At 69.9% G+C, this 115,045-nt stretch carries 98 protein-coding genes, 2 tRNA genes, 3 rRNA genes, 1 other RNA gene and 4 pseudogenes (2 of these 108 cut by a window edge); 62 read left to right on the forward strand and 46 right to left on the reverse strand.

Going from position 1 to position 115,045, the window contains the following annotated elements; all coding sequences use genetic code 11:
* Positions 1-203, forward strand: the end of a protein-coding gene (locus tag OG943_RS43280) for a cytochrome c oxidase assembly protein (RefSeq protein WP_442874653.1). Its footprint begins 706 nt before the window's first position; only the last 203 of its 909 coding nucleotides appear in the window; its start codon lies beyond the left edge, outside the window; it ends in the stop codon at positions 201-203.
* 89 nt (positions 204-292) lie between these two features.
* Here OG943_RS43280 and panB read toward each other — a convergent pair whose 3' ends face one another.
* Positions 293-1,195 (reverse strand): 3-methyl-2-oxobutanoate hydroxymethyltransferase, encoded by a 903-nt coding sequence (panB, locus tag OG943_RS43285; RefSeq protein ID WP_328606661.1) that lies wholly within the window; start codon positions 1,193-1,195, stop codon positions 293-295.
* Between the two features lie 248 nt (positions 1,196-1,443).
* Between panB and lysX the strand changes: the two genes are divergently transcribed.
* From lysX to OG943_RS43300, 3 genes are all read left to right on the forward strand, one after another.
* Positions 1,444-4,767, forward strand: a complete 3,324-nt coding sequence (gene lysX / locus OG943_RS43290; RefSeq protein WP_328606662.1) for a bifunctional lysylphosphatidylglycerol synthetase/lysine--tRNA ligase LysX — start codon at positions 1,444-1,446, stop codon at positions 4,765-4,767.
* Between the two features lie 101 nt (positions 4,768-4,868).
* On the forward strand, positions 4,869-5,432 hold the full coding sequence (locus OG943_RS43295; protein WP_328606663.1) for a hypothetical protein: 564 nt from the start codon (positions 4,869-4,871) through the stop codon (positions 5,430-5,432).
* A gap of 67 nt (positions 5,433-5,499) precedes the next feature.
* Complete coding sequence (locus OG943_RS43300) at positions 5,500-6,090, forward strand: DinB family protein (RefSeq protein ID WP_328606664.1); 591 nt, start codon at positions 5,500-5,502, stop codon at positions 6,088-6,090.
* Between the two features lie 511 nt (positions 6,091-6,601).
* Here OG943_RS43300 and OG943_RS43305 read toward each other — a convergent pair.
* Positions 6,602-7,135: a methylated-DNA--[protein]-cysteine S-methyltransferase gene (locus OG943_RS43305; protein ID WP_442874844.1), complete on the reverse strand. Its 534-nt coding sequence runs from the start codon at positions 7,133-7,135 to the stop codon at positions 6,602-6,604.
* 602 nt (positions 7,136-7,737) lie between these two features.
* Between OG943_RS43305 and OG943_RS43310 the strand changes: the two genes are divergently transcribed.
* Together OG943_RS43310 and OG943_RS43315 are read left to right on the forward strand one after the other, a co-directional pair.
* Positions 7,738-8,385, forward strand: a complete 648-nt coding sequence (locus tag OG943_RS43310) for an MBL fold metallo-hydrolase (RefSeq protein ID WP_328606665.1) — start codon at positions 7,738-7,740, stop codon at positions 8,383-8,385.
* The gene (locus OG943_RS43315) at positions 8,382-8,822 is read left to right on the forward strand and encodes a MarR family winged helix-turn-helix transcriptional regulator (RefSeq protein WP_328606666.1); all 441 of its coding nucleotides are present in this window, start codon (positions 8,382-8,384) and stop codon (positions 8,820-8,822) included. Before OG943_RS43310 ends, OG943_RS43315 begins: the two co-directional genes overlap by 4 nt.
* A gap of 277 nt (positions 8,823-9,099) precedes the next feature.
* On the opposite strand, the gene OG943_RS43320 is transcribed toward OG943_RS43315, so the two are convergent.
* Positions 9,100-10,821, reverse strand: a complete 1,722-nt coding sequence (locus OG943_RS43320; protein WP_328606667.1) for an NAD+ synthase — start codon at positions 10,819-10,821, stop codon at positions 9,100-9,102.
* Positions 10,822-10,938: 117 nt separating this feature from the next.
* On the reverse strand, positions 10,939-13,278 hold the full coding sequence (secA2, locus tag OG943_RS43325; protein ID WP_328606668.1) for an accessory Sec system translocase SecA2: 2,340 nt from the start codon (positions 13,276-13,278) through the stop codon (positions 10,939-10,941).
* 173 nt (positions 13,279-13,451) lie between these two features.
* Between secA2 and OG943_RS43330 the strand changes: the two genes are divergently transcribed.
* Together OG943_RS43330 and OG943_RS43335 are read left to right on the forward strand one after the other, a co-directional pair.
* Complete coding sequence (locus OG943_RS43330) at positions 13,452-15,020, forward strand: alpha/beta hydrolase (RefSeq protein ID WP_328612330.1); 1,569 nt, start codon at positions 13,452-13,454, stop codon at positions 15,018-15,020.
* A 2-nt stretch (positions 15,021-15,022) separates the two neighbouring features.
* Positions 15,023-16,549: an alpha/beta hydrolase gene (locus OG943_RS43335; RefSeq protein ID WP_328606669.1), complete on the forward strand. Its 1,527-nt coding sequence runs from the start codon at positions 15,023-15,025 to the stop codon at positions 16,547-16,549.
* Here OG943_RS43335 and OG943_RS43340 read toward each other — a convergent pair.
* Complete coding sequence (locus OG943_RS43340; protein WP_328606670.1) at positions 16,546-17,214, reverse strand: LppX_LprAFG lipoprotein; 669 nt, start codon at positions 17,212-17,214, stop codon at positions 16,546-16,548. The genes OG943_RS43335 and OG943_RS43340 overlap by 4 nt on opposite strands.
* 92 nt (positions 17,215-17,306) lie before the next feature.
* On the opposite strand from OG943_RS43340, the gene OG943_RS43345 reads away from it, so the two are divergent.
* From OG943_RS43345 to OG943_RS43395, 11 genes are all read left to right on the forward strand, one after another.
* Positions 17,307-18,587: an MFS transporter gene (locus OG943_RS43345; RefSeq protein ID WP_328606671.1), complete on the forward strand. Its 1,281-nt coding sequence runs from the start codon at positions 17,307-17,309 to the stop codon at positions 18,585-18,587.
* A gap of 77 nt (positions 18,588-18,664) precedes the next feature.
* Positions 18,665-20,008 carry a type I glutamate--ammonia ligase gene (gene glnA / locus OG943_RS43350; protein ID WP_091629784.1) on the forward strand — a complete coding sequence of 448 codons (1,344 nt, stop codon included), beginning with the start codon at positions 18,665-18,667 and terminating at the stop codon, positions 20,006-20,008.
* A complete protein-coding gene (locus OG943_RS43355; protein ID WP_328606672.1) occupies positions 20,008-21,591 on the forward strand; it encodes an amidase in 1,584 nt (527 codons plus the stop codon). Before glnA (OG943_RS43350) ends, OG943_RS43355 begins: the two co-directional genes overlap by 1 nt.
* A gap of 381 nt (positions 21,592-21,972) precedes the next feature.
* Positions 21,973-23,493: ribosomal RNA gene (locus OG943_RS43360) — 16S ribosomal RNA — on the forward strand.
* A gap of 311 nt (positions 23,494-23,804) precedes the next feature.
* Positions 23,805-26,941 (forward strand): 23S ribosomal RNA (locus OG943_RS43365).
* Positions 26,942-27,030: 89 nt separating this feature from the next.
* Positions 27,031-27,147, forward strand: a 5S ribosomal RNA gene (gene rrf, locus OG943_RS43370).
* Together the 16S, 23S and 5S rRNA genes form the textbook arrangement of a ribosomal RNA operon.
* Before the next feature lie 684 nt (positions 27,148-27,831).
* The gene (locus OG943_RS43375; RefSeq protein ID WP_328606673.1) at positions 27,832-28,581 is read left to right on the forward strand and encodes a type 1 glutamine amidotransferase; all 750 of its coding nucleotides are present in this window, start codon (positions 27,832-27,834) and stop codon (positions 28,579-28,581) included.
* Positions 28,582-28,675: 94 nt separating this feature from the next.
* The gene (locus OG943_RS43380) at positions 28,676-29,806 is read left to right on the forward strand and encodes an inorganic phosphate transporter (RefSeq protein ID WP_328606674.1); all 1,131 of its coding nucleotides are present in this window, start codon (positions 28,676-28,678) and stop codon (positions 29,804-29,806) included.
* Positions 29,807-29,871: 65 nt separating this feature from the next.
* Positions 29,872-32,847 (forward strand): bifunctional [glutamine synthetase] adenylyltransferase/[glutamine synthetase]-adenylyl-L-tyrosine phosphorylase, encoded by a 2,976-nt coding sequence (locus tag OG943_RS43385; protein WP_328606675.1) that lies wholly within the window; start codon positions 29,872-29,874, stop codon positions 32,845-32,847.
* Between the two features lie 10 nt (positions 32,848-32,857).
* Positions 32,858-33,286 (forward strand): acyl-CoA thioesterase, encoded by a 429-nt coding sequence (locus OG943_RS43390; protein ID WP_328606676.1) that lies wholly within the window; start codon positions 32,858-32,860, stop codon positions 33,284-33,286.
* A gap of 56 nt (positions 33,287-33,342) precedes the next feature.
* Positions 33,343-33,984, forward strand: coding sequence for a class I SAM-dependent DNA methyltransferase (locus OG943_RS43395; protein ID WP_328606677.1), 642 nt, complete (start codon positions 33,343-33,345; stop codon positions 33,982-33,984).
* On the opposite strand, the gene OG943_RS43400 is transcribed toward OG943_RS43395, so the two are convergent.
* The gene (locus tag OG943_RS43400) at positions 33,972-34,388 is read right to left on the reverse strand and encodes a hypothetical protein (RefSeq protein WP_328606678.1); all 417 of its coding nucleotides are present in this window, start codon (positions 34,386-34,388) and stop codon (positions 33,972-33,974) included. The genes OG943_RS43395 and OG943_RS43400 overlap by 13 nt on opposite strands.
* Positions 34,389-34,506: 118 nt before the next feature.
* Entirely contained in the window at positions 34,507-35,931 is a 1,425-nt protein-coding gene (gene glnA / locus OG943_RS43405; RefSeq protein WP_328606679.1) for a type I glutamate--ammonia ligase, read from the reverse strand.
* Positions 35,932-36,105: 174 nt separating this feature from the next.
* On the opposite strand from glnA (OG943_RS43405), the gene OG943_RS43410 reads away from it, so the two are divergent.
* Entirely contained in the window at positions 36,106-36,591 is a 486-nt protein-coding gene (locus tag OG943_RS43410; RefSeq protein ID WP_328606680.1) for an RDD family protein, read from the forward strand.
* A gap of 106 nt (positions 36,592-36,697) precedes the next feature.
* Here the strand turns inward: OG943_RS43410 and OG943_RS43415 are convergent, their stop codons facing one another.
* The gene (locus OG943_RS43415) at positions 36,698-37,426 is read right to left on the reverse strand and encodes a DUF4191 domain-containing protein (RefSeq protein ID WP_328606681.1); all 729 of its coding nucleotides are present in this window, start codon (positions 37,424-37,426) and stop codon (positions 36,698-36,700) included.
* 64 nt (positions 37,427-37,490) lie between these two features.
* Here OG943_RS43415 and OG943_RS43420 point away from each other — a divergent pair, with 64 nt between their 5' ends.
* The 6 genes from OG943_RS43420 to OG943_RS43445 all read left to right on the forward strand — a co-directional run bounded on the left by OG943_RS43420 (position 37,491) and on the right by OG943_RS43445 (position 42,109).
* Positions 37,491-39,578, forward strand: coding sequence for an ATP-dependent DNA helicase UvrD2 (locus OG943_RS43420; RefSeq protein WP_328606682.1), 2,088 nt, complete (start codon positions 37,491-37,493; stop codon positions 39,576-39,578).
* 210 nt (positions 39,579-39,788) lie between these two features.
* The gene (locus OG943_RS43425; protein WP_328606683.1) at positions 39,789-40,061 is read left to right on the forward strand and encodes a hypothetical protein; all 273 of its coding nucleotides are present in this window, start codon (positions 39,789-39,791) and stop codon (positions 40,059-40,061) included.
* 151 nt (positions 40,062-40,212) lie between these two features.
* The gene (locus OG943_RS43430) at positions 40,213-40,572 is read left to right on the forward strand and encodes a WhiB family transcriptional regulator (protein WP_328606684.1); all 360 of its coding nucleotides are present in this window, start codon (positions 40,213-40,215) and stop codon (positions 40,570-40,572) included.
* On the forward strand, positions 40,569-40,829 hold the full coding sequence (locus OG943_RS43435) for a hypothetical protein (protein ID WP_328606685.1): 261 nt from the start codon (positions 40,569-40,571) through the stop codon (positions 40,827-40,829). The genes OG943_RS43430 and OG943_RS43435 overlap by 4 nt, the downstream gene beginning before the upstream one ends.
* Positions 40,830-41,018: 189 nt before the next feature.
* A complete protein-coding gene (locus OG943_RS43440; RefSeq protein ID WP_328606686.1) occupies positions 41,019-41,930 on the forward strand; it encodes a class I SAM-dependent methyltransferase in 912 nt (303 codons plus the stop codon).
* Complete coding sequence (locus OG943_RS43445) at positions 41,927-42,109, forward strand: hypothetical protein (RefSeq protein ID WP_328606687.1); 183 nt, start codon at positions 41,927-41,929, stop codon at positions 42,107-42,109. The genes OG943_RS43440 and OG943_RS43445 overlap by 4 nt, the downstream gene beginning before the upstream one ends.
* Positions 42,110-42,343: 234 nt before the next feature.
* Here OG943_RS43445 and OG943_RS43450 read toward each other — a convergent pair whose 3' ends face one another.
* The 3 genes from OG943_RS43450 to OG943_RS43460 all read right to left on the reverse strand — a co-directional run bounded on the left by OG943_RS43450 (position 42,344) and on the right by OG943_RS43460 (position 45,829).
* A complete protein-coding gene (locus OG943_RS43450; RefSeq protein ID WP_442874654.1) occupies positions 42,344-43,126 on the reverse strand; it encodes a hypothetical protein in 783 nt (260 codons plus the stop codon).
* A gap of 255 nt (positions 43,127-43,381) precedes the next feature.
* Positions 43,382-44,725, reverse strand: coding sequence for an ABC1 kinase family protein (locus tag OG943_RS43455; RefSeq protein WP_328606689.1), 1,344 nt, complete (start codon positions 44,723-44,725; stop codon positions 43,382-43,384).
* 60 nt (positions 44,726-44,785) lie between these two features.
* Complete coding sequence (locus tag OG943_RS43460) at positions 44,786-45,829, reverse strand: hypothetical protein (RefSeq protein WP_328606690.1); 1,044 nt, start codon at positions 45,827-45,829, stop codon at positions 44,786-44,788.
* 181 nt (positions 45,830-46,010) lie between these two features.
* Between OG943_RS43460 and OG943_RS43465 the strand changes: the two genes are divergently transcribed.
* Positions 46,011-46,559 carry a M48 metallopeptidase family protein gene (locus OG943_RS43465; protein WP_328606691.1) on the forward strand — a complete coding sequence of 183 codons (549 nt, stop codon included), beginning with the start codon at positions 46,011-46,013 and terminating at the stop codon, positions 46,557-46,559.
* An 889-nt stretch (positions 46,560-47,448) separates the two neighbouring features.
* On the opposite strand, the gene OG943_RS43470 is transcribed toward OG943_RS43465, so the two are convergent.
* Positions 47,449-48,912, reverse strand: a complete 1,464-nt coding sequence (locus OG943_RS43470; RefSeq protein ID WP_328606692.1) for a zinc-dependent metalloprotease — start codon at positions 48,910-48,912, stop codon at positions 47,449-47,451.
* A gap of 192 nt (positions 48,913-49,104) precedes the next feature.
* Here OG943_RS43470 and OG943_RS43475 point away from each other — a divergent pair, with 192 nt between their 5' ends.
* Positions 49,105-50,124, forward strand: coding sequence for a YlbL family protein (locus tag OG943_RS43475; protein WP_442874845.1), 1,020 nt, complete (start codon positions 49,105-49,107; stop codon positions 50,122-50,124).
* A 141-nt stretch (positions 50,125-50,265) separates the two neighbouring features.
* Here the strand turns inward: OG943_RS43475 and OG943_RS43480 are convergent, their stop codons facing one another.
* A complete protein-coding gene (locus OG943_RS43480) occupies positions 50,266-50,826 on the reverse strand; it encodes a PPA1309 family protein (RefSeq protein WP_328606694.1) in 561 nt (186 codons plus the stop codon).
* Positions 50,827-50,991: 165 nt separating this feature from the next.
* Between OG943_RS43480 and OG943_RS43485 the strand changes: the two genes are divergently transcribed.
* From OG943_RS43485 to OG943_RS43525, 9 genes are all read left to right on the forward strand, one after another.
* Positions 50,992-53,958, forward strand: coding sequence for a UPF0182 family protein (locus OG943_RS43485; protein ID WP_328612331.1), 2,967 nt, complete (start codon positions 50,992-50,994; stop codon positions 53,956-53,958).
* A 67-nt stretch (positions 53,959-54,025) separates the two neighbouring features.
* A tRNA-Met gene (locus OG943_RS43490) sits at positions 54,026-54,099 on the forward strand.
* A 375-nt stretch (positions 54,100-54,474) separates the two neighbouring features.
* Positions 54,475-54,548: transfer RNA gene (locus OG943_RS43495), tRNA-Met, on the forward strand.
* Positions 54,549-55,069: 521 nt separating this feature from the next.
* Positions 55,070-55,570: a PadR family transcriptional regulator gene (locus OG943_RS43500; RefSeq protein WP_328606695.1), complete on the forward strand. Its 501-nt coding sequence runs from the start codon at positions 55,070-55,072 to the stop codon at positions 55,568-55,570.
* 63 nt (positions 55,571-55,633) lie between these two features.
* A complete protein-coding gene (gene prfB, locus OG943_RS43505) occupies positions 55,634-56,737 on the forward strand; it encodes a peptide chain release factor 2 (RefSeq protein ID WP_328606696.1) in 1,104 nt (367 codons plus the stop codon).
* A gap of 158 nt (positions 56,738-56,895) precedes the next feature.
* On the forward strand, positions 56,896-57,585 hold the full coding sequence (gene ftsE, locus OG943_RS43510) for a cell division ATP-binding protein FtsE (protein WP_328606697.1): 690 nt from the start codon (positions 56,896-56,898) through the stop codon (positions 57,583-57,585).
* A gap of 57 nt (positions 57,586-57,642) precedes the next feature.
* Entirely contained in the window at positions 57,643-58,536 is an 894-nt protein-coding gene (ftsX, locus tag OG943_RS43515; RefSeq protein ID WP_315662018.1) for a permease-like cell division protein FtsX, read from the forward strand.
* Between the two features lie 51 nt (positions 58,537-58,587).
* Positions 58,588-59,070, forward strand: coding sequence for an SsrA-binding protein SmpB (gene smpB, locus OG943_RS43520; protein WP_220246577.1), 483 nt, complete (start codon positions 58,588-58,590; stop codon positions 59,068-59,070).
* The gene (locus OG943_RS43525; protein ID WP_328606698.1) at positions 59,067-59,963 is read left to right on the forward strand and encodes an amidohydrolase family protein; all 897 of its coding nucleotides are present in this window, start codon (positions 59,067-59,069) and stop codon (positions 59,961-59,963) included. Before smpB ends, OG943_RS43525 begins: the two co-directional genes overlap by 4 nt.
* 74 nt (positions 59,964-60,037) lie before the next feature.
* Here OG943_RS43525 and OG943_RS43530 read toward each other — a convergent pair whose 3' ends face one another.
* From OG943_RS43530 to OG943_RS43550, 5 genes are all read right to left on the reverse strand, one after another.
* Positions 60,038-61,378, reverse strand: a complete 1,341-nt coding sequence (locus OG943_RS43530) for an acyltransferase family protein (RefSeq protein WP_328606699.1) — start codon at positions 61,376-61,378, stop codon at positions 60,038-60,040.
* 93 nt (positions 61,379-61,471) lie between these two features.
* Positions 61,472-61,699 (reverse strand): hypothetical protein, encoded by a 228-nt coding sequence (locus tag OG943_RS43535; protein WP_328606700.1) that lies wholly within the window; start codon positions 61,697-61,699, stop codon positions 61,472-61,474.
* A 100-nt stretch (positions 61,700-61,799) separates the two neighbouring features.
* On the reverse strand, positions 61,800-62,441 hold the full coding sequence (locus OG943_RS43540; RefSeq protein ID WP_328606701.1) for a response regulator transcription factor: 642 nt from the start codon (positions 62,439-62,441) through the stop codon (positions 61,800-61,802).
* A 54-nt stretch (positions 62,442-62,495) separates the two neighbouring features.
* Complete coding sequence (locus OG943_RS43545) at positions 62,496-63,632, reverse strand: sensor histidine kinase (protein WP_328606702.1); 1,137 nt, start codon at positions 63,630-63,632, stop codon at positions 62,496-62,498.
* Complete coding sequence (locus tag OG943_RS43550) at positions 63,629-64,312, reverse strand: sensor domain-containing protein (protein ID WP_328606703.1); 684 nt, start codon at positions 64,310-64,312, stop codon at positions 63,629-63,631. Before OG943_RS43550 ends, OG943_RS43545 begins: the two co-directional genes overlap by 4 nt.
* A 166-nt stretch (positions 64,313-64,478) precedes the next feature.
* Between OG943_RS43550 and ssrA the strand changes: the two genes are divergently transcribed.
* Positions 64,479-64,851, forward strand: a transfer-messenger RNA (tmRNA) gene (gene ssrA, locus OG943_RS43555).
* Positions 64,852-65,036: 185 nt separating this feature from the next.
* Here ssrA and OG943_RS43560 read toward each other — a convergent pair.
* The 5 genes from OG943_RS43560 to OG943_RS43580 form a co-directional block, all read right to left on the reverse strand.
* A complete protein-coding gene (locus OG943_RS43560) occupies positions 65,037-65,798 on the reverse strand; it encodes an ESX secretion-associated protein EspG (protein WP_328606704.1) in 762 nt (253 codons plus the stop codon).
* Positions 65,799-65,825: 27 nt separating this feature from the next.
* Complete coding sequence (locus OG943_RS43565; RefSeq protein ID WP_328606705.1) at positions 65,826-67,049, reverse strand: hypothetical protein; 1,224 nt, start codon at positions 67,047-67,049, stop codon at positions 65,826-65,828.
* Positions 67,049-67,660: a DUF3558 domain-containing protein gene (locus tag OG943_RS43570; RefSeq protein WP_328606706.1), complete on the reverse strand. Its 612-nt coding sequence runs from the start codon at positions 67,658-67,660 to the stop codon at positions 67,049-67,051. The genes OG943_RS43565 and OG943_RS43570 overlap by 1 nt, the downstream gene beginning before the upstream one ends.
* The gene (locus OG943_RS43575) at positions 67,660-68,076 is read right to left on the reverse strand and encodes a hypothetical protein (RefSeq protein WP_328606707.1); all 417 of its coding nucleotides are present in this window, start codon (positions 68,074-68,076) and stop codon (positions 67,660-67,662) included. The genes OG943_RS43570 and OG943_RS43575 overlap by 1 nt, the downstream gene beginning before the upstream one ends.
* A 409-nt stretch (positions 68,077-68,485) precedes the next feature.
* On the reverse strand, positions 68,486-69,268 hold the full coding sequence (locus OG943_RS43580; RefSeq protein WP_328606708.1) for an IclR family transcriptional regulator: 783 nt from the start codon (positions 69,266-69,268) through the stop codon (positions 68,486-68,488).
* Between the two features lie 180 nt (positions 69,269-69,448).
* On the opposite strand from OG943_RS43580, the gene hutH reads away from it, so the two are divergent.
* The 6 genes from hutH (at position 69,449) to OG943_RS43610 (ending at position 77,546) form a co-directional block, all read left to right on the forward strand.
* Positions 69,449-70,978 (forward strand): histidine ammonia-lyase, encoded by a 1,530-nt coding sequence (gene hutH / locus OG943_RS43585; RefSeq protein ID WP_328606709.1) that lies wholly within the window; start codon positions 69,449-69,451, stop codon positions 70,976-70,978.
* The gene (gene hutU / locus OG943_RS43590; RefSeq protein WP_328606710.1) at positions 70,975-72,633 is read left to right on the forward strand and encodes a urocanate hydratase; all 1,659 of its coding nucleotides are present in this window, start codon (positions 70,975-70,977) and stop codon (positions 72,631-72,633) included. The genes hutH and hutU overlap by 4 nt, the downstream gene beginning before the upstream one ends.
* Positions 72,630-73,826, forward strand: a complete 1,197-nt coding sequence (locus OG943_RS43595) for an allantoate amidohydrolase (protein ID WP_328606711.1) — start codon at positions 72,630-72,632, stop codon at positions 73,824-73,826. The genes hutU and OG943_RS43595 overlap by 4 nt, the downstream gene beginning before the upstream one ends.
* The gene (locus OG943_RS43600; protein WP_328606712.1) at positions 73,823-75,127 is read left to right on the forward strand and encodes a formimidoylglutamate deiminase; all 1,305 of its coding nucleotides are present in this window, start codon (positions 73,823-73,825) and stop codon (positions 75,125-75,127) included. The genes OG943_RS43595 and OG943_RS43600 overlap by 4 nt, the downstream gene beginning before the upstream one ends.
* Positions 75,115-76,260 carry an imidazolonepropionase gene (gene hutI / locus OG943_RS43605; RefSeq protein ID WP_328606713.1) on the forward strand — a complete coding sequence of 382 codons (1,146 nt, stop codon included), beginning with the start codon at positions 75,115-75,117 and terminating at the stop codon, positions 76,258-76,260. The genes OG943_RS43600 and hutI overlap by 13 nt, the downstream gene beginning before the upstream one ends.
* 143 nt (positions 76,261-76,403) lie before the next feature.
* On the forward strand, positions 76,404-77,546 hold the full coding sequence (locus OG943_RS43610; RefSeq protein ID WP_328606714.1) for an FAD-dependent oxidoreductase: 1,143 nt from the start codon (positions 76,404-76,406) through the stop codon (positions 77,544-77,546).
* A 27-nt stretch (positions 77,547-77,573) separates the two neighbouring features.
* Here OG943_RS43610 and OG943_RS43615 read toward each other — a convergent pair whose 3' ends face one another.
* From OG943_RS43615 to OG943_RS43625, 3 genes are read right to left on the reverse strand one after another with little or no spacing between them, the layout of a single operon-like run.
* Positions 77,574-78,431 (reverse strand): alpha/beta fold hydrolase, encoded by an 858-nt coding sequence (locus tag OG943_RS43615; protein WP_328606715.1) that lies wholly within the window; start codon positions 78,429-78,431, stop codon positions 77,574-77,576.
* Complete coding sequence (locus OG943_RS43620) at positions 78,424-78,915, reverse strand: VOC family protein (RefSeq protein ID WP_328606716.1); 492 nt, start codon at positions 78,913-78,915, stop codon at positions 78,424-78,426. The genes OG943_RS43615 and OG943_RS43620 overlap by 8 nt, the downstream gene beginning before the upstream one ends.
* Positions 78,912-79,694, reverse strand: a complete 783-nt coding sequence (locus OG943_RS43625; protein WP_328612332.1) for an SDR family oxidoreductase — start codon at positions 79,692-79,694, stop codon at positions 78,912-78,914. The genes OG943_RS43620 and OG943_RS43625 overlap by 4 nt, the downstream gene beginning before the upstream one ends.
* A gap of 307 nt (positions 79,695-80,001) precedes the next feature.
* On the opposite strand from OG943_RS43625, the gene OG943_RS43630 reads away from it, so the two are divergent.
* Together OG943_RS43630 and OG943_RS43635 are read left to right on the forward strand one after the other, a co-directional pair.
* Positions 80,002-81,129 (forward strand): inorganic phosphate transporter, encoded by a 1,128-nt coding sequence (locus OG943_RS43630; protein ID WP_328606717.1) that lies wholly within the window; start codon positions 80,002-80,004, stop codon positions 81,127-81,129.
* Positions 81,130-81,139: 10 nt separating this feature from the next.
* Positions 81,140-81,361, forward strand: coding sequence for a hypothetical protein (locus OG943_RS43635; protein ID WP_328606718.1), 222 nt, complete (start codon positions 81,140-81,142; stop codon positions 81,359-81,361).
* Here the strand turns inward: OG943_RS43635 and OG943_RS43640 are convergent.
* Both OG943_RS43640 and OG943_RS43645 read right to left on the reverse strand, forming a co-directional pair.
* Positions 81,343-82,071 (reverse strand): hypothetical protein, encoded by a 729-nt coding sequence (locus OG943_RS43640; protein ID WP_328606719.1) that lies wholly within the window; start codon positions 82,069-82,071, stop codon positions 81,343-81,345. The two genes, OG943_RS43635 and OG943_RS43640, sit on opposite strands and share 19 nt — an antisense overlap.
* A complete protein-coding gene (locus OG943_RS43645; RefSeq protein ID WP_328606720.1) occupies positions 82,068-82,277 on the reverse strand; it encodes a hypothetical protein in 210 nt (69 codons plus the stop codon). Before OG943_RS43645 ends, OG943_RS43640 begins: the two co-directional genes overlap by 4 nt.
* A 98-nt stretch (positions 82,278-82,375) precedes the next feature.
* On the opposite strand from OG943_RS43645, the gene OG943_RS43650 reads away from it, so the two are divergent.
* Together OG943_RS43650 and OG943_RS43655 are read left to right on the forward strand one after the other, a co-directional pair.
* A complete protein-coding gene (locus tag OG943_RS43650; protein ID WP_328606721.1) occupies positions 82,376-83,965 on the forward strand; it encodes a sensor histidine kinase in 1,590 nt (529 codons plus the stop codon).
* On the forward strand, positions 83,962-84,624 hold the full coding sequence (locus tag OG943_RS43655) for a response regulator transcription factor (protein ID WP_328606722.1): 663 nt from the start codon (positions 83,962-83,964) through the stop codon (positions 84,622-84,624). The genes OG943_RS43650 and OG943_RS43655 overlap by 4 nt, the downstream gene beginning before the upstream one ends.
* On the opposite strand, the gene OG943_RS43660 is transcribed toward OG943_RS43655, so the two are convergent.
* Positions 84,588-85,748, reverse strand: a complete 1,161-nt coding sequence (locus tag OG943_RS43660; protein WP_328606723.1) for an FAD-dependent monooxygenase — start codon at positions 85,746-85,748, stop codon at positions 84,588-84,590. The two genes, OG943_RS43655 and OG943_RS43660, sit on opposite strands and share 37 nt — an antisense overlap.
* A 107-nt stretch (positions 85,749-85,855) precedes the next feature.
* Between OG943_RS43660 and OG943_RS43665 the strand changes: the two genes are divergently transcribed.
* Positions 85,856-86,356, forward strand: coding sequence for a TetR/AcrR family transcriptional regulator (locus tag OG943_RS43665; RefSeq protein ID WP_442874846.1), 501 nt, complete (start codon positions 85,856-85,858; stop codon positions 86,354-86,356).
* A 90-nt stretch (positions 86,357-86,446) separates the two neighbouring features.
* Here the strand turns inward: OG943_RS43665 and OG943_RS43670 are convergent, their stop codons facing one another.
* The 4 genes from OG943_RS43670 to OG943_RS43685 form a co-directional block, all read right to left on the reverse strand.
* On the reverse strand, positions 86,447-87,235 hold the full coding sequence (locus OG943_RS43670) for an ABC transporter permease (protein ID WP_328606725.1): 789 nt from the start codon (positions 87,233-87,235) through the stop codon (positions 86,447-86,449).
* Complete coding sequence (locus OG943_RS43675) at positions 87,232-88,137, reverse strand: ATP-binding cassette domain-containing protein (RefSeq protein WP_328606726.1); 906 nt, start codon at positions 88,135-88,137, stop codon at positions 87,232-87,234. The genes OG943_RS43670 and OG943_RS43675 overlap by 4 nt, the downstream gene beginning before the upstream one ends.
* A 105-nt stretch (positions 88,138-88,242) precedes the next feature.
* Positions 88,243-90,672 carry an ATP-dependent helicase HrpB gene (gene hrpB / locus OG943_RS43680; RefSeq protein WP_328606727.1) on the reverse strand — a complete coding sequence of 810 codons (2,430 nt, stop codon included), beginning with the start codon at positions 90,670-90,672 and terminating at the stop codon, positions 88,243-88,245.
* A complete protein-coding gene (locus OG943_RS43685) occupies positions 90,669-91,499 on the reverse strand; it encodes a glutamate ABC transporter substrate-binding protein (RefSeq protein WP_328606728.1) in 831 nt (276 codons plus the stop codon). The genes hrpB and OG943_RS43685 overlap by 4 nt, the downstream gene beginning before the upstream one ends.
* Positions 91,500-91,586: 87 nt before the next feature.
* On the opposite strand from OG943_RS43685, the gene OG943_RS43690 reads away from it, so the two are divergent.
* The 8 genes and pseudogenes from OG943_RS43690 to OG943_RS43725 all read left to right on the forward strand — a co-directional run bounded on the left by OG943_RS43690 (position 91,587) and on the right by OG943_RS43725 (position 97,692).
* Positions 91,587-92,114 (forward strand): MauE/DoxX family redox-associated membrane protein, encoded by a 528-nt coding sequence (locus OG943_RS43690; RefSeq protein WP_328612333.1) that lies wholly within the window; start codon positions 91,587-91,589, stop codon positions 92,112-92,114.
* Positions 92,115-92,120: 6 nt separating this feature from the next.
* Positions 92,121-92,933 carry a DsbA family protein gene (locus tag OG943_RS43695; protein ID WP_328606729.1) on the forward strand — a complete coding sequence of 271 codons (813 nt, stop codon included), beginning with the start codon at positions 92,121-92,123 and terminating at the stop codon, positions 92,931-92,933.
* Positions 92,934-93,028: 95 nt separating this feature from the next.
* Positions 93,029-93,343 (forward strand): hypothetical protein, encoded by a 315-nt coding sequence (locus OG943_RS43700; protein ID WP_328606730.1) that lies wholly within the window; start codon positions 93,029-93,031, stop codon positions 93,341-93,343.
* A pseudogene (locus OG943_RS43705) lies at positions 93,340-94,435 on the forward strand (C40 family peptidase). Before OG943_RS43700 ends, OG943_RS43705 begins: the two are co-directional and overlap by 4 nt.
* A 104-nt stretch (positions 94,436-94,539) precedes the next feature.
* Complete coding sequence (locus tag OG943_RS43710; protein WP_328606731.1) at positions 94,540-94,917, forward strand: YbaB/EbfC family DNA-binding protein; 378 nt, start codon at positions 94,540-94,542, stop codon at positions 94,915-94,917.
* Positions 94,914-95,423: a YbaB/EbfC family nucleoid-associated protein gene (locus tag OG943_RS43715; protein ID WP_328606732.1), complete on the forward strand. Its 510-nt coding sequence runs from the start codon at positions 94,914-94,916 to the stop codon at positions 95,421-95,423. The genes OG943_RS43710 and OG943_RS43715 overlap by 4 nt, the downstream gene beginning before the upstream one ends.
* A gap of 77 nt (positions 95,424-95,500) precedes the next feature.
* Positions 95,501-96,175, forward strand: a complete 675-nt coding sequence (locus OG943_RS43720; protein ID WP_328606733.1) for a CHAP domain-containing protein — start codon at positions 95,501-95,503, stop codon at positions 96,173-96,175.
* A gap of 215 nt (positions 96,176-96,390) precedes the next feature.
* Entirely contained in the window at positions 96,391-97,692 is a 1,302-nt protein-coding gene (locus OG943_RS43725; protein WP_328606734.1) for an RICIN domain-containing protein, read from the forward strand.
* 76 nt (positions 97,693-97,768) lie between these two features.
* On the opposite strand, the gene OG943_RS43730 is transcribed toward OG943_RS43725, so the two are convergent.
* The 9 genes and pseudogenes from OG943_RS43730 to OG943_RS43770 form a co-directional block, all read right to left on the reverse strand.
* Positions 97,769-98,068, reverse strand: a complete 300-nt coding sequence (locus OG943_RS43730) for a winged helix-turn-helix domain-containing protein (RefSeq protein WP_328606735.1) — start codon at positions 98,066-98,068, stop codon at positions 97,769-97,771.
* The gene (locus tag OG943_RS43735) at positions 98,065-98,568 is read right to left on the reverse strand and encodes a hypothetical protein (protein WP_328606736.1); all 504 of its coding nucleotides are present in this window, start codon (positions 98,566-98,568) and stop codon (positions 98,065-98,067) included. The genes OG943_RS43730 and OG943_RS43735 overlap by 4 nt, the downstream gene beginning before the upstream one ends.
* Before the next feature lie 161 nt (positions 98,569-98,729).
* Entirely contained in the window at positions 98,730-98,990 is a 261-nt protein-coding gene (locus OG943_RS43740; protein WP_328606737.1) for a hypothetical protein, read from the reverse strand.
* A gap of 133 nt (positions 98,991-99,123) precedes the next feature.
* Positions 99,124-99,480, reverse strand: coding sequence for a hypothetical protein (locus tag OG943_RS43745; RefSeq protein ID WP_328606738.1), 357 nt, complete (start codon positions 99,478-99,480; stop codon positions 99,124-99,126).
* The gene (locus OG943_RS43750; RefSeq protein WP_328606739.1) at positions 99,477-100,751 is read right to left on the reverse strand and encodes a PepSY-associated TM helix domain-containing protein; all 1,275 of its coding nucleotides are present in this window, start codon (positions 100,749-100,751) and stop codon (positions 99,477-99,479) included. The genes OG943_RS43745 and OG943_RS43750 overlap by 4 nt, the downstream gene beginning before the upstream one ends.
* 336 nt (positions 100,752-101,087) lie before the next feature.
* The gene (locus tag OG943_RS43755) at positions 101,088-104,864 is read right to left on the reverse strand and encodes a DNA gyrase subunit A (RefSeq protein WP_328606740.1); all 3,777 of its coding nucleotides are present in this window, start codon (positions 104,862-104,864) and stop codon (positions 101,088-101,090) included.
* Positions 104,865-104,894: 30 nt separating this feature from the next.
* A pseudogene (locus OG943_RS43760) lies at positions 104,895-105,533 on the reverse strand (toprim domain-containing protein); the annotation flags it as partial.
* Between the two features lie 6 nt (positions 105,534-105,539).
* A pseudogene (locus tag OG943_RS43765) lies at positions 105,540-106,991 on the reverse strand (ATP-binding protein); the annotation flags it as partial.
* A pseudogene (locus OG943_RS43770) lies at positions 106,986-108,398 on the reverse strand (ATP-binding protein); the annotation flags it as partial. The pseudogenes OG943_RS43770 and OG943_RS43765, both read right to left, overlap by 6 nt.
* A 257-nt stretch (positions 108,399-108,655) precedes the next feature.
* Here OG943_RS43770 and OG943_RS43775 point away from each other — a divergent pair.
* On the forward strand, positions 108,656-109,747 hold the full coding sequence (locus OG943_RS43775) for an LLM class flavin-dependent oxidoreductase (RefSeq protein ID WP_328606741.1): 1,092 nt from the start codon (positions 108,656-108,658) through the stop codon (positions 109,745-109,747).
* A 107-nt stretch (positions 109,748-109,854) separates the two neighbouring features.
* The gene (locus OG943_RS43780) at positions 109,855-110,460 is read left to right on the forward strand and encodes an FMN reductase (protein ID WP_328606742.1); all 606 of its coding nucleotides are present in this window, start codon (positions 109,855-109,857) and stop codon (positions 110,458-110,460) included.
* A gap of 5 nt (positions 110,461-110,465) precedes the next feature.
* On the opposite strand, the gene OG943_RS43785 is transcribed toward OG943_RS43780, so the two are convergent.
* The gene (locus OG943_RS43785; protein ID WP_442874847.1) at positions 110,466-111,692 is read right to left on the reverse strand and encodes an RNA polymerase sigma factor; all 1,227 of its coding nucleotides are present in this window, start codon (positions 111,690-111,692) and stop codon (positions 110,466-110,468) included.
* Entirely contained in the window at positions 111,689-112,048 is a 360-nt protein-coding gene (locus OG943_RS43790; RefSeq protein WP_328606744.1) for a YciI family protein, read from the reverse strand. The genes OG943_RS43785 and OG943_RS43790 overlap by 4 nt, the downstream gene beginning before the upstream one ends.
* 132 nt (positions 112,049-112,180) lie before the next feature.
* Between OG943_RS43790 and OG943_RS43795 the strand changes: the two genes are divergently transcribed.
* The 3 genes from OG943_RS43795 (at position 112,181) to OG943_RS43805 (ending at position 113,508) form a co-directional block, all read left to right on the forward strand.
* Positions 112,181-112,531: an ArsR/SmtB family transcription factor gene (locus tag OG943_RS43795; RefSeq protein ID WP_328606745.1), complete on the forward strand. Its 351-nt coding sequence runs from the start codon at positions 112,181-112,183 to the stop codon at positions 112,529-112,531.
* Positions 112,531-112,965 (forward strand): SRPBCC family protein, encoded by a 435-nt coding sequence (locus OG943_RS43800; protein ID WP_328606746.1) that lies wholly within the window; start codon positions 112,531-112,533, stop codon positions 112,963-112,965. Before OG943_RS43795 ends, OG943_RS43800 begins: the two co-directional genes overlap by 1 nt.
* A gap of 108 nt (positions 112,966-113,073) precedes the next feature.
* On the forward strand, positions 113,074-113,508 hold the full coding sequence (locus tag OG943_RS43805; protein WP_328606747.1) for a PGPGW domain-containing protein: 435 nt from the start codon (positions 113,074-113,076) through the stop codon (positions 113,506-113,508).
* A gap of 21 nt (positions 113,509-113,529) precedes the next feature.
* On the opposite strand, the gene OG943_RS43810 is transcribed toward OG943_RS43805, so the two are convergent.
* A complete protein-coding gene (locus OG943_RS43810; protein WP_328606748.1) occupies positions 113,530-114,261 on the reverse strand; it encodes an alpha/beta fold hydrolase in 732 nt (243 codons plus the stop codon).
* Between the two features lie 28 nt (positions 114,262-114,289).
* Positions 114,290-115,045, reverse strand: the 3' portion of a protein-coding gene (locus tag OG943_RS43815) for an FAD-dependent oxidoreductase (RefSeq protein ID WP_328606749.1). Its footprint extends 375 nt past the window's final position; 756 of the gene's 1,131 nt are visible here — the last part of the coding sequence; its start codon lies beyond the right edge, outside the window; it ends in the stop codon at positions 114,290-114,292.

The following is a 115,045-nucleotide window of genomic DNA, read 5'->3' on the forward strand; positions in this document are numbered from 1 at the left end:
CCGGGGTGCTGTGGATCGGCGGCGACGTGGCGGGCCTGCCGTTCGTCGGCGCGCTGTTCATCCGCTGGGCCCGAGACGACGAGAAGCGCGCGAAGCAGCTCGACAAGCGTCTGGACGAAGAAGAGGAGTCCGGCGAGGCCCCGTCCGGTGGGCTTTGGTGGGAGAGCGATCCCGAGCTGGCCCAGCGGTTCCGCCGTCAATGACCCCCACTCCCACCCCTATCCTCCTGTCCCGCCGTCAAGGCCTCCTTACCCGCGTGGGACGCGGGCAAGGAGGCCTTGACGGAACTCGGTCAGTGGAAGGCGTGCTCCGGGGCGGGGAACTCGCCGCGCCGGACGTCCTCCGCGAACGCCGTCGCCGCGCCCTGCAGCACCCCGGCCAGGTCGGCGTAGCGCTTCACGAACCGCGGCGCCTTGCCACGGCGCAGGCCGGCCATGTCCTGCCAGACCAGCACCTGCGCGTCGCAGTCCGGGCCGGCGCCGATGCCGACAGTCGGTATCTTCAGCTCGTGCGTCACCCGCTTGGCGGCCTCTGCCGGCACCATCTCCATGACCACCGCGAACGCCCCGGCTTCCTGCAGCGCCAGCGCGTCGGTGAGCAGCACGTCCGCCGCCTCACCGCGCCCCTGCACCCGGTAGCCGCCGAGGTTGTGCTCGCTCTGCGGGGTGAAGCCGATGTGGCCCATCACGGGCACGCCCGCCGAAGTGAGCGCCTCGACGTGGGCCGCGAACCGGCGCCCGCCTTCGAGCTTCACGGCGTGGGCGCGGCCCTCCTTCATGAACCGCACCGACGTGGCCAGCGCCTGTTCCGGCGAGAGCTGGTAGGAGCCGAACGGCAGGTCGGCGACCACGAGCGCCCGCTTCACCGAGCGCGTGACGCCGCGGACGAGCGGCAGCAGCTCGTCGACGGTCACCGGCAGCGAGGTGTCGTAGCCGAACACGTTGTTGGCGGCGGAGTCCCCGACGAGCAGCACCGGGATACCGGCCTCGTCGAACAGCTCCGCGGTGTACATGTCGTAGGCGGTGAGCATCGGCCACGGCTCGCCGCGTTCTTTCAGCTCACGCAGGTGGTGGATGCGCACCTTCTTGGCGGGCGCCGCTTGCGCGGGGGCCGCGGCACCGGAGCCGTAGGGCGCGGCCACCTCTTCGGCGGATCCGCTGGGCATGCTGTCGGCAGGGGTCTTTTGGGCAGACATCGTCGTCGACCGTCCTTCCCTCGGGGCCTCGAAGAGGTCCCCGGGTCGTGGAGCAGATGCGGTTCAAAGCGTGACACGCCCCGACGGCGCCCCCAAGTCCGTGCGACCAGCTTCACACGGCGGTGGCCTGCGCCTCGAGGACGACAGCGGCTCAGCCTCCCGGGTGATGACCGGAGACAACCAATCGCTGTTCACTGACGTCCTTGAAGTCGTCGTGACAACCACGACCATTGCGGAGAAAGGCAACGATGGGTACCCCTGCGAGCGCGCGCCCGCGCATCCCCGCCTGGAAGGCAAGGGCGGGTGGCATGGTTGCCACCGTCGTGCAGCTGGCGGCCGTCTTCTCGGTCATCCTCCTCATCGCCGGCGGGGCCCACGGCCGGCTGCTCAACGGCATCGACATGGCGTTCTCCGCGCTCAGCGTGCCGACCAACGCGAGCCTGGTGATCGTGCTGCTGCTGGTGGTGCTCGGCGGCGCGCTGCGGCGGCGCAAGAAGGCCGCGCTGTACACGCTGCTGCTGTTCCAGGTCGGCGGCCTGCTGATCACCCTGGCCATGCAGGCGGTGCTGATCTGGTCGCCCAGCCTGCTCTCGCTCGGCCCGCGCCAGATCCGGCACATCCCGATGCAGGTGTCGGTGCTCACGATCGCCGACGTGATCTCGGTCCTGCTGATCCTGTTCCTGCTCGTCCTGCGCCCGGCGTTCCCGGCGCGGCTCGCCCCGGGGGCCTGGCGCGACGGGCTGTCGGTGCTGCTCGGCGGCCTGCTCGTGGTGATCGTGCTCGGCTGGGCGCTGAGCGAGGCGTTCCCCGGCCACCTCGGCGACGCCTGGGAGCGGTTCGCCTGGGTGGTCAACCACGCGACCGGCGAGAACGTGCAGCTGCGGCGCATCGGCGTCGGCGAGGGCCCGGAGTGGCTGGACGTGTTCCTGGACCTGGGCGCGACGTTCGTCGCCACCGCCGCGCTGTACGTGCTCTTCCGCGGCGTACGCAGCCGTCGCCTCCGCACGGACGACGAGGAGCTGCGGCTGCGCCGGCTGCTCGCGGAGTTCGGCGAGGACGACTCCCTCGGCTACTTCGCGACCCGCCGCGACAAGAGCGTGGTCTTCGCCCCGAACGGCCGCGCCGCGGTCACCTACCGCGTGCTCGGCGGTACGAGCGTCGCCAGCGCGGACCCGATCGGCGACCCCGACGCGTGGCCGGACGCCGTGCGCGCGTGGCTCGACGAGACCCGTTCCTACGGCTGGACGCCCGGTGCGCTCGGCGCGAGCGAGCGCGGCGCCAAGGTGTACGCGGCCGCGGGCCTGAAAGCGCTGGAGTTCGGCGACGAGGCCGTGCTGGACATCCGCGAGTTCTCGCTGACCGGGCCCGAGCGCAAGTCCGTGCGCCAGGCCGTGAAGCGGATCGAACGGGCCGGCTACACCTCGCGGGTGCGGCGCCACAGCGAGATCCCGGACGACGAGATGGCCGAGCTGCTCGCGAGCGCCCAGGAGTGGCGGGGCGCGGAGACCGAGCGCGGGTTCTCCATGGCGCTGGGCCGGCTCGGCGACCCGAGCGACGGCCGCAGCGTGATGGTCGAGGCCTACGACGCCGAGGGCCGGCTGCGCGGGATGCTGTCGTTCGTCCCCTGGGGACGCCGCGGCCTCTCGCTCGACCTGATGCGCCGGGACCGTGACGCCGAGAACGGGCTCAACGAGTTCATGATCGCCGAGGTCGTCGCGGCCGGTCAGCAGCTGGGCGCGCAGCGGATTTCGCTCAACTTCGCCATGTTCCGTGCGGTGTTCTCCGAGGGCGAGCGGATCGGCGCCGGGCCGGTGCTGCGCGCGTGGCGCGGCGTCCTCGGCGTCGCGTCGCGCTTCTTCCAGCTGGAGTCGCTGTACCGGTCCAACGCGAAGTACGGGCCGGACTGGGAACCGCGGTTCCTCTGCTACTCCTCGGCCCGCCGGCTGCCGCGCGTCGGCATCGTCGCCGGCGCGCTGGAGGGCTTCGTGCCCACGGGCCGGTCACGCTCGCTGCGACTGGAGAACGTGGGGGAGGAGTTCGTCGCCGAGGCCAAGCGCATCGACGAGTCCTCGGCCAAGGCCGCGCCGAAGACCACGCGGCGGCCGGAGCAGGTGCGGGTGCGCGTCGCGAAGCTGGACAAGCTGCGGGAGCTGGGCGTCGACCCGTACCCGGTCGGCTTCCAGCGGGAGGACCTGCTGGGCGACATCGTGCGCAAGTACGGCGATCTGGCGCCGGACTCGCACACCGGGCACCGCGTCCGCGTCGCGGGCCGCGTGCTCGCCCTGCGGACCCTCGGTGGGCTGTGTTTCGCGCGGATCAAGGACTTCTCCGGTGAGCTGCAGCTGATGCTCGACGCACGCGAGCTCGACCTGTCCGGCTGGCGCGGTGGCATTGACCTCGGTGATCACGTCGGTGTGAGTGGTCAGGTGGTGACGTCGCGGCGTGGTGAGTTGTCGGTGCTGGTGGATGAGTGGACGGTGACGGCGAAGTGCCTGCATCCGTTGCCGGACAAGCGGAAGGGGCTGACGGATCCGGAGACGCGGGTGCGGCAGCGTTATCTCGACTTGGCGGTGAATCCGGAGTCGGCGCAGATGTTGCGGTTGCGGTCCACTGTGGTCCGAGCGGTGCGTGAGCGGTTGCATCAGGGTGACTATCTCGAGGTCGAGACGCCGATGTTGCAGACTGTCCACGGTGGAGCGAACGCGCGGCCGTTCGTCACGCACATCAACGCGTATGACATGCGGATGTATCTGCGGATCGCGCCGGAGCTGTATCTGAAGCGGCTGTGCGTGGCGGGGGTGGAGCGGGTTTTCGAGCTGAACCGGAACTTCCGCAACGAGGGCGTGGACGCCACACACAACCCCGAGTTCACCATGCTCGAGGCGTACCAGGCGTACGGCGACTACAACTCGATGCGGAACCTCACGCGCGAGCTGGTGCAGTACACGGCCGAAGCGGCGTACGGCGCGCAGATCGTGCGCCGGATCGACGCGGACGGGCGCGTGGTCGAGCACGACATCTCCGGTGACTGGCCGGTGATCCCGGTGCACGAGGCCATTTCCGCGGCGATGGGCGAAGAGATCACCTCTTCGACGTCGGTGGCCGAGCTGCGCCGGCTGTGCGCGGCGGCCGGGGTGCCGGTGGCCGAGGAGGCGGGCCACGGCGACCTGGTGCTGAAGGCGTACGAGCATCTGGTCGAGGGCTCCACTGTGCTGCCGACGTTCTACACGGACTACCCGACCGACGTGTCGCCGCTGACCCGTCAGCACCGCGTCGACCCGCTGCTGGCCGAGCGCTGGGACCTGGTCGCGTTCGGCTTGGAGGTCGGCACCGCGTTCACGGAGCTGACGGACCCGATCGAACAGCGGCGGCGCCTGGAGGCCCAGTCGCTGCGAGCGGCGAGCGGCGACGTCGAGGCCATGGAACTGGACGAGGACTTCCTGCTGGCGCTCGAGCACGGCATGCCGCCCACCGGCGGGCTCGGGATCGGCATCGACCGGCTGCTGATGATGCTCACCGGGACCTCGGTCCGGCAGACGGTGCTGTTCCCGTTCGTGCGCCCGCACGGCTGAGTGACGGTGCGGTCGCTGGTCGTGATCCTTGGTGTGGAGCGAAAATCACGGCTGTGACACCATCGCGAGCAACGTCGCACTTTGTCCCTTAGGGTGTCCGGGTGCGTGCTGCGCGAATCGCTGCGGTGGTCCTGTTCGCCATCGGACTAGTGGCGTATTCCGCGTGGTTGCTGGAGTTCGTCGTCCCGACCGGACTCTCACCGCTCGACCGGCCGGCCGAGGACCTGCTGGGCGCGAACCCGGTGTTCCGGATCGCGCGCGGGGTGGCGGGGCTCGCGTTCGTCCTGTCCGGACCGCCGCTGATGAGGCTGGCCCCGGTGCACTGGACGGGCCGGCTGAGCGCGATCTCGGTGTGCCTGTTCGGCTTCCTGATGCTGGCCGACGCCGCCCAGCCGGGGACGGCGGTCATCGACGTGGCGGCCAACCTCATGTTCGTGACGGGCGCGTTGAGCCTGGTGTTGTGGTGGCCGCCGCGCTGGCGTGAGTGGGCGGTCGGCGGGCTGGCGCTGGTGCTGGTGACGTGGGCGCTGGTGCTCGTCGCGGGGATTTTGGGGCCGGGGCACCTGGAGGGGTTGTTCACGCGGGTGCAGCTCGTGGTGCGGACGGTGCTGCTGGGGGTCGGCGTCATGTACGTCGTGGTGGCGCCGGTGCCTCGACGCGTCTGAAATTGTCGGTGGTGGCTGGGATGCTTCTGGGGTTCGGGTACGACCCCTCTGGAAGTGAGGCCCATCCATGGCTGGAAACGTCCCTCCGGTGACCGACGAGCGCAGCGGACTGCTGGGGTTCCTGGCCCAGCAGCGCCACGTGATCCGGGTAGCGGCACACGGATTGTCGGACGAACAGGCGAGAGCCGTGCCGAGCGCCAGCGAGCTGAGCGTCGGCGGCTTGGTGAAGCACGTGGCCAATACGGAGAGCGGCTGGATCGACCTGGTGCTGCAGCTGCCGCCGAAGCCGTTCGAGGCTGGCATGGCGGACTACTTCGAGAATTATCGGTTGGGGGAGTCGGAAACGCTGGAGTCGGTGCTGGACCGGTACGACCGCATCGCCGCCCGCACGGAAGAGGTCGTCGCGGGCATCCCGGACCTGGGCCGTCCGGTGCCGGTGCCGAAGGGAGTGCCCTGGTACCCGAAGGACGTGGACGCCTGGTCGGTCCGGTGGGTGCTCCTGCACTTGATCGAGGAGACGGCCCGCCATGCCGGGCACGCGGACATCATCCGGGAGTCACTGGACGGGGCCACGGCGATGCCGCTGATGGCCGCGGCGGAGGGCTGGCCGGAGACCGACTGGGTCAAGCCTTGGCGGAGTGCTCTGGTTTCTGGTTGACGGGTTTCTGGTTGATGGGCTTTGCTTCTGGCCCGTGGCCCGTGGCCCGTGGCCCGTGGCCCGTGGCCCGTGGCCCGTGGCCCGTGGCCCGTGGCCCGTGGCTGAGTCTGGTCTGTTCCATGGGACTTGGGCCAGGTCTGGTCTTGGGCCCGGTCCGGCCCGGGCTTGGGTTCGCCGGGTTGGGGTGACTGGGCCGGGTCGCGCCCCGGACCCTGGATTGTTGCCGTGTGAAGGCCAGGGGTCGGGTTACCAGTCCCTGAGGTGTCGGATTGCCGAGGGATTGGTGCCTGGGGTGTCGGGTTACCGAGGGCTGGTGCCTGGGGTGTCGGGTTACCGAGAGGCTGAGCGGCTGCGGATTTGCTTCCTGCACTTCTGGCGCCGACCGCCAAACCAGCGAGTCGATCTTGGTACACCTCTGACTTACACGGTTGTCATGACACGCCCCCTGATTCCGTTCGCCGTATCTGGAACGTCAGCCGCATCCGCCTTCTCCAGAACAGCATCAGCCTGTCTAGAACAGAGTCGGCTCGTCGGCGATGGCGCCTTCGATCACGAGCATGGTCCGTTTGGTCTGGACGCCGCCGTGCGCCGAGAACCCGCCGTCCTTCCCGCCGGCAGCCAAGACCCGGTGGCAGGGCACGACAATCGGAAACGGGTTGTGCCCCATGGCTTGCCCAACAGCCTGCGCCGACCCCGGCATCCCCAGCCGATGCGCGATGTCCCCATACGTCACCGTCTTCCCCGGCGAAACCGCCCGCGCGACCTCATAGGCCCGCCGATTGAACTCCGGCACCCCACTGAGGTCGAGCCCCACCTCCACCAAATCCCGCCGCTCCCCACCCAACAACGCGACGATCCCCTCCACCGCCACCCGCACCACATCCGGCACACCCCCGTGCCCTACCCCCGGCATCGACCCGAGCCCTGCCTCCGGCGCAGACCCGCGCTCTGCTTCCGGCGCCGGTTCGCGCCCCGCCTCTGGCGCTGCCTCCGGTACCAGCCCGCGCCCCGCCCCCGGCACCGCCTCGCGTCCTCCTTCCGGCACAGGCCTGCGCTCTGCTTCCGGCGCTGGTTCGTGTCCTGTTTCCGGCCCAGACCCGCGTGCTGTCTCCGTCACCGGCTCGCGCCCTGCCTCTGGCCGCGGCTCGCGCCCTGTTTCCGGCACACCCCCGTGCCCTACCCCCGACACCGGCCCGCGCTCGGCCCCCGTCACCAGCCCGCGCGCTGCCGCCGACACCGGCCCGCGCCCCGCCCCCGACACCAACCCACGCCCCGCCTCGGCCGAGACCCCGCCACCCGGCACATCCGCGCCGATCTCCGACACCGGGACCTCCACCGCGTCCGGGAACCTGGCCCGCAGCCGAGCGCGGGTGCGAGCCTCGGTGCCCTCCGGGAGCGTGGTGCCCACCAGCAACTCGCCCTGCCAGGCCACGCCGCACGGGCCGATCGGGGTGCCGAACACGGTGAACGCAACCGTCATCGCACCAGCGTACGAGCCACCACCGACAGAAACGCCACCAGCGCGACGGCATGCCCCCAAACCGCCCGCACCCACGCCGCGGCCCGCCACGCGTCGGACAGGCTCGGCGATATCTACAGCAAAGGTGTACAGTCTTGCTGTATTGATCCGCGAGAAGGAGACCCCCAGTGCGCCTCACCAAACACGCCCACGCCTGCGTCGAACTGGCCAAAGACGGCACGTCGATCGTGTTCGACCCGGGCACGCTCACTCCTGGGGCGAAGGACGCCGTCGCCCGCGCCGGGGCCGTTTTCATCACCCACGAGCACTTCGACCACTTCGACGACGCCCTGGTGGCCGAGGCCCTCGAGCTGCAGCCGGAGCTACAGGTCTTCGGGCCGGCGTCCGTCCTTGAGAAGCTCGGCGACCACGGTGGCCGGGTGCGCGCCGTCGTGGCCGGCGACGTCCTCGAGGCCGCCGGCTTCAGGCTCACCGTGCACGGCGAGCGCCACGCCGCGATCCACCCGGACATCCCGCTCGTCGACAACGTCGGGTACCTCGTCGACGGCTCCCTGTTCCACCCCGGCGACGCCTACTTCGCACCGGGCGTACCGGTGTCGACGCTGCTGCTGCCCACCAGCGGCCCGTGGACGAAGCTGGGCGAGGCGGCCGATTTCGTCCGCGCCGTCCGGCCGGAGCGTGTCATCCAGATCCACGAGCTGATGCTCAGCGACCTCGGCCGCCGGTCGACCGCCACCCTGCTGGGCGAAAACGGCCTCACCGGCGTGGCCATCACCGAAGTCCCCGCCGGTGACAGTGTCGAGCTGGCGGGGTGACGGCGGCGGTGGACAGCGACCGGCTCGCGGAGGACCTGCGCGCGGCCGTCGGGCACCTCGTCCGCGCCGCGAGGACGACGGACACGCTGCCGTCCGGCGAAGCGGCCGTCCTCGGCCACCTCGACCGCGAAGGCCCCGCCACCACGGCGGAACTCGCGCAGTGGCGCCAGATCCGCCACCAGACGGCGGCCAGGACGGTAAAGGACCTCGTCGACGCCGGCCTCGTCCGCACCGCGCCGCACGAGAGCGACGGCCGCAAGGTGGTCCTGCACCTCACGCCCGCCGGACACGCCCGGCTCGACAGCCACCGCCGGGCCCGCGCGGACCGCCTCGCCGCCGCCATCGACGACGCCCTCGACCCGGCTGAGCGCACGGAGCTGGTCCGGTGCGTCGAGCTGCTGACCCGGCTGACCGGTCACCTTCGCCAGGAGCCGTGACGAAAAAGGGCCTCCCCAACGCGCGTAGCGAGGGGAGGCCCCGTCAAGCGGGCCGGCGTCGTGAAGTCGGCTGGCCCCGTCAAGCGGGCTGACCGCTGTCAAGGGGCTGGCGTCGTAAAGTCGACTGGCCCCGTCATGCCGACTGGGCGCTGCCGCCGACCCAGTCCACAGCCGACTCGGGCTGCCGCCGAACCGATCCGCCGCCGACCAGCCCAGCCCAGCCGATCAGCTCAGCTCAACCGCCGAACCAACCCAGCCAGCCCAACCACCCCAACAGTCAGTCTTTCCGCTCCCGCCAGGAATTAGTGATCGGCAACCGCCGGTCCCGCCCGAAGGCCTTGAACGTGATCTTCGTGCCCGGCGGGTACTGCCGCCGCTTGTACTCCGCCTTGTCGACCATCTGCACCACACGGTCGATCGTCTCCGGGTCGAAGCCCGCCTTCAGCAGGTCGGCGTACCCGCGGTCGCCCTCGACGTAGTCGTCCAGGATGTCGTCGAGCAGGGCGTAGTCCGGCAGGGAGTCGGTGTCCACCTGGCCGGGGCGCAGCTCCGCGGACGGCGGCTTGGTGATCGAGTTCTCCGGGATCGGCGGAGTTTCGCCGCGCTTGGCCGCGTCGTCGTTGCGCCACCGCGCCAACCGCCACACGTGCGTCTTGAACAGGTCCTTGATCGGTGCGAACGCCCCCACCGCGTCGCCGTACATGGTCGAGTAGCCGACGGCCAGCTCGGTCTTGTTGCCGGTCGCGAGCACCAGGTGACCGTCCAGGTTGGACAGTGCCATGAGGAGCATCCCGCGGGTGCGCGCCTGGATGTTCTCCTCGGCCAGCCCGGTCAGCTTCAGCTGGTTCACGTACACCGAAACCATGTCCTCGACCGATTCCACGCGGTAGTGCGCGCCGATCCGCCGGGCCAGGTCCGCCGCGTCGTCCTTCGAGTGCCCGGACGAGTACTTCGACGGCATCGAGACGCCGTACACGTTGTCGCCGCCGAGCGCGTCGGCCGCCAGCGCCGCCACTACGGCGGAGTCGATGCCGCCGGAGAAACCGAAGGTGACCGACGCGAAGCCGTTCTTGTGCACGTAGTCGCGCAGCCCCACAACGAGCGCCGACCAGACCTCGGCCTCGTCGGAAAGCGGTTCGCTGATCACCGGGTCGGTCAGCGGCGGGTACGCCGGCAGCACCTGTTCGCTCAGCACCCGGCGCCGGACGTGCAGGCCCGCGAGTTCGCCGTCGGCCGCGTGGCCGCCCGCGGTCAGGTCCATGTCCAGCACCAGCAGGTGCTCCACGAACTGCGGCGCGCGCGCCAGCAGCGTCCCGTCCGCGCCGACGACCAGCGAGTCGCCGTCGAACACGAGGTCGTCCTGGCCGCCGACCTGGTTGGTGTAGACCAGCGGAGCGCCCGCCTCCGCGGCCCGGCGCGCGACCAGCGGCAGCCGCTGCTCGTCCTTGGCCCGCTCGTACGGCGAGGCGTTCGGCGACACCACCAGGTCGACTCCGGCGCGGCCGAGCGCGGAGATCGGCCCGCCGTCCTGCCAGACGTCTTCGCAGATCACCATGCCGACGTCGACGCCGTGCAGCCGCACGACCTCCAGCTCGGTGCCCGGCTTGAAGTAGCGGTGTTCGTCGAAGACGCCGTAGTTGGGCAGGTGGTGCTTGAACTGCCGGGCCACGACTTCGCCGCGGTACAGCGCCGCGGCCGCGTCTCGCGGGCCCACCTCGTCGAAGTCGAGGTAGCCGACGTAGGCCAGCACCTCGCCGCAGCCGGCCTCGTCGAGGCGGCGCGCGAGTTCTTCGACGGACTTGCGGGACGCGTCGGCGAACGTCCGGCGCAGCGTCAGGTCCTCCACCGGGTAACCGGTCTGGGACATCTCGGGGAACACGACGACGTGGGCGCCGGCCTCGGCGGCCCTGCGTGTCCACTCGACGGTGAGCGCGGTGTTCCCGTCGAGGTCGCCGACGGTGGTGTTGACCTGGGCCAGTGCGATGCGCAGTTGCGGCATGCCGCCATTCTGTCCCACCGCGGCGGCCCCAGCCGAGCGAATGTGGGCCAAAAGCCTTGTGAGTGTCTATGACGGTTAGAACCGTCATAGACACTCACAAGGCTGTGTCCAGCTGGGTCAGGCCTTCTTCATCTTCATCATGCTGCGCACCCGCTTGATCGTCTGCTCGAAGTCCGAGTCGAACGGGTTGTCGTGCACCAGGTAGGTCCACGTGGTGTTCGCGCGCCGCACGCCGTTGTCGGCGAGGTCGAGGCCATCGTCGGTGATCTCGGCCTCCTCCAGCGTCTTCGCCGCTCGCGACGCCGCCTCCGGGATGATCTTGTGGAACTCCGGGATGGCCGCGCGGTGGAACTCGTCCAGCGGCGTCTCCCGGGCCAGCGCCCGCAGGTGGATGCTCTCGCGCACGTCGGTCAGGTACGCGAGGTGGTCGGACCAGAGCTGGTCGATGTGGAACAGCAGCACCTCGCGGGACAGCTGCTCCAGCCGGGCCTCGTCGTCCAGCTTCTCCTTCAGTTCGGCGAACTTCTCCGGGTGCGCCTTCTCCAGGCCCTCGGCCGCCAGGCCCGTGCGCAGCACCTTGTCGCGGTGCTCCAGCAGCTCGGCGCGCTGCCGCTCGATCAGCCGCGTATAGCGCCAGGTATTGCGGTGGATCTCCAGGTCGACGCCCTCGGCCACCCGCTGGGCGTGGTTGATCTGCCGGTGCGCGGCCTGGTCGGTGACCTCGCCGGTCTCGGAGTCGGAGTCGATGCCCTCGGGGATGTCCGGCGCGTTCGACAGCACCAGGTCGTCGTTCAGGCTGGCGAAGAAGATCGCGCTGCCCGGGTCGCCCTGACGGCCGGAGCGGCCGCGCAGCTGCCCGTCGAGCCGGCTCGACGGGTACCGCGCGGTGCCGATCACGTGCAGGCCGCCCAGCTCGGCGACCTCCTCGCGGCTCGCGCCCTCGGTGCCGCCCAGCCGGATGTCGGTACCGCGGCCCGCCATCTGCGTGGACACGGTGACCGCGCCCTTCTTGCCCGCCTCGGCGATGATCGCGGCCTCTTCGGCGTCGTTGCGCGCGTTCAGCACGACGCACGGCAGCTCGGCCTTCGCGAGCTTGTCCGCCAGCTCCTCGGACTCGGCGACGTCCTGGGTGCCGACGAGGATCGGCCGCCCGGTCTCGTGCACCTTCCGGATCTCCTCCTCGATCGCGCGCAGCTTCTGCGACGGCGACCCGAATATCCGGTCCGGCTGGTCCTCGCGGACGTTCGGCGTGTTCGGCGGGATCACGGCGACCTCGAGCCGGTAGAACTCGCGCAGCTGCTCGGCCACCGCCACGGCGGTACCGGTCATGCCCGCGACCTCCGGGTAGCGCGCGAGCAGCGCCTGCACGGTGATCGAGTCGAGGATCTCGCCACGGTCGGTGGCCGCCACCTGCTCCTTCGCCTCGACGGCCGCCTGCAGGCCGTCCGGCCAGCGCTGCAGCTCGGCGACGCGGCCGCGGGCGGCGTTGATCAGCTGCACCTTGCCGTCGCGGACCAGGTAGTCGACGTCGCGGGTGAGCAGCGCGTGGGCGTGCAGCGCGACGTTGACGGCGGCGAGCCGATCGGAGCCGGAGTCGCCGTAGAGGTCGATGCCGCCGAGCGACTTCTCGACCACGGACGCGCCGGCGCTGGTCAGCCAGGCGTTGCGGCCGTCGGAGTCGGTCTCGTAGTGCAGGCCCAGCCGCAGCCGCCGGACGACGGTCGCGACCTCTTCGTCGGCGTCGTTGTGGTCGATCGAGCCGGCCATCACCAGTGGCACGCGCGCCTCGTCGACGAGCACGGAGTCGGCCTCGTCCACGATCGCGATCTCGGGGGCGCCCTGCACCAGGTCGTCGACCTCGGTCACCAGGCGGTCGCGCAGCACGTCGAAGCCGATCTCGGCGACGGCGCCGTAGGTGACGTCCTTGCCGTACGCCTCCTTGCGCTGCTCACGCGAGTGCGCGGGCTCGACCCAGCCGACGGACACGCCGAGCAGGTCGTACACCGGCCCCATCCACTCCGCGTCGCGTCGCGCCAGGTAGTCGTTCACCGTGACGACGTGCACGCTCTTGCCGCGCAGCGCGTGGCCCGCGGCCGCGAGCGCGCCGGCGAGCGTCTTGCCCTCACCGGTCTCCATCTGCACGACGTGCTCGCTGAGCAGGCCCATGGTGCCGAGCACCTGCACGTCGAACGCCCGCTCGTCGAGCGCCCGCCGGGCGGCCTCGCGGCCGAGCGCGCACACCTCGACCAGCTGGTCGTCGGTGAACGCGGTGGCGCCGGAGAGGCGCTCGCGCAGCTTGCCCGCGCGCTCGGTGAGCTCCGGGTCGGACAGCTTTTCGAGCTCGGGTTCGAGCTTTTCGACTGCGGGCAGCAGTGCCTCGTAACGCGTCAGCTCGACGCTGCCCGGCCGCTGGATGATCCGGCGGAGCCGCTTGCCCACCCGGCTGATCAGTGCCACCCCTGGTCTCCCGTCCTGTGTAACGCCGTGTCGCTCTGTACGCGGACCGCGGCCGGCCCCTACTCCCCAACGCGCCGGTGGTGCGTCCGAGTTCCGCGGCCGGATGGCACGATCAAACCGTGCCCCCTCATGTCAGCGCCAGCCCTCGTGCCCACCGAATCGCCGCTCTCGCGATGTCCGGCCTGCTCGCCGTCACGCTCGGGGCGTGTTCGACGAACACCGGCCAGGCCCTGCCGTCGCCGGCGACCGAGTCGCACGCACCGGTGGGGCCGGTGCCGGCGGGGCTGGAGCGCTTCTACGGCCAGAGCATGTCCTGGGCCGATTGCGCACCCTACGCGACCTCGGACGACGCGCAGTCCGCCTTCCGGGCGTCCGGCATCCAGTGCGCGCGCCTCACTGTCCCGCTGGACTATGGCAAACCGGACGGACAGACCATCAAGCTCGGCGTGCTGCGGCACAAGGCCAGCGACTCCGGCGCCCGGATCGGCTCGCTCGTGGTGAACCCGGGCGGCCCCGGCGCGTCCGGCATGGTCGCGGCCGCCGGCCTGCTCGACCAGGTCGCCAAGTTCGACCTGGGCCGGCGCTTCGACCTGGTCGGCTTCGACCCGCGCGGGATCGGCGCCAGCGAGCCGCAGATCCGTTGCCTGACCGACCCGGAGCGCGACGCCGACCGCGCGGACGACAGCGAGACGGACGGCTCGCCCGCCGGCGTCGCGAAGCAGGAGACGCAGGAGAAGGACTTCGCCGCCAAGTGCGCCCAGCGCACGACGTACGGCGACGACATGCTCGCGCACGTCGGCACGCGCGACGTCGTGAAGGACATGGACGTGCTCCGCTCGGTCCTCGGCGACCAGAAGCTGACGTACCTGGGCTACTCGTACGGCACGCGCATCGGCTCGACGTACGCGGAGGCGTTCCCCCAGAACGTCCGCGCGCTGGTCCTCGACGGTGCCGTCGACCCGGACCAGGACTCGGAGGACTCCCTGATCGCGCAGGGCCAGGGCTTCGGCACGGCGTTCGGCGAGTTCGCCAAGTGGTGCGCCGCCCGGCAGGACTGCGCGCTGGGCCCGAACGCGGCCGGCGCGGTGCAGGCGTTCCAGGGCCTGACCCGTCCGCTGATCGACTTCCCGGTGCCGGTCGGCGACGGCCGCAAGCTGTCCTACGAAGACGCCACCACGGGCGCGATCCAGGCGCTCTACCAGCAGAACCTCTGGGAGTACCTGAACACGGGCCTGAACGAGCTGAAGCAGCAGCGCGGCGCGACGCTGGAGAAGCTCGCGGACATCTACAACGAGCGTGGCGCCGACGGCCGCTACGGCACCACGCAGGACGCCTTCACCGCCATCCGCTGCGTCGACGACCCGCGGATCACCGACCCGAACGAGATCCTCCAGGCCCAGGAGAAGTACGTGCAGGTCGCGCCGTTCCTCGACGACGGCCGCCAGGCCAGCGCCGCCCGCGACGCCTGCGCGTTCTGGCCGGTGCCGAACACCTCGCAGCCGCACGAGCCGAACGTCGCCGGCCTGCCGAAGACGCTCACCATCTCCACCACGAACGACCCGGCCACGCCGTACCAGGCGGGCGTCAACCTGGCGAAGGCGCTGAAGGGCTCGCTGCTCACCTTCGAGGGCACGCAGCACACGGTGTTCCTGCAGGGCAACTCGTGCGTGGACAAGGTGGGCGTCGCGTACCTCGTGGACGGCACGACGCCGGCCGACGGCACGCGCTGCGCCGGGAGCTGACCGTGCGACGCCTGGCCGCCGTGGCGGCAGTGGCCCTCGCGGCCACGGCGTGCTCGGCGTCGCCCGCTCCCGCACCTTCGCCGACATCCGGCCCGGACGCGCTGGACCGATTCACCACCCAGCAACTCGCGTGGGGCGCATGCGCCCCGTACGGCCAGAACGACTTCGAGAAGCAGGCGTACGCGGATAAATCGCTCGAGTGCGCCAGCCTCACCGTGCCGTTGGACTACGCGAAGCCGACCGGCGACACCGTCACGGTCGGCTTGCTCCGGCACCGCGCGACGGACGCCGCGAAACGCGTCGGCGCGCTGGTCGTCGACCCCGGCGGTCCCGGCGGCTCCGGCATGATGTCCGCCGCGTCGCTGGTCAAACCGGCCGGCGACCTGGCGAAGGAGTTCGACTTCGTCGGCTTCGACCCGCGCGGCGTGCACGCGAGCCGGCCGCGGATCACCTGCCGGTCCGACGCCGAGCAAGACGCCGACCGCTCGTCCGACATCGAGAGCGACAGCTCGCCCGCGGGCGTCGAGAAGCAGCTCGCCGAGGCGAAGGCCTACGGCGCCGCTTGTGCGGCGCACACGGGCGCGGAGTTCCTCGAGCACGTCGGCACCCGCGAAGTCGTCCGGGACCTCGACGTGCTGCGCGCCGCCCTCGGCGAGCCGAAGCTGACCTACCTCGGCTACTCCTACGGCACGCAGATCGGCTCCGCTTACGCCGAGGCGTACCCGACCCGCGTCCGCGCGATGGTCCTCGACGGCGCCATCGACCCCGCGCTGGACCTCCCGCGCGCGTTGACCACGCAGATGGCGGGCTTCCAGGACGCGTTCGCGGAGTTCGCGAAGTGGTGCGCCCCGCGGTCCGGCTGCCCGCTCCAGGGCGACGCCACCGCCGCGTTCCAGCGGCTCGTCCGCCCGCTCGTGGCCAAGCCGGTCCCGGCCCGCGGCGCGCGGAAGCTTTCCTTCGAGGACGCCATCACCGGCACCAGCGCCGCGCTCTATTCGCGGCAACGCTGGGATTACCTGGCCACGGGCCTGCGGCAGCTCGCGCAGGGTCAAGGCGGCAATCTGCTGGACCTCGCCGACAGCTACTACGAGCGTGACCAGCAGGGCCACTACGGCGGGGAGATCGACGCGTACTTCGCCGTGCGCTGCGTGGACTTTGCCCGCGTCGCCGACCGCGCGGCCATCGACGCGGCGCACCGGCAGATGCTGGCGGGCGCGCCGTTCCTCGCGGGCGGCACGCCGGACACGAGCGAGCTGGACATCTGCTCGAACTGGCCCGTCCCGCCGACGTCGCGGGCGCACCAGCCGGCCCCGCCCCGCGGCCTGCCGAAGGTGCTGGTCGTCTCCACCACCCACGACCCGGCCACGCCGTATCAGCAGGGTGTCGACCTGGCCAAGGACCTTGGCGCCGCGTTGCTCACCTTTGAGGGCACACAGCACACGGCGTTCCTGAGCGGCAGCGCCTGCGTCGACAAAGCCGTCGGCGACTACCTGCGCACCGGCACCGCCGCCGACGCCCGCTGCGCCTAGCCGAGCGGCGCGGGAGCCGCCTGGTCCTGCTGCGAGAGCGTCACTTCGAACATCACCGGGCTGTCCCGCTCGGTCTCGGGCGGCACCTGCAGCCACAGCCGCGCGAAGCGGCGTGGCTCGCTCGCCGTCACCCAGACCTTCACCAGCACGTCGTCGTGGATCTGCGGCAGCAGCCGGGCAGCCACGGCAGCGGGCACGGACCCGCCGACGCGGTAGGTGTCCAGACCGTGCACCGGCTCGCGGATCTCCGTGCGCGCCCCGGACACGGCGCCGAGCATCGCCGACAGGCTGCCGTCCGCGCCGAGGAAACCGGCCACGGTGAACGGCGAGGGCCCGGTCCACGACACGCCGGAGGTGTCCTTCGTGGTCGCGGTGTCCCCGTCGAGCACGAAGTCGAACTTGTGGTCCTGCGCGCCGTTCTGCACCTGGGCCTGGCCGCTCGCGCGGCCGCCGTCGGCCAGGGCCGCGTCGCCGTCCAGCTGCCGCAGCGGCAGGCCGGGCAGCACCCCGTTCACGGCGACGGAGAAGTGCAGGCTCCGAACCTGGGAGAACGTCGTCTTCGCGGCGCCGAGCAACTCGCCGCCGGCGGGCAGCGAAGGTGACGCTGTGCAACCGCCGACGAGCCCGAGGAGCAGCAGCGCCGGCAGGAAGCGTCGGCAGCGCATGGCGGTGAGCCTACCCGGGTGGCCCGATCTTTTCGGCCGGTGTCCTTCAGGCCACTGTCGAACGGCGTGGCGACGAACCAGACTCACCTGCTGTGACCGTCGAAACCCGTCCCGCACCCCGTGTCCACCGCGCCTGGTTCGTGGCGGCGGCCGCGTTCGTCGCGCTGCTCGCCGCCGCCGGATTCCGCGCCGCGCCCAGCGTCCTGATCGACCCGCTGCACGAGGAATTCGGCTGGTCGCGCGCGACGATCGGCGCCGCCGTCTCGGTCAACCTCGTCCTGTACGGCGTCTTCGCCCCCTTCGCGGCCGCGCTCATGGAGCGCTTCGGCATCCGACGCGTCGCCGCGACGGCGCTGTTCGTCGTCGCGCTCGGCGCCGGCGGCACGGTGTTCATGAGCACCAGCTGGGAGCTGATCCTCTGCTGGGGCGTGCTGGTCGGCGCGGGCACGGGCTCGATGGCGATGAGCTTCGCCGCCACCGTCACCACCCGCTGGTTCGTCCGCCACCGCGGCGTCGTCACGGGAGTGCTGACCGCCGCGGGCTCGACCGGGCAGCTCGTCTTCCTGCCGATCGTCGCCACGCTCGCCGTCAGCAACGGCTGGCGCACGGCGTCGCTGGTCATCGCGATCGCGGCGCTCGCCGTGGTCCCCGTCGTGCTGCTCGTCGTCCGCGACCACCCGGCGGACATCGGCACCACGGCGTTCGGCGCCCCGGCCGACGCCGAGGTGGCCCGCCCGGTCCCGAAGGGCGGCTCGGCCCGCCGCGCGCTGGTGGTCCTCTTCCAGGCCGCGCGCACGAAGTCGTTCTGGCTGCTCGCGATCGGTTTCGCCATCTGCGGCGCCACGACGAACGGCCTGGTCGGCACCCACTTCATCCCCGCGGCCCACGACCACGGCATGCCGCAGACGACGGCCGCGAGCCTGCTCGCGCTGGTCGGGGTCTTCGACGTGGTGGGGACGGTCGCGTCGGGCTGGCTCACCGACCGCGTCGACCCGCGGCTGCTGCTCGGCGTCTACTACGCGCTGCGGGGCGTCTCGCTGGCGCTCCTGCCGCAGCTGTTCACGGACTCCGTCCAGCCGAGTATGTGGGCGTTCATCCTTTTCTACGGACTCGACTGGGTGGCCACGGTCCCGCCGACGGTCGCGCTCTGCATCCGGTCCTTCGACGAGGCGGGCCCGATCGTGTTCGGCTGGGTCTTCGCCTGTCACCAGGTGGGGGCGGCCTTCGCCGCTTCGGCGGCCGGCGCGGTGCGCGATCAGCTGGGCGATTACGCGCTGGCCTGGTACGTCGCGGCGGGCCTGGCGGTGATCGCGTCGGTGGCCTCGGTGTCGATCACCCGATCCGGGAAGCGTGAGCTCACTTTCGCGCGCTGAGGGGGAATTCACGCAGACAGGACTCTTCCGGCGCGTCGCGAAACATCCCGTTAACACGCTCTGGTTAGGGTGCGGCCATGGATCGCCAGCAGGAGTTCGTGCTCCGTACCTTGGAAGAGCGCGACATCCGTTTCGTCCGGCTCTGGTTCACCGATGTGCTGGGGTTCCTCAAATCCGTCGCGGTCGCGCCCGCCGAGCTGGAGGGCGCCTTCAGCGAGGGGATCGGGTTCGACGGATCGGCCATCGAGGGCTTCGCCCGGGTCTACGAGTCCGACATGGTCGCCAAGCCCGACCCGTCGACGTTCCAGGTGCTCCCGTGGGAGACCCCGGAAGGCGGGCCGTACTCCGCGCGCATGTTCTGCGACATCGCGATGCCCGACGGCTCGCCGTCGTGGGCGGACCCTCGGCACGTGCTGCGGCGCCAGCTGTCGAAGGCGGGCGAAGCGGGCTTCACCTGCTACGTGCACCCGGAGATCGAGTTCTTCCTCCTCGCCAACCTCCCCGACGACGGCAGCGAGCCCGAGCCCGCCGACAACGGCGGCTACTTCGACCAGGCCAGCCACGCGACGGCCACGCACTTCCGCCGCCACGCCATCGAGACCCTCGAGGCGATGGGCATCTCGGTGGAGTTCAGCCATCACGAAGGCGCGCCCGGCCAGCAGGAGATCGACCTCCGCTACGCCGACGCCCTGACCATGGCCGACAACGTGATGACTTTCCGTTACGTGGTCAAGGAGGTCGCGCTGACGCAGGGCGTGCGGGCCACGTTCATGCCGAAGCCGTTCACCGACCAGCCCGGCTCGGGCATGCACACGCACGTCAGCCTGTTCGAGGGCGACCGCAACGCGTTCTACGACGCGGAGGACCCGTACGAGCTGTCGGAGACCGGCAAGGCGTTCGTCGCGGGACTGCTGCACCACGCCAAGGAGATCTCCGCGGTCACGAACCAGTGGGTGAACTCCTACAAGCGCCTGATCCACGGCAGCGAGGCGCCGACCACGGTCTCGTGGGGCCGCGCGAACCGCTCCGCGCTCGTCCGGGTGCCGATGTACTCGCCCGGCAAGGCGTCGTCCCGGCGGGTGGAGATCCGGACGCTGGACTCGGCCTGCAACCCGTACCTGGCCTACTCGGTGATCCTGGCCGCGGGCCTGAAGGGGATCGAGAAGGGCTACGAGCTGCCGCCGCCTTCCGAGGACAACATCTGGCAGCTGTCGGACTCCGAGCGCCGCGCCGCCGGTTACGCGCAGTTGCCGCAGAACCTGGGTGAGGCCCTCGCGGAGATGGAGAAGTCGGAGCTGCTGCCGGACGCGCTCGGCGAGCACGTCTACGACTTCTTCCTCCGGAACAAGCGGGTCGAATGGGACAACTACCGGAGCGCGGTCACCCCGTACGAGCTCCGCACACTGCTGCCGGTGCTCTGATGGGGCGGCGGCCGGTGTTCCGAGTTCTCTCAGCACTGGTCGCCGCACTCGGCGTCGCCGCGATGACGGCGCCACCGGCTTCGTCGGCGAGCGGGTTCGACCTCGACTCCGCCGACATCCCCGCGCTGCAGGCACGGATGGCGTCCGGCCGGCTCACCGCGGTGGGCCTGACCAGGGCGTACCTCGACCGGATCCGGGCCGTGGACCCGCGGGTGAACGCGGTCCTGGCGCTCAACCCGGCGGCGCTCGCGCAGGCCGCCGCGAGCGACGTCCGGCACCGCACCGGCCGGGTCCGCGGGCCGCTCGACGGCATCCCGGTGCTGGTCAAGGACAACGTCGACACCCGCGACCAGCCGACGACGGCCGGTTCGCGCGCGCTCCGCAGCCGCCCAGCGGCCGACGCCACGCTGATCACCCGCTTGCGTGACGGCGGCGCGGTGATCCTCGGCAAGGCGAACCTGTCCGAGTGGGCGAACTTCCGCGCCGCGAAGCCGACTTCCGGCTGGTCGGGCGTCGGCGGCCAGACTCACAACCCGTACGTGCTGGACCACAACCCGTGCGGGTCGTCCGCCGGATCCGCGGCCGGCGTCGCCGCGTCGCTCGCGCAGGTCGCGATCGGCAGCGAGACGGACGGCTCGATCGTCTGCCCGGCCGGGATGACGGCGACGGTCGGGCACAAGCCGAGCCTCGGGCTGGTCAGCCGCACCGGGGTGGTGCCGATCTCCGCCGAGCAGGACACGGCGGGACCCATCGCGCGCAACGTCGTCGACGTCGCGTTGACGCTTTCGGTCCTGCAGGGCCGCGACCCCTCCGATCCCGCGACAGCGCTGTACCCGCCGACGCAGCCCACGGACTACGCGAAGCTGCTTCGCCCGGGCTCGCTGCGCGGCGCGCGAATCGGCCTCTGGCGTCTCCCGGTGCTGGGCCCGGACACCGACGCGGTCATGTCACGGGCGAAGGATTCGCTGGTCAAAGCCGGTGCGCAGGTCGTCGAGGTGACCCTGCCGTACCAGGACCGGCTGGGCGAGCTGGAGTTCCTGGCGCTGCTCACGGAGTTCCACCGCGACATCGACGCCTACCTGGCGAAGCGCCCTTCGGGACCGCGGAACCTGGCCGATCTGATCGCGTACAACCGCGCCGACCCGCTCGAGCAGACCTGTTTCGCCGGCCAGGAGCTGTTCGAGCAGGCGCTGGCCGCGCCGGGCCCGGACGACCCGGGGTACCGCGCGGGCCGGGCGGAGCTGTCGGACCTCGCGCGCCGCTCTCTCGACGAGACACTGGCGAAGTACCACCTCGACGCCATCGCGTCGCCGACGAACCCGCCCGCGTGGAAGACCGACTGCGCCACGGGTGACGACGACGTGATCCCGTCCTCGACCCCGGCGGCGGTCGCGGGCTACCCGGACGTCACCGTGCCGGCCGGGTTCGTCGGACCGCTGCCGGTCGGGATCTCGTTCATGGGCGCCCGGTGGTCCGACGGCCGGATGCTGGCGCTCGCGGCCGACTTCGAACGCGTCGCGCCGGCCCGCGTGCCGCCGAGCTACCTGCCTGAGCTGCCGCCGGCTCCCGTTTCTGGGCCCTGACCTGCGGCGATGGCGTTAAGTGACCCCCCTGTTTTCGGAGGGTTCCAGGCCATGTAATCTTCTCTTCGTCGCCAGGAACACCGGGTCGGCGGGGCCGAAAGCCCCACGGGCCAGGCGCCAGGGCCGAGCGGGTTGACACCGCGAAACGGACCAGGTAACGTTCAGCGTCGGCCCACGAGCGGCCGCCGACTCCCTACGACTAACACCGTAGGTACAGGCATGCTCGACCAAAAGCTTGTGAATATCGCTTGAAGCAATTAAGTGTGTTGCTTGAGAACTCAACAGTGTGCTAGTGAACTAAGCCAGTAGAGCTTATATGAAACCCCCTCGTTGGGGTTTCCTTTGAGAATGATTGAGAAATAGTCTCGATCGAACTGTTCATTGTTGGAGAGTTTGATCCTGGCTCAGGACGAACGCTGGCGGCGTGCTTAACACATGCAAGTCGAACGCTGAAACACTTTCGGGTGTGGATGAGTGGCGAACGGGTGAGTAACACGTGGGTAATCTGCCCTGTACTCTGGGATAAGCCTTGGAAACGGGGTCTAATACCGGATATCACCGACTCTCGCATGGGGGTTGGTTGAAAGTTCTGGCGGTACAGGATGAACCCGCGGCCTATCAGCTTGTTGGTGGGGTAATGGCCTACCAAGGCGACGACGGGTAGCCGGCCTGAGAGGGTGACCGGCCACACTGGGACTGAGACACGGCCCAGACTCCTACGGGAGGCAGCAGTGGGGAATATTGCACAATGGGCGAAAGCCTGATGCAGCGACGCCGCGTGAGGGATGACGGCCTTCGGGTTGTAAACCTCTTTCGCCAGGGACGAAGCGCAAGTGACGGTACCTGGATAAGAAGCACCGGCTAACTACGTGCCAGCAGCCGCGGTAATACGTAGGGTGCAAGCGTTGTCCGGAATTATTGGGCGTAAAGAGCTCGTAGGCGGTTTGTCGCGTCGGCTGTGAAATCTGGAGGCTTAACCTTCAGCGTGCAGTCGATACGGGCAGACTTGAGTTCGGTAGGGGAGACTGGAATTCCTGGTGTAGCGGTGAAATGCGCAGATATCAGGAGGAACACCGGTGGCGAAGGCGGGTCTCTGGGCCGATACTGACGCTGAGGAGCGAAAGCGTGGGGAGCGAACAGGATTAGATACCCTGGTAGTCCACGCTGTAAACGTTGGGCGCTAGGTGTGGGCGACATCCACGTTGTCCGTGCCGTAGCTAACGCATTAAGCGCCCCGCCTGGGGAGTACGGCCGCAAGGCTAAAACTCAAAGGAATTGACGGGGGCCCGCACAAGCGGCGGAGCATGTGGATTAATTCGATGCAACGCGAAGAACCTTACCTGGGCTTGACATGCGCCAGACATCCCCAGAGATGGGGCTTCCCTTGTGGTTGGTGTACAGGTGGTGCATGGCTGTCGTCAGCTCGTGTCGTGAGATGTTGGGTTAAGTCCCGCAACGAGCGCAACCCTTATCCTACGTTGCCAGCGCGTTATGGCGGGGACTCGTGGGAGACTGCCGGGGTCAACTCGGAGGAAGGTGGGGATGACGTCAAGTCATCATGCCCCTTATGTCCAGGGCTTCACACATGCTACAATGGCTGGTACAGAGGGCTGCGATACCGCGAGGTGGAGCGAATCCCTTAAAGCCGGTCTCAGTTCGGATCGCAGTCTGCAACTCGACTGCGTGAAGTCGGAGTCGCTAGTAATCGCAGATCAGCAACGCTGCGGTGAATACGTTCCCGGGCCTTGTACACACCGCCCGTCACGTCATGAAAGTCGGTAACACCCGAAGCCCATGGCCCAACCCCGCAAGGGGAGGGAGTGGTCGAAGGTGGGACTGGCGATTGGGACGAAGTCGTAACAAGGTAGCCGTACCGGAAGGTGCGGCTGGATCACCTCCTTTCTAAGGAGCACAACACATCCACCTGGCCGGGATACCCGGACCAACCATGGTGGAGTGGCTCGAGTCTAGAAGCCGACTGTGTTTCTGCTCGGGTTGCTCAAGGAATTGTGGAACTACTGGTCTAGGTGTTCAGGTGGTGACTGCGGTCGCCGGCGAGTACTGCACATGCTCTTCGGGGTGGGTGCGTGGAAAGTCGGGTTTCCGGGTCGGGTCTGGGCATGTTCATTGGCACGCTGTTGGGTCCTGAGGCAACACACTGTTGTTTCTGGTGTGGTGTTTGAGAACTGTAGAGTGGATGCGAGCATCTTTGTGGTCAAGTTGTTAAGGGCACATGGTGGATGTCTTGGCTTCAGGAGCCGATGAAGGACGTAGGAGGCTGCGATAAGCCTCGGGGAGCTGTCAACCGAGCTGTGATCCGAGGATTTCCGAATGGGGAAACCCAGCACCAGTGATGTGGTGTTACCCGCCGGTGAATATATAGCCGGTGTGGAGGGAACGCGGGGAAGTGAAACATCTCAGTACCCGTAGGAAGAGAAAACAACCGTGATTCCGTGAGTAGTGGCGAGCGAAAGCGGAAGAGGCTAAACCGATTGCATGTGATACCTGTCAGGGGTTGTGTAGTCGGTGTTGTGGGACCCACCTTGAAGAAACTGACATTTTTTCGAAGTCACGCATGAGTTAGTGGAACCGTTTGGGATGGCGGGCCGGAGTGGGTGAGAGCCCCGTACGCGAAAGCTTGTGTTGTGGTTTTTGGTGGTGTTCCCGAGTAGCAGCGAGCTCGTGGAATTTGCTGTGAATCTGCCGGGACCACCCGGTAAGCCTAAATACTTCCTGAAGACCGATAGCGGACTAGTACCGTGAGGGAAAGATGAAAAGTACCCCGGGAGGGGAGTGAAAGAGTACCTGAAACCGTGTGCCTACAAGCCGTCAGAGCCCGAGCATGTCGTAAGACGTTACGGTGATGGCGTGCCTTTTGAAGAATGAGCCTGCGAGTTAGTGCTGCGTGGCGAGGTTAACCCGTGTGGGGTAGCCGTAGCGAAAGCGAGTCTGAATAGGGCGAGTATAGTCGCGTGGTCTAGACCCGAAGCGGAGTGATCTACCCATGGCCAGGGTGAAGCGACGGTAAGACGTCGTGGAGGCCCGAACCCACTTAGGTTGAAAACTGAGGGGATGAGCTGTGGGTAGGGGTGAAAGGCCAATCAAACTCCGTGATAGCTGGTTCTCCCCGAAATGCATTTAGGTGCAGCGTCACATGTTTCACCGCGGGGGTAGAGCTACTGGATGGTCTAGGGGCCTTACCGGGTTACCGAAATCAACCAAACTCCGAATACCGTGGTGTGAGAGTGTGGCAGTGAGACGGCGGGGGATAAGCTTCGTCGTCGAGAGGGAAACAGCCCAGAACACCAGCTAAGGCCCCTAAGTGTGTGCTCAGTGGGAAAGGATGTGGGATTGCCCAGACAACCAGGAGGTTGGCTTAGAAGCAGCCACCCTTGAAAGAGTGCGTAATAGCTCACTGGTCAAGTGGTCCTGCGCCGACAATGTAGCGGGGCTTAAGCACACCGCCGAAGCTGTGTCATTGACACAATAGATCCGCCTTGCTCTTGCAGTAAGGGTGTAGTCGTGTTGATGGGTAGGGGAGCGTCCTGCATCCAGGGAAGCGGCCGTGTGAACGAGTCGTGGAGGGTGTGGGAGTGAGAATGCAGGCATGAGTAGCGAATGCAGAGTGAGAAACTCTGCCGCCGGATGACCAAGGGTTCCTGGGCCAGGCTAATCCGCCCAGGGTAAGTCGGGACCTAAGGCGAGGCCGACAGGCGTAGTCGATGGACAACGGGTTGATATTCCCGTACCCGAGCATGTGCGCCCATGACGAGGCGTTTGATACTAACCACCCAAAGCGTTCCTGTGATGCCTTCGGGTTGAGTGGGGATTGTGGAGCGTGGGACCTGATTTCGTAGTAGTCAAGCGATGGGGTGACGCAGGAAGGTAGCTCCGCCAGGCGATGGTTGTCCTGGTGTAAGCGTGTAGGCCGGAACATAGGCAAATCCGTGTTCCATATAGGTTGAGACGTGATGCGTAGCCGTTTGAGGCGAAGTAGAGTGATCCTATGCTGCCGAGAAAAGCCTCTAGTGAGTGCATGCACGGCCCGTACCCCAAACCAACACAGGTGGTCAGGTAGAGAATACTAAGGCGATCGGGTGAACTGTGGTTAAGGAACTCGGCAAAATGCCCCCGTAACTTCGGGAGAAGGGGGCCAAACATCCTGAAGCTTCTTGCAAGCTAGGGGTGGGTGGCCGCAGAGACCAGCGGAAAGCGACTGTTTACTAAAAACACAGGTCCATGCGAAGTCGCAAGACGATGTATATGGACTGACGCCTGCCCGGTGCTGGAACGTTAAGAGGACCGGTTAATCCCTTCGGGGGTGAAGCTGAGAATTTAAGCGCCAGTAAACGGCGGTGGTAACTATAACCATCCTAAGGTAGCGAAATTCCTTGTCGGGTAAGTTCCGACCTGCACGAATGGCGTAACGACTTTCCGGCTGTCTCAACCACAGGCCCGGCGAAATTGCACTACGAGTAAAGATGCTCGTTACGCGCGGCAGGACGGAAAGACCCCGGGACCTTTACTATAGTTTGGTATTGGTTTTCGGTTCGGCTTGTGTAGGATAGGTGGGAGACTGTGAAGTCATCACGCTAGTGGTGGTGGAGTCGTTGTTGAAATACCACTCTGGTCGAATTGGGAATCTCAACCTCGGACCATGATCTGGTTCAGGGACAGTGCCTGATGGGTAGTTTAACTGGGGCGGTTGCCTCCTAAAGAGTAACGGAGGCGCCCAAAGGTTCCCTCAGCCTGGTTGGCAATCAGGTGTTGAGTGCAAGTGCACAAGGGAGCTTGACTGTGAGACAGACATGTCGAGCAGGGACGAAAGTCGGGACTAGTGATCCGGCACCACCTGGTGGAAGGGGTGTCGCTCAACGGATAAAAGGTACCCCGGGGATAACAGGCTGATCTTGCCCAAGAGTCCATATCGACGGCATGGTTTGGCACCTCGATGTCGGCTCGTCGCATCCTGGGGCCGGAGTAGGTCCCAAGGGTTGGGCTGTTCGCCCATTAAAGCGGCACGCGAGCTGGGTTTAGAACGTCGTGAGACAGTTCGGTCCCTATCCGCCGCGCGCGTAGGATACTTGAGGAAGGCTGTCCCTAGTACGAGAGGACCGGGACGGACGAACCTCTGGTGTGCCAGTTGTCCCGCCAGGGGCATGGCTGGTTGGCCACGTTCGGAAGGGATAACCGCTGAAGGCATCTAAGCGGGAAGCCTGTTCCAAGATGAGGTATCCCACCCCGTGTGGGTTAAGGCCCCCAAGAGACCATTGGGTTGATAGGCCAGAGATGGAAGCACAGTAATGTGTTATCGAGTTGACTGGTACTAATAGGCCGAGGACTTGCCCACGAAGATGTTACGCATCCACTCTACAGCTCTGAAACACCACACCGACACCATCGAAATGTTGGTGGTGGGTGTGTGTTGTTTCGTAGTGTTTCGGTGGTTATAGCGCCAGGGAAACGCCCGGTCCCATTCCGAACCCGGAAGCTAAGCCTGGTAGCGCCGATGGTACTGCAACCGAAGGGTTGTGGGAGAGTAGGACGCCGCCGAACTCAACATGACAGTAGGGCCCCGGTCGAGGATCAGCAATGATTCTCCCGGGGCCCTACTGCTATATCTGGACCCTTTCCGGTTCCAGACTCTTTCCAGGGAACGCGACTCGGCTCGGACACACCTCGCCGGTGTTCTGATCGCCGGCGACCAACCGGCCGATCGAGTGCTTCGCCTTGCGGTGGCACTGGCGCAGGCGCCGGGCCGCGGGGGCGGGCCCCGGACTGCAAAGGCGTAGCTTCGCGAAGCGATCCCACCAGCGCCGCAGAACCGTTGACCAGGCGGAGTTCGCCGCCGCTGGGCAACGGCAGAGAACCTCTTGTCGGCACCTGCCGCCAGTACCGGCCACGAGTGCCGGCTCCGCCGACCGGACCTTCCTGATACCGATCGCAGCCCTCGCTCACCGGTCCTTGCCGACGCCGGCCCGCCAGCACTGGGCCCGCGATCGGCGGGCCCCGCCGGACCGAACTTTGCCGACACCGGACTGCGAACGGCAAGTCCCGCTGGACCGGCCCTTGCCGACGTTGATGGCCGCTACCGATGGCCAGCCCCGCCGGCTGGTTCCCGCTGACACCGGCCGCCACCAGATCAGGTCGGCGAGTGTTGCGGTGGTCGCCGGGATCAACAGCCCGCCTTGAGTGGTCACCCCGGCACAGCTGTCGCCGGTGCTCCGTACCCTGGGAGGCGTGACTCGTCTGCTGATCATCCAACCTGACGTCAGCGATCCGCTCAGCCGGCTCGGCGACTGGCTCACCGAGGCCGGCGCCGAGCTGGACGTCCGGCTTCCGCCGGGGCAAGAGCTGCCCACGAGCCTCGACGGCTACGCGGGCGTCGTCTGCCTTGGGGGCGCCATGGGCGCGCTCGACGACGCACAGCACCCCTGGCTCGCCGACGTGCGGAAGCTCCTCAGCGCCGCCGCGGCGGCCGCGTTGCCGACGCTCGGGATCTGCCTCGGCGCGCAGCTGCTGGTGACGGCGACCGGGGGGCAGGTCGCCGTCGGGGAGGACGGGCCGGAGGTCGGGCCCGCGCTGGTGTCCAAGAAGGACGCCGCCTGGACCGACCCGCTGTTCGCCGGCCTTCCGCTGATGCCGGACGTCATGCAGTTCCACAACGACGTGATCAAGCGCCTGCCGGCGGGCGCGGAGCTGCTCGCGTCGGCGCCGCGGTACCAGAACCAGGCGTTCCGGATGAACCGGTGTGTCTACGGGGTCCAGTTCCACATCGAGACCACGCCGGACATCGTGCTCGCGTGGGCCGAATCGGAACCGGAAATGGCGGAACTCACCCGTCCGGGCGCACTGGAGCCGGAGAAGTTGACCGCCGTGCACGCGGACATCGAGGAGACCTGGCGCCCGTTCGCGTCACGGTTCGTCCAGTTGGCCGCGGGAGAGCTGGACGCCGCGGCGAAGAGTCAACACCGGTTACCGATGGCTTGACGCCTGATGTCCAAATCACTTACGGCGCGTTAACGATTCACCCGATCGGTCAGGTACCTTGCGGGAGGTGTTCTCGTAGGGCTCGGAGGTCGGGGTGGACCCCTCGTTGCTGGTTGTCGTCGTGATCGTCACGGCGCTGGTTTTCGATTTCACGAACGGCTTCCACGACACAGCGAACTCGATGGCCACGTCCATCGCCACGGGGGCGCTCAAGCCCAGAGTCGCGGTGGCGATCTCAGCGGTGCTGAACCTCGTCGGCGCGTTCCTCTCCGTCGAGGTGGCGAAGACGATCTCCAGCGGGCTGGTCGACGACACCAAGATCGGCCCCGAGATCGTCTTCGGCGGCCTGATCGGCGCGATCGCGTGGAACCTGTTCACCTGGTACGTCGGGCTCCCGTCCAGCTCGTCGCACGCGCTGTTCGGCGGCCTGATCGGCGCCACCTGGGTTTCGGCGGGCGCCGACTCCGTCCACTTCGCCAAGATCGTGGACAAGGTGCTGGTGCCCGCGGCGGCGTCGCCGGTGATCGCCGGGCTCGTGGCCGCCGGCGTGACCTACCTCGTCTACCGGCTGTTCGTGCGACGGCGGGGCAGCCGCGGCTTCCGCGTCGGCCAGATCGTCTCGGCGTCGCTGGTTTCGCTGGCGCACGGCACCAACGACGCGCAGAAGACCATGGGCGTGATCACGCTGACGCTGGTGACCGCGGGCAGCCTCCCGGCTGGCTCGGCGCCGCCGGTGTGGGTGATCGTCAGCGCCGCGTCCGCGCTCGCCCTCGGCACGTACCTCGGCGGCTGGCGGATCACGCACACCCTCGGCAAGGGCCTGACCGACATCGAAGGCCCGCAGGGCTTCGCGGCGCAGACGAGCAGCGCGGCGGTGATCCTACTGTCCTCGCACTTCGGCTTCCCGCTGTCGACCACCCACGTGTGCTCCGGCGGGATCGTCGGCTCCGGCGTCGGCAGGCGTGAGGCACCGGTGCGCTGGCGGATGGCGGGCCGGATGGTCGTCGCCTGGCTCTTCACGCTGCCTGCGGCGGCCGTCGTCGGCGCGGCGGCCGGGAAGCTCGCATCCTTCGGCGCGGTGGGGACGATCGGCGTCGGTGCGGCGGGCATCGCCTTCGGCGCCGGCATTTATCTGCTTTCGCGGCGCAAGCCCGTCACGGCGCACAGCTTCCAGGTCCCGGAGCCGTCCGCCCCCGGCTCGGAGCCGGACCGGCTCGCTGCCTGAACGGGTGGCGAACTGACTGCGTGCCCGTCTCCTCGGCCGGGCCCGATCCGGCTACGGTGGTCGTGATGGCAGAGCGCGCGCGGACGGCCGCATCGGCGGCCAGGTACGGCTTCACCGACACCCGGGCCGACGGGCAGTTGCGTGCGGCGGGCTGGTGGGACGCCGCCGGTCCGGTCGACGGCGTCGCCGACGTCCTGGCCGCGCTTTCGCGCGCCGCCGATCCGGACCTCGCGCTCCGCGGCCTCGACCGTATCCGCGAGGCCGACGAGGACGCTTGGCCCGAACTCGACCGCACGCTGCGGGACAACCGCACGTTCCGCGGCAGGCTGCTCGCGGTCCTCGGCACGTCGACCGCGCTGTCCGACTTCCTCGCGGCGCACCCCGGCGAGTGGCGCTGCCTCGTCGACAACCGGTGCACCGTGCCGGATCGGTTCACCGAGCGGCTGCTGGACCGATTGCGCGACGACAACGGTTCGTACGTCACCGGTTTCGCCGCCGAGCAGGCGCTGCGCGCGGCGTACCGCGGGCTGCTGCTGGGCATTGCCGCCATCGACCTCGGGCACGTGGTGGAGCCCGGGCTCGACCACCCGCCGTTCAAAGTCATCGCCAGCCAGCTGACGGTGCTCGCCGAGGCCGCGCTGACCGCGGGCCTCGTGGTGGCCGAGACGGAGGTCGGCGCCACGACCGAGGGCTCGCTCGCGGTGATCGCGATGGGCAAGACCGGCGGCCGCGAGCTGAACTACGTCAGCGACGTCGACGTGATCTTCGTCGGCACGGGCGACCTCGCCGTGGCGACCCGGCTGGCCAGCACGATGATGCGCGTGGTCGGCCGGGCCTGCTTCGAGGTCGACGCGGCGCTGCGTCCCGAGGGCAAGAGCGGCGCGCTCGTCCGCACGCTCGAGGGACACACCGCGTACTACCAGAAGTGGGCGAAGACCTGGGAGTTCCAGGCCCTGCTGAAGGCGCGCCCGGTGGCCGGCGACGCCGAGCTGGGACGGCAGTACGCCGAGATGGTCGCGCCGATGGTCTGGTCGGCGGCCGACCGCGACAACTTCGTCACCGAGGTCCAGCAGATGCGCCGGCGCGTGGAGCGCCACCTGCCGGAGGAGCACCGCGAGCGCGAGCTGAAGCTGGGCCGCGGCGGGCTGCGCGACGTCGAGTTCGCCGTGCAGCTGTTGCAGCTCGTACACGGCCGCATCGATCCCGAGCTGCACTCACCGTCCACTTTGGAGGCTCTGGGTGCGCTCGGCGACGGCGGTTACGTCGGCCGCAAGGACGCCGCCGAAATGGCGGAATCGTACGAATTCCTGCGCACCATCGAGCACCGGCTGCAGTTGCGCCAGCTGCGGCGGACGCACCTGTTCCCGGAGTTCACCGACACCGTTGAACTGCGGGTTCTCGCGCGCGCCTGCGACATCCGCGCGGTGCGGGGGCGCAGCCAGGGCGAGACCCTGCTGGCGGAGTTCCGCCGGCACGCGCAGGGAGTCCGGCGGCTGCACCAGAAACTGTTCTACCGGCCGCTGCTGCAGTCCGTGGCGAACGTGCCGACGGAGGCGCTCCTGTTGACCACCCAGCAGGCCGCCAGCCGGCTCGCCGCCCTCGGGTACGCGGCGCCGGAGGGCGCGCTGCAGCACATCAAGGCCCTGACCACCGGCGTTTCCCGGCGCGCGGCCATCCAGCAGGCGCTGCTGCCGGTGCTGCTCGACTTGCTGGCCGACACCCCGGATCCCGACGGCGGGCTGCTGTCGTACCGCAAGGTGTCGGAGGCGCTGGAGGACACGCCGTGGTACCTGCGGGTGCTGCGGGACGAGGGCACCGTGGTCGAGCGGCTGGCGTTCCTGCTCGGCACGTCGCGGCTGGTGCCGGACCTGCTGGTACGCGCGCCGGAGGTGCTGCAGCTGCTCGGCGACCCGGCGCGGCTGACCGGCCGCGACCCCGCGGACGTCGCGAAGTCGCTGCGCGCGACCGTCCGCCGTCAGCCTGGCATCAACGCGGCGGTGGTCGCGGCGCGTTCGCTGCGCCGGCACGAGTTGTTGCGCGTCGCCAGCGCGGACCTGTTGGGGCTGCTCGAAGTCCCGGCGGTGTGCGCGGCGCTGTCGAGTGTGTGGGTCGCCGTGCTCCAGGGCGTGCTGGCCGCCGCGTACCGGCAGCGGCAGGCGGAGCTGGGGCAGACGCCGGCGGCCGTCGCCGTCATCGCCATGGGCCGCCTCGGCGGCGCGGAACTGGGGTACGGCTCGGACGCCGACGTGCTGTTCGTCTGCGAGCCCGCCGAGGGTGTTTCGGACGCCGACGCCGTGCGGTTCGCGTCCTCGGTGGCCGAGACCGTGCGGAAGATGCTGGGCGCGCCGAGCTCGGACCCGGCGCTGGTCGTCGACGCGGACCTGCGGCCGGAGGGACGCAGTGGTCCCCTCGTGCGCACGCTCGAGTCGTACCGCGCCTACTACGCGCGCTGGGGCGAGGTGTGGGAGGCGCAGGCGTTGCTGCGGGCCCGTTTCGTGGCCGGCGACGACGATCTCGGCGAGCGGTTCATCCGGATGATCGACCCGTTCCGCTACCCCGAGGGCGGCCTGGACGCGACGAACGCCCGGGAGATCCGGCGTATCAAGGCGCGGGTGGAGACCGAGCGGATGCCGCGCGGCGCCGACCCGACGCGCCACACGAAGCTCGGCCGCGGCGGGCTGGCGGACGTCGAGTGGACCGTCCAGCTGTTGCAGCTGCAGCACGCGCACGAGGTGCCGGGCCTGCGGACGACGTCCACGCTCGACGGCCTCACCGCACTGGCCGACGCGGGACTGGCGCCGGCGGAGTCGGTCGAGTCGCTGCGGGAAGCGTGGCTGCTGGCGACGCGCGTGCGCAACGCCGGGATGCTGGTGCGCGGCAAGGCCGTGGACCAGGTCCCCAGCTCGGGCCGCGACCTGGCCGCCGTGGCGCGGGTGTTCGGCTACTCCCCGGACGACGACCCCGGCGAGTTCCTCGACCACTACCGCCGGGTGACGCGGCACGCTCACGCCGTGGTCGAGGAACTGTTCTACGACAACTAGTCTGGGGCTCGTGACTGATCGCGAACCATTCCGGACCCGGCTCAAGGTGCGGCAGTACGAGCTCGACGCGCTGGGGCACGTGAACCAGGCCGTTTACCACTCCTACGGCGAAGTCGCGCGGCTCGAGGCCTTCGAGGCAGCGGGCAACGCGCGGGTGGGCGAGGACCACGCGGCCCCGGTCCTGCTCGAGTCCCACATCGTCTACCGCCGCGAACTCCGCGGCGGCGACGTCGTCGACGTCACCTGCGACACGACCTTCGGCGAGGGCAAGGTCTTCTGGATGACCTCGCGCGTCATCAAGCTGGACGGCACGCTGTCGGCCGAGATCAAGTGCACGCTGGGCGTGATGGACCTCGTGCGGCGCAAGCTCGTGGCCGACCCGCGAGGGCATTTCGAACGCGCCGGGCTGGACCTGAAGGTGCTCTCGACCACGGAGTGACGCGTCCGGCGTTTCCTCCGCGGCGCGGATCGCCGGCGGGCTTAGGGTTTCCGGCCATGGAGAGCTGGCTGGCCGACACCAGGACGTCCTACGACACGGTCGCGGCCAGTTACGCCGAACAGTTGCGCGGCGCGCTCGCCGACCTGCCGTACCTGCGGGCGATGCTCGCGCTGTTCGCCGAGCTGGTGCCGGACGGCGGCCCGGTCGCGGACGTCGGCTGCGGCCCCGGCCTGATCACCGCCGACCTGCGCGCACTGGGCATCGACGCCTTCGGGATCGACTTGTCGCCGGCGATGATCGACATCGCTCGGCGAGAGCAGCCCGGCGTGCGGTTCGAGGTGGGCTCGATGACGGACCTCCCCCTCGCCGACGAATCGGTCGCGGGCCTGCTCGCCTGGTGGTCGCTGATCCACGTGCCCGACGACGTGGTGCCGACGGTCCTGGCACACTTCCACCGCGTCCTGCGTCCAGGCGGCCCGCTGATGGTCGGCTTCCACGTCGGCGACGTGACTACGCTGAAGACCGAGGGCTATGGCGGTCACCCGATGAACATCCGCGTCCACCGTCGTCGTCCGGCCCAGGTCGCCGCCTTAATGCGTGATGCGGGCTTCACGATCGAATCCGAGGTCGTCCTGAACCCGGACGACCGCGTGCCCGGCGCGATCATCTTTGCCCGGCGGCCGGTTCAGTCCCAGTAGTTGAAGAGCGCTTCGCCGAGGTTGCCGGGCCGCCAGTACTTGACGTCGGACGCCAGGACGTGTGGCCAGGCGGCGGGGTCGAACGGGCCGTCCAGCTCGGCCGGGGTGAGCACCTGGAACTCCGACTGCTCGGCCAGCGCGACGACCAGCTCCGGGACGTCGACGAAGGTCAGCGGCCCCCACTCCATGTGGCCGTCGGCGAAATCGATGGCCCGGGGCTCCGCGATGGCCAGCACGGCCGCCTCCACCGTCCGGACCACGGCGACCGCCCGGCCACGCCAGTCGACGAGGCACTGGTCGAATCCGGGCATCGTGCCGCTGGAGAGGCGGAACTCGAGCACCGTGGCGCCGGTGCTGCGGGCTACCACGTAACAGGCGCGCCGGAAACCGGTCCGATCAGTCACGCGGCTGACGGTATCCGCCCCCGATACCGAGGAACAACGCAAAAAAACGGGACGGTGGCCGGGGTGTTCCCCACAGCCACCGCCCCGTGTCCGGACTGCCGCGACGCGCGGCGGTCGATCACACGTCGTAGTACAGCGAGAACTCGTACGGGTGCGGGCGCAGCCGCAGCGGGTCGATCTCGTTCTCGCGCTTGTAGGAGACCCAGGTGTCGATCACGTCGGGCGTGAAGACACCGCCCTCCAGCAGGTAGTCGTGGTCGGCTTCCAGGGTCTCGAGCACCGTGCCCAGGTCGCCGGGGACCAGCTTGACGTTCTTGGCCTCCTCGGGCGGCAGCTCGTAGAGGTCCTTGTCGATGGGCTCCGGCGGCTCGATCTTGTTCTTGATCCCGTCGAGGCCGGCCATCATCATCGCGGAGAACGCCAGGTACGGGTTGCCGGACGAGTCCGGGCAGCGGAACTCGGCGCGCTTGGCCTTCGGGTTGTTGCCCGTGATCGGGATGCGGACGCACGCGGAGCGGTTGCGCTGCGAGTACACCAGCGAGACCGGCGCCTCGAAGCCCGGCACCAGGCGGTGGTACGAGTTCACCGTCGGGTTGGTGAAGGCCAGCAGGCTCGGGGCGTGCCGGAGCAGGCCGCCGATGTAGTGCCGCGCCGTGTCGGACAGGCCCGCGTAACCGGACTCGTCGTGGAACAGCGGCAGGCCGTCCTTCCACAGCGACTGGTGGCAGTGCATGCCCGAGCCGTTGTCGCCGGCGAGCGGCTTCGGCATGAACGTGGCCGTCTTGCCCTGGGCGAAGACGGTGTTCTTCACGATGTACTTGAACAACTGCAGGTCGTCCGCGGCGTGCAGCAGCGTGTTGAACTTGTAGTTGATCTCGGTCTGGCCGGCGGTGCCCACCTCGTGGTGCGCGCGCTCGATCTCGAAGCCGGAGCCCTCGAGGTTACGGACGATGTCGTCGCGCAGGTCGGCGAAGTGGTCGACCGGAGGGACGGGGAAGTAGCCGCCCTTGAACTTCGTCTTGTAACCCTGGTTGCCGCCGACCTCGTCGGCACCGGTGTTCCACCAGCCCTCGACGGAGTCGATCTCGTGGAACGAGGCGTGCTCGGCCGAGTCGAAGCGCACGGAGTCGAAGATGTAGAACTCGGCCTCGGGGCCGAAGAAGACGTTGTCGGCGACGCCGTACTCGGAGATGTACTGCTCGGCCTTACGCGCGATGTTGCGCGGGTCGCGGCTGTAGGCTTCACGAGTGAAGGGGTCGTGCACGAAGAAGTTCAGCGACAGCGTCTTCGCCTTGCGGAACGGGTCGATGCGAGCCGTCTCGGGGTCGGGCAGGAGCAGCATGTCGGACTCGTGGATCGACTGGAAGCCGCGCACCGAGGAGCCGTCGAACGCGAGGCCCTCTTCGTAGGCCTCTTCCGTGAAGGCCTTCGCGGGGACCGTGAAGTGCTGCATCACGCCCGGCAGGTCGCAGAACCTGACGTCGACGACCTCTACGTTCTCGTCGGCGATGAGGCGCTGAATATCGTCTGGAGTAGTGGGCACCCTCGGTGACTCCTTCTCGTTCGAGCTCGGACGGCAGTACTCTCTTCGGCTCACGCTAAAAGCGCGGTGTTGCCCGACCGTCACCCGAATGTTTCGCGGGTGTTAACGGGTCGGTGGATACCCGGTAGTCGACCAGGTCGGAGGTGGTGCGCGCCACCGGCATACCCTGGACGGGTGGCTAGATGGACGGGTGAATGGCTGCCGGGCGCCGGCGACGGCCCCGCGACCGCTGATCAACAGGCACCGCGATGGCGCGGCGAACGGCTCGGCCTGCCCGAGTCCGGCGTCGGCTCCGCGGCGGGCGGCGGCTCGCGGCTGCTGGCGCTGATCGTCGACCTCGTGCTCGCTTCCCTGGTCACGGCGATCTTCGTCCGCTACGACCTGCAGGACTCGGCCGCGATGCAGACGTTCAACCTGTGGGCGGGCGTCGTCTGGGCGGCCATCACCACGGTGTCGGCCGCGTTCTTCGGCTTCACCCCCGCGATGGGCATGTTCGGCATCCGCGTAGCTCGCCTCGACGGCGCGTCCATGGTCGGCCCGTGGCGCGCGGCGGTGCGCATGGTGCTCACGGTGGTGATCATCCCGGCGGCGGTGCGCAATATCGACGGCCGCAGCTGGCTCGATCGGCTCACCGGCACCGTTGTGGTCCGGATGCGCTGAACCCGTACGGAGCAAGCTGAACCGCACGCAATAAGAAGGCCCCCGCGGAGAACGGCGGGGGCCTTCTTCATGTCCTGGGCTCAGTGGCTCAGCTCAGTGGCTCAGCTCAGCGGCGGCGGATGGTGCGCTGCACGTTCCGCATCTTCGCGCCGGCCGGCATCGGGCCCTTCGGCATGGCCGCGCCGCGGTTGCCGAGGGCGGCGAGCTTCGCCTCGAGGGCGTCCACCTGGTTCGGTTTGAGGTTGCGGGGCAGCTTCATCAGGTGGTTCTGAAGCTTCTTCAGCGGGACCTGGTTCTCTTCGTGCCCGATGGTCATGTCGTAGATCGGGGTGTCGCCCACCAGCCGCGACACTCGCTTCTTCTCCTGCGCGAGCAGCGTCTTGACCCGATGCGGCGCGCCCTCGGCCACGAGGATGACGCCCGGTCCGCCGAGCACGCGGTGCACGGCGTCGAGCTGCGTGGTGGCGGCCACCGTCGGCGTCACCTTCCAGCGGCCACGGAGGTTCTCCAGCGCCCACGCCGCGGCACCCGGCTGCCCGTCGGCCTTCGAGTAGACCGTGCGCTGCACCCGGCGCCCGAAGATGATCACGGCGAGCAGGATGCCCAGCACGACGCCCAGCGGGAGCAGCGCCCACTGGATGTTGAAGATGAAGCCCACGCCGAACAGCACGCCGGCGACGACGATGATCGAGCCGGCCATCCAGGGGATGAGCAGCGGATCCTCTTTGCGTTGCATCTTGAACGCTTCGAAGAGCTGCCCGCGCCGGGCCTTGCTGGCCGCGCGCTTCTCCTTCTTGGCCAGCTTGGCCGCTTCCTTGTCCTGCTTTCCCGCCATCTGACCAGGATACGGCCGCGTGCCCTGCCACGAATCCGTCGGCCCCCTCTGCGAGGATCGCGGGGTGGTTAGCGCATCGTCGGAAAAGAGTCGTCCGGGCCTGCTCGACGGGCTCGACCCCGAGCAACGGGCCGCCGCCTCCGCCCCGCGCGGGCCCGTCTGCGTCCTCGCCGGCGCGGGCACAGGCAAGACACGCACGATCACGCACCGCATCGCGCACCTGGTCGCCGCTGGTCACGTGTCCGCCGGGCAGGTGCTCGCGGTCACCTTCACCACGCGCGCCGCGGGCGAGATGCGCACCCGGCTGCGCGGTCTCGGCATCGATGCGGCGCAGGCGCTGACGTTCCACGCCGCCGCCCGCCGCCAGCTCCGCTACTTCTGGCCGCGCGTGATCGGCGACCGGCCGTGGGACCTGCTCGACAACAAGTTCCGCCTCGTTGCCCAGGCCGCCACGCGGGTCCGGCTGAGCACCGAGACCGAGGTGCTGCGCGACCTCTCGAGCGAGATCGAGTGGAGCAAGGCGTCGCTGGTCTCCCCGGACGACTACCCGGCCGTCGCCGCGCGCATGCAGCGCGACACGCCCGCGCCCGCCGCGCAGGTCGCGGAGGTCTACCGGCAGTACGAGGAGATCAAGAACTCCGCCCAGGTCCTCGACTTCGACGACCTCCTGCTGCACACCACCGCCGTGCTGGAGGAGCACGAGGCCGTCGCCGTCGAGTTCCGCGACCGTTACCGCTGCTTCGTGGTCGACGAGTACCAGGACGTGACGCCGCTGCAGCAGCGCCTGCTCGACGCCTGGCTCGGCGGCCGCGACGACCTCACCGTGGTCGGCGACGCCAACCAGACCATCTACTCCTTCGGCGGCGCCTCGCCGCGCCCGCTGCTGGAGTTCACCCGGCGCTTCCCTGAGGCGTCGGTGATCCGCCTCGAGCGCGACTACCGGTCGACGCCGCAGGTCGTCTCGCTGGCCAACCAGGTGATCGGCGCGGCGCGCGGCCGCCCGGCCGGGTCGCGGCTCAAGCTCGTCGGCCAGCGCCCGCCGGGCCCGGAGCCTCGCTTCGCCGAGTACGAGGACGAGGCGGCCGAGGCCGCGGCCGCCGCCCGTCGCGTGCGTGAGCTGCTCGACGGGGGAGCGACGGCGAGCGAGATCGCCGTGCTGTTCCGCATCAACGCCCAGTCCGAGGCCTACGAGCAGGCGCTCACCGAGGCCGGCATCCCGTACCTGGTCCGCGGCGGCGAGCGGTTCTTCTCCCGGACCGAGGTGCGGCAGGCGATGTCCGCGCTGCGGGTCGCGTCGGGCGACCCCACCGGGCCGGACCTGGTCACCGCCGTCCGCTCGGCGCTCGCCAAGGTCGGCCTCACCGAGCAGCCGCCGGCGGGCGGCGCGGCGAAGGAGCGGTGGGACGCGCTGCTCGCCATCGTCGAGCTCGCCGAGGAGCTGGCGTCGAGCGTGGCCGACGCCGACCTGCCCCGCTTCGTCGCGGAGCTCGACCAGCGCGCCGCCGCCCAGCACCCGCCGACGGTGGAGGGCGTCACCCTCGCCTCGCTCCACGCGGCCAAGGGCCTGGAGTGGGACGCCGTTTTCCTCGTCGGCCTGTCCGAAGGCACCATGCCGATCCTCCACGCCGACGGCGACGAAGCAGCGATCGAGGAGGAACGGCGCCTCTTCTACGTCGGCGTCACCCGCGCCCGCGAGCACCTGTCGCTGTCGTGGTCCCTCTCGCGCACGCCGGGTGGCCGTCGCAACCGCCGTCGCAGCCGGTTCCTCTACGGGCTGATCCCCGAGGACCACCCGGCCGCCCGCGTCGCGCGTTCGCAGGGGAAGCCGTCGGCGGGGGTGACGGCGCGCTGCCGCCTGTGCGGCGGGCCGTTGCTGGAGACCATGGAGGTCAAGCTCGGCCGGTGCTCGCGGTGCCCGTCCACTGTGGATGAAGGGCTGCTCGAGAAGCTGAAGACCTGGCGCGGTGAGCGTTCGCGGGAGCTGAAGGTGCCCGCGTTCGTGGTGTTCACCGACGCCACTCTGATGGCCATCGCCGAACAGCGACCGACCGACGACGGAGCGCTCGTGTCGATCTCCGGCATCGGCGCGACTAAGCTGGAGCGCTTCGGCGCGGAGGTCCTCGACGTCGTCCGCACCGCGATGCGCTCTTGACCGCGTCCGTACCCTGATCGGTGCGGCGAACCCGCTGCTCGAAGCCGATCTTCGTAGCTTCGGTGAGATTTCGGGAAAATAAGTTGCCCCCGTGTGCGAGGGGCAATAATCTGCAGGTACCCGGGCGGGAAGAGCTCGGTCTGGGGATCCACACGACGAGTACCGCTTCAGGCGGAGCGCGTCCGGACAGCGAAAGGTGGTGCCGGTGAAATGATCAGTAACACAACGCTCACGAACCTTGGCACCGGTCTGTCCACCTGTGGAGTCATGGCCTTCTCGCGCCAGGGTACCGGTGTGTCCGCGGGCGTTGACGCTCCGTTCGGCACGCACCGCGTCGAGCGCGACCGGGGCACCTTCGGAATCACCCTCGTGAAGACCGCTGCCGTTGTCGGCGTTGTCAGCGCGTACCCGCAGGTTGATGCCGATCTGCCGACCATCAAGCAGTTCCGTGTTCCGTTGTCCATACGGGAGCGAAGTTCCTGACCTAGTCAGGACTAGAGGCTCACGAAGGCCGCGGAACCGGTAACCGGATCCGCGGCCTTCGTGTTTTTTTGGCTGCACAACCGCAAGGAACAAGTTGTCCAGTTCGATCGCCCATCCCATCAAAACCGCCTCAACCACAAGGAGCACGGAAATGTCATCGGCCATCGCCCTCGCCGAGGGGGCAATAACCGACGGGTTCGACGTCGGCATCGGCGACCTGCTCGACGGGATCGCCGCCCCGGAACTCGACCTCCCCTGCCGCTCGCGTGACGCGGACCTCTGGTTCGCCGAGTCGCCCGCGGAGCTGGAGCGCGCCAAGGCGCTCTGCGCCGACTGCCCGGTCCGCGAGGCATGCCTCGCGGGTGCGCTCGCACGGCGTGAGCCGTGGGGCGTCTGGGGTGGCGAGATCTTCGAGCGCGGTGTCGTGATCGCGCGCAAGCGTCCCCGTGGGCGCCCGCGCAAGAACGCCGCTCTCGAGCCCGCCGCCGCTGCCCGGAGTGCCGCCGCATGATCGTCGAACCAGTCACCACCAGGGATTACGAAGCGCGCACCGACACTGATCGCGCGCATCCGCAGCTGAAGCAGATCAAGATTCAGGAGCCGAGCGAGATGTTGCTTTACGAAGAACTGTCCAGGGCCCGAATACGGGAGCTGGAGAACGAGTTCGAAGTACAACGCCCATGGCGTCGGGCCAGGGCCGTTCGCCGGTGGTCGCGCGTCGCCCGATGGGCGGCCGACCGCGCCGAGCGGTACCGGGACGCGAGTTGAGTTGCCGGAGGGCCGGTCCACCCGGACGGCCCTCCGGCTCTTCCAGGTATGCACGGCTTTCACCCCGGCCGCGGCCAGTTCGCGGCTGGGGTGGAGCCGTTTCCGTTCGACCCCGCTTGCGGCCGGCTGATGAAACCGTGGCCGCTCAACACCAGCCGCGGCCGCCTGCCGCGGGTGTTGAATAAAGTCATGCCCGCACACACCCATGACCACATCGACTGGGCGGACCGCCTCGCGCTCCTGCGTGCCGCCGACGCCCTCGACGCCGCCGCGATGGCCACCGTCGCCCGCCGTCTCGTCGCCGCCCTGCCTCCGCGGCCGACAGTCGTCGACGTCGGCTGCGGCGCGGGCGGCATGAGCAAACACTTCGCCCGCGAACTCGCCACTCGTTCGGGCGGCACGGTTGTCCTCGTGGACGCGACCCCGGCGTTGCTCGAAGAAGCCGAACGCGCGGTGAAAACGGAGGCCGCCGAGCACGTGGCGCCGGGCTCCACGGGAGAGCACGGACCCGTGTCCGTCGAGGTACGCGCGATCCTCGGGGACCTCGCCGACGCGGGTTTGCCGCAGACGGTGCCGCCGGCGGACCTCGTCTGGGCGTCGCACGTGGTGCATCACCTGGCGGACCAGCAGGCCGCTGTCGGGACGGTCGCGGCGGTCGCGAAGCCCGGCGGGCTCGTCGCGCTCGCCGAAGGTGGTCTCGACTTCCGTTGCCTGCCTTGGGATCTCGGCGTCGGCCGGCCGGGACTGGAGAACCGGATGCTGGCCGCGCAGGCCGAGTGGTTCATCGGGATGCGCGAGGGCATCGATGGCGCCGTCCCCATGCCGTACGGCTGGCCCATCGCCTTGGACCGGGCGGGGCTCACCGGCGTCGACTCGTTCGGGGCGCTCGTCCACCACCCGTCGCCGGGCCCGGACTCGCTCGCGGACTACGTGGTCAACCGCATCGGCCGCTTGCGTGAGTTCGCCGGCGACCACCTGACAACCGGCGACCGGGCCACGCTCGACGCCCTCCTCGACGCGACGGGCCCCCACTTCGTCGGCGCCCGCCAGGACCTCTACCTGTTCGGCGCCAAGAACGTCCACTGTGGACGCCAACCATGACGGCGCCGGAAGCCACCTGTTCCCGCTGCGGCCGCGCCCGTTCCGACGAGCGGGACTCGCTGGCTGCCCTGTCCTGGGTCTCCACCAGGGAAGACGGTCGTGAGCGCTGGCTGTGCCCGCACTGCGCGCGCGACCACGCCCGCGATATCGAGGCCAAACTCCCCGACGAATACTGGTAACCGCCGCGCGACGCCCGCTTCCGGCCACGCTTGGCGTCTGCCCGGCTGTGGTGGTGCGAGAGTCGGCTCGGCGCGTTCCGGCCGAGCTGGTACCCGGCTTGGCGCGGTCCAGCACGGACTGGCCAGGGTTTGCCGGACACGCGGCCCTTCGTGTTGTTGCCCGGTGACGCAGGGCGAATCGCCACGACCGCCGCGGGTGCGTTCGGCGTTGGCGCCACGCCGCGAGAAGCGTTCTCACGCCGCGGTCCCCACGTGGTGCACCGCGCGGACCTTCGGGCGCGGCGTGCGCGCGGCCTGTGTGTACGCGCGGATCAGTTCGCGGCCGACCTCGGCCGGATGGTCAATTAGTTGCTGGGTTGTGCAGCGAGCCAGGACGGTGCCGGTCGCCGTCAGGGCCAGGTGCGTGAAGTCGCCGACGCCGACGCCGGTCAGATAGCGCCAGGCGAGGCCGACTTCGTCCCACCACGCGTCGGCCGTGCCGATGCGGCGGCCTCGGCGGTCGCAGACGGCGACGTTCCACATCGGGGCCGGCAGGGGAGTGCTGCGGAGCACCTTCGCGGCCAGGCCGTGGGCGAAGGTGTCGCGCTCGTCGAGGCCGCGCAGGATGGTGCGGACGGTCGCCGAGCCGCGCTGGTTGCCCGCGTCCAGCTCGGCCAGCAGCTCCGCGCGGTCGGCCAGGCCCCAGTGCAGCGGCAGCGTCACCAGTTGCTCGACGGCGGACACGTCCGGCTCCCGGCGCGCGAGGTCCAGGGCCGCGCGCGCCACCGGGGCGAAGGGCAGCCCGTCGATCATCACCGGCTCGGGCATCCGGGCCGTGCGGCAGGTCAGCATGCCCGCGTCGGGCGCGAGCCGCCGGTAGTGCGGGATCAGCAGGTGGATCTGGTCGGTCAGCGGGCGGTGGACGCCGTGGGCTCGAAGCGCGTCGGCCCCCGTGATCACCGCCTCGTGGCCGTGACGGCTGATCGCCGCGTGCAGCAGCTGGCGCCGCGTCGGCGGGGTGTCGTGCAGCAGGAACACACCGGGGTACAGCCTTCGCCACGGGCCGCCGGGACCGGACAACCGCGCGGCTCTTCGCGCCGAGACCCCGACACTGCGTAGCTGCCTGCTGGTCAGCACACCGCAGACGGTGTCACTGAGTGCCAGCGGTTCTGCGCTTTCAGTAGTCGCCATACTTCGAGCATGACCGCTCGGCCATCCGGGTGGAACCGGTCACCGCAATCTGTGGACAACTCCGGCCGAGACGACCTTTCAGCGCCTCATCCTGTGGACAACTCAGCCGGCGAAACCGGGCTGCCAGCGCTCCACGATGCCCCGCGCCGGGATCTCGGCGTCGAGCTGGCAGAGGATGCCCGTGGACCCCGCGGTGACCCGGTGGATCATCAGGTACTCCGGGGGCAGGTTCAGCGAGCGGCCGACGTGGAAGTCGCTGCCGCGGGAGTCGCCGACCCGGCCCGCCTGCCGCTGCATCCAGCGGCGCGTGAAGTGGAACGTCGGCGTGGCCAGCGGCTCCGTGAACGGCGACAAGTAGGCCAGCACCTCGTCGGCGGTGAGGTCCGAGTCCCCGCGGATGAAGCGGTTCTCGCGCAGCAGGCGCATGAGGTCGTCGGACTGGCCGTCGAGGGCGAGGCGCGTCATCTCGCCGAGGTGGCGGGGGATGCCGTGGGGCAGCTTCGAGACGCCGCCGAAGTCCATCACGCACAGGCGGCCGTCGTCGGTGAGCATGAAATTGCCCGGGTGCGGGTCGGAGTGCAGCAGGTGCGCCCGCGCCGGCGACGAGTAGTGGAACTCCGTGAGCAGCCGGCCCGCGAGATTACGGGTCTCCTGGTCCGCGTCCGCGATCACCCGGGACAGCGGGATCCCGGTCACCCACTCGCTCACCACGACCTTCGGCGCGCTGGCCACGACGCGCGGGATGCGGAACGCCGGATCACCTTCGAACGCCTTCACGAAGGCTCGCTGGTGGTCGGCCTCCGCGAGGTAGTCGAGTTCCTCGTCCATCCGCTCGGCCAGCTCGGCCAGCAGCGGTTTGACATCGGTGCCGGGCACGAACGCCTGGAACAGCCTGCTGAACCGCTGCAGCTGCCGCAGGTCGCTGCGCAGGGCCTCGTCGGCGCCCGGGTACTGGACCTTGACCGCGACCTCGCGGCCGTCGTGCCAGGTCGCGCGGTGGACCTGGCCGATGCTGGCGGACGCGGCCGGCTCGTCGTCGAAGTGCGAGAACCGGCCCATCCACGACCGGCCCAGCTGCTCGGCGAGCACCCGGTGCGTCTGCCGCGCGGACATCGGCGGCGCGGCCGTCTGCAGCTTGGTCAGCGCTTCGCGGTACGGCTTGGCCATGTCGTCGGGCACCGCGGCCTCGAACACGCTCAGGGCCTGGCCGAACTTCATCGCGCCGCCCTTGAGCGTGCCCAGCACCTCGAACAGCTGCTCGGCGGCCTTCGCCGACAACGTGGCGCTGACCTGTTCCGCGCTCTGCCCCGCGAGCCGCTTCCCCCATCCGCCCACGGCGCGTCCGGCAATCCCCAGCGGGAGACTGGCCAGCTTCGCGGTGCGCGCGGCACCTCGGCGTGGCAAAGCGGATTCGCGGTCTCCTGGGCGGTCGCGGAAGTCGGTCACACTGGAGATTCTGCCTTGGTCGAGAGGGCTGCCGCAGCCTGTTGACGTTGTGTCTGTGGGCTACGTCTCCTGCAGTACGCATGGAGCGCCACAGGTGCAGTCCGGATGTGGCTCCCAGTAGCGGTGGCGCAGGCGGCCCTCGAAGGCGTCGAGCTCCAGCGTGGTGTTCCACGTCGGCGGCGGTTCGATGCTCGGCGACAGCACCCGCATCGCCTGCGCGACGGCCAGCGCGGCGCAGGACTGGACGGCCCCCAGATCGGGACGCTGGACGTACCCGACGAGCTGGCTCGCGACGCGTGGCCACGACGGGTCGAGATCGGTCCGGTGCAGGTCACCGCAGTGCAGGCAGGCACTTCGGCCGGGCACGACCAGCGGGCCGACGATGCCCGTGCCGTCGCGGACCCGGGCGACCAGGTGGGTGACGCCGCCCTCCATGAGCTCCGCGACCTCCTCCGGAGGCGGGACGACGGCGTCGGTCAGCAGGACGAGATCGGGCGCGCGCCCGCTGTGGTTGCGGGTCGTGACGACGTCCGGAGCCACGCGCGCGAGGACGTCGGCGAGCGCCCGGCGGCGGGGCAGGCCGAGCTCTGCGGCGGTGAGCCCGGAGCCGAGGTCGGACTCGGCCACCGTGCCCTTCATCCGCAGGTCGATGTGCCCGACGCCGGCGTTCGCGAGCAGGAGGGCGACCGCGACGGCCAGCCGTCCTTCGCCCCGGATGGTGACGATGCTGTGCCGCCGGCGCTCGGTCAGGGCGGTCTGGTGATGGCGGGCGCGCAGCGACCACAGGCCGGTCTCGACGCGCCGTGCGGCGTGGCCGGGGGCCTCCGTGACGAGGCCCAGCGCCGTCAGCTGCTTCAGCAGCAGCCGGAGTTGGTCACGGTGTTCGCTCTCGGCGAGCAGGATCGTCTCGAGGCCGCGTTTGCCGTCGAGCCCGCGGACGCGGTCGACGACGTTCGGCGCCAGGCCGGCCACCACCACGCCGTGGCGCGGGTCGAGGCCGATCTGGATCTCGTCGTCGCCACGTTCGAGCAGGTGAAGCCCGGGAAGCAGCGTCGGATACGCCGGGAGCAGGACGTCCGGCGGCGGGACGGTCGACAGGATCATGTCGGCCAGCTTGACACCCGCGCCGCGGCGAACCGGCTCGGAAAAGCCAGTTATCCACAGGCATGCCCAGTTGTGGACAACTCAGGGCTGTGACCTTTCGGCTCTCGGAGTTGTCGGTGGCTGGCCTTACCGTTGTCGAGTGGTCGAAGCACGGATGCCCTCGTTGCGGGGCCGGGGGGCAATGATCCCCCCATCGGACACTCCTGAACACAAGGTCGAGGTGCGGCGCAGCCAGCGCCGGCACCGCACGGTCACCGCGTACTGGAACGACGACACCCTGGTGGTGCTCATCCCGGCACGGATGACACGCGCGGAGGAGAAACACTGGGTCGCGGAGATGGAGCGCAAGCTCCAGCGCTCCGAGCCCAGGAAGGCGGCGCCGCCGAAGGCGTCGGACGAAGCGCTGCTGGCACGGTGCGCCGTGCTGGCGTCGAGGTATCTCGACGGCAAGGCGCTGCCTGCGAGCGTGCGCTGGGTGCCGCCCATGCGCACGCGCTGGGCGTCCTGCACACCGGTCGACGCCACGATCCGCGTGAGCGACCGGCTCCGGCGGGTCCCGCCGTGGGTCCTGGACTACGTCCTGGTCCACGAGCTGGCCCACCTCCGCGAGCCCGGTCACGACGCGGCGTTCTGGGCGCTGGTCAACCGCTACCCGAAGACCGAGCGGGCCATGGGCTACCTGGAAGGGCTGTCCGCGGCGGCAGGCTGGGGGATCGCTACGGACGATTGAGCTGGGTCAGGTGCTGCCGGGTTCCCTTGCCGCTGTTGTGCTTCGTGTACGCGGAGCGTGCTGGGCGGTGAGGGGCCTGGTGGCTGACGTGACTGGTGGACGCGGCGCGTGTGGTGCGGCGGGCCGGGAGAGTGCGGTGGCCACAGGGTGTGCGGCCGGGAGAGCACGGCCGACAGTGCGTGGGGCCCGCGGTGCTCGAAAGGCGTGCGCGGCTAGGAGAGTGCGGCGGCCGACAGTGCGGGGTGGCTGGAACGCGCGAAGGTTAGGAGAGCGCGGTGGCTGAGGGCGCGGTAGCTACGAGATCGTGGTGGCTGAGGGCGCGCGGTAGTTACGAGAGCGCGGCGGCTGAGGGCGCGGTAGTTACGAGGGCGCGGTAGTTACGAGGGCGCGGTAGTTACGAGGGCGCGGTGGCTGAGGGCGCGGCGGTTACGAGGGCGCGGCGGCCAGGGCGCGCAGTGGGTGCGAGCGCGAGGCGGACGGGTGTCGGCGCCGGCTCGGCTCAGCCTGAACTGACCAGGATCTGGCCAAGGCTGATCTTGGCCTCGGCTGATCTGACTTCGGCTTGGGCCGAGCTGCCCCAGATGGGGTCGGCCTGGCCTCAGTCGGCGCTGAGCTGGCTTGGGTGCGACCTGGCCTGGGCGCGACCTGGCTTGGTCCCGGCCCGGCTTGGGTTACGACCTGCCTAGATCGGGGCTTGCCCAGATCCCAGATCGGGACTGGCCTGGATCGGGGCTTGCCCAGATCCCAGATCGGGACTGACTTGGTCCCGGCCCGGGGACCGATCAGACCTACCTTGTCAGACCCGGCTTGATTGTCCTGATTGGACCGGAACCGGCCGATCCGCCGCCTGGCTGTGCAGCGAGGCGGCGGATCGGGGGTGGTCAGCTGGTCAGTTCGAGGGGTTGGTGCCCTCGTCCTTACCGGAGCCAGAGCCAGAGTCGGAAGGCCGGTCCTTGCCCGACGCGTCCGAATCCGAGGAAGCGGCATCCGAAGAAGGCGCGTCCTTCGGCGACGAGGCCGACGGGTTCGCGCGGTCGCGGGCTTCCTGTTCCTTGCGTTCCGTGCGCTCCAGCTCCGCGATCGGATCCAGATCGTCCGGGAGGGTGGTCGGGTCGGCGAGGCGGTCGGCGAAGTCCAGGGGCTCGTCGAGGTCCTCGGCGGTCGGCATGAGGTCCGGGTGGGACCAGAGGCCGTCGCGCTTGTCGATGCCGTGGCGGTCGCCCACGAGCTTCCACAGGGAAGACGCCGCGCGCATGCGGCGGGGGCGCAGCTCCAGGCCCACGAGGGTGGCGAAGGTCTGCTCGGCCGGGCCGCCCGTCGCACGGCGGCGGCGGAGCGTTTCGCGGAGGGCTTCGGCGCCCGGCAGACGGTCGCCGATCGCCTCGGCGACCACGACGTCCACCCAGCCCTCGACGAGGGCCAGCATCGTCTCCAGGCGCTTCAGCGCGGTCTGCTGCTCGGGCGTGGTCTGCGGCTCCAGCAGGCCCGAGGACATGGCCTCCTCGATGCTCGCCGGGTTGGCCGGGTCGATCTGGCCGGCCAGCGACTCGAGCGCGGAGGTGTCGACGGTGATCCCGCGGGCGAATTCCTCCACAGTGGCCAGCAGCCGCTGACGCAGCCACGGCACGTGCGCGAACAGGCGCTGGTGCGCGGCCTCACGCGCGGCGAGGAACACGAGCACCTCGCTGCTCGGCAGCTCCAGGCCCTCGGTGAACTTCTCGATGTTGGCCGGCAGCAGCGCGGACGTCGCGGCGGGGCCCAGCGGCAGGCCGACCTCCGTGGACGTCAGCACCTCCTGCGCGAGCTGCGCCAGCGCGTTGCCCAGCTGGGAGCCGAAGGCCATCCCGCCCATCTGGCCCATCATGGACAACAGCGGCCCGGCGGCCTGCTTGGCCTCCTCGGGCAGCGCCTGCATCCACGCGCCGGACACCTGCTGCGCGACCGGGTCGCAGAGCCGCTGCCACGTGGGCAGCGTCTTCTCCACCCACGCGCGCGCGGACCAAGCAACGGTGGTGGTCGCGCCCGCGGGCAGGATCGTCGCCGCGTCGAGCCACAGCTCCGCCAGATGCGCGGCGTCGCGCACAGCAGTGGAGGAGTCCCCGGAAGCGCCGGACGACGAGAATCCGATCTTGCCGTCGTCGCTGCCGCTCAGGTTCTGCAGCGCGATCTGCTTCGCCAGGTCGTAGTTGACCGGCCCGCTCGAAGTGCCCGCCTGGCTGAGCATCTGGCCCAGCTGGCTCAGCATCTGTCCGAGCTGGTTGAAGGCCTCGGGGCCGTTCGGCTGCTCCGAGGGGTCGTTGTCGCCTCGCTTGTCGGGATCGGGCGGTCCGAAACCGAACGGGGGTTTGCTCATGGGGTCCACCGTACGCGGGTCAGACCCTTCTCAGCGCGTCAACCGTGGCCTTAACCGTGAAGCGAACACGGTCACCGTACGCTGTCGCACGTGACCAAACCCGACGAGGAGACCGCGACCGAGAGCAGCCGGAGCGAGCCACCGCGGGAGCGGGCCCGCACCGAGTGGCGGATGACCCGCCGCGGCTGGACCCTGCTGGTCAGCGGCGCGTTGTTCCTGGTGTTCGTCGTTGTCGGTTTCCTGGTCCAGGTGCCGTACGTCGCGATCAGCCCGGGGCCGACCTACGACACGCTCGGTCGCGACGCCGCCGGCAACGCCGTGATCCAGGTCAACGGGAAGCAGGCCTACCCGACGACCGGCGAGCTGCGGATGACCACGGTCTCGCTGAACGACGGCATCAACCTCTTCACCGCGCTCGGCCTCTGGGCCAGCGGCCGCTACGCGCTCGCGCCGCGCGAGGAGTACTACAAGCCCGGCGAGACCAACGAACAGGTCAAGCAGGAGAACATCCAGCAGTTGCAGGATTCGCAGAGCAACGCCCAGGTCGCCGCCCTGCGCCACCTCGGTTACCCGGTGGACGTCGTCGCCAAGACGATCGTCTCCGGCAGCCCCGCCGACCACGTGCTCGCCCCCGGCGACAAGCTGGTCACCGTCAACGGCAAGCAGGTCAAGGAAGCCGCGGACGTCGCCGCGGCGCTGACCACCACCAAGCCCGGCCAGTCCGTGGCGATCTCCTTCCAGGCCGACGGCCAGCCCATCCGGACCGTGCCGATCACGCTCGCGCAGCGCTCCGACCGCACGCAGGGCTTCATGGGCCTGACCGCCTCGGACCGCGCCGTCGCGCCGTTCAACGTCGGCATCTCGCTGCAGGACGTCGGCGGCCCGTCGGCGGGCCTGATGTTCACCCTCGCGATCATCGACCGCCTCACCCCGCCGGGGAAGGCGGAGGCCGACCTCGCGGGGGGCAGGCACATCGCCGGCACCGGCGAGATCAGCGAGACGGGCGTGGTCGGGCCGATCGGCGGCATCTCGTTCAAGGTCGTTGGCGCGCGCGAGGCCGGGGCCACCGACTTCCTGGTGCCGGAGCACAACTGCGCCGAGGCCGTCTCCGCCAAGCCGGACGGGCTCAACCTGATCAAGGTGTCCACTCTGGACGACGCGCTGACCCAGCTGGAGAACCTCAAGGCCGGCCGGCCGACCACACACTGCTGAAGGAAACCGAGTGCTGACGCCCGTCCGGAACGGAACGCCTTCGTGTGAAGGCCTCCGCACCGGACGCCGCGCGCACCACGAAGACAACAGCACTCGGGCCAACGCCGGCCGCGGCACCCGCGGCCGGCGTGGCGGGCGCGATCAGGGCATCAGCGTGGTTTTGAGCGCTTCGAGCAGGTTCGGGGCGAGGTCCGGGCTTTCGACGATCTCGTCCACGGCCTCGTCGTCGCCTTCCGGGGCGTCGGGGAGCGCGCCGCGCAGGCGCATGACGCACGCGGCGTCGCCTTCACGCAGGACGGCCGCGACGAGCCGGGCTTCGGTGCGTCGCGGGTGGTCGGCCGCGGCTCGGCGCAGGCGGTCGGCGTCGGCGTCCGCCAAGCCCGGCAACTCGGCCTCGACGTCGGGCGGCAGGACGATGATCTCCTGCGCCAGCGCGCAGCCCACGACGATCTCCGGCCAGGCGATCCGGCCGAGCGACTCGGCGAGGTCGCCGTCGGGCAGCGCCTCCTGCGCGACAGGCGTCAGCGGGCTCGACCGGTCGAGCTGGCCGGCCAGCTCCGGCTGCTCGTCGAGCAGCGCCGCGGTCGGCACCAGCGCGAACAACTGCGGCGGCTGCTCCCAGCCGCCGGAGGCGACGAATTCTTCGACTTCCCGGGCCAGGCCGGCGACAGGGTTGGCGGCAGGCGGCTCACTCGGTGACATGGCGACATCGTCCCAGGCCGGTCCGCGCGCCGCCGTCGGACGCCCGGTTTGGGCGGTCCAGGGAACCAGGGACCCCATCCGTAGAGTTAGAGCGTCAGGGGACATCGCTGTCCCCGAGAACGTGTTCACGAAGACAGGAGCGTTGCCGTGGCGACTCGGCCCCCCGTGAGCCTGAAGCTGTCCCGCCGCAGCCGGATCCTCCTCATCATCGCCGCGGTGATCGTGCTGGCGCTGTTGCTGGGCGTCAGGCTGCTCGACACCTACGTCGACTGGCTGTGGTTCGGTGAGGTGGGCGCGCGGTCGGTGTTCACCACGGAGCTGCTGACCCGGATAGTCCTCTTCGTGGCGGTCGGGCTGCTGGTCGGCGGCGCGCTGGCGATCAGCCTCACCATCGCCTATCGCACGCGGCCGGTGTTCGTGCCGGTCTCGGGCGCCGACGACCCGCTGTCGCGCTACCGCTCGCTGATCGTCAGCCGCATCCGGCTGTTCGGCATCGGCATCCCGCTGATCACCGGGCTCATCGCCGGCGCGTCCGCGATGGGCGACTGGCAGCTGATCCAGCTGTTCCTCAACGGGACGCCGTTCGGCCAGACGGACCCGGAGTTCGGCCACGACATCGGCTTCTACGCCTTCGACATGCCGTTCGTGAACTGGCTGCTCGGCTGGCTGTTCATCACGATCGTCGTCTCGTTCTTCGGCGCGCTGATCGCGCACTACATCTTCGGCGGCATCCGCCTCGCCGGCCGCGGCGGCCAGCTCGCCGGCCCGACGCGCGCGCAGCTCGCCATCACCGTCGGCCTCTTCGTGCTGCTGAAGGCCGTCGACTACTTCTTCGACCGGTACAACCTGCTGTTGTCCGATCGAGACATGCCGTTGTTCAACGGCGCCACCTACACCGACCTGAACGCGGTGCTGCCGGCGAAGCTGATCCTGCTGTGCATCTCGGTGATCTGCGCCGTCGCGTTCTTCGCCGGCGCGTTCCTGCGCAACCTGCAGCTGCCGGCGATCGCGCTCGTGCTGCTGATCCTGTCGAACGTGCTCGTCGGCGTCGCGTGGCCCGCGATCCTTGACCAGTTCTCGGTGAAGCCGAACGCGAACGACAAGGAGGCCGCGTCGATCCAGCGCAACATGGACGCGACGCGGCAGTCGTTCGGGCTGAACAACGTGAAGTACGAGGACTACGCGGGCAAGACCGAGGCGAGCACCGACGCGGTGAAGTCGGACACCGGCACGGTGTCCAACATCCGGCTGCTGGACCCGAACATCCTCAGCGACACCTTCACCCAGCGCGTCGGCCGGGAGAACTTCTACGGCTTCCCGGCGAAGCTCGACATCGACCGCTACAACGTCGGCGGCACCACGCAGGACTACATCGTGGCGGCCAAGGAGATCAAGACCGACGGCCTCACCGGCAACCAGACGAGCTGGATCAACAAGCACCTCGTCTACACCCACGGCAACGGTTTCGTCGCCGCGCCGGCCAACACGATCGACCGCGCGGTCAAGGACTCGAACTCCGACGGCGGCTACCCGATCGCCACCACGAGCGACACGACGAACCCGACCGGCGCCGGCGCCAACGGCGGCCAGCCGGGCATCCAGGTCACGCAGCCGCGCATCTACTACGGCGAGCTGACCAACGACTACGCCATCGTCGGCGGCACGCCGGGCACGGCGCCGGGCGAGTACGACACCGACGCCCAGCGCGGCTACATCTACCAGGGCACGGGCGGCGTCTCGCTGGACAACTGGTTCAACCGGCTGGTCTTCTCGGCCGAGTACGGCGAGCGGAACATCCTGTTCTCCGACGCCATCGGCGCGAACTCGAAGATCATGTACAACCGCGACCCGCGTGAGCGCGTCGGCAAGGTCGCGCCGTGGCTGACGCTCGACGGCGACCCGTACCCCGCGGTGGTCGGCGGCCGGATCCAGTGGATCGTCGACGGCTACACCACGCTGAACAACTACCCGTACGCCCAGCAGACCCAGCTCGGCGAGGCCACCAACGACTCGCTGAACGGCGTCACGAAGCAGGCCAACAACTCCATCAACTACATCCGCAACTCGGTGAAAGCGACCGTCGACGCCTTCGACGGCACCGTGACGCTGTATTCCGCCGATGACAAGGACCCGGTGCTGAAAGCGTGGGAGAAGGTGTTCCCGGGGCTGGTGAAACCCAGCTCCGCCATCTCACCCGAGCTGCGCTCGCACTTCCGGTACCCGGAGGACCTGTTCAAGATCCAGCGTGAGCTGCTGGCGCGCTACCACGTGAATAGCCCGCAGGAGTTCTACGCGCAACAGGCCTTCTGGAGCGTGCCGCAGGACCCGACCGAGGACGGCAGTTCGACCACGGCCGCGGCCAACGTCGCCAACCAACCCGGCTATTACGTCCTCGCCGACGCGGCAGGGGAAGGAAAACCGACGTTCCAGCTGACCAGCGCGCTCACCGGCCTGCAACGGCAGTACCTCGCGTCCTGGATGTCGGTCTCCTCCGATCCCGGCGACTACGGGACGATCAGAGTCCTCCGGCTACCGCCGGCCAGCGGCGCCAACCAGGTCGACGGGCCCGTGCAGGTGCAGAACAGATTCCAGAGCGATCCACGGGTCGCCCAGGACAGAACGCTGCTCAACAACCCCAACGTCATCCCGATCTACGGCAACCTGATCACGTTGCCGGTGGCGGACGGGTTCCTGTACGTCGAACCGGTGTACATCCGGCAGCGCAACCAGCTGAGCTATCCACAGCTGGCCCGTGTGCTGGTGTCCTACGGCGCGAAGATCGGCTTCGCCTCGACCCTCAACGAGGCACTGGACCAGGTGTTCGGCACCGGCACCGGTGCGTCCGCGACAACCCCGCCGGCGGGCGATCCGAACCCGCCGACCACACCCACGACACCGACGTCACCGACCACGCCACCGCCGAACTCCGGCGGCAGCAACCCGGCACTCGACAAGGCCGTGGCCGACATCCAGTCGGCACTGGCCAAGCTCAAGGCCGCCCAGCAGTCCGGCAACTTCACCGACCAGGGCGCGGCCCTCGCCGCACTCGACACGGCGACCAAGGAGTACACGGCGGCCAAGCCGACCAGCGCTCCGCCGTCCAGCGCCGGCGCGAACCAGCCCGGCGGGTGACGTCGCTTACGTAAGAGGCACCTGCTTTGCGCCCGGAAACCCCCCGGGCGTAAGGTAGGTCCTACGACGCGGGGTGGAGCAGCTCGGTAGCTCGCTGGGCTCATAACCCAGAGGTCGCAGGTTCAAATCCTGTCCCCGCTACAGAGGTTGGAGGCCCGTCTTCGCGGAAAGCGCGAAGGCGGGCCTCTTTCGTATTTCTTCGGGGGTCGAACCCCCGAACCCCCGCCAAGGAGGGCTTCGCCCCCTTGGATCCCCCAATTGCCGTGGTTGAGCTGGGTGGTGAGGTGCGCTGGGTCGGGGGGCTTGGCGGTTCTGCGTCCATCTGCGACTGTCGCGGCCGAACAGGCGGGTGTGCTGTCGGGCGATTTGGTGGTGGGGGGACCGGAGGGTGCTGTGGGGTTGTGGGGGTTGGTGGTGGGGTGGGGGTGGATTGGTGCAGGTCAGTGGGTTGCTGGGGTGTTAACGGGGGGTGCCTGAAAGGGGGTTGGGCCTCGGTGTAATCTATTAACACAACGACGCGGGGTGGAGCAGCTCGGTAGCTCGCTGGGCTCATAACCCAGAGGTCGCAGGTTCAAATCCTGTCCCCGCTACAGAGGTTGGGAGGCCCTTGCTTGCGGTAAACGCAAGTGAGGGCCTCTTTCGCATTTCTACGGGGGTCGAACCCCCGAACCCCCGCCAAGAGGGGCTTCGCCCCCTTGGATCCCCCATTGCTGTGGTTGCGTGGGGTGGTGAGGTGTGGGGGGACCTTCGGTCCTTTGATCCCCCCGGTGGTGAAGTGGAATCGTTGGTGGGGGTGGGTGGGGTGTGGATTTTCGTTGTTGGGGGGCGGGGGTGGTGTGGATTCCTGGGTGGCGAGTGGGTGGGGTTCTTGTGGGCGGGAGGGTGCGCGTGCGGATTCCCTTGCAGGTCGGAGTGGGGGGTGGAATGCGCCCGTGTGGTGGTTGTGGTTGGTGGGGAGTGCTGTCCTCGGCGGGTGTCGGTTGCGGAGCGTGGTCGGGTCCACAGTGGACCTGCTTCCGGATTGGGCCGAACGAGGGGATAACACTAGCCACAATGGACAGATCCGCAGACCACTGTGGACACAGCGCCCGATAAGTGGGAACGTAGGGGTGTGTCCGAATTGAATGCAACTGCCGCCGCTCTGCTTGGTCTGCTCCACGACGGTCCCGCCACGGGCGGGCAGCTGGTCGCGGGAGCCGACGAGCGCTTCGGCGCCTTCTTCAGTGTCACCCGCAGCCAGGTCTACCGCGAGCTTCCGGCCCTGTCCAAGGAGGGCCTCGTCCGCCTCGGCAAGCAGGGCCCCCGGTCGAGCCAGCAGTACGTGCTCACCGCGGCGGGCAAGAAGGCCTTCAAGACGTGGCTCGCGTCCGAGGCCGGTCCCGACCACCTGCGCAGCCCGCTCATCCTGCGGCTCGTGCACGCCGGCTCGCTGACCATCAAGCAGCGCGCCGCCCTGCTCGAGACCGCCCGCACGAGCTACCAGCAGCAGCTCGACGACGCGAAGGTCGCGACGAAGGCGGCCGACGGCCCCTACGCCAAGGCCGTCGCCGAGTTCGCCCAGGCGCAGGCCAAGGCCGCCCTGAAGCTGCTCGACGCCATCCCTCAGGCCTGAGGCCCCACGCGGCCCACGACCGGTGCGCAACCGGTCGTGGGTTTTGCCGTAACCTTGGTAAACGTGAGTGATGAGTTCGATGCGGCGCTGAAGGACCTGACCGGCAAGCTGACGCAGATCGAGTCGGTGATGGACCTCGACGCGCTGCGCGCGCAGGTCGCCGAGCTCGAACAGCAGGCCTCCAGCCCGACCCTCTGGGACAACCCGGAGGAGGCGCAGAAGGTCACCAGCCAGCTGTCGCACCGCCAGAGCGAGCTGCGGCGCGTCTCCGACCTCCGCCAGCGCCTCGACGACCTGGCCGTGCTCTACGAGCTGTCCGAGGCCGAGGGCGACACCGCCAGCATGGCCGAGGCCGAGAGCGACCTCGTCGGCCTCACCAAGGACGTCGACGGGCTCGAGGTCCGCACGCTGCTGTCGGGCGAGTACGACGCCCGCAACGCCGTCGTCACCATCCGCTCGGAGGCCGGCGGCGTCGACGCGGCCGACTGGGCCGAGATGCTGCTCCGGATGTACCTGCGCTGGGCCGAGCGCCACGGCTACCCCACCGACGTCTACGACATCTCCTACGCCGAAGAGGCGGGGATCAAGTCGGCCACGTTCAAGGTGAGCGCCCCCTACGTCTACGGCACCCTCTCGGTCGAGCAGGGCACCCACCGGCTGGTCCGGATCTCGCCGTTCGACAACCAGAGCCGCCGCCAGACGTCGTTCGCGCACGTCGAGGTGCTGCCCGAGGTCGAAGAGGTCGACCACGTCGACATCGCGGAGAAGGACATCCGCGTCGACGTGTACCGATCGTCCGGCCCGGGTGGACAGAGCGTGAACACGACCGACTCCGCGGTGCGCATCACGCACCTGCCGACCGGCATCGTCGTCTCCTGCCAGAACGAGAAGTCGCAGCTGCAGAACAAGGCCGCCGCGCTGAAGGTCCTCCAGGCCCGGCTGATGCTGCGCAAGAAGGAAGAAGAGCGCGCCGAGATGGACGCGCTCAAGGACGGCGGCTCCAGCTGGGGCAACCAGATGCGCTCGTACGTGCTGCACCCGTACCAGATGGTCAAGGACCTGCGGACCGAGTTCGAGGTCGGCAACCCCTCGGGCGTGCTCGACGGCGACATCGACGGCTTCCTGGAGGCCGGCATCCGCTGGCGCAAGCAGGCCGGCGTCTCCTGATCTTTTTCACCGCCGGGCATTCCGGGGCAACGACGAGGGACTTCCGCTACCGCCCGGCGACGGTTTCACCACGCTTGGCGACGGCGGGGGTCCCTTGCCCGCTTTCCGGGGCACGGGCAACCAGGGCTTAACGAGGCTCATGGGTAGTATGCCGAACCGTGATCCGGCTCGAAGAGGTTTCCAAGGTCTACAAGACCTCGACCCGTCCCGCCCTCGAACGGGTGTCGGTCGAGATAGACAAGGGCGAGTTCGTTTTCCTCATCGGACCGTCGGGTTCGGGGAAGTCGACGTTCCTGCGGCTCCTGCTGCGTGAAGAGGTGCCGAGCAAGGGCCGGGTGATGGTGTCGAACTTCGACGTCGCGAAGCTGGCCCGGCGCCGGGTGCCCCGCCTGCGCCAGACGATCGGCTGCGTGTTCCAGGACTTCCGGCTGCTCGCGAACAAGACCGTGGCGGAGAACGTCGCGTTCGCGCTCGAGGTCATCGGCAAGCCGCGGCTCACCATCAAGAAGGTGGTGCCCGAGGTGCTGGAGCTCGTCGGCCTCGACGGCAAGGCCGACCGGCTGCCCAACGAGCTGTCCGGCGGTGAGCAGCAGCGCGTGGCCATCGCGCGCGCGTTCGTGAACCGCCCGCTGGTGCTGCTCGCCGACGAGCCCACCGGGAACCTGGACCCCGACACCAGCCAGGACATCATGCTGCTGCTGGAGCGCATCAACCGCACGGGGACCACCGTGCTCATGGCCACCCACGATCACTCCATCGTGGACTCGATGCGGCGCCGGGTCGTCGAGCTGCAGCTCGGCCAAGTGATCCGTGACGACGCCCGCGGGGTGTACGGCATCGGTCGCTGACCGAAGCCGTCCGCCCACCCCGAACGCCCCGAAACCGACAAGGGACATACACCTGCGATGCGTGCCAGTTTCGTCTTCAGCGAGGTCCTCACCGGTTTGCGCCGGAACGTCACGATGACCATCGCGATGATCCTCACCACGGCGGTCTCCCTCGCCATGCTCGGCGGTGGCCTGCTCGCCGTGCGCACGATCGACAAGATGAAGGCGAACTTCCTCGCCGAGGTCGAGATCTCCATCAGCCTGGTCGACGACATCAGCGCCAACGACAAGAGCTGCCAGCAGGCGCTCTGCAGCGGGCTGCGCCAGTCGCTGCAGAACAACCCCGGCGTCGAGTCGGTGGTGTTCGAGAACCGCGACCAGGCCTACGACCGGTTCAAGAAGATCTTCGCGAGCCAGCCGGAGCTGCTGGAGCTGACCGGGCCGGAGGCGCTGCCGGCGTCGCTGCAGGTCAAGCTCAAGGACCCGGACCGCTCCGACGCGATCATCAAGCAGTACACCGGCCAGCCCGGCGTGCGGAAGGTCGACGACCAGAAGAAGTTCCTCGACCGCGTGTTCAACGTCTTCAACGGCGTGCGGAACATCGCGTTCGTGATGGCGCTGATCATGGCCGTCGCCGCGCTGCTGCTGATCGCGAACACCATCCAGGTCTCCGCGTTCACCCGGCGCACGGAGGTCGGCATCATGCGGCTGGTGGGCGCGACACGGTGGTACACGCAGCTGCCGTTCCTGCTGGAGGCGGTGGTCGCCGGCGTGGTCGGTGCGGTGCTCGGGACGGTGTTCCTCATCCTGACCAAGGTGTCGTTCCTCGACACCGTGTTCACCGGCGAGGTGTTCCCGCAGATCACCACGCTGGAGCTGCTGTTCCCGGTCGCGCCGATACTGCTCGCGGTCTCGGTGGTCATCTCGGCGATCACCGGCTACGTCACGCTCCGTCTGTACGTCCGCCACTAGCCGCTGGTTAACCACCTGCTCGGGGCCCGGAAATCACGTAGAGTTGTCATCATGCCCAAGGAACGTGGTCAGAAGGTCATCGCGTCGAACCGCAAGGCTCGGCACGACTACTCCATCCTGGACACCTACGAAGCAGGACTGGTGCTCCAGGGCACGGAGGTGAAGAGCCTTCGGGAGGGCAAGGCCTCGCTCGCCGACGCGTTCGCGACCGTCGACGACGGCGAGGTGTGGCTGCGCAACGTGCACATCCCGGAGTACACGCAGGGCACGTGGACCAACCACACGCCGCGGCGCACGCGCAAGCTGCTGCTGCACCGCGGTGAGATCGAGAAGCTGATCGGCAAGACCAAGGAGAGCGGGCTCTCCCTGGTGCCGCTGTCGATGTACTTCAAGGACGGCAAGGTCAAGGTCGAGATCGCGCTGGCCAAGGGCAAGAAGGCCTACGACAAGCGGCAGACGCTGGCCAAGCGCGACGCCGAGCGCGACATCAGCAAGGCCATGGGCCGGGCGCTGAAGGGCCGGTTCACGGAGTGACGGCGGGTCCGGCGTCGGACGCCGACGTCACGCGATGGACGGCGTCCCTCGGCCTCGACGGGCTGGTCGACCTGCACGTGCACTTCCTGCCGAAGTCCGTGATGGACAAGGTGTGGGCGTACTTCGACCGCGCGCCCGAGCACTACGGCACCGAGTGGCCGGTGTTCTACCGCACCGAGGAGAAGGAGCGGCTGGAGACGCTGCGGTCGCTGGGCGTCAAGCAGTTCGCACCGCTGGTGTACCCGCACAAGCCGGGCATGGCCGAGTGGCTGACCTCGTGGGCCGGTGAGTTCGCGGACCAGGTGCCCGAGGCCGTGCGCACCGGCACGTTCTTCCCCGAGCCGTCGGCCGCGTCCTCTGTGGACGCGGCGCTGCGGGCGGGCGCGCGCTGCTTCAAGGCCCACGTGCAGATCGGCAGGTACGACCCGCGTGACGAGCTGCTGACCCCGGTCTGGGGCGCGCTGGCCGACGCGGGCGTGCCGGTGGTCGTCCACTGTGGACACGGTCCGCTGCGCGGTGACTTCACCGGGCTGCAGGTCTTCGGTGAGGTGCTGGCGAAACACCCGGATCTGACGGCCGTGCTCGCCCACGCCGCGATGCCCGAGTTCACCACCGCGTTCGAGCTGATGGACCGCTACCCACGGGTGCACATCGACACCACGATGGTCGGGGTGCCGTTTGTGGCGAAGATGTCGCCGCTGCCGCCGGACTGGACGGCGCGGCTGGCGGGCGTCGCCGACCGGGTGGTGCTCGGCACGGATTTCCCGAACATCCCGTACTCCTACGCCACCCAGCTGCAGGCGATCGCCGGCTGGGCCGCCGACGACCGCCTGGGCGAGCCGTTCCTGCGGGCGGTACTGCACGACACTCCCGCTCGGCTGCTCAAGGCCTAGACGCCAGAGAGCCTCCGACCGGAGCGGGCCCTGGAACGGACCGCGCTCCGGCCGGAGGCTCACCCCCAGGCCCCCTAGACCTTCTTGAGCTGCGCGGTCTCCGCGACCGCGACGGCCCGGCCGAGGAAACGCGTCACCGGCACCTGGCGGCCAGCCAGCACGAACCCGGCGGCGGTGAGCACGACCCACGGCACCGGGCCGTGGGCCAGGCCCGCGCTCAGCGGCTGGAAGCCGTGGGCGGCCAGCCCCAGCAGGCCACCCGAGGCGAGCAGGCCCGCCAGCACCAGCTGCGGCGTGCGGGCGGTGACGAGCACGCTCTCCCGCTGCATCTCGAAGCGGGCGAACAGGCGCAGCAGGCCCACCAGCACCGCGGCGCAGGCGCCGTACCACATCGGCACCATCACGAGCCACAACAGCGTGCCCGGCGCCGGCGTCGCGTAACCCAGGCCGTAGACGGTGATGCCGGAGACGACGATCAGCGCCGGCATGTGCCACAGGTACACGCTCATGAACCGCGCCCCGATCCAGCTCAGCGCGGCGCCGAAGCGCGGCTTCGCGGCCAGCGCGTTGAGCTGCGGCCGGAACGCCAGCAGCAGGCCGATCTGGCCGACGGCGAGGAACGCGAGCAGCACGGTCGGCGGGCTCATGTTGGACACCGGCGCGCCCGGCATGCCGATCATGCTGGCCGGGTACGGGCCGAACGCGACCATCAGCGCGGTGACGCCGAAGCCGGCGGCGGACAGGCCCAGCGCGGCGCGGCGGCTCAGCTCGCCCAGCTTGCCTTCGACGTAGTGGAAGCCCAGCTGGTGCACGGCGACCCAGACGAACACGGCGTTGACGTAGCCGATCATCCCCAGGTCGTTGAAGCGGGCGACGTCGACGAGCACTCCGGCGGCGGCCATCACGAACGGCACCTTCAGGCCCCAGCGCCGGTGCGCGGCGACCATCAGCGGCGTGACCAGCACGGTGAGCAGGTAGACCGACAGGAACCACAGCAGCTGTGCGGCGATCGAGCCGGCGATCTGCAGGGGTTGCGGGGGAATGCCCATGCCCTGCAAGAGATCCGGCACCACCAGCCACACGGCCACCAGCGGCAGCACCGGCACGAGCAGCCGCCGGATGCGCCCGGCCAGCCAAGCACGTGCGGACGGGGCGCGGCGCAGGGAGATCAGGTTCGCGGCGCCACCAGCGAAGAAGACCAGCGGCATCACCTGGGAAAGCCAGGTCACGGCCCACCAGCCGGGCGTCGCGAGCGCGTTCCCGGTCGCGAGTTGACCGTCGGAGTAGGACAGCACCGGCATCACCCAGTGCTGGGTGATCACGGCCAGGATCGCGCCCGCCCGGACCACGTCGAGGAACTTGTCCCGGCCGCCTTTCGCGGCGGGTGTGCTGACCGGCAGCTGGCTCGTCGTCATGCGTAAAGCCTGGCGGGAACGGACTTCCGGAACAGCGGTGCTGACCGCCGTTTTCGTGCTCCGGCCAGCTGGGGGTCGATACGGGGGTTGTCCCTACCTCAGCCCGTCCGGCTCCGGCTCGGCTTCGCTGTGCGACGACGTGCGCACGCGGTACTCCCAGCCGTTTTCGGTCATGCCGAGCTCGTACAGCGTCTCGATCTTCGGCCCGCCGTGGAGGTGGATGTGCCGGACGACGGTGCCGGGCGCGGGCTCGGCGTCGGTGAGCTCCTGGACGCGGCCGTCGAGCGGGCCGCCGAAGAAGCGGACGCTGCGGTCGGTCATCGGGCGCTCCTCACTCGGCATCGGTCCATGGTAGGCGAGGCCGGTGGGCGGATGCTGCCGTGGAAACGGGTGAGGAATTCTCACCCAGAGCGACGAAAGGTCAGCGGCCGAGATAGGTGAGCACGGCCCGGACGCGCCGGTGCTCCTCCGAACTGGCCTCCAGGCCGAGCTTGGCGAAGATGTTGCCGATGTGCTTTTCCACGGCGCCATGTGACACCACGAGGGAGTTCGCGATGGCGGTGTTCGACAGGCCTTGGGCCATCAGGCCGAGCACCTCGGACTCGCGCGCGGTCAGCGCGTCGAGCGGGTTGCGGCGGCCGCGGGCCATCAGCTGGGCGATCACGTCGGGGTCGATCGCCGTGCCGCCGCCGGCGACGCGGCGCACCGCGTCGAGGAACTCCGCGACGTCGGCGACGCGCTCCTTCAGCAGGTAGCCGACCCCGCCGGCGCCGCCGGAGAGCAGCTCCACCGCGTAGCTCTCCTCGACGTACTGCGAGAGCACCAGCACCGGCAGGCCGGGCACGGCCTTCCGGGCGGACAGCGCGGCGCGCAGGCCTTCGTCGGTGAACGTCGGCGGCATCCGCACGTCGACGATCGCCAGGTCGGGGCGGTGCTCGGTGATCGCGCCGAGCAGCTCGTCACCGTTGTCGACGGCGGCGACGGTCTCGATGCCCTCGTCGGCGAGCAGGCGCGTGACCCCGGCTCGCAACAGCACCGCGTCTTCGGCGATCACTACCCGCATCAGGCCCCCAGGCTCGTGAGTGAAAAGCTCCGGGGCTATTCACTCACGAGCCGGTCACCACTGGCACGGCAGGTCGGCGCGGATGACCGTCGGGCCGCCGACGGGGCTCACCACCGTGATGACGCCGTCGATCGTCGCCGCGCGGTCCGCCAGCCCGGCCAGGCCGCCGCCGGGGCGCACCTCCGCGCCGCCGTGGCCGTTGTCGGTGATCTCGACGATGACGTGCGTGTCGCTGCGCCAGACCTTCACGATCGCCTCGCTGGCGCCGGAGTGCTTGGCGATGTTGGTGAGCGTCTCGCCGACGATGAAGTACGCCGTGGTCTCGACCGCGGCCGGCGGGCGTGGCTCCACGTCCACGCTCACGTCCACCGGGATCGGGGACTTCGCCGCCTGCGCCGAGAGCGCCGCGTCGAGGCCGCGGTCGCCCAGCACGGCGGGGTAGATGCCGCGGGCCAGGTCGCGCAGCTCCGAGACGGCCAGCTTGGCGTCCGAGTGCGCCTCGTTGATCAGGTCGCGCACGGCGTCCGGGTCGTTGTCGAACTTCGACTTCGCGCGGCCGAGGCTCATCGCGACGGCGACCAGCCGCTGCTGCGCGCCGTCGTGCAGGTCGCGCTCGATCCGCCGGCGCTCGGCCTCGGCGGCGTCCACGCCGCGGGCCCGTGACGCCTGCAGGTGCTCGGCCTTCTCTTCCAGCTTCTTCGTGCGGTTCGGGCCCAGCAGCGACATCGCGAGGTTGCCGTGCAGCCAGCCGAGCCACGGCGTCACCCAGATCGCCATCGGCAGCAGCACGATGGACGCGATGGCCACCGGCAGCTCCGCGACCGCCATCGGGAACGCGATCATCAGGTACGCCAGGTCACGCCAGGTCGTCGGGTCCGTGAGGCGGGTGAGCCAGCGGCGGGTGAGGGACTGGCCCTCGAGCGACAGGCGTTCCACCGACGTCAGCGGCGTGCGCAGCATCTTGCGGGCCCAGCGCCGTTCCATGTCGCCCGACCAGCGGACGAACGCGGTGGTGGCGAGCAGGATCGGGAAGCCGACCCAGACCACCACCGTGCCGACGCCGACCACCGCGCCCACGACGATGAGGATGAACTGCACCAGCCGGAGCACGAAGCTGAGGAGCATGTAGACGATCGTGCGGGCCGGGTTGGGCCGCGGATGCTCTGGCCGCAGCTGCTGCTCCGTGGTCATCCGGTCACCGTGCTCATTCCGTCGATCGCGTTCCAGGAGCGCTCCATGCGGTGGCGCTGGGCGACGGTCGGCCGCAGCATGGCCACGGCGAAGCCGGCGTGCAGCCTGGCCAGCCCCCTGGTCAGCGCCACGGACAGCGCGGCGAACAGCACCCCCAGCGCCGCCCACGGCAGCGCGGCCACCGTCGAGTCGACGATGATCCAGCGCACATCGTAGCTCGGGAAGAAGTAGGCGCCGTCGGGAAGGAATCGGTAGTACACGGGCAGCGCGATCAGGCCGAGGCTCGTCGTCCAGAACGTCACGACCAGCACGAACTCGATCAGGCCGACCGGGAACAGCAGGAAGAGGTACGCGAGGTCGCGCCAGGTGGCCCGGTCCTTCACCCGGGTGACCCAGCGGGCGCGCCCGCCCTCCGGCAGCGGCAGGTACGGCACGTCGACGAACGTGTCGAGCAGGGAGAACACGCGGGCCCGCTCGAGCCGCGCCGCGCCGCGCGCCAGCAGCACGAGCAGGGCGAGCAGCGGAACACCCAGCCAGACCACGACCGTCCCGACCCCCGCCGAGAACAGCGTGACGATCACCGTGAACGACACGATCCCCAGCGGCAGGTTGAGCAGCAGGAACGCCAGGCCCCCACCCAACGGCGGGTTCCGGCGCCTCCCGGTTGAAACGGTGACCATGGCGGGGCTCCTCATCTGTGCGGCTGACCTGCACAGCATCGCTTCGGGAGCCCTCGCGGGGACAGGGGGCGAGCGGGCATGTTGCGGGTAGGGCCAGCCCCACCCCGGCCGGGATCAATCGGCTTGCCGATGGCGTTATGATGGTGAGGTCAGGTAGCACCTACAAGGGGGTGAACGGTTTCGACTCTGGACGTTGAGTCAGGGGAAGCGTGCCGGTGCAGGCGAGAGACCACCGTAAGCGTCATCGCAAACCTATAAGCGCCAAGGCCAATAGCCAGCGCGACTTCGCTCTTGCTGCCTAAGTAGCAGAGTGAGTCTGTCGGCCCGGGATCGCCTCCGACCCGGTAGCCGGCATCAGCTAGGAGGCTTACCGCCAGTCCCGGCCACGGGTCCTGGTTGGGAAGCAAACAGTGGCTGGGCCTGTCACTTCAGCTTGTTCGTGTGACTGAAGGGGCCGAGTAGAGACAGAGCGGACTGCGCACGGAGAAGCCCTGGCAAGACGCTAGAGGACCCGGGTTCAATTCCCGGCACCTCCACTCGCTCACGAGCGAGGAATGTCCGCAGAAGACGCGGACCTTCCTCGCTCGTAGTGTTTTCTGGGGGTGCAACCCCCAGGCCCCGCCCGGAGGGCTTCGCCCCCGGACCCCCAATCGTGGTGGTGACGTTGTGTGGTCAGGCGCGGTTTGGTAGGTGGTGCTGTGGGGGCGTGGGTTAGCGGGGGGTGTTAGTCGCGGAGCGCGGTTAGGGTGTTTTCGAGGGTGCTGGCGATGTAGTCGGGATGGCCTGGTCCGCAGGTGATGTCGAGGTCGCCGTTGGTGGCGGCGCTCAGGTAGGTGAGGATGCGGCCGTGGTCTTGGCTGTCCACCGCGGTCAGCGGCAGGCTGGACTCCCGGGCGCCGTCGGTACGGGCGGCGACGTAGAGCTGGTGGCTGGCTGCTCGCCGTGACGTCATCAGGGTGCGGAGCTGTTCGGCGGCGGTGTAGTCGCTGGTGGTGTCGAGCGTGTAGTCGCTGGTCGTCTTCGGCTCGTAGCCGGCCTTCGGGATGGAGAACTCGCGGATGTCGGCGGCCGGGAAGTCGGGCAGCCCGTCCACGATGGCGCGGACCAGCCGACTCGCCTTGATCGTCTCCAGGGTCAGCAGGTTGTTCTCGACGGTGGCCAGCACGGCGTTGCGGCCGGTCGGTACCGCGAGCACGGCCCGGTCGTGGCCCCGGCGGTCGGTGGACCAGCCGTAGCACTCGGCGTCGGCGTTGGCGATCGCCAACATCAGGTCGCGGAACTCTCCGGTGACCCGGCCGGTACGCAAGTCGTAGAAGCCGGGCTCCGCCAGTGCCTGCCGGGTCAGCTCGTCCAAGCGTTCGGCGGCGTCGTCTTCGACCCAGACATCCACGACGCCCAGCACCGGATGAGCCGGGCCGATCTGTTCCCACTCCCAGGCTTTCGCGACCGCCAGACGCGGCACCGTCACCGGCTCGTCGAGCAGCATCACGTTGTCCCCCCGCTTGGATGCTGCCTATTGGCCGATCACGGGTGGCGTGGCTTTGCCGTCGTAGCCGAACAGGGCGCTCGGGTCGGCTTCCAGGAGGTAGTCGGGAGTCTTGTGCTCCTTGTCCTCGTCCTTGTCGCCCTTACCAGTGCCGGAGGCGAGGGGCATGCCGTTGGCGCCGCGCGCACCGGCCGTTCCCGGGCCCGTCCGGCCTAGGCGTTCGGCTGCACCACCTGAACGGCCGGTGCCGGTCGTTTTGCCTGGCGCAGCTGGGTTTCCGCGCTGGGAGGCGCCGCCACCGGTGCCGCCGCTGGATCCCCGGGGCAGGTAGATCCCGGGACTGTTGTGGCTGCCGGAGCCCGCTGCCGGGCTGGGAACGTATGGGGCGTTGTAGCCGGCTGGGTTGGATCCCGGCGAGCTGTGCACATCTGCGCTGGGGATGTATCCGGCAGTGCGAGTTCCGTCTTCGGCAGGTGAGGCGGCCGGAGTGGGGACTGACTGCTGTCCGCCAGGGTGCGGCTCGCTGCCGCGTTGCCTCGGAAGCGCCGTGGTGGTCTCGGGCTGACCGGGTGAGCTTGGCCGGTCCACGGGCCGTGGGGGAGCGCTGGTGCGGGCGACGGTGTGCTGGGTGTGGTCCTGCTTGCCTGCGACCTGGCTTGATTCCTGCGTCGTGTCCGTGGTGCCCGTGGTGCCCGCGGTGTCCGGGATCTGGCCGTAATCGACGGGCATCTTCTGGGCGTGACCGACGCTGGCGCTGGTGAAACCCTGGTAGACGGCATGGTTCTGCTGGATGGCGGCATTGCGCTCGTTGATCTTGTCCTCGTTGTCGGTGTCCCACGGCGTGATCGCGTCCCACGTGGTCTTCGACGGCGAAGTATCCGACACTTCGTGCAGGGAATTCCGGGTCGAGGTGAACGCGTGGGCCTGGTCGGTGAGGATGCTCTGGCCGTTGTCCAGAGCAGCCGACGCTGAGATGGCCACGTCGGCGAGCGGCCGCAGCGCCTCCCTGGCCGCGTCTCCACTCGGCCCCGACCAAGCATTCTCCAATCGGCCCACCGCACTGAGAGTGTCCGTTTCGATGCCTTGCTGTGCGCTCGCCTGCGCCGCACTGGTCTGCTGCGCCTCGCCGAGACTTTGCGGACCGGGCCCGGCCTTCACCCGGCGTACCAGTTCGCCCGGCGGGATGATCTTGCTTTCGGCCTGCTTCTGCTTCAGGTACGCCAGAAAATCCTCCGTTGGCCCGAACCCCATCACGCACCGCCTTTCAACGTGGTGACCACGGCGTCGCTGATCCGGCGGGCGGCGTCGCACGCGTCTGTTTTGCCGACATTCGATCGGGAAATGGTGGCATCCGCTTCGAAGGCGGCGTTGTCCGCGATGCCCACAGCGACACCGCATCGTCCAGTTGAACGATCGTCCCTCGACCCATACGCCACCACCGGATAGCCCTGTACGGGCGCCAGCTCCTCGAAGAATCCTCTGTCCTTTTTCGCGTAGACGTGGCCCAGGCCGTCCCGCCAGATGTACACGAACTGAACGGTGATGAGGGACCCTCGATCGTTGTTGGCCCAGTGACAGGTCTTCGCGAGTCCACTGTCGCTCGGTTTACCGGTGGCGGAGGCGCCCAAGAAGGTGGTGAGCTGGCTCGGGGTCAGAGCACGGCACGGATCACCGTCGAGTGTTCCGGCCGGTAGCGGATTCGTGATCTTCGGCGGTGCGAAGACTGAAGAAGCGGCGCCTGATTCGGGTGAGGACGGGGTGCTGGTGTTCGGCGTTGCCGGTCCAGGGCCGCTCGAACACCCGGCCAGCATGCAGGCGGCAACACCAAAACCGAGAACTTTCCAGTGAGGGTGCGAAGCCATCAGATCGGCCCCTGGCCGGCTTGCTTGGCGTCGGTGCTGGCTTGCTGATCGTTGGCTTCGTGAGTGCCGAGAGCTTCTGCCATCTTGTGGATGAAGCTGTCGAGGTAGGCACTCTCTTTCAGCAGGTGACCATGGTAGAAGTTCCCGGAGTTGTTGCTGGCGTCCGTGTTGCGCATGGATGCCGGGTCTTGCCCCGGCGGCACGATGGACCACATCGGCCGAGCTTCGTCGACCTGGGAGCTGATCCGCTCCCGCAGGTTCTTCAAGTTCGCCAACTCGGTGGCCAGGGCATCCCGGCTCAGGTGGAAGCCCGCCGCGCCTGATGCTGCACCGCCGCCGCCATCAGGCGGGCTGTCGATGACGAAAAACTCGGCCCCGCCTAGCGGTTTGCCTGGTGCTCCTGTCGGTTCAGTCATCTGCGTTCTCCCCGTTACGCCTGACTCGAACACTGTTTTCGGAACCGCGTGTCTCGCAAACGGGATAAATACTATCGTTTTCGGAAGTGACTGGGAGGGGGATATGGAAGTGGAATATTCATGGTCGAGCGAAATGATCATGTCTACCTGGTTCAATGTGGTCTCCAAGAGTGTCGTGCCGGGGTGGGGAGATTTTTTCGTCAAACGCAGCCTGGAATCCCGTCGAATTGGCTGTCACGGGAGGGGCTGGGGGTGCCATTCGAAAGGGCGAGAACATCTTGCATCAGGGGGTATACATGTTTCCTATCCGTGACAACCCCGGAAAGGAGTAGCCCGATCGGGGCTACTGAATATTGGCAAACGGAGTAACGTCGGCGCCCGTCCGGGCTCCGCGTTCTTGGCACGGCAGTCAGGCCGGGGTGCCGCCGATGCGGCTCGTCAGGTCGGCCGCGGCGTTGGCGACCTCGGTGGCCAAAGTGGGGAACGTTTCCTGGCAGGGGTGGTGCTCCGGGCAGTGGTGGCGCAGCGTCACGCTGATCGCGGCCATGGGGCGGGCGCCGTGGTCGAAGACGGGGGCTGCGACTGAGGCGAAGCCTGCCGTGACGTGGCCGTCTTCCAGGGACCAGCCGAGGCGGCGTTCCGCGGCGAGGGTGCGGCGCAGGGCGGCCAGCGAGTCCGGGCCGCGGGTGGTGCGGAGCACGAAGGACGCCGAGGACGGGAACAGGGCGCGGACGTGCGCGGCGGGCAGGTGACGCAGCATCGCGCGGCCCGACGCCGTCAGGTGCGCGGGCAGCCGCACGCCGACGTCGGTGACCAGGGTTTCCGGGCGGGCCGGGCGTTCCTTGATCAGGTACAGCGACTCGTTGCCGTGCAGCACGCCCAGGTGCGCGGTGTGCCCGACGCGGTCCACGAGCTTGCGCAGCAACGGGCCCGCCAGGCGCTCCAGCGGGTCGTGACGCAGGTAGGCCGAGCCCAGTTCGAAGGCGGCGATGCCCAAGCCGTACCGGCGTTCCGCCTGGAGGTGTGCGACGAAACCGGCCGCGGTCAGCTCGTTGAGCAGGTGATACGTGGTCGAGCGGGGCAGGCTCAGGTCACGCGCGATAGCCGCGGCGGAGACCGGGCCGGCGTGGCCCGCGAGCAGCCGCAGCACCGCCAGGCCGCCGCGGAGCGCGGGGACGTCCGAACTGCTCACGGGTGGGCCTCCGTCCGTTCCGGCACCAGCTCAGCACAAGCGCGAAGGGATCCCATCGACGCGCACGAGAGGGACACTCGCACCACACACCGACGCCCCGGCCACGCACTGTCTTGAATACCAGACACAACCACCCGACCGCGACTCCCGCCCCGCCGCCGATCGTTGTCCAATGGCCCCATGCCGGAACAAGTACTGCTGGGCCCGCAGCCGATGACCGCGGCGGACGTCGTCGACGTCGTCCGTGGCCACGCGACCGTCGGGCTCACCGACGCGGCCGGGAAGAACCTCGCCGCCACCCGCCTGCACATCGAGAACCTCGCGCACGCCACGACACCCACGTACGGCGTCTCGACGGGCTTCGGCGCGCTCGCGACGCGGCACATCCCGCTCGAGAGCCGCACGGCGCTACAGCGCAGCCTGATCCGCTCGCACGCCGCGGGCGCCGGGCCGGCGGTGGAGCCCGAGGTCGTCCGCGCGCTCATGCTGCTGCGCCTGCGCACCCTCGCCAGCGGGTACACCGGCGTCCGCCCGGAGACCGCGCAAACGCTTGCGGCCCTGCTCAACGCCGACATCACCCCGATCGTCCACGAGTACGGCTCGCTCGGCTGCTCGGGCGACCTCGCGCCGCTCGCGGCCGTCGCGCTCGCGTTGATGGGCGAGGGCGAGGTCGTCCACGAAGGCCGTACGAAACCCGCCGCCGAGGCGCTGGCGCAGGCCGGCATCGAGCCCGTGGTCCTCGCCGAAAAGGAGGGCCTCGCGCTCACCAACGGCACCGACGGCATGCTCGGCATGCTGCTGCTGGCCTCCGCCGACCTGCACCGGCTGCTGGACGTCGCGGACCTCACCGCCGCCATGAGCGTGGAGGCGCTGCTCGGCACCGACCGCGCCTTCGCCGCCGACCTGCAGGCCCTGCGCCCGCACCCGGGCCAGGCGACGTCCGCCGCGCGCATGTTCGCGGCGCTGCAGGGCTCCAAGATCGTCGAGAGCCACCGCGGCCCGGACTGCAACCGCGTCCAGGACGCGTACTCGCTGCGGTGCGCGCCGCAGGTTCACGGCGCCGCGCGGGACACGCTCACGCACGCGGAACTCGTCGCCGACACCGAGCTGCGGTCCGCTGTGGACAATCCGGTCGTGCTGGCCGACGGCCGGGTCGAGTCCAACGGCAACTTCCACGGCGCGCCCGTGGGGTACGTGCTGGACTTCCTGGCCATCCCGGTCGCCGACGTCGCCAGCATCGCCGAGCGCCGCACCGACCGGATGCTCGACAAGGCCCGTTCCCAGGGCCTGCCGCCGTTCCTCGCGAACGACCCCGGCGTCGACTCGGGCCACATGATCGCCCAGTACACGCAGGCCGCCGTGGTCAGCGAGCTCAAGCGGCTCGCGGTGCCGGCCTCGGTCGACTCGATCCCGAGCAGCGCCATGCAGGAGGACCACGTGTCCATGGGCTGGTCGGCGGCGCGCAAGCTGCGCAAGGCCGTCGACGGGCTCACCACGGTGCTGGCGATCGAGCTGCTCACGGCGGCCCGCGCGCTGGACTTCCGGGCGCCGCTGGAGCCGTCGCCGGTCACCGGCCGGGTCCGCGACCTGCTCCGCACCCAGGTCGCGGGCCCCGGCCCCGACCGTCACCTGGCGCCCGAGATCGCGGCCGCCGAAGAACTCGTGCGGTCGGGCGCTGTCCTGGCCGCCGCCGAACTGGAGGTCCGATGAGCACCGCCCGCACTGTCCGCGCCGCCCGCGGCACCACCCTCACCGCGAAGAGCTGGCAGACCGAGGCCGCGCTGCGCATGTTCCACAACAACCTCGACCCCGACGTCGCCGAGCGGCCCGACGACCTGGTCGTCTACGGCGGCACCGGCAAGGCGGCCCGCAACTGGGCGAGCTTCGACGCGATCACCCGCGAGCTGACCGCGCTGGAGGTGGACGAGACGCTGCTCGTCCAGTCCGGCAAGCCGGTCGGCGTGTTCCGCACGCACGAGTGGGCGCCGCGAGTGCTGATCGCGAACTCGAACCTGGTGGGCGACTGGGCGACCTGGCCGGAGTTCCGGCGCCTGGAGCAGCAGGGCCTCACGATGTACGGCCAGATGACGGCCGGCTCGTGGATCTACATCGGCACGCAGGGCATCCTGCAGGGCACCTACGAGACCTTCGCCGCCGTCGCCAAAAAACGCTTCGGGGGCACGCTGCGGGGCACGCTCACCGTCACCGCCGGGCTCGGCGGGATGGGCGGCGCGCAGCCGCTCGCCGTCACGATGAACGACGGCGTGGCGCTCGTGATCGAGTGCGACCCGCAGCGCGCGCACCGCCGCGTGGAGACGAGGTACCTCGACGAGGTGGCCGACGACCTCGACGACGCGATCCGCCGGGTCACCGCCGCCAAGAAGGAGCGGCGGGCGCTTTCGGTCGCCGTCGTCGGCAACGCCGCCGAGGTGCTGCCGGAGCTGCTGCGCCGCGGGGTCGAGGCCGACATCGTCACCGACCAGACCTCGGCGCACGACCCGTTGTCGTACCTGCCCAAGGGCATCTCCGTGGACGACTGGGCGGACTACGCCGCCAAGAAGCCCGACGAGTTCACCGACCGCGCGCGCGAGTCGATGGCCGACCACGTGAACGCGATGCTCGGCTTCCTCGACGCCGGCGCCGAGGTCTTCGACTACGGCAACTCGCTGCGCGGCGAGGCGAAGCTGGGCGGCTGCGAGCGCGCATTCGACTTCCCGGGCTTCGTGCCCGCGTACATCCGGCCGCTGTTCTGCGAAGGCAACGGCCCGTTCCGCTGGGCGGCGCTGTCGGGCGACCCCGAGGACATCGCGGCGACCGACCGCGCGATGCTGGAGTTGTTCCCGGAGAACGAGTCCCTCGCGCGCTGGATCAAGCTGGCCGGCGAGCGCGTGGCGTTCCAGGGCCTGCCTGCGCGGATCTGCTGGCTCGGCTACGGCGAGCGGCACCTGGCGGGGCTGCGGTTCAACGAGATGGTGGCCAGCGGGGAGCTGTCGGCGCCCGTGGTGATCGGCCGCGACCACCTCGACTCCGGCAGCGTCGCCTCGCCGTACCGGGAGACCGAGGGCATGGCCGACGGCTCCGACGCGATCGCCGACTGGCCGCTGCTCAACGCGCTGGTCAACACGTCCTCGGGCGCCAGCTGGGTGTCGATCCACCACGGCGGCGGCGTCGGCATGGGCCGGTCGATCCACGCCGGACAGGTGAGCGTGGCCGACGGCACGCCGCTCGCCGCGCAGAAGCTGGAGCGCGTGCTCACGAACGACCCGGGCATGGGCGTGATCCGGCACGTCGACGCCGGGTACGAGCGCGCGGCCGAGGTCGCCGACGAGCGCGGCGTCCGGGTGCCGATGCGGGATGAGCAGTGACGGCGTCCGGCCTGCTGGAGGAAATCGCCGACGTCGGCCGTGACGGCAAGCGCGGCGGCTACTCGCGTCACGCGTTCGACGCGCCGGAGCACGACCTGCGCACCTGGTTCGTGGAGCGGGCGCAGGGGCTGGGGCTGGACGTCGAGACCGACCGCAACGGCAACCTGTGGGCCTGGTGGGGCGCGCCGGGGCCGGACGCGGTGGTCACCGGCAGCCACCTCGACTCGGTGCCCGGCGGCGGCGCGTTCGACGGCCCGCTCGGGGTGGCGAGCGCGCTGGCTGCGGTGGAGTCGTTGCAGCACAAGGGGTTCCGGCCGGTCAAGCCGTTCGCCGTGGTGGTGTTCGCCGAGGAGGAGGGCGGCCGGTTCGGGGTGCCCTGCCTCGGCTCGCGGTTGCTGACCGGGACGATCGACGCGGACAAGGCCCGCGCGTTGCGTGACCAGAGCGGGGTCACGTTCGCCGAGGCGGCCGTGAAGTCCGGCCTTGACGCCGAGTGGATGGGCGCCGACCCGGACCGGCTGGCGCTGGTCGGGCGGTTCCTGGAGCTGCACGTGGAACAGGGCCGCGGGCTGGTCGACCTCGGCCGGCCGGTGGCGGTCGGCAGCACCGTGATCGCGCACGGCCGGTGGCGGTTCTCGTTCGAGGGCCAGGGAAACCACGCCGGGGCGACGCTGCTCGCCGACCGCGCCGACCCGATGCTGCCCGCGGCGGAGACCGTGGTCGCCGTCCGGCGGCTGGCGCGGACGCACGCCGACGCGCGCGCCACCGTCGGGCGGCTGGTTCCGACGCCCGGTGGCACGAACGTCATCGCGTCCACTGTGGATCTTTGGCTGGACGCGCGGGTGCCCGGCACCGGCACGCCCGAGCTGGTCGAGGAGATCAGGCGGGCGGCCGGGGCGGCGGCCGAGGCGGAGGGCTGCCGGCTGGTGGTCACGCGCGAGTCGTACTCGGACGACGTGGTGTTCGACGCGGGTCTGCGCCGTGACCTGGGCGAGTGGCTCGGCGACCCGCCGGAGCTGCCCACGGGGGCGGGGCACGACGCGGCGATCCTGTCCGGGTTCGTGCCGGCTGGGATGCTCTACGTGCGCAATCCGACCGGGATCAGCCACTCGCCGGAGGAGTTCGCCGAGTCCGGTGACGTCGAGGCCGGGGCGCGGGCGCTGGCCGAGGTGCTGGAGCGGCTGGCGGCATGAAGGCCTTCTGGTGTGAGCGAGCCTGGTTACCCGGCGGGATCGCCGACGGGGTACTGGTCGAGGTGGCGGACGGCCGGATCACTGCGGTGACGCCAGATGCGCCGCGGGTCGGTACAGTCCTCAATGGACTTACGCTGCCGGGGTTCGCGAACGGCCACTCCCACGCGTTCCACCGGGCGCTGCGAGGGCGGACGCACCATGAGCGAGGGACGTTCTGGACCTGGCGTGAGCGGATGTACTCCCTCGCCGCGCGGCTTGATCCGGACTCCTACTACCGGCTGGCGCGTGGCGTTTACGCGGAGATGGTGCTGGCCGGTTACACGAGTGTTGGGGAGTTCCACTACCTGCACCACGCGCCGGGTGGGAAGCCGTACGCGTCGCCGAATGCGATGGGCGACGCGCTGCGCCAGGCCGCGCGTGACGCCGGGATTCGTCTTACCCTGCTTGACACTTGTTATCTCGCGGGTGGCATCGGTGTGCCGCCGGACGAGGTGCAGCAACGGTTTTCCGACGGCTCCGCGGAACGGTGGGCGGAACGCGTCTCGTTGCTCGAAGAAGACGCTGGGTTCCGGGTGGGCGGCGCGATCCACTCGGTCCGCGCGGTTCCCGGCGATCAGCTGTCCGAAGTGGACAAGGGCGTGCCCGAGGACCGGCCGCTGCATGTCCACCTTTCCGAGCAGCGGGCCGAGAACGAGCAGTGCCTCGCCGCGTACGGGATGACGCCGACCGAGCTGCTGTACAGCCATGGGGTGGTGGGGGAGCGGCTGACCGCCGTGCACGCCACGCACCTGACCCGGCTCGACATCGAGCGGCTGGGGGCCGGGCGGGCCGGCGCGTGCTTCTGCCCGACCACCGAGCGGGATCTCGGCGACGGCATCGGCCCGGCCAGGGCGTTGCTCGACGCCGGGGTGCGGCTGGGCATCGGGAGTGACAGCAATGCCGTGGTCGACGCGTTCGAGGAGACCCGGGCGCTGGAGCTGAACGACCGGTTGGCAAGTGAGCAGCGCGGCCGCTTCAGCGTCGAGGAGCTGCTGGCGGCGGGCACCGACCACGCCGCGGTCGGCTGGCCGGAGGTGGGCGAGCTGGCCGTCGGCGCCGGAGCGGACCTGGTGACGGTGGTGATGGACTCGGTCCGCACGGCCGGCGCTGAGCCGTCCGGGGTGGTGTTCGCGGCCGCGGCCGCCGACGTGCGGAACGTGGTGGTGGCGGGCCGCGAGGTGGTTCGCGACGGCGGGCACCTGCTGGTGGAGCGACCGGAGGCCGTACTGGCCGGGGAGATCGAGGCGTTGTGGCAACACTGATCACGGGAATCGGCGAGCTCACCACGAACGACGCCGAGCTGGGCAAGCTGGGTGACGCCGCGCTGGTGCTGGACGGCGGTGTCGTCGCGTGGGCCGGGCCGGCCGGGCGCGCGCCGGCCGCGGACGAGCGCGTGGACGTCGAGGGGCGCGCGGTGCTGCCAGGGTGGGTGGACAGCCACACGCACCTGGTGTTCGCCGGTGACCGCACGGCCGAGTTCGAAGCGCGGATGGCCGGAAAGCCTTATACGGCAGGCGGAATCGCCGTCACTGTCGGCGCGACGCGGGCGGCCTCCGACGAGGAGCTGACCCGAAATCTGAGTCGACATGTCGATGAGGCGGCCGCGCAGGGCACCACGTGCCTGGAGACCAAGACCGGGTACGGGCTGACTGTCGCCGACGAGGCCCGCTCGGCGCGGATCGCGGCGGCGGTGGCCGACGAGGTCACGTTCCTGGGCGCGCACCTCGTGCCGCCGGGCGCCGACGCGGAGTCCTATGTGGACCTGGTCTGCGGCGAGATGCTCGACGCGGTGGCGGGCCACGTGCGGTGGGCGGACGTGTTCTGTGAGACCGGGGCGTTCGACGAAGCTCAGTCGGCGCGTGTCCTCAAGGCGGCGGCCGAACGCGGCCTCGGGCTGCGGGTGCACGGCAACCAGCTCGGCGAGGGCGCGGGGGTCCGGCTGGCGGTGGAGTACGGCGCGGCGAGTGTCGACCACTGCACGTACTTGAGCGACGAGGACGTGGCGGCGCTGGCGGCGTCCGACACGGTCGCGACGCTGCTGCCGGCTTGTGACCTCTCGACGCGCCAGTCCCTCGCCCCGGCGCGGCGGCTGCTGGACGCGGGCGCGACGGTCGCGTTGGCCAGCAACGCCAATCCGGGCAGCTCGTATACGACCTCGATGGCTTTTTGTGTCGCCACAGCCGTTCTGCAGATGCGGATGACGATCGACGAGGCGGTGTGGGCGGCCACCGCGGGCGGGGCGCGGGCACTGCGGCGTGACGATGTGGGTGTGCTGAGGGCGGGGGCGCGGGCGGACGTGCACGTGCTGGACGCGCCGTCGGTCACGCACCTGGCCTACCGGCCGGGGGTGCCGCTCACCTACGGAGTCTGGCGAGGCGGTGATCGAATCCGCTAGCCTGGAGCCGGAGGACGCGCGAAGACCTAGTCCGGTATGGGTTAGTCCGGATGATTCGCCCGGCATCTCGCGGCTGTCGCGCACGGCTCGCGTGAACCCTGTGCGTCCCTTTTCAGTCGATACGTCTGTGAAGGGACTTTGCCATGTCTGTGCCGAGCGATCGTGCTGTGCTCGAAGACGGTGTTGTCGTGATCGGGGCGGGGATCGGGGGACTGTGCCTCGCCCAGGGGTTGCGGCGGGCCGGAATCCCTTGTGCTGTCTACGAACGGGATGCGTCGCCGGAGGCCCGGCTGCAGGGGTACCGGCTGCACATCGACGGGGCGGGCACCGGCGCGTTGCGGGAAGTGCTGCCGGACGAGCTGTACGACCGGTTCTTGGACACGTCGTTGCGACCCAAGCCTACTGTGCCGCTCTACGACGACCAGCTCGCGCTGCAGTCCGTGCAGGAGTTCCCGGACGCGGGGTTCAACGTCAACCGCATGACGTTGCGGCACATCCTGCTGAGCGGGCTCGACGACGTGCGTTTCGGGAAACGGCTCACCCACTACGAAAACGACGCCGACGGGGTCACCGCGTACTTCGCTGACGGGACCTCGGCGCGCGGCCGGGTGCTCGTCGGCGCGGACGGGGTGAACTCGCCCGTCCGGCGCCGGCTCCTGCCGCACGCGCGGATCGAGGACACCGGGCTGCGGCAGCTGTACGGCAAGATCCCGCTGGACGACGAGGCCCGGCGGCTGTTCGACGACGAGATGCACGCCGTGTTCAGCATGATCGCAGGCCCCGGTCGCACGATGGTCGGCGTGGCGCCGGTGGCGCACCCGGAGCCGTTCATGACCTGCTCGGTCGGTGTGCGGCGGGAGGCGATCGGGCTGTCCGAGGACGAACTGGCCGGGCTCTCGGGCGCGCAGCTGCAGGAACTCGCGCTGAAACTCGTCGACGGATGGCATCCGCGGGTGCGGGCGATGGTGGCCGGCTGGGCGCTGGAAACCGTGTTCCCGCTGGTGATCCGGACGAGTGTGCCGTTCTCGCCGTGGGATTCCGGCCGGGTGACGCTGCTGGGGGACGCGGTGCACGCGATGAGCCCGGCGGCCGGGGCCGGGGCGAACTGCGCGTTGCGGGACGGGGCCGCGTTGGCGGCGGCCTTGGGTGAGGGGCCGGATGAGGCCGTTGCCGGTGGCACGATCGCCGCTTACGAGGAGACCATGATTGCCCACGGGTTCGCTGCCGTGCGCGAGTCCGCGGCGAACGGGCACCAGTTCCTGGGCCAGGATCCGTTGCCGGTCTGAACCGGTGCCGGTCTCCCGGCACCGGAGTCAGGCCGAGTGGGTGGCCAGGTGGTTCAGCACCAAGGGAATCACCTGGTCCGGCGCCTCCTCCGGTAGCCAGTGGCTGGCCCCCTCCAGGATCTCGAACTGGTACGGCCCTTCGACCAGTTCCCGGGTGAGGGTGGCGGCGCCGCGGCCCAGTTTGGTGTCCTGGCCGCCCCAGATGTAGAGCGTGGGGACGGTGATGGGGCCGGCGGGGATGGTGAAGGCGTCGTCGGTGGCGCCGCGGTACCAGTTGAGCGTGGCGGTGAGGGCGCCTGGTTCGGTGAGACGCTGGACGTTGCGCTCGACCTGCGTTTCCGGGATACGGCCGGCGTACGCGGCGCGCAGGCGGGCGGCGTCGTCGGCCAGCAGGGACGCCTCGGCGACGCCGCCGGGGGCGCGGAAGAAGCGGACGTAGTCCAGGTTGCGGTTCTGGCCCTCGTCGGACTGGGCGGACCACTGCAGGGCGACCGGATGCGGCGTCGCGAGGACCGACAGCGAGCGCAGGCGCTCCGGGTGGCGGGTGGCGACCACCCACGCGACCATGCCGCCCCAGTCGTGGGCGACCAGGTGGAAGCGGTCCGCGCCCAAGGCATCCACAAAGGACAGTGCGTCGGCGGCGAGATGGTCGATCGAATACGACTCGACGCCGGACGGGCGGGCCTCGCGGGCGTAACCGCGCTGGTCCACGGCCACGGCGTGCCAGCCGGCCTCGCCGAGGGCGCGCAGTTCGGCCGTCCAGGAATCGGCGAACTCGGGCCAGCCGTGCAGCAGCAGGACCAGCTCGCCGGTTTCCGGGCCGGCGGCCAGCGCGGTGTGCCGGTGCTGGCCGATTTCGAGCGTCAGCTCTCGCAGGTCACTCACCGGCGAGCCCCCGTTCCGGCAGCCACGGGACGGCGATGCGGTGCGTCTCGTCCAGGACTTCCTGCAGTTCGACGACGTTGCCGTCGGGGTCGCGGCCGTACGTGGTGCGCACGTTCGGCGCGACCAGCTGCGGCGGGCAGTGGAACGTCATGCCCGCGGCGACCAGGCGTTCGTACTCGGCGTCCAGGTCGGTGACGTCGAAGCACAGGTGCGTCAGGCCGGGGTCGCAGACGCGGCGCGCGGGGTCGCCAGGGCCGGGCTCCGGGCTGGTGTACTCGAACAGCTCGATGTACGCGTTTCCCTTGCGCAGCATGACACTGTGGGCCGAACAGTCGTGCAACGCGGTGATCTGGTCCGCGACGTCGGTGCCGACCTGCCAGCCCCAGTCGCTGATCACCTCGCAGCCGAACAGGTCGACGTAGAAGGCCGCGGTGCGCTTGAGGTCGAGCGTCGCGATGGCGAGGTGGTGGATGCCGCGGATCATCGGGCGGCCCCGCCTTCGACGAGCGTGCGAACGCTGGCGAGCCAGGCCTCGTGATCGGTGGCGCGCAGGACCATCCGCTCGGCGACGTCCTTGTGCGGCAGGATCAGCAGCTGTTCGGCGCGCATGCCCTCGACCACGGCCTCGGCGACGTCGGCGGGCTGCAGCACCCCCGCGGCGGCGACCACTTCGGACGCCCCGGTGGACTGGCCCATGGCTTCGTCGAGCAGCCGCGTCTGCACGGCCTGCGGGCAGACGCAGGAAACGCGGATGCCGTTGTGGTGGTAGGTCATCGAAAGCCATTCGGCGACGGACACCGCGGCGTGCTTGGTGACCGTGTACGCCATCGCGGACGGCTGGATCAGCAGGCCCGCGGCGGACGAGGTGTTCACGAGGTAACCGCCGCCGGCCTCGGTCATCCGCGGCACGAGAATTCGTGACGCCCACACGTGCGACATCACGTGAATGCGCCAGAGGCGGTCCCATTCGCCGTCGGGGGTCTCCGGTCCGGCCGCGGGGCCGCCGACGCCGGCGTTGGAGAAGTAGACGTCGATCGGGCCGTTGGCCTCGGTGGCGAAGTCGATCAGGCCGGCCACGTCCGATTCGCGCCCGGCGTCGAACTTCCTCGCGGTGGCGCCGAATTCCGCGGCGACCGCGCGGGCCCCGTCGAGGTCGGCGTCGGCCACGACGATCGCGCGGGCGCCCTCCCGCGTGAACCGCTCGACCAGCGCGCGGCCGATCCCGCCCGCGCCGCCGGTGATGACGATGTGCTTCCCATGCATTTCCACGGGCCCACGGTAAGCCGGAAAGATCAAGGAATTCCAGGGGAGCGGGGGCACCGACGATGCCCGCACGGGCGAGACGTGAACCGTCTTCACCTGCGACGACAGGGAATCTCGCTCAGCGAGACGTGGGGTCCGGCGGCGGTGAAGTCCGGCTCGGCCAATTCCGTCAATTCGCACATTCCGTGCAGCAAAAGGAAAGCCGGTTCACTCAGAGTTCAGTAACTCGACATTCGCGCGGGATCGGGGGTCGCCCGATCGGTGGGTAGCGTCGAATCGGCACGTCGAGCCGAGCTGGAGAGCGCGCATGGACTTTTCCCTGATCGTCTTGGTGGTGGTCGTGGCGGCACTCGCCTTCGACTTCACCAACGGGTTCCACGACACTGCGAACGCGATGGCGACATCCATCGCCACGGGAGCGTTGAAGCCCAAAGTCGCGGTCGCCATCTCGGCGGTGTTGAACCTGGTCGGGGCGTTCCTGTCGATCGAGGTCGCGAAGACGATCTCCGGCGGCATCGTCGACGACGCCAAGGTGACCCCGGTGGTGATCTTCGCCGGGCTGATCGGCGCGATCATCTGGAACCTGGTGACCTGGCTGCTCGGGCTGCCGTCGAGCTCTTCGCACGCGCTGTTCGGCGGGCTGATCGGCGCGACCTGGATCGCGTCCGGCGCCGACGCCGTGCACTTCGGCAAGGTGGTCGAGAAGGTCCTGATCCCCGCGGTCGCGTCGCCGATCGTGGCCGGGGTGATCGCGCTGCTCGGCACCTTCCTGACCTATCGCATCACGCAGAAGTCGCGCCAGGACGTGGTGGGCAAGGGCTTCAAGACCGGCCAGATACTGTCGGCCAGCCTGGTCTCGCTCGCGCACGGCACCAACGACGCGCAGAAGACCATGGGCGTGATCACGCTCGCGCTGATCGCCGGCGGCACGCTCGCGCCCGGCTCGAACCCGCCGTTGTGGGTCATCGTGGCCTGCGGCCTGGCGATCGCGGCCGGCACGTACCTCGGCGGCTGGCGGATCATCCAGACCATGGGCAAGAAGCTCACCGAGATCCAGACGCCGCAGGGCTTCGCGGCGGAAACCAGTTCGGCGGCGGTCATCCTGGCCTCGTCGCACCTGGGCTTCGCGCTGTCGACGACGCACGTGACGTCCGGCGGCATCATCGGCTCCGGCCTCGGCCGCAAGCTCGCCGAGGTCCGCTGGGGCGTCGCGGGCAAGATGGTGATCGCCTGGGCGCTGACGCTGCCGGCCGCCGCCGTTGTGGGCGCCATCGCCTCGGCCGTCTCGACCCGGGGGAGCTGGGGCACGGTGCTGGTGGGCGGGGTCGGCGTGCTCCTCGCGCTGGCCATCTGGCTCATCTCGCGGCGTAACCCGGTGACGGCCAAGACCATCAACGAGCCGGAGGCCGTCGAGGCCACCCCGGTCCCGGCCTGAGGGAGCGAGCATGAACATCGACTGGGGCGCACTCGGCCTGGTCTTCGTCGTCGCGCTGGTCGCCGCCGTGGGGCTGACCACGCTGTTCGCCTACGGCATCCGCGGGCTGTCCGAGCGTGACTCGGCGCGGGAGCAGGGCGGCACGGGCACCGTGCAGCTGACCGGCTCGGTCGTCTGCTTCGCCGTGTGCGCGGCGGTGGTCGCCTACGGGATCTACCTCATCGTGGCCTGAGCGCGGGCGCGCAGGCCTTCGGGCAGCTCGTCGAGCAGCGGCAGCACCGCGGCCCGGCGGGCCTCGCCCAGGTGGGACAGCACGTCGAGGGCGGGCTCCCACAGCGTCTCGTCGGCCGCGGCCGCGCGGATCAGGCCGGGCAGGCGGCCTTCGGGCAGCAGCCCCATCACGTGGTCGATGCGCGTCTTGTCGTCGAGCACGTACGCGGTGCGCAACAGCGCCGCGTCGTCGAGCAGGCTGAGGCTGCGCCGCACGGTCGGGTCCGGCAGGTGCCCGACGAACCGGCCCAGCGTGATCCAGTCCTGCCGCCGCGTCAGCTCCCGCGCGACCGCCAGCACGGTGTCGATCGGGATGCGCGTGATGATCGACGTCGCGCGCCGCGGGTCCAGCTCGGCCGCCACCTCGGCGAGGAACCTCGGCGGCAGCCGCTTCGCGACGTCGACGCCGCGTGAGACATCGACCAGCCCGGCGATCCTCGCGCACAGCAGCGGGCCGAACACCTTCTCCGCGATCTTCGCGATCAGCGGCGCGGGCAGCAGCCGGCTGGCCAGCGCCATTCGCTCCAGCACCACGAGGTTCGCGTCGAACAGCGTGGTGGTCGCCTGCTCGCGGAACAGCCGCAGGTCGGCGACGTCCACTTCGGCCAGGTAGGCCAGCCGCTCGGGCTCGACGCCGAGCACCCGCGCGAGCTTGAGGATCTCCGGGTTCACAGCCCGACCACCTTGCGGACCGCCCCGCGCAGCAGCGCCGGCACGTACCGGAGGCCTTCCTCGCCCGCTTCGCCGAGGGCCTTGGCCTGCCGGTGCCGGGCGTCGCGCAGTACCTCGGCGAGATCCCGCTTCTGCTCCTCGGGCAGGGCTTCGATGCCTTCGGGGAGGGGGCCGCCGAGTTGCTCGGCGAGTGTGCGCTCGGCCATGGTCACCCATCATGCCCCAGGGCCGCGGTGGCGCAGAGCGAGCGGGGTTGACTTTCGGCAGTGGTGACGCCGCCGGTCGCGCTTGTAGCGTCTGGCGCATGAAGGAGGCGGCCAGGCGCGTGCGCGGGGTGGTGCTGGACGTCGTGGTCTGGCTGCTGCTCTCGCTGCTGGTGGTGATCGACGCCTCGAACAACCCGAACCGCTGGGAGCTGTTCGGCGGGCTGGTCGCGGTCACCGTGGCCAGCGCGACCCTGCGCCGGTACCCGACGGTCTCGCTCGCCGTGACGATGTCCACGGCGGTGCTGATCGCCGTCGGCTGGGGCGGGCGGGTGGCGGTGTGGGAGGTCTTCTTCATGCTCACCATGGCCTACCGCGCTGGTCTGCGGACCACGCGGGTGTGGCGGGTGGGCGTGACGTGCGGCGCGATCGTCCTCGCCGGGCTGCCGGTGGCGCTGGTGCTGCCCCACACCGGGCTGGAGGCCTGGGCGGGGATGCTCGGGGTGATGGCGTTCGCGGCCGTGACGCCGTGGCTGCTCGGCCGGTTCGTGCGGACGCGCGGGGCGCTCTCGCGCACGGGCTGGCGGCTGGCCGCGGAGATGGAGAACCGCCAGCGGCTCGTCGCCGACCAGGCGCGGCTGCGGGAGCGCGCGCGGATCGCCAGCGACATGCACGACTCGCTCGGCCACGAGCTGAGCCTGATCGCGGTGCGGGCCGCCGCGCTGGAAGTCGCGGGCGGGCTGGACGAGCCGCAGCGCACGGCCGCGGGTGAGCTGCGGGAAAGCGCGGCGACGGCGACCGAGCGGCTGCGCGAGATCATCGGCGTGCTGCGCGAGGACGCGGCGCCGGTGGAGCCGGTGCAGGGCGACCTGGGCGAGCTGGTCGACCGGGCGCGCGCGTCGGGGCTGCTGATCCAGTCGCAAGTGGACGATGTCGTGGCCGCGCCGCCGATGGTGGCGCGCGCGGCGTACCGCGTGCTGCAGGAGGCGCTGACCAACGTCGCGAAGCACGCGCCGGGCGCCGCCGTGACGGTGCGGGTGCTGAGCTCGGCGGACGCCACGGAAGTCCGCGTGCTGAACGCCGCGGCGCCCGCGGGCCCGCTGCCCGGGAAGTCGGGACGGCGTGGCCTGATCGGCCTGCGGGAACGGGTGCGGCTGGTCGGCGGGACGTTGCAGGCCGGTCCGCGCGCTCGTGGGTACGAGCTGGTGGCGAAGCTGCCGCACGACGCGGCGCCGGTCGAGGAGACGGCGGAGAGCCGGGACGCGGACGAGGCCGTGGTCGGGCCGTCGAACTCCGCACGGGAGCTGGAGCTGGCGCGCCGGGACGTGCGGCGCAGCCTGGTGCAGGCGATAGTGATCCCGGTGCTGATGTTCGGCGTGGTGCTCGGCGGGGGCGGGCTGGTGTTCCTGGTGCAGTGGAACGAGTCCGTGCTGCCGGCGAGCGCCTACGAGCAGCTGCGGATCGGGGCGGCCAGGGAGTCGTTCGCCGGGCTGCTGCCCGCGCGGCAGCGGATCGCGCTGCCGGTGACCGGGGAGCCGCCGGTGCCGCCGGGGTCGGGGGCGCCGGGGGCGAACTGCGAGTACTACGGGACCGGCCGCAGCTGGACGAACGACGACTATGCCGCGTACCGGCTGTGCTTCGTGAACGGCCGGCTGGTGGCGAAGGACTACTACAGTGAGGACCGACGGTGACCAGGGTGCTGCTGGCCGACGACGAGGCCATGATCCGCGCGGGGGTCGCCGCGATCCTCGCCACCGGTGAGGGCATCGAGGTGGTGGCCGAGGTGGGCGACGGGCGCGCGGCCGTCGAGCAGGCGCTGGCGACCCGGCCCGACGTGGTGCTCCTCGACATCCGCATGCCGGTGCTCGACGGCCTCGCCGCGGCCGAGGAGATCCGCCGCCTGCTGCCGGAAACGGGCGTGATCATGCTGACGACCTTCGGTGAGGACGCCTACATCGAACGCGCGCTCGGCCTCGGCGCGAGCGGTTTCCTGTTGAAGTCGGGGGACCCGCGCGAGCTGCTGGCGGGGGTCCGGGCCGTCGCGGACGGGGCGGCGTTCCTCTCGCCGAAGGTGGCGCACCGCGTCATCTCCCGGCTTTCCGGCGGGCAGCTCAGCCGGGGCGTCGCCGCGCGGGAACGCATCGAGGCGCTGACGGTGCGCGAGCGCGAAGTACTGACGCTGCTGGGCGGCGGACTGTCCAATGCGGACATCGCCGCGCGGATGTACGTGGTGGAAGGCACGGTCAAGGCCCACGTGAGCACGATCCTGACCCGGCTGGGCGTGCGTAACCGGGTGCAGGCGGCGATCACGGCCTACGAAGCGGGGTTGGTGGGCGGCTCCGAGGCCTGAGGCTGCGGCAGGCTGGGCGGTGACCACGCGTTGATGTCGCCGCCGACCATCGAGGTCACGGAACTCGGCGCCAGGCGCAGCACGCTGTTGCGGATGGCCAGCGCCACGCGGTTGCGCAGCAGCGGACCGGCGGCGCCGGCGCGGATCGAGGCCTGGGCGACGTGCTGGCTGCGTGGGCGGCGTTCCGCGTCGTAACGGGTCAGTGCCGCCGCCACAGTGTCCGAAGTGGACATCGCGGCGGCCAGGACCACGGCGTCCTCGATCGCCTGGCAGCCGCCCTGGCCGAGGAACGGGGGCATGGCGTGCGCGGCGTCGCCGAGGAGCGCCACCCGGCCGCGCGTGAAAGTGGGCAGCGGGGTGGCCAGCTGGAACACGTCGTGGTGCAGGATTTCCGGCGTCGACGCGATCAACGCGGGGATCGGGGCGTGCCAGCCGGCGTACGCGGCGCTCAGGTAGGCGCGCGCGTCGGCGTGCCGGATGCCCTCGGGGACAGCTTCGGAGACCCACCAGTAGACGCGGCCGTCGAGCAGCGGCAGCACGCCGACCTCGGTGCCGCGCGCCCACGTTGTGCTGAGCTGCTGCGGTTCCGGCAGCCGGGCGACGCCGCGGAACGCCGTGCCGCCGCTGTAGGCCAGCCGTGACGACGGCCAGAACGCCTGCCGCACCGGGCTGCGGATGCCGTCGGCGGCGACCACGAGGTCGGCGCGCACCTCTCCGCCGTCGTGGCGGACAAGGCCGTCCGGCGAGACGGACGTGACGGTGACCCCCGCACGCAGGCTCGACGCGGGCAGCTCGGCGCACAGCGTTTCGATCAGGTCGGCGCGGTGGACCACGCCGAGGGGCAGGCCGTTTCGGCGTTCGAACGCCGCCGCGTCCCAGCGCGCCAGCCGTCGTCCGCGCGCGGTGCGCAGGCCGCCGCCGCGCTGCGGGGCCAGCGGCGGGTGCACGCCCAGCTCGCCCAGCGCGCGCTGGGCGTTGGGCCACAACGAGATTCCGGCGCCGATCGCGTCGAACGCGGCGGCGCGCTCGTACACGGTCACCCGCCAGCCGACGCGGTGGAGCCCGATCGCCGCGCTCAGCCCGCCGATGCCGCCGCCGACCACCACGGCGTGCCGTTGTGCCATGACACCCTCCTCTACAGATGTAGAGGACTCTACACTTGTAGAGTGGCCGGGTGGAGCGAATCGGGGTGATCGGCGACGCGGCCATCGAGGTGATCGCGGCCGAGGGCATGCGCGGGCTGACGCACCGGGCCGTCGACCGGGCCGCGGGCCTGCCGGCCGGCTCCACGTCGTACTACGCGCGCACGCGGGCCGCGCTGCTGGAGCTGGCCGTCTCGCGAATGGTGGAGCTGGACAGCGCCGAACTGGACCCGCCGGCCGGGCAGCTGGCCGAATTCCTTGCCGCGGCGGTCCACCAGTCGATCACCGAGGGGCGCACGCGGATGCTCGCGCGGTACGAGTTCGCGCTGGAGGCCGTGCGCCGCCCGGAGCTGCGGGCCGCCTACGACCGCGGTGGCCTCCGGCTGCGGCGCCGCTGCGAGGAAATCCTCCTGGCCGTGGGCTCCCCGGCGCCGGCCCGGCACACGCGGGTCCTGATCGGCTGGCTGGACGGGTCGATCTTCGACGCGCTGGCGGGCACGGGCTCGCTCGCCCCGCCCGGACTGGACGAGCTGACCGAGAGCGCGCGGGAACTGTTGGCAGGCCTGGGGTTGCCGCCCCGGAACTCGTGAGCGCGCGCCCTGAAGGCCACCATGAGGGTCGGATATGCCCTCATGGTGGCCTTCAGGGACTCGGCGCGGGTAAGGAGGCCTTAACGGACTTCAGGCGTCGCGGCGCCGCAGCACCGCGGTGCCGGCCAGCAGTCCCGCCACCGCCCAGAGCAGGCTGATCAGCATGCCCACCCCCATGCTGTACGGGGGCAGGCCGCCGAACAGCGGGCTCTCCGTGTCCGGGGGTGTCATCGCGTTGAGGCCGGAGAACGCGGGGAAGTAGTTCATCATCCCCGCCGAGACGTACGACGAAAGCAGCATCGGCAACGGCAGGAGCAGCACCATCACCGTCACGATGGTCCCCGCCGCGCTGCGCAACGCGAACCCGATGCCCATGCTCAACACCCCGAGCAGCGCGAAGAACACGCCCATCCCGACCGCGGTGAGCAGGCCCGTGCCGAAGGACGTCGGCAGGCCGTGGCTCCCCATCAGCAGCCCGGACAGCCCCATCCCGGCCAGCGCGACCACCACGCCGTACGCGAACAGCGCCGGCGCCAGCACCGCGGCCTTCGCCGCCGGGACGTGGTGGCGGACCGGCACCCACTGCAGCGTCGAACGGATCCCGCCGTTCGCGTACTCGCTGGTGACGAACAGCGTCGCCACCGCGATCACGAAGAACTCGGTCAGGTAGATCGCCCCGGCCGCCACCATGCTGTGCGCGGCTTCCGGGCGGTTGTAGTCGAGCCGCTGGGAAAGACCGGAGACGCCGCTGTAGAGCAGCATCATCAGCAGCCCGCCGGAAAGGCACCACCAGGTGGCGCGCACGGACCAGAGCTTGGTCCACTCCGACGCGACCGCGCCGCTGAAGCCCCCGCCCCGGACTGTTTCCGTCGTGGTCATGCCGTCACCCCGTATTCGACCGACGAAGCGGTCAGTTCCATGTACGCCTGTTCCAGCGACGCCGTCCGCGCAGCCAGGCCGTGCAGCCGCACGCCGAGCTCGTGCGCCAGGTCGCCGACCTGGCCGACCGAGACGCCGTCCACCAGCAGTTCGCCGGGCTCACCCGGCCGCGCGGCCGGGCCCAGTCGTGCGGCCAGCGCCTCGCGCTCCGCGGGCACGGGCACGTGGACGGAGACGAAGCTGGTGGAGTTGCCGGCGATGAACTCGTCGACGGGCGCGTCGGCGAGCAGCTTTCCCTTGCCGATCACCACGAGCCGGCTCGCGGTCAGCTGCATCTCGCTCATCAGGTGACTGGACACGAACACGGTCCGGCCCTCGTCGGCGAGCGAGCGCATCAGCTGGCGCACCCAGCGCACGCCGTCCGGGTCGAGGCCGTTCACCGGCTCGTCGAACATCAGCACCCCCGGGTCGCCCAGCAGCGCGCCCGCGACCCCCAGCCGCTGGCTCATGCCCAGCGAGAACTGCCCCACCCGCTTGCCCGCGACGTCGGTGAGCCCGACGGTCGCGAGCACCTCCTCGACGCGGCTCACCGGGATTCCGTTGCTGCGCGCCATCGCGGTGAGGTGCTTGCCCGCGCTGCGGCCCGGGTGCAGCGACTTGGCGTCGAGCAGCGCGCCGACCTCCCGCAGCGGGTGCCGCAGCTCGGCGTACGGCTTGCCGCCCACCAGCACGTCGCCGGCGTTCGGCCGGTCCAGCCCGATCACCATCCGCATGGTGGTCGACTTCCCCGAGCCGTTCGGCCCCAGGAACCCGGTCACGGCGCCGGGCGCGACGACGAACGTCAGCGCGTCCACCACCGTTTTCTCCCCGTAGCGCTTCGTCAAACCTCGAAGCGTGATCATGTTCGTCCTCCTCGATCCCCGTCTGCGATCGAGTCTGGGGCCCGCGGTGCCCCGCGGACATCGGCCGAGCGGTCCGGATGACCCCCGACTTTCGGCAGGGGCGGCTCAGCGGGCGCGGCGCGTGGTGTGCCGCGTCGGGGCGGCGGTGGCGGGGTCCTCCGGCCACGGGTGTTTCGGGTAACGGCCGCGCAGGTCGGCCCGGACGGCCGGGTAGCCGTTGTGCCAGAAGGACTCCAGGTCCGCGGTCACGGCGGCCGGGCGGCCCGCGGGGGAGAGCAGGTGCAGCAGCACCGGGACCCGGCCGTCGGCGAGCTTCGGGGTGGCGCGCCAGCCGAAGGTCTCCTGCAGCTTCACCGCGAGCACGGGCTGGTCGCCGCTGTAGTCGACGCGCGGGTGGGAGCCCGACGGGACCTCCAGCCGGTCCGGGGCCAGCTCGTCCAGCCGGGCGGCGTCGGGCCACGGGAGCAGGCCGCGCAGGGCCGCGCCCGCGTCCAGGGTGGCGAGGTCCGCGCGGCGGCGGGCGCGGGAGACGTCCAGCCAGGTGTCCAGAGTGGACAGCAGCGCGTGGTCGCCGACGTCGGGCCACGGCTCGCCCAGCACGCGGTGCAGGAACGCCATCCGCTCGCGCAGCCGGGCGCCGTCGGTGGTCCAGCGGAGCAGGCCGAGGCCCTCGTCGCGCAGGCCGGTCACCAGTGCCTCGCGCACGAGCTTCGGGTCCGGCGAGCGCAACGGCTTGGAGGACAGCGTGATCGCGCCCAGCTTCCGGACGTGGCGGGCCACCACGTCGCCGTCCCAGGCCACTTCGTCTACTTCGGACACCAAGTTGGGCGCCGCGCGCACGGCCAGCGCGGAGTCGGCCGCCGCGGCGAGCCGGATCGTGCCGTGGACCCGCCCGGGATCCCGCGTGGCCTCCCCGACGGCCAGCCATTCGACGTCGCCCAGCCCGCTCCCGGCGGGCAGCTCGGCCGCGGTGCCGCCGGCCATCAGGTACACCGGCGCGGTGCCGGACCGCCGCCGCGCCAGCCGTTCCGGGTGGGCGAGGGCGACAACCAGTGCCGCGTCTGGCTTTCCGTTCCGCTCCGGGCTACGCACGAGGTTCGCCAGCCGGCGGGACTCGGTTTTCCAGCGCCGGGCGCCCTCGTCGGTCGCGGACCGCAGCCTTCGCAGCTCGGCTTCGACGTCGGTCAGCGTCGCGCCCGCGTCCAGCAGGGCGACCACCTCCGCGGCGAAGCGCGGCCCGGTCTCCGCGGCGCCGTCGAGCAGGGCGCGGGCCAGCCGCGGGTGCAGGCCGAGGTCGGCCATGCGGCGGCCGCGGGTGGTGACTTCACCGTCGGCAGTGGTGGCGCCCAGCGTCACGAGCAACGTGCGCGCCGCCGCGAGCGCGCCTTCCCCCGGCGGGTCCCACCACGACAGCGCGCTGCCGTCCGGAGTGGACCAACAGGCCAGCTCCAGCGCGAACCGCGCCAGCTCCGCGGTGCGGATCTCCGGCTCGGGGTACGCGGGCAGCGTCCCCTGCTCGTGCTCTGCCCAGCAGCGGTACGCGCGGCCCGGCGCCTCGCGGCCCGCGCGACCGGCCCGCTGCTCGGCCACGGCCGCCGACACCCGCACCGTCGCCAGGCCCGGCAGGCCGCGCCGGTGGTCGACGCGGGGGACCCGCGCGAGCCCGGAGTCCACGACGGCCCGCACCCCCGGCACGGTCAGGCTCGACTCCGCCACGGCCGTCGACAGCACCACGCGACGCCGGGATCGCGGCCGCAGCGCGTCGTCCTGGCGGGCGGGGGTGAGGCGGCCGTGCAGGGGCAGGACGTCGGCGTCCAGTGTGGACAGAAGGTTCGCGGTCCGCGCGATCTCCCCGGCGCCGGGGAGGAACGCGAGCACGTCACCGTCCCCTTCGGACAGTGCGCGCCGGACCGCGCCGGCCACCGCCGCCTCGGGCCGCTCGCCGCGGGTGGGCGCGCGGTAGGAAACCGTCACGGGGTACGTGCGGGCCTCGGCCGTGATCACCGGCGCGTCGCCCAGCAGCTCGGCGAGCCGCCCGGCCGCGACGGTCGCCGAGGTCGCCAGCAGCCGCAGGTCGTCGCGCAGGCCCGCGCGGACGTCGAGGAGCAGGGCGAGCAGCAGGTCGGCGTCGAGGTGGCGTTCGTGGCACTCGTCGAGCAGCACCGTCGACACCCCGGGCAGCTCCGGGTCGTTCTGCACCCGCCGCACGAGCAGGCCCGACGTGACCACCTCGATCCGCGTGCGCGAGGACACCTTCCGGTCGCCGCGCACGGCGTACCCCACGGTCTCGCCGACCGGCTCGCCCAGCAGCCCGGCCATCCGCGTGGCCGCGGCCCTGGCAGCGAGCCGACGTGGTTCGGCCACGACGACCCGGCCGGGGGAACCGGCGAGCGCGAGCGGCACCAGCGTCGTCTTGCCCGTGCCCGGCGGCGCCACGAGCACAGCGGTGCCGTGGGCGTCGAGCGCCGCCAGCAGCGACGGCAGCACCGCGCGGACGGGCAGGTCCGGCAGCTGCTCGGGAGGGGGGATCGTCACCGCTCGGTGATCTCCGGTGGCGGCGGCAGCGGGTAGTTCGACGGGCCGATGTTGGCCTGCAGCGACCTCAGCCACGCGCCGCTGGAGACCATGTCGCGGATGGCGTCGTCGATCGCGTGCTGGCTCTCGGTGTCGCCCTTGCGCAGGCCGATGCCGTAGCGCTCGGTCGAGAACGGCTTCCCGACCACGCGCAGCAGCTCCGGGTCCTGCGCGGCGTAGCCGGCGAGGATCACCGCGTCCGTCGTCACGGCGTCGACCTGGTTCGCGAGCAGCGCCGTGACGCAGTCCGGGTACCGCGGGTACTCGACCAGCTGCACGGCCTGCGCGAACTTGTCCCGCACCATCTGCGCCGGGGTCGAGCCGGTGACCGAGCACAGGCGACGGCCGTTGAGGGTCTCCGGGCCGGTGATGTCCGTCGAGTTCAGCCGCACCAGCAGGTCCTGCCCGGTGATGAAGTACGGCCCGGCGAACGACACCAGCTGCTTGCGCTTGTCGGTGATCGAATAGGTCCCCACGATCAGGTCCACCGCGCCCGACGTGATGTCCGATTCGCGGGTGGCCGGGGTCGTCTCGTGCCAGGTGATGTGCTGCGGGTCGACGCCCAGCTTGCCGGCCACGTACTCGGCGACATCGACGTCGAAACCGATGAAGCGGCCGTCGATCGTGCGCTGCGAGAGGCCGGGCGCGTCGAAGCGGATGCCGATGGTCAGGTGGTTGCCGTCACTGGCCCGTTTCACCAACGGGTCACTCGCGGTGACCTCTCCCGGCCCGCACGCCACGCACGTGACCAGCAGCAATGCGGCAGCGAACAGGGTACGAGCTCGCATGCCGCCTCCGTTCGCGATCGGTGACCAACTCACAAAGTTCTCAGGTCCGGCGGTTAGCCTAAGCCTGTGCGAAGACTGCCCCAACCCGTGCTCGACACCATCGGCACGCTGGCCCGGCTCGGACTGGCGGCCGTATGGCTCGTTTCGGGCGGCATCAAACTGGTGGATCCAGGGCAGACCTACATCGCCGTGCAGGCGTACGACGTGCTGCCGCACGCGCTGGTCGGCCCCGTCGCCACGGCGCTGCCGCTGCTCGAACTGGTCCTCGGCCTGCTGCTGCTCGCCGGCCTCGCCACGCGTTACGTGGCCTGGGCCGCGCTGGTGCTGCTGGCCGTGCTGATCGCGGGCATCGCGCAGTCGTGGGCGCGCGGGCTGAGCATCGACTGCGGCTGTTTCGGCGGCGGCGGGAGCGTGGCGGCCGGGCAGACCGAATACCCGCAGGAGATCCTGCGCGACACCGGGTTCGCGCTGCTGGCGGTCTGGCTGATCGTCCGCCCGCGCACGTGGTTCTCACTCGACGGATGGCTCGGGTGGGGCCGGGAGAAGGTCACCGGGAGCGGGAACTCCGCCGGTCCCGCCGACGACTACTCCACGAGCATCGCTGAAGGGAAATAGGAACTGATGGGTGGAGCAGCGCGGAGCGCTCGGAAGAACCGGCAGCAGGCGCAGGCGGCCAGGTCGGTCGCGCAAGCCAGGGGCACGGCCGGCGGCGACCCGAAGAAGGTCGCGATCATCGTGGCCGCGGTCGTGGTCCTCGCCGCGCTGGTGATCGGCGGCGTGATCTGGATCAACTCGAACAAGAACTCGACGGCGGGCACCGCGATCCAGCCCGGCGCGACCCCGACGCTCGCCGCCGGTGTGGTGGAGAAGCGCGACGGCGCCGTCGTGTCGGTCGGCAAGCCCGGCGCGGCGAAGACCATCGACCTCTACGCCGACTTCCTCTGCCCGTACTGCGGCCAGCTGCAGAAGGACTACGGGCCGAGGATGGAGCAGGCGATCAACAACGGCCAGCTCACCGTGCGTTACCACATGCTGACGCTGCTGAACGACCGTTCGGACCCGCCGGGCTACTCGCTCGAGTCGGCGAACGCGGCGCTGGCCGCGGCCGACGAGCAGAAGTTCACCGCCTTCCACGACGCGCTGTTCAAGAACCAGCCCGAGGAGGGCCAGCGCGGCTACGACAAGGCGCAGCTGATCAAGCTCGGCCAGGACGTCGGCATCACCGGCCTGAAGTTCGCCCAGACGGTCAACGCCGGCACCTACGACGCGCAGCTGCAGACCGCGTTCCAGCAGGCGGAGAACGACCCGAACCTGGCCCAGGACTTCCCGGGCGGCCAGCACGGTTTCGGCACGCCGACCATCGCGATCAACGGCAAGGCCATCTCGGCCTCGGGCGACTGGCTGACCAACGTGCTGAACGGCACCGCCTCCTGACCTGACCGGGCAGCACCGCCTGATCCGGTCATTTCGCCTGTCCGGGCACAACCCGTCCGCTAACCTGGCCCTACGGCTGGAGGGGAGGGCGGGTTGTGTCCGGTTTTCACGTTGAAGACGGTGCGTACGAGCGGTTCGCACGGCAGGTCGACCCACTCGGCGACGACGTCCGGGACGCGGCCGAGAAGCACGTCGGCCCCCACGTGACGCTGGCCGGTGACGGGTTTTCGGCGATGGGGCACGAGTCCGGTTTCGCCGGCGCGTACTCCGCGCGGATGAGCGCGTTGCGGGAGCGGCTGCACGGCGTCGGCGGCGGCTGGCGCCAGGTCGGCGACGCTTCCCGGCGGACACAGGCCAACTACGCGGCCGTCGAGGACGAGCACTCCGGCGCCGTGCGCAGATTCTCGTGACCACTCACGTCGACCAGGTCGTCCGCAGCGGGCTCGACACCACGAATCAGTTCGCCGGCAAGCTCCGCCACGACCCGGCGGCGATCAACGGCGCGCGAGACGGGCACGTGGCGCTGCAGACGTCCGTCGGCCAGGCCAACGACCACGCCGGCGCCCAGCGCGTGAACCTGGCGAACGCCAGCTCCGGGCAGACCGCCGACCGAGCCACCGCGACGTCGCAGGGCCTGGAGAAGGAAGTCCAGGACCTGCTGGACGAGAGCGCGGAGATCGAACGCGCCGTGGCCGGAGCGGCCGAGGCGCTGCACGTCGGCGAGATCAAGAACGACCAGGTTCTCTGACCAGATCGTCAAGGAGATCGCGGCGTCGATGAAGGCGCTCGCGGCGGTGAACGGGATCCAGCCGCCGGAGAGCCGGGCCGCGGCCTCACGCCGGATCCTGATGGACCTGCAGACGAAGATCGGGCAGCTCACCGGGCAGGCGGCCACCTTCTCCGAGCAGACGATCAACCAGCTCACCGATCTTGGCCGGCAGCTCGGCGGTTCGGACTCGACCAGCACGAGCAGCGCGTCTTCGAGTCACGTGCCGGAATCGTTCAACAGCAACGGTTCCCACGCGGGCGGCGGCGGTGGCGACAGCGGCGGCGGGTCCGTCACGAAGCCGCGGCTGCCGGTCGCGGTCCCGCCGCAGCCGGGCAGCGGGGTCGGCATCAACCTGCCCGGCGGCAAATCCGTGATGGCGCCGAACGAGACGGCGGCCAAGGCCGTGCGCGCGGCCCTTTCCCAGCTCGGCGTGCCGTACGTGTGGGGCGGCACCGCCCGCGGCCAGGGCCTCGACTGCAGCGGGCTGACCATGACCTCGTACCAGGACGCGGGCCTGCAGCTGCCGAGGACGGCCAAGCAGCAGACCGTGGGCGCCGAGGTGCCCTCGATGGACCAGCTGCTGCCCGGCGACCTCGTGGTCTGGTCCGGGCACGTGGCGATGGTGATCGGCGACGGGCAGCTGGTCGAGGCCGGCGACCCGGTGCAGGTCAGCAAGATCCGCACCACCAACGCGGGCCAGCAGTTCATCGGGTTCTACCGGCCGACGGGATGAGTTGCTGATCCGACCGGAAGCAGGCGGAACGGTCCGCAGCCGACCTGCTCACGGGAACCGTTTCCGCCGTGGCTGTAGTCGGATCAGCAACTGAAAGGCAGAGTATGGCTGAGTTCGACGTCGACCTGGCCGCGGCGCGTGTCGCCGAACAGGCCGAGCGTGCCGGGGCGGACGCGGCCGCGCGGTTCGCCCGGTCCGGTCCCGTGGTGGGCAAGGCGGAGGTTGGTGACGTGGCGGTGGAGGTCGCCCCCGGCGGTTTGCTGACGGGGCTGACGCTCTCGCGGTCCGCGTTGCGTTCGGGTTCCGAGGCGCTGGCCGCGCAGATCGTCGAGCTGGCCCACCGCGCGCAGCGGCGGGCGGGCGACCGGATGCACCAGGTGCTCGCGCCGGTGCTGGAGCCCGCGCAGCTCACGTCACTGGGCTACGAGCCGCTGGCTGAAGACGACCCTGACTACTACGACGACCGCCCGGAGATGCCGTGAACGCGCTCAGCACCCGCGCGCTGATCGAGCAGGCGCGGTCCCGCGAAGCCGCGCTGACCCAGGTTTCCGCGCTGATGGCGCAGGCCCGCGGCACCGCGCACGCGCCCGACGGCACGGTCGAGGTCACCGTGGACGCGCTCGGCTCGCTGCACCGGCTGTGGCTCGCGCCGTCGGTGATCAACGCCGATCCGTCACGGCTTTCCGCGCTGATCATCGACGTCACCTCCGCCGCCATGACCGAGGCGGCGCAGGACAGCTACAACAAGGTCGCGCTGCTGCTCGGCGCGGAGATGACCGAGCTGGTCGAACAGCTTTCCGGCGTGCCCGCCCCGGCCCGCGCCGAGGACGACGACCCGGGCATGACCGTCGAGGAGTTCCAGCGCCAGCGTGCGGAACGGCTGGGGGAGCGGACCGTCGCTGCCTCCAGTGCGACGCCCGTCGCGGACGTTTCAGCGGACGACGACTGGACCACGTTCGACCCGGCCTCCCTGCGTTCGGACCGCTGAGGAGATCACCACTCCAGGCGAACCCGAACGGCTGGCTGCGGAGGCGGGTTCGGGCCGGGTGAGGCGAAAATCCGGGCATGCGAACGAAGATCGTCTCCGCCGTACTCCTCCTGGCCGGTGTCTGCGCGCCTCCGGCGGCCGCCGCGAGCGTGAGCGCCCGGACCGGGCCCGGCACCGTGTTCCCCGCCGCGGCCGGGGCGCTCGACGATCGAGCCGCGGCCGTCTGCACGGTGCGCGCCGAACCGGTCGACGGTAATGACGGCTGGGCACGGCTGAGCAGTGGCGGCTGGGTCCCGGCAGCGCAACTCAAGACGGTGACCGCCGCGCCCGAGTGCGAGGGGACCGGCGCGTACCCCGCCGGCGACGACTACCCGTACCGGACGGCCGGTGCCGACAACGTTGACAGGTGGGCGTTCTACCGCGGCCAGTGCACGTCGTTCGTCGCGTGGCGGCTGGAGCAGACGCTCGGGTACTTCCACAACTTCCAGTGGCACAACGGGATTCCCGGCCACTGGGGCAACGCCGTCGACTGGGACGACAACGCGCGCAAGCTCGGCTACCGCGTCGACCGCGTGCCCGTGCCCGGCGCCGTGGCGCAGTGGGAGAGCGGGCACGTGGCGTACATCAGTGCTGTGCAAGGGAAAACGGTCACGGTTGAGGAGTACAACTGGGTCACGCCGCTGGCTTACGACATCCGGGTGACGACCATGGACCGGATCAGTGCGGTGCTGCACGTGGTGCCCGGCCGGTAATCCCGGTGACCGGTACGCGGGCTCGGTGAGGTCTGGACCACCGTGGGGAACTGTGCGTTAATTCAAGACGTGAAGTTTGGTTTCTCGTCGAAGAGAACCCGAATGCGCGGCGCCGGCCAGCGGCCCGCGCGGGTCCCTTTCGGCCACCGGAAGCGGTACTCCTGCCGCTTCCGGTGATGCTCACTTGCCTCCCCGCCCCCACCGGAAGGTTCCCCATGTCCGTCAAACGACGCCCGTTCGGGCTCGTGGGCAAGGCATTGGCGTTTTTCGCCGCCTGCCTCGGCCTCGCGTTCGGCTCGCCGGCCCTCACTCCACACGCCACCGCGGCGACGCCGTTCAAGGTGCTCGCGTTCTACAGCGGCACGTACGACGCCGCGCACATCAGCTTCGAGAAGGAGGCCAACGTCTGGTTCCCCCAGCAGGCGGCGGCCAACGGCTTCAGCTATTCCTCCACCACCAACTGGGACCAGCTCACCAGCATCACGCCGGACCAGTACCAGGTGGTGATGTTCTACGACGACCAGCCGCAGTCGCAGGCGCAGTTCGAGGGTTTCCAGCGGTACATGAACGCGGGCGGCGCGTTCTTCGGGTTCCACGTGACGGCGTACAACGACGACTCCACACCGTCGTACGCGAACTGGTTCCACAACGACTTCCTCGGCACCGGCCGGTTCGTCTCCAACAGCTGGGGCCCGACCGCCGAAACGCTGAAGATCGAGAACCGCACGCACCCGTCCACGGTGAACCTGCCCGCGACCATCCAGTCCTCGGTCAGTGAGTGGTACTCCTGGCAGAACGACCTGCGGCAGAACCCGAACATTTCGATCCTGGCCTCGCTCGACCCGTCGACCTTCCCGGTGGGCGACGACCCGAACCAGACCTGGTACAGCGGGTACTACCCGATCATGTGGACGAACAAGAACTACAAGATGATCTACGCGAACTTCGGCCACAACAAGATGAACTACGACACCAACACCGCGCTGTCGTCGACCTTCGAGAGCGCCGACCAGAACAAGTTCATCCTCGACGGCCTGCGCTGGCTGGGCGGCGCCTCGAGTGACGGCGGCACCCCGCCGGCGGGCGGCATCTCGCCGACCGCGTGGTACCCGGTGGTGAACAAGGCCAACGGCAAGTGCGTCGACGCGCGCTCCGCGGCCTCGGCCAACGGCACCGTGATCCAGCAGTACACGTGCAACGCCTCGAACGCGCAGCAGTTCCAGTTCCAGCCGACCAGCGCCGGGTTCACCCGGGTGAACAACCGGACCAATCCGGCGCAGGTCATCGACGTGTCCAATGTGGCCACCACGGACAACGCCGGACTGCAGCTGTGGGCTTACAGCGGCGGGACCAACCAGCAGTGGCAGCCGGTCTCCGAGGGTGCCGGGTACTACCACTTCGTGGCCCGTAACAGCGGAAAGTGCCTGACCGTGCCCGGCGGCTCGACGGCGGACAGTGTCCAGCTGGTCCAGTCGGCCTGCAACGGTGGTGCGGCGCAGTCGTTCCACGTGGCGTGACGAGTTCTTGGGTCAAAAGCCGTTAAGGCCTCCTTACCCGCGTCCGACGCGGGTAAGGAGGCCTTAACGGACTTTCTCAACGGTTCGGGGCTCGCTCGACGATCATTCGCAACGCCTCGACGTGCTCCAGGAACCGTTCCCGCCCTTCGGCGGTGGCCTGGACCGAGGTCTTGGGCACCCGGCCGAGGTAGGTCCGGCGCTGCTCGATGTACTCGGCTTTTTTCAGTGTCGCCAGCTGTTTGGACAGTGCGGAGTCCGAAAGGGACACTCCGTCGCGCAGGAAGGCGAAGTCGCACCACTCGGCCGCGCAGAGCACCGACATGATGGCCAGCCGCGTCGGGTCCGACAACAGGCGGTCCAGTTGCGGTGCGGTCATGCGTTCGGGCGCCGCTGCGACGCCGCGACCAGCGACTGGCCCAGCGCGAACAGCGCGGTGAACGCGGCGCCGTAGACCACGCCGACCACGGTGTTCGGGTAGTCGCGCAGCCCGACCGCGCCGGCCAGGCTGCCGGCGAAATCGGTGCCGTACTGGGCGATCAGCCACGCACCCAGTACCCCGATGGCCAGCACGACCCCGAAGACCCACGGGACGAACGGCTGCCGTTGCTGCACCCCGCGCATCCTGCCGAGCAGCGACGACCGCTCGTAGCGGCTGGCCACGAACACCACGACCAGCGCGACGATGACCAGTACCGCGACCAGTTTGGCGCCGCTGAGCGAGATGAAGTCGTTGGCGGCCGAGCCCCCGGCGGCCACCACGAACATCACCGCGTAAACCCACCACGGCAGGCGCGCCGCCCGCCGGGTCTGCTCCTGGTGCGCGCGGACCGACGCCAGCGCCTCCGCTGCCTGCTGCCGCTCGTCCTGCTGGTTCATGACTGCCTCCCTTTGACTACTTGCCTACTTGGAAAGTACTCACTTCTTTCCGATTAGGCAAGTAGTCGCGCGGGCGGTGGTCGCGGCTGCCCACCGACGAACGCGGCGCGGCCTCAATCAGGCCGCGCCGCGTTCGCTTCGGGTCTTCACGCCCGGGTGGATCAGTAGTCGGCGATCACGCGCCAGCCGCCGGGATCGACACCGGCCGGGGCCGCGCGCAGCGTCTCGCAGTGAAAGCCGTGCAGCTGTCCCTGCTGAGCCATGATGTTGCCGGCCGTCATGCATTCTCCGTACGAGCCGTATTCGATCGGCGGGCTCGCGCCGCCGCCGTCGGCGCTGGCGATGCCGCCGCACAACACCGCGGCGGCCGCGGAGGCGGCCACGAGAAGACCGGCGGACCCGGCCTTGCGCAAGATGCTCATTCGTCTCCTCGGAGGGTTCGTCTCGGCCCAGCGGAAATGGTCGCTGAGAGTGAGGCCGACTCTTCCAGCGTGGTCAGGGGGCTTCAACCGGCTGAGCCGAGGTCTGCCTGAACGTCTCTGGGTGACTTTGCGCTCAAGCCGGACGCCACGTCGTCTGCATCCGGACCACCAGCACGGCCAGCACCAGCAACGCGATGGCGATCAGCACCGCGGCCCACCGGCCGTCGTCGGGGGCGGCGCCCAGCGCGGCGGGCAGGATCACCAGCGACGTCACGAGGTAGGCCAGGTGGGTGCCGGGCTCGCCGGGGTGGTCGCCGCCGAGCAGGCCGGCCACGTCGGCGACCGCCTGGACGAGCAGCGCCAGCTCGATCACGACCAGGGCCGGCAGTACCCGGCGGCGACGGTAGCGGCCGGCGAGCCCGGTGCCGAGCACCACGAGCCCGCCGGCCACGCAGACCACCGTGGTGGTGAAGGCGAGGGACTCGATCACGCTGCTGTCGCCTGTTTCGCCTTGCGGCGGCGGCGTTTCGAGCCGGTCCGGAACAGCCAGGTGGACAGCCCGGTGAGCATCAGCGCCAAGGGCGCCAAGCCGAGCACGAACCACACGATCCGCCACCAGGGGCCGATCAGCCAGCCGAAGTGGGCGGGCTCGAAGACCCTGTCGTAGAACGTGTTCGCGCCCGGTTGCGGTTTGCCGTCCATATCGGACACATGCGTCGCGTCGTGGCTGTCGACGTACACCGTGTGGTCGCCGCCGAAGAAGGCGCGCTCGCCGTACGGCTGGTAGCCGGGGCTCGCGATCGAGACGTTGTAGTACCCGCTCTGCGGGGCGGTCACGTAACGCACTTCGCCGGGCGTGACGGCGAGGGCCGCGGCGGCCGCCCGGTCGATCCCGATCTCGGGGGTGCCCGGCGCGGCGGGGCTCGCGGTGAACGAGTACTTGGCTGTGTCGGCGGGCGCGCCGCCGGTGACGGCCAGCCACGCGTCCTTCGCCTGCGGCAGGTAGAACGCGGCGCCGGTGACGCCCCACATCAGCACAAACGGCACCGTCGCGATGCCGATCACGTTGTGCAGGTCGAAGTCTCGGGCGAACCGGCCCTTGCCGGTGCGGACGCGGAAGCCGTGCGAGAACCGCCGGAACCCGGGCCACCACACGACGATCCCGGTCAGCGCCAGCAGCACCATCAGCAGGCCGAGCACCACCAGGATCAGCAGTCCCCAGTTCATGCTCGGCGACCAGTCGATCCCGATCGACGGCACGGGCGCGGCCAGCCACGAGACGTAACCCGGGTCGTTCGCGCAGGTCAGCCCGCAGTCGTGCAGGTTCACCAGGAAGCCCATCACGCCGTTTTCGATCCGGGCCTCGCCGTTGATCCGCCCGGTGCCGGGGTCGACGGCGTACGCCTGCGCGAAGTCCGCGTCACCGACGGCGAGGATCCCGCCGTCGGCGCTGACCCACGCGGGGGAGAACTCCGGGTGGGCCGCCGCGACGATGTCGCGCGCCTGCTGGAAACCGACGGGGTGCGAGCTGTCGGTGTGCTGGTAGAACTCGCCGTGCGTCGCCCGGAAGTACTCCGCGTGGTACAGCAGCACCGCCCCGGACGTCGTCTCCAGCACCAGGAACAGGCCGAGCACGAGCGACGTCCACCGGTGCGTCACGATCAGCGCCCGCCGTACCGGCTTGCGGTGCAGCCACCGCCGGAAGTTGCCTTTGCGGGCCAGGCGGACCGGTTCCGCGCGGGTCAGCTCGTCGGTAGTCATGGTCCCCCTCACTCTCGATCGAGAGTGAGGTTAGCCTTGCCTACGTGACGAGGTAAAGTCCCTGTGATCCACGCGCCTTTCTCGCTCAGCGACGGAGCCGGGCCCAGTCACCACACATGCTCGCCATGGGTGTCCTGCTCGCCGAGGCGTTCCAGCTTCTTCCAAGCCGGAACTTCAGGACTGGACCACGCCATGCCTCCCGATCGTCGCCCGCGTGACCGTCTACTTCGGAATCAGCTACGGGCGGCGACCCCTTGCCAAGGCACACTTGCCTGACAAGGGGTCGCCGCCCGTAGTCACGGTCCGGCTTCGGGGCGCATTCCCCGCAGCAGCCCGTTAATCCCGCTCGATCGCGTGCCCCACCACGTCCGGCCCCGGATGCGCATGCCCGGACCCATCGCGTCGCAAGTCCACTTCAGGCAGCTCCACCGGATCCCCGTTCCGGGCCGCCCCAGCCGGCCGCGGCCCGATCCAGGCCACCGTCACGCCGGTCTCGCCCTTCAGGAACCGGTGCGCCCGGACCCCGGCCGTCGCCCGGCCCTTCGCCGGGTACTCGCTGAACGGGGTCACCTTCACGCTCTGCCCGGTCGCCGTCACGACCATCGGCTCCCCGTGCTCCTCGTCATCAGTCCGGACCGCGCCGAAGAAGACCGCGCTGCCGCCGGCGGGAATGTTGATCCCCGCCATGCCGCCGCTCTTCAGCCCCTGCGGGCGAACCAGCGAAGCGGCGAACCGCAGCAGCGAAGCCTCGGACGACACAAACGCCAGCGTCTCACTGCCATCAGTCAGCCAAGTCGCGCCGACAACCTGGTCCCCGGCCTTCAACGAGATCACCTCGAACTCGTCCGACCGCACCGGCCACTCGGGCGCGCACACCTTCACCACGCCGCCGCGCGTGCCCAGCGCCAGCCCGGCTGACCCGGCCGCCTGCTCACCGAGCGGGGCGATACCGACCACGGTCTCGCCCTTTTCCAGCGGCACCAGCTCTTTGGCCGCCATACCGCCGCGCAGCGACACCGTGCCGGCTTGTTCCGGCAGGACCGGCAACGGCAGCACGTCCGTCTTGAACGCGCGCCCGCGACTGGTCACCAGCAGTACCTGCCCGCGCGCGGTGGTGTGCACGACGGCCGAAACCGCGTCGTGCTTCACCCGGCCGTTGCGACGCCGGACCTCGGACGCCTCCTCCGACTCGGCGGCCGTCCGCGCCACCAGGCCGGTGGCCGACAGGATCACCTGGCACGGGTCGTCCGTGATCTCCAGCGGGCCGGACGGCTTCGAGGCCGCCAGCACCTCCTTGAGGTCACCGTCGATCAGCCGGGTGCGCCGCTCGGTGGGGAAGTCCTTCGAGATCTTCGCCAGCTCCGACGAGACGAGCTTCTTCAGCACCGTCTCGTCGTCGAGGATCGTGCTCAGCTCCGCGATCTCCTCGCGCAGCTTGTCCTGCTCCGCCTCCAGCTCCAGCCGGTCGTACTTGGTCAGCCGGCGCAGCGGGGTGTCGAGGATGTAGGTCGCCTGGATCTCGGAGAGCTTGAAGCGCTGCATCAGGCCGTCCTTGGCCGCCTGCGCGTTTTCGCTCTCGCGGATCAGCTTGATGACCTTGTCGATGTTCAGCAGCGCGGTCAGCAGGCCCTCGACGAGGTGCAGCCGCTCCTCACGCTTGCGACGGCGGTAGCGCGTCCGCCGGGTGACGACCTCGTAGCGGTGCTTGAGGAAGACCTCCAGCAGCGCCTTGAGCCCGAGCGTGCGCGGCTGGCCGTCGACCAGCACCAGGTTGTTGATGCCGAAGGACTGCTCCAGCGGCGTCAGCCGGTACAGGTCGGCCAGCAGCGCCTGCGGGTTCACGCCCACCTTGCACTCGATGACCAGGCGGGTGCCGTTCTCGCGGTCGGTGAGGTCCTTGACGTCGGCGATGCCGGTGAGCCGCTTGGACTTGTTGACCTCGTCGGTGATCTTCTCGATCACCTTCTCCGGCCCCACGCCGTAGGGCAGTTCGTTGACCGTGATGGCCTGCCGCCCGCGGCTGCCCTCGAGCGGCCCGGTCTCGACGTTCGCCCGCATCCGCACGACGCCGCGGCCGGTCTCGTACGCCCGGCGCACCTCGTCGAGCCCGAGCAGCGCGCCGCCGGTCGGCAGGTCGGGCCCGGGGACGATCTCCATCAGCTTGTCCAGCGTGGCGTTCGGGTGATTGATCAGCCACCGCGCCGCGTTGATGATCTCGCCCATGTTGTGCGGGATCATGTTGGTCGCCATCCCGACCGCGATCCCGGACGTGCCGTTCACCAGCAGGTTCGGGAACGCGGCGGGCAGCACCGACGGCTCCTGCAGCGACCCGTCGTAGTTCGGCCGGAAGTCGACGGTGTCCTCGCCGAGCTCGCCGACCAGCAGCATCGCCTCGGGCGACATGCGGGCTTCGGTGTTGTGGTTGACGAAGCCACCGGCCAGGAACGAGTGGTCCTCCGTGGCGACCCGCACCGAGTAGACCTCGGTTGCCTCGGCCGAGGCAACCTCGGTGACTTCCTCGAAGCGGTAACCCGAGTCCATGATCGGCAGGATCGTGGACAGGATCTCGGTGTCGTTGATCCGGTCGATGATCCGCAGCCGCTCGGTCTCCCACCGCTCGACGCGGTCGAAGTTGTGCTGCGTCAGCCACTTACGACCGCTGCCCCGCCGGTCGAAGTCCAGCGCGCCGCGCACGTAGTCGGCCACGAACGGCACCCGGTCGCCGCCGAGCCGGTGCGGCCGCAGCACGGAACGCCGGAGCAGGCTCTGCAGCTTGGCCTGCTTGGTCTTGAGGAAGCCGACCCGCTCGGCGAACGCACGGACGTTGCGCAGCCCGGACAGCACGAGCCGGTGCTCGACCGATCCGCTCGGGCGGGTGTACTGCCGGTGCGTGGCCATCACGCCGAACTCGGCGAGCAGCTCCTGCAACTCGCCCGCGAGCCGCGCGCTGTAGCTCGTGTACTGGATGGTGAAGCCGTCGAGTGCGACCCGGCAGCCGCCGTCACCCTCGAACGCAGCCATCAGGAAGGCCCGTTTGACCCCGGGGCCGCCGTTCCACACGCACTCGGGCACGAACTTGTCCCGGGATTTGTGCTCGATGAACTCCGAGAGCGGGCTCGCGCGAAAGGCGTCCATGCCGCCCGCGTCGTCCTGCACGTCGAGTTCGTGGATCAGCTTCCGGTCGCGGCGGGTCTGGCGCTGGGAGACGTAGCGCTTGCCGCCCACGACCTGGTCGTAGGCGTGGAGGACCTCGCCGAAGTAGTGCTCGTCGGTGTTGTTGAAGCCCGCGCGGTTCTCACTGGCGAAGCCCTCGGACACCCAGGCGCCCGTGAGGACTCCGAGGACGTACTCACGCGCCGTCGGCGCGACCTGTGTCCACGCGTTGCGGGCGATGCACACCACGGTGCCCGGCTTGACCTCGTCGAGCTGCCGCCACTGGAAAACCGGCACGCCCATCGGAGCTTCGAGGCACAAGACCGGGTGATTTTCGCTGCCGCGAAGGGAAAAGCCTGACTTCGTGGCGATCCGGACCGTCGGGTGGACACCGGAGTTGAAGACCTTGTCGACGCGAACGGCTTTGCCGTCCTTGTCGAGTACCTCGAAGTCGGCGTCGGCTTCGGAATCCGCCGGCAGGTTCACCACGTCGGCGATCCGCGGGCTCGACCCGTCGGCAAGCCGGATCCGGGTATCACCCACCACGCAGTATCGCGAAGCAGCTGGTCCGTCGTCCGGGCTGCCGAAATTTCCGTGCCCGTCGATGAGCGGGGCGTTGAGCGAGAAGTCCTGCGCCAGCCGGACCATGGCGTCGTAGATCGCGACGTCACCGTGCGGGTGGTACTTGCCCATGCAGTCGCCGACCACGCGGGACGACTTCACGTACGCGTGGGTCGGCCGGTAGCCGTTCTCGTTCATCGAGTACATGATGCGGCGGTGGACCGGCTTGAGGCCGTCGCGCGCGTCGGGGAGGGCGCGGGAGTGGATGACCGAGTAGGCGTACTCCAGGTAGGAGTCCTCCATCTCGGTCTGCAACGGGTTGTCGAAGACCTGTGCGCCCGGCCGGTCGAACGCGCTCGCGTCCACCCGCGTCACCGGGGTCTTGCTACGGCGAGCCATGGCTCACAACTCCTTGGGAACGAAGGAAAATCAGACGTCGATGGCTTCGCGGTCGACGCGGTCGGAGGATTCGACGAGCCAGTTGCGCCGGGGCTCGACCTTCTCGCCCATCAGCAGTTCCAGCGCGGTCTCGGCGGCTTCCGCGTCGTCGAAGTTGATTCGCCGCACGGCGCGGGTGGCCGGGTTCATCGTGGTCTCCCAGAGCTCGTCGGCGTCCATCTCGCCGAGGCCCTTGAACCGCTGCACGGGGGTGACGATCTGCTTGCCCGACCGCTCCAGCTCGGCGAACTTCGTCTCCATCTCGCGCTGGGTGAAGGTGAAGTGCGTCTCCGGGCTGCGGCCCTTGGTGACCAGCTTGTGCAGCGGCGGCATGGCCGCGTACAGCCGGCCGTCCTCGATCACCGGCCGCATGTACTTGGCGAACAGCGTGATCAGCAGCGTCCGGATGTGCGAGCCGTCGACGTCCGCGTCGGCCATCAGGATCACCCGGCCGTAGCGCATGGTGGTCAGGTCGAACGTGCGCCCGGTGCCCGCGCCGAGCACCTGCACGATCGACGCGATCTCGGCGTTCTTCAGCGTGTCGCCGAGCGAGGCCTTCTGCACGTTCAGGATCTTGCCGCGCAACGGAAGCAGCGCCTGGTACTCCGACACTCGCGCCATTCGCGCGCTGTTGTGGACGAAGACGCCGGCTTCCAGCGCGAAGTTGTGGTAGCCCTCGACCGTCAGGTCGTAGACATCGGCCGTTTCGCTCAGCGGTTCCACGGCCGCGACGGTGTGGTTGACCTGCGACGCGGCTTCGCGCAACCGGGCGTGATCGCCATCGAAATGAGCCAGCAGCTTGGCGAAGCGCAGGCCGGTGCGAGCCTGCTCCAGGCGCAACGCCTCGTAGGCATCGCCGAGCTCTGCGTCGGGCAGCGACAGCAGCCCGGACAGGCGCTTCAGCGCGGCGATACGGCGCCCGTCATTTTGCTTCGCCACCCGCTCGGTGCGGGATACGGAGGCCACGTAGTGGGCGCGACCGGCTTGGACCTTCGACAGATGGCCAGTGGCGGGATCGCTCATCCGTATCTTCATCCGGATCGAGTGGCGCTCCCCGAACTCCGGGTTCTGGTCGTGCCAGGCCAGGACCGCGGCCCGCTGCCGCTCACACTCGGCGGGATCCGCGAACTGCTCCGTCGTGGCCTGTGAACGCCACGCGAGCAGTTCCTCGTCCTGCCACTGGGCCTTGGAACGCTCGCTCCATTCCGCACGCCGGCCGGGCGCCGCGAAGAAGATGCGTACCCGCTCCGCTGCGTCCGCACGGTGTTCCGGGTGGGCCCAGTACTCGGCCTGGCGCTGCCGCATCCGCTCGGCGTAAGTCGCCTTCTCGCTGTCGCTGAGCGACGCGTACCAGTCCTGGAAGCCTTGTTCGATCCGCTCGCGGAACGCCGGGTCTTCGTTGCGCGCCGCGAGCCGGGCAAGGCACGCCTCGCGGAACGCGGGGTCCTGCCACTGTGTCGACAGCATGGCGGACTTGAACTCCAAACCACCATTGGCGAGCCAGGCGCGGTAGCCCGCGTGCACGTGTTCGCCCATCATCGACGCGTGCAGGGCGGCGTGGTCCTCCCACGTCATCCGCCGGATGTTGCGCGGGTCGTTGTTCCGCTTGTCCACGTCTACGTGATGCCGGACATTGCCGTTGCCTGCGCTGTCGAGTTCGTGCCTCAGGTTGTAGCTGTCCGCGAGGTAGTGCGTGTAGACCCACTCGTCCCGGTCGTTCATCCAGACGCGTTCATAGCCGTCCAGCTTGTCGCCTTCGGCCTTGGCCGAGACTGACCGGTACAGCGGCATCAGCGAGTCACCTGGGGTGAGCGCGTCCGCGCGCCGGTACGAGCCGTCACGAAGCCGGAAGAGATGGTCCGGCGTGCACCGGACCGATTCGCCGTTGTCCAAGGTGACGCGCACGAGCGGCGCGGCGCGTTTCGTCAGCCGTGGCTCCACCAACGGAACCACCACGACCCGGCCCGCTTTGTTGGTCGTGTAGCCGAAGTGGGTTGTGCCCTGCTCCCAATCGGCGGCGAGATCGGCGAACGAACGGCTCTCGCCGGAGGCCAGCGCGACCCTTGTATCTCCGGTAAAACATCCCAATGCGCTGTCGCCCTCGACGAGGAACAGCTCGCTGCGGGCGACGCCGGTGGTGCGGCAGTCGACGAGCTTCGGCGGCATCGCCGCGCCTTCGAGGGCGGTCTTGCGCCGGGCGGCGTCCTTCTGCTGCTTCTGGGTCAGCCGCACGCGCGCGGCGTCGACCACCTTCTGCAGCACGACCTTCGCCTCGGACTTGGTCCTGCGGTCGTCGACCCAGGCCTTGATGTGCTTGTCGACGACGCCCTGGATCACGCGCGTGATGCCGGCGGTGGACAGCTCGTCCTTGGTCTGCGAGGTGAACTGCGGCTCCGGGATGCGCACGTGGATCACGGCGGTCATGCCCTCGAGCGCGTCCTCCAGCGTCGGCGGGTCCTCCTTGGGCTTGAGCAGCCCGCGGGTCTTGCCGATCGCCTCCTGCAGCGACTTCGTGACGGCGCGGTCGAAGCCGCGCCGGTGGGTGCCGCCGTGCACGTTGCGGATGGTGTTGGTGAAGCACTCGACGGTGCGCTCGTAGCCGGTGCCCCAGCGCAGCGCCACCTCGACCTCGGCGCGACGCTCCACATTGGACTGCATCACGCCGCTGGCGTCGGCCGCGTTCTCCTTGTACGTGCCCTCGCCGTTGATGACCAGGGTGCCGCAGACCGGCTTCTCGCCGTCCGGGGTGAGGAAGTCGACCATGTCCACCAGCCCGTGCGGGAAGTGGAAGGTCTCCTCGTTGATCGTGTCCTCGATGGCGGTGCGCAGCACGTACGTGACGCCGGGGACGAGGAACGCGGTGTTGCGCAGCTTCCCGCGCACGCCTTCGACGTCGAGCGAAGAGCCGGTTTCGAAGTACCGCGTGTCGTACCAGTAGCGGATCGAGGTGCCGCCGCGCTCGCCGCGCTTCATCTTGCCGACCAGGGTGAGGCCGGAGCGGCGGGTGAACTTGGCCTTCGGGCCGGGCCCGTCGAAGGTGCCGGGCACGCCGTGCGCGAACGACATCTGGTGCACCTGGCCGTTTTGCTTCACCGTGACGTCGAAGCGGTGCGACAGCGCGTTCACCGCCGACGCGCCGACGCCGTGCAGCCCGCCCGAGGTCTTGTAGCCGGAGCCGCCGAACTTGCCGCCGGCGTGCAGCCGCGTGAGCACCAGCTCGACGCCGGAAAGGCCGGATTTGGCGTGGACGCCGGTGGGGATGCCGCGCCCGTCATCGTCGACCTGCACACTGCCGTCCGCGTGCAGGGTGACGATGACGCGGCTCGCGTGGCCGGCCACGCCCTCGTCGGTCGAGTTGTCCACGACCTCGGAGAAGAGGTGGTTGATGCCACGGCTGTCGGTGGAGCCGATGTACATCCCGGGGCGTTTCCGGACCGCTTCGAGACCTTCGAGATGCGTCAGGTCGTCGGCCCCGTACAGAGTTTCAGCAGTCACGAGGTCGCTCTCCCGGATCAAGACAAGCTGGCGGTGGATAAGGGCTCGGTGCGCACGCCGGAGCGGCGCTCCCGGGCTGACACCGTACTGCAGGATATCCGCACCCACCGACAGGTTCGGCGCCCTCCGGCCCGGGTGTGGCGCGACGGCGTGTCCCAGGTCACCGGTATGGTCAAGAAGGAATACATCTTGCGCGCGAGCGGTTGAGCGGACCAGTAAGGGCAGAGCGCAGGAACCACCAGCGTCGAGGAGCGGTCATGCAGTTCGGAATCTTCACGGTGGGCGACGTCACGACGGACCCCACCACGGGCACGGCGCCGTCGGAGCACGAGCGCGTCAAGGCGATGGTCCGGATCGCCCTCAAGGCCGAAGAGGTCGGCCTGGACGTGTTCGCCACGGGGGAGCACCACAACCCGCCGTTCGTGCCGTCGTCGCCGACCACCATGCTCGGCTTCATCGCGGCGCAGACCGAGAAGCTGGTCCTCTCCACGTCGACCACGCTGATCACCACGAACGACCCGGTGAAGATCGCCGAGGACTTCGCGATGCTGCAGCACCTCGCCGACGGCCGCGTGGACCTGATGATGGGCCGCGGCAACACCGGGCCGGTCTACCCCTGGTTCGGCCAGGACATCCGCCAGGGCATCCCGCTGGCCATCGAGAACTACGCGCTGCTGCGCCGGCTCTGGCGCGAGGAGGTGGTGGACTGGGAAGGCAAGTTCCGCACCCCGCTGCAGGGCTTCACGTCCACCCCGCGCCCGCTCGACGACGTGCCGCCGTTCGTCTGGCACGGCTCGATCCGCAGCCCGGAGATCGCCGAGCAGGCCGCGTTCTACGGCGACGGCTTCTTCGCCAACCACATCTTCTGGCCGACGCAGCACTACCAGCAGCTGATCGCCTTCTACCGCCAGCGCTACGAGCACTACGGCCACGGCCAGGCCGACCAGGCCATCGTCGGCCTCGGCGGGCAGGCGTTCATCCGGCCCAAGTCGCAGGACGCGTGGAACGAGTTCCGGCCGTACTTCGACCAGGCGCCGGTGTACGGGAACGGGCCGTCGCTGGAGGACTTCACCGACCAGACACCGCTGTCCGTCGGCAGCCCGCAGGAGGTCATCGACAAGACGCTGACCTTCCGTGAGCACTTCGGCGACTACCAGCGCCAGCTGTTCCTGATGGACCACGCCGGCCTGCCGCTGAAGACCGTGCTGGAGCAGCTCGACCTGCTCGGCGAAGAGGTGGTCCCGGTGCTGCGCAAGGAGCTGGAGGCGAAGCGCCCGGCGCACGTCCCGGACGCCCCCACACACGCGTCGCTGAAGGCCGCGCACGACAGCGAAAACACCCTCGTCTGAGTTTGTCCCGTTGTGCCCTGAAGGCCACCTTCAGGGACGTACATGCCCTCAAGGTGGCCTTCAGGGCACAGCTGAGCAGAGTCCGAATCCGAGTCGGGAGAAGAGAAATGACCGCACGCAGCATTGCCGTGGTCACCGCCGGGCTGAGCCGGCCGTCGTCGACGCGGCTGCTGGCCGACCGGCTGGCGGAGGCCACCCGCGCCGCGCTGGGCCCCGAGACCACGGTCGAGGTGGTCGAGCTGCGCGACGTGGCCGTGGACGTCACCAACAACATGCTCACCGGCTTCCCCAGCCCGCGGTTGCGCGAGGTGGTCGACACGGTGACGCGCGCCGACGGGCTGATCGCCGTCACGCCGGTGTTCACCGCGTCGTACAGCGGGCTGTTCAAGTCCTTCTTCGACGTGCTGGACAAAGAAGCCCTCGACGGCAAGCCGGTGCTGCTCGCCGCGACGGGCGGCACGGAACGGCACTCGCTCGTGCTGGACTTCGCCCTGCGCCCGCTCTTCGCCTACCTTCGCGCAACGCCGGTGGCGACGGGTGTGTACGCGGCTTCGTCGGACTGGGGCAGCGTCGCCGCGACGGGCGCGTTGCAGCAGCGTGTCGAGCGCGCGGCGGGCGAGCTGGCGGCGCTGGTCTCCGCGGCACCCGAGTCCGTGGCCGAGCCGGAGTTCGCGTCGGTTCCGTTCGAGCAGCTGCTTTCCGGTGGTGTGTAAGGGCTTCAGCGCAGGTTCGTGATGCGGCGGGCCAGGAACCGGCGGTCCGCCTCGTTGGTCGCCAGTTCCAGCGCCCGGCGGTAGGCCTCGGCGGCTTCCGGCCGGCGGCCGAGCCGGCGCAGCAGGTCGCCGCGGGTGGCGGGCAGCAGGTGGTAGCCCGCCAGCCGCTCGTCCGCCTGCATGGCCGTCACCAGTGCCAGGCCCGCCTCGGGGCCGTCCGCCATGGCGACGGCCACCGCGCGGTTCAGCTCCACGACCGGCGAGGGCAGGCGTTTCACCAGCTCGCCGTACAGCGCCGCGATCTGCGGCCAGCCGGTCGCGTCGGCGGTGGGTGCGCTTGCGTGACAGGCCGCGATCGCCGCCTGCAGCTGGTACGGCCCGGCCGAGCCGCGGCCGAGCGCCGTTTCCACCAGCACCAGCCCTTCCTCGATCGCGGTCGCATCCCAGCGGGAACGGTCCTGGTCCTCGAGCGTGACGAGCTCGCCGTCGTCGTCGAGGCGCGCGTCGCGGCGTGAGGACTGCAGCAGCATCAACGCGAGCAGCCCCTCGATCTCCGGCTCGGCCGGCCTCAGCTCCGCCAGGGTGCGGGTGAGCCGGATGGCCTCCGCGCACAGGTCATGGCGGCCGGGCTCGTCGCCGGCGGTGGCCGCGTAACCCTCGTTGAACAGCAGGTACAGCACTCCCAGCACGGCCGTCGTCCGCTCCGGCAGCAGGTGTGCGGGCGGCACGCGGTAGGGGATCCCGGCTTCGCGGATCTTGCGTTTCGTCCGCACCAGGCGCTGCGACATCGTGGACTCGGTGACCAGGAACGCCCGTGCGATCTCCGCCGTGGTCAGCCCGGCGAGCGTCCGCAGCGTCAGCGCGACGCGGCCCTCCAGCGGCAAAGCCGGGTGACAGCAGGTGAACATCAGCCGCAGCCGGTCGTCCCGGACGCCGCTGGGGTCGGCGTCCGGTTCGTCGTGCGAAGCGAGTGTCGCGACGTCGCGGAGCTTCGCTGCTTCGGTGGCGCTTCGCTTGAGACGCGTCAGGGCGTGGTTACGCGCGGTTGTCGTGAGCCAGGCGCCCGGCCGTTCGGGGACGCCGTCTCGAGGCCAGCGTTCGAGCGCGCGGGTCATCGCCTCCTGCACGCACTCCTCGGCCAGGTCCCAGTCGCCGGTCAGCCGGATCAGCGTGGCGACCACCCGGCCGCCTTCCTCGCGGAAGACGGCCGTGACCGCGGCCTCGGTGTTCAGGCTTGTTCCTTTGCTTCGAAAGGCCACAGCGGACGGACCTCGATGGGCCCCCACAACGCGGCCGGGTGCTTCGAGGCGACCTCGATCGCCTCGTCCAGGTCCGCGCACTCCAGCAGGTCGAAGCCGAGGATCTGCTCCTTCGTCTCGGCGAAGGGCCCGTCCGACAGCAGCACCTCGCCGTCCTTCACCCGCACGGTGGTCGCCATGCTCGCGGGCCGGAGCCGGTCGCCCAGCAGCCGCACGCCGCGGCCGTCCATCTCCTCCACCCACGATTCGGTGGCCGGGTCGGCGGGACCGTCCTCGGGCGGCTTGCCGTCCTCGTGGGTCAGGCCGCAGATCAGCAACATGTAGCGCATCGGATCGCTCCTTCTCTCGGGTGTTTCCTACCCGACCACCGGGGACGGCCGAAACAGACAGCGGTCGCGGGCCCGTTTGGAAACCTAAGTAGTTACTTGACTATTGGCGTGGGTGAGCGGATGGTTAAGGACATGGTTAACGATGGAGCGTGGCTCGACCGGGTGTTCCAGGCCCTCGCCGACTCCACCCGGCGCGAACTCGTCGAACGGCTGGTCCGCGGACCGGCCGCGGTGAGCGAGCTGGCCCGGCCGTTCGCCATGTCGCTGCCCGCGGTGATGCAGCACCTCCAGGTGTTGCAGGACTGCGGCCTGGTGCGCTCGGAGAAGAGCGGCCGGGTCCGCACCTGCCGGCTCGAACCGGCGGGGCTGCGGCTGGCGGAGGAGTGGCTGGGCGCCCAGCGCACCGACTGGGAGCGCCGGCTGGACCGGCTCGGCGACTTCCTCACCGAAGACCCGTCAAGACCCGACCAAGGGAGCACGTGATGACCGACGTTTTCACCAAACACGCCACGTTCACACTCGAACGCCACTATTCGACGCCGCCCGCGAAGGTGTTCGCCGCGTGGTCCGGCCCCACGGCCAAGGCGGCCTGGTTCGCCACGCCGGGCGGCGAGCACACGCTGGACTTCCGCGTCGGCGGTCAGGAGGTGAACTCCGCTCGCGGGCTGGTGTTCACCGGGGAGTACCACGACATCGTGCCGGGGGAGCGGATCGTCTATTCGGGCACGCTGCGCTCGCCCGCGGGGGTGATCACGACGATTTCCGTGACCACCATCGAGCTGGAGTCCGACGGTGACGGCACCCGCCTGGTCCTCACCGAGCAGGGCACGTTCCTCGACGGGCACGAGGACCCGTCCTGGCGGGTGCAGGGCACTGGTGACTGGCTGGACCAGCTGGGCGCTTACCTGGCCGGTTAGGCCGGGTGCGGCCGAGGTAGTCCACATCGGACTCGCCCGGGGGGTCGCCGGGCATGGGCGGTCCGGGGCGGGCAGACTGGCGGAATCGGACACGGGAGGGGAAAGCGCGTGGGAGTCGGCAAGCCGGTGAAGCGGGTGGCCGCGGCAGTGGCCGGCGGGGTGCTGGTGGCCGTCGGCGTGGTCCTGCTGGTGCTGCCGGGGCCCGGGCTGTTGCTGGTGCTCGCGGGGCTGATCGTGCTGGCCTCGGAGTTCCCGGCGCTGGAGAAGTTCGTCGACCCCGTGCGCAAGCGCGCGATGAAGGCGGCGGAGGACAGCGTTTCGTCACCGCTGCGCATCGCGGGCTCGGTGCTCGCCGGTCTGTGCCTGCTCGGCGCCGGCGTGGTGTGGGGCCTGGTGAAGTCACTCCCGTTCGGCGGCTGGAGCGCGGGCTCGAGCCTGATCCTGTCCGGGCTGATCCTGTTCACGCTGCTGATCTGGAGTTACCGCCGGGTGCAGGCCCGTCGCGCGGCCCCGGCGCCGGACGAGCCGGCGCCGGAGGTCTAGGCCAGGCGGGTCACCGCGAGGTCAGGCGACGGCTTCCTCGCCGGCGCACACCTTGTCCAGCAGCGCGACCAGCTCGCCGGGCGCGTCGACCATCGCGTCGTGGCCGCTGTGCAGTTCGAAGTAGCGCCAGCCGGCCGACTCGTCGACCCGGGGCGGAGCGGGCCGGGGTTCGGCGCCGGGTTCGGTGACGCAGCGGAGGTAGACCTGCTCGACGCCGTCGTTCCAGCCGTCCGGCAGGTGCAGCGGCGTGGTGACCGTGGCGTAGGGCTGCGCGGTCATCCGGCGCCGCACCCAAGCCAGGTCGTCGCCGCGGACGCCCATCGCGGTGGCGTCGCCGACCGGGATCACGGCCACGCCGTCGGCCACCGTGCGTGCCTGGGCGATGAGGTCTCCGTACTGGGTCGCCGTGATGACGCTGTCGCCGTCGACCGGCACCACGCTGTCCAGATGGACCAGTCGGCGCACGGCCGGGTGCCGCAGCGCGGCGGTGACGCCGGCCGCGACCAGGCCGCCGTAGCTGTGCCCGACCAGGGTCACGCCGGTCAGCTCCTCGGCCTCGATCAGCGCCAGCACATCGGTGATGTGCGTGTTCAGGTCGACGTCCGGGGTCAGCAGGTGGGCTCGCTCGCCGAGGCCGGTGAGCGTGATCGCGTGCGCGTCGTAGCCCAAGCCCCGCAACGGTCCGAGGGTTTCGCGCCAGCACCAGCCGCCGTGTTGCGCGCCGTGGATGAGGACCAGGGGGTCGCCGGTCATGGGTTTTCCTCCACTGTCGAGGTGACTGTCAGTCGTTCTGCTGGGCGCCGGCGAACAGCTCGATCAGGTTCTGAGCGGGGTTGCCGTCCGAGAGGGCCGCGGTGCGCTCGGCACTCTCGGTGGCGGCCTTGGCACTGCGGGGGAACATGGCCTGCTCGTATTCGGTGAGCGCGGTCTCGACGTCGCCGGGGTGCGCGGCGAGCGCTTGGCCGAGTTCGGCGCCGTCGTAGATGGCCCAGTTGGCGCCTTCGCCGTCCGGGGCCGCGAGATGCGCGGCGTCGCCGAGCAGGGTCACGCCCGGCACCCGGTCCCACTGGTGCCCGGTCGGCAGCGCGTAATGCGGGCGCAGGACCAGCGGGGTGTCGCTTTCGGTGATCAGCGTGGTGAGTTCCGGGGCCCAGCCATCGAATTCCCGTGCGATCAGCGCGGCGGGATCGGCGAGATCGATGTCCGCGAACCAGTCCAGCGGTTCGGCGAAAGTCACGTAGGTGTGCAGGGTGCCGCCGCTCTCCCGGTGCGCCTGGATCCCCCTTCCCCCCGTGTTCGCGGGCGCGACCATCGACCCGGCGCCGACCGCTTTCGCGGCGACCGGGTGCCGGGTGTCCGCCTCGAACAGGTAGGTCTCGACGAACGACGTGCCGACGTACTCCGGCGTGGCGGTGGAGAGCCGCGACCGGACCCGTGACCACGCGCCGTCCGCGCCGACCAGCAAGCTCGTGCCGACGGTGCTGCCGTCGGCGAAGGTGACCTCGTGCCGACCCTCGCCGAGGGCGTGGACGCTGCT

The organism is Amycolatopsis sp. NBC_00345 (assembly GCF_036116635.1).
Lineage (GTDB): Bacteria > Actinomycetota > Actinomycetes > Mycobacteriales > Pseudonocardiaceae > Amycolatopsis.

Bases quoted from the DNA above. Each gene is read 5' to 3' on its own strand.
- panB (WP_328606661.1), bottom strand. From the start codon at position 1,195: ATGTCTGCCCAAAAGACCCCTGCCGACAGCATGCCCAGCGGATCCGCC.
- lysX (WP_328606662.1), top strand. From the start codon at position 1,444: ATGGGTACCCCTGCGAGCGCGCGCCCGCGCATCCCCGCCTGGAAGGCA.
- OG943_RS43300 (WP_328606664.1), top strand. From the start codon at position 5,500: ATGGCTGGAAACGTCCCTCCGGTGACCGACGAGCGCAGCGGACTGCTG.
- OG943_RS43320 (WP_328606667.1), bottom strand. From the start codon at position 10,821: ATGCCGCAACTGCGCATCGCACTGGCCCAGGTCAACACCACCGTCGGC.
- OG943_RS43330 (WP_328612330.1), top strand. From the start codon at position 13,452: ATGTCCGGCCTGCTCGCCGTCACGCTCGGGGCGTGTTCGACGAACACC.
- OG943_RS43340 (WP_328606670.1), bottom strand. From the start codon at position 17,214: ATGCGCTGCCGACGCTTCCTGCCGGCGCTGCTGCTCCTCGGGCTCGTC.
- glnA (WP_091629784.1), top strand. From the start codon at position 18,665: ATGGATCGCCAGCAGGAGTTCGTGCTCCGTACCTTGGAAGAGCGCGAC.
- OG943_RS43355 (WP_328606672.1), top strand. From the start codon at position 20,008: ATGGGGCGGCGGCCGGTGTTCCGAGTTCTCTCAGCACTGGTCGCCGCA.
- OG943_RS43385 (WP_328606675.1), top strand. From the start codon at position 29,872: ATGGCAGAGCGCGCGCGGACGGCCGCATCGGCGGCCAGGTACGGCTTC.
- OG943_RS43395 (WP_328606677.1), top strand. From the start codon at position 33,343: ATGGAGAGCTGGCTGGCCGACACCAGGACGTCCTACGACACGGTCGCG.
- OG943_RS43415 (WP_328606681.1), bottom strand. From the start codon at position 37,426: ATGGCGGGAAAGCAGGACAAGGAAGCGGCCAAGCTGGCCAAGAAGGAG.
- OG943_RS43425 (WP_328606683.1), top strand. From the start codon at position 39,789: ATGATCAGTAACACAACGCTCACGAACCTTGGCACCGGTCTGTCCACC.
- OG943_RS43430 (WP_328606684.1), top strand. From the start codon at position 40,213: ATGTCATCGGCCATCGCCCTCGCCGAGGGGGCAATAACCGACGGGTTC.
- OG943_RS43435 (WP_328606685.1), top strand. From the start codon at position 40,569: ATGATCGTCGAACCAGTCACCACCAGGGATTACGAAGCGCGCACCGAC.
- OG943_RS43440 (WP_328606686.1), top strand. From the start codon at position 41,019: ATGCCCGCACACACCCATGACCACATCGACTGGGCGGACCGCCTCGCG.
- OG943_RS43445 (WP_328606687.1), top strand. From the start codon at position 41,927: ATGACGGCGCCGGAAGCCACCTGTTCCCGCTGCGGCCGCGCCCGTTCC.
- OG943_RS43460 (WP_328606690.1), bottom strand. From the start codon at position 45,829: ATGATCCTGTCGACCGTCCCGCCGCCGGACGTCCTGCTCCCGGCGTAT.
- OG943_RS43465 (WP_328606691.1), top strand. From the start codon at position 46,011: ATGATCCCCCCATCGGACACTCCTGAACACAAGGTCGAGGTGCGGCGC.
- OG943_RS43470 (WP_328606692.1), bottom strand. From the start codon at position 48,912: ATGAGCAAACCCCCGTTCGGTTTCGGACCGCCCGATCCCGACAAGCGA.
- OG943_RS43480 (WP_328606694.1), bottom strand. From the start codon at position 50,826: ATGTCACCGAGTGAGCCGCCTGCCGCCAACCCTGTCGCCGGCCTGGCC.
- ftsX (WP_315662018.1), top strand. From the start codon at position 57,643: ATGCGTGCCAGTTTCGTCTTCAGCGAGGTCCTCACCGGTTTGCGCCGG.
- smpB (WP_220246577.1), top strand. From the start codon at position 58,588: ATGCCCAAGGAACGTGGTCAGAAGGTCATCGCGTCGAACCGCAAGGCT.
- OG943_RS43530 (WP_328606699.1), bottom strand. From the start codon at position 61,378: ATGACGACGAGCCAGCTGCCGGTCAGCACACCCGCCGCGAAAGGCGGC.
- OG943_RS43535 (WP_328606700.1), bottom strand. From the start codon at position 61,699: ATGACCGACCGCAGCGTCCGCTTCTTCGGCGGCCCGCTCGACGGCCGC.
- OG943_RS43540 (WP_328606701.1), bottom strand. From the start codon at position 62,441: ATGCGGGTAGTGATCGCCGAAGACGCGGTGCTGTTGCGAGCCGGGGTC.
- OG943_RS43545 (WP_328606702.1), bottom strand. From the start codon at position 63,632: ATGACCACGGAGCAGCAGCTGCGGCCAGAGCATCCGCGGCCCAACCCG.
- OG943_RS43550 (WP_328606703.1), bottom strand. From the start codon at position 64,312: ATGGTCACCGTTTCAACCGGGAGGCGCCGGAACCCGCCGTTGGGTGGG.
- OG943_RS43560 (WP_328606704.1), bottom strand. From the start codon at position 65,798: ATGCTGCTCGACGAGCCGGTGACGGTGCCGCGTCTGGCGGTCGCGAAA.
- OG943_RS43565 (WP_328606705.1), bottom strand. From the start codon at position 67,049: ATGGGGTTCGGGCCAACGGAGGATTTTCTGGCGTACCTGAAGCAGAAG.
- OG943_RS43570 (WP_328606706.1), bottom strand. From the start codon at position 67,660: ATGGCTTCGCACCCTCACTGGAAAGTTCTCGGTTTTGGTGTTGCCGCC.
- OG943_RS43575 (WP_328606707.1), bottom strand. From the start codon at position 68,076: ATGACTGAACCGACAGGAGCACCAGGCAAACCGCTAGGCGGGGCCGAG.
- hutH (WP_328606709.1), top strand. From the start codon at position 69,449: ATGCCGGAACAAGTACTGCTGGGCCCGCAGCCGATGACCGCGGCGGAC.
- hutU (WP_328606710.1), top strand. From the start codon at position 70,975: ATGAGCACCGCCCGCACTGTCCGCGCCGCCCGCGGCACCACCCTCACC.
- OG943_RS43600 (WP_328606712.1), top strand. From the start codon at position 73,823: ATGAAGGCCTTCTGGTGTGAGCGAGCCTGGTTACCCGGCGGGATCGCC.
- OG943_RS43610 (WP_328606714.1), top strand. From the start codon at position 76,404: ATGTCTGTGCCGAGCGATCGTGCTGTGCTCGAAGACGGTGTTGTCGTG.
- OG943_RS43620 (WP_328606716.1), bottom strand. From the start codon at position 78,915: ATGATCCGCGGCATCCACCACCTCGCCATCGCGACGCTCGACCTCAAG.
- OG943_RS43625 (WP_328612332.1), bottom strand. From the start codon at position 79,694: ATGCATGGGAAGCACATCGTCATCACCGGCGGCGCGGGCGGGATCGGC.
- OG943_RS43630 (WP_328606717.1), top strand. From the start codon at position 80,002: ATGGACTTTTCCCTGATCGTCTTGGTGGTGGTCGTGGCGGCACTCGCC.
- OG943_RS43635 (WP_328606718.1), top strand. From the start codon at position 81,140: ATGAACATCGACTGGGGCGCACTCGGCCTGGTCTTCGTCGTCGCGCTG.
- OG943_RS43645 (WP_328606720.1), bottom strand. From the start codon at position 82,277: ATGGCCGAGCGCACACTCGCCGAGCAACTCGGCGGCCCCCTCCCCGAA.
- OG943_RS43650 (WP_328606721.1), top strand. From the start codon at position 82,376: ATGAAGGAGGCGGCCAGGCGCGTGCGCGGGGTGGTGCTGGACGTCGTG.
- OG943_RS43660 (WP_328606723.1), bottom strand. From the start codon at position 85,748: ATGGCACAACGGCACGCCGTGGTGGTCGGCGGCGGCATCGGCGGGCTG.
- OG943_RS43665 (WP_442874846.1), top strand. From the start codon at position 85,856: ATGCGCGGGCTGACGCACCGGGCCGTCGACCGGGCCGCGGGCCTGCCG.
- OG943_RS43670 (WP_328606725.1), bottom strand. From the start codon at position 87,235: ATGACCACGACGGAAACAGTCCGGGGCGGGGGCTTCAGCGGCGCGGTC.
- OG943_RS43675 (WP_328606726.1), bottom strand. From the start codon at position 88,137: ATGATCACGCTTCGAGGTTTGACGAAGCGCTACGGGGAGAAAACGGTG.
- OG943_RS43685 (WP_328606728.1), bottom strand. From the start codon at position 91,499: ATGCGAGCTCGTACCCTGTTCGCTGCCGCATTGCTGCTGGTCACGTGC.
- OG943_RS43695 (WP_328606729.1), top strand. From the start codon at position 92,121: ATGGGTGGAGCAGCGCGGAGCGCTCGGAAGAACCGGCAGCAGGCGCAG.
- OG943_RS43710 (WP_328606731.1), top strand. From the start codon at position 94,540: ATGGCTGAGTTCGACGTCGACCTGGCCGCGGCGCGTGTCGCCGAACAG.
- OG943_RS43720 (WP_328606733.1), top strand. From the start codon at position 95,501: ATGCGAACGAAGATCGTCTCCGCCGTACTCCTCCTGGCCGGTGTCTGC.
- OG943_RS43725 (WP_328606734.1), top strand. From the start codon at position 96,391: ATGTCCGTCAAACGACGCCCGTTCGGGCTCGTGGGCAAGGCATTGGCG.
- OG943_RS43730 (WP_328606735.1), bottom strand. From the start codon at position 98,068: ATGACCGCACCGCAACTGGACCGCCTGTTGTCGGACCCGACGCGGCTG.
- OG943_RS43735 (WP_328606736.1), bottom strand. From the start codon at position 98,568: ATGAACCAGCAGGACGAGCGGCAGCAGGCAGCGGAGGCGCTGGCGTCG.
- OG943_RS43740 (WP_328606737.1), bottom strand. From the start codon at position 98,990: ATGAGCATCTTGCGCAAGGCCGGGTCCGCCGGTCTTCTCGTGGCCGCC.
- OG943_RS43750 (WP_328606739.1), bottom strand. From the start codon at position 100,751: ATGACTACCGACGAGCTGACCCGCGCGGAACCGGTCCGCCTGGCCCGC.
- OG943_RS43755 (WP_328606740.1), bottom strand. From the start codon at position 104,864: ATGGCTCGCCGTAGCAAGACCCCGGTGACGCGGGTGGACGCGAGCGCG.
- OG943_RS43775 (WP_328606741.1), top strand. From the start codon at position 108,656: ATGCAGTTCGGAATCTTCACGGTGGGCGACGTCACGACGGACCCCACC.
- OG943_RS43780 (WP_328606742.1), top strand. From the start codon at position 109,855: ATGACCGCACGCAGCATTGCCGTGGTCACCGCCGGGCTGAGCCGGCCG.
- OG943_RS43790 (WP_328606744.1), bottom strand. From the start codon at position 112,048: ATGCGCTACATGTTGCTGATCTGCGGCCTGACCCACGAGGACGGCAAG.
- OG943_RS43795 (WP_328606745.1), top strand. From the start codon at position 112,181: ATGGTTAACGATGGAGCGTGGCTCGACCGGGTGTTCCAGGCCCTCGCC.
- OG943_RS43800 (WP_328606746.1), top strand. From the start codon at position 112,531: ATGACCGACGTTTTCACCAAACACGCCACGTTCACACTCGAACGCCAC.
- OG943_RS43810 (WP_328606748.1), bottom strand. From the start codon at position 114,261: ATGACCGGCGACCCCCTGGTCCTCATCCACGGCGCGCAACACGGCGGC.